Origin of the sequence: Streptomyces actinomycinicus, from assembly GCF_016741775.1 — a bacterium.
Classification (GTDB): Bacteria; Actinomycetota; Actinomycetes; order Streptomycetales; family Streptomycetaceae; genus Streptomyces; species Streptomyces actinomycinicus.
Genome location: NZ_JAERRK010000012.1, coordinates 113,612 through 224,107, shown reverse-complemented (window position 1 = coordinate 224,107; position 110,496 = coordinate 113,612). Strand labels below are relative to the sequence as shown.

The 110,496-nt window shown below is 71.6% G+C and carries 92 protein-coding genes, 1 tRNA gene and 2 pseudogenes (1 of these 95 running past the window's edge); 43 read left to right on the top strand and 52 right to left on the bottom strand.

The window, feature by feature from the left end; genetic code table 11:
- The 11 genes from pgi to uvrC all read right to left on the bottom strand — a co-directional run.
- Nucleotides 1-1,116, bottom strand: a 1,116-nt coding sequence (pgi, locus tag JK359_RS23510) for a glucose-6-phosphate isomerase (protein WP_201839025.1), incomplete at its 3' end; no start/stop codon positions are given.
- Nucleotides 1,117-1,440: 324 nt separating this feature from the next.
- Nucleotides 1,441-1,776, bottom strand: coding sequence for an RNA polymerase-binding protein RbpA (locus tag JK359_RS23505; RefSeq protein WP_003957010.1), 336 nt, complete (start codon nucleotides 1,774-1,776; stop codon nucleotides 1,441-1,443).
- Between the two features lie 212 nt (nucleotides 1,777-1,988).
- Nucleotides 1,989-2,225 carry a preprotein translocase subunit SecG gene (gene secG / locus JK359_RS23500; RefSeq protein WP_201839023.1) on the bottom strand — a complete coding sequence of 79 codons (237 nt, stop codon included), beginning with the start codon at nucleotides 2,223-2,225 and terminating at the stop codon, nucleotides 1,989-1,991.
- A 107-nt stretch (nucleotides 2,226-2,332) separates the two neighbouring features.
- Complete coding sequence (tpiA, locus tag JK359_RS23495; RefSeq protein WP_201839021.1) at nucleotides 2,333-3,109, bottom strand: triose-phosphate isomerase; 777 nt, start codon at nucleotides 3,107-3,109, stop codon at nucleotides 2,333-2,335.
- A 3-nt stretch (nucleotides 3,110-3,112) separates the two neighbouring features.
- Nucleotides 3,113-4,324 carry a phosphoglycerate kinase gene (locus JK359_RS23490; protein WP_201839018.1) on the bottom strand — a complete coding sequence of 404 codons (1,212 nt, stop codon included), beginning with the start codon at nucleotides 4,322-4,324 and terminating at the stop codon, nucleotides 3,113-3,115.
- A gap of 144 nt (nucleotides 4,325-4,468) precedes the next feature.
- Nucleotides 4,469-5,476: a type I glyceraldehyde-3-phosphate dehydrogenase gene (gap, locus tag JK359_RS23485; protein WP_201839016.1), complete on the bottom strand. Its 1,008-nt coding sequence runs from the start codon at nucleotides 5,474-5,476 to the stop codon at nucleotides 4,469-4,471.
- A gap of 297 nt (nucleotides 5,477-5,773) precedes the next feature.
- Entirely contained in the window at nucleotides 5,774-8,728 is a 2,955-nt protein-coding gene (locus JK359_RS23480) for a M14 family metallopeptidase (RefSeq protein WP_201839009.1), read from the bottom strand.
- A gap of 174 nt (nucleotides 8,729-8,902) precedes the next feature.
- Entirely contained in the window at nucleotides 8,903-9,892 is a 990-nt protein-coding gene (whiA, locus tag JK359_RS23475) for a DNA-binding protein WhiA (protein WP_201839001.1), read from the bottom strand.
- Entirely contained in the window at nucleotides 9,883-10,950 is a 1,068-nt protein-coding gene (locus tag JK359_RS23470; protein WP_201838993.1) for a gluconeogenesis factor YvcK family protein, read from the bottom strand. The genes whiA and JK359_RS23470 overlap by 10 nt, the downstream gene beginning before the upstream one ends.
- Entirely contained in the window at nucleotides 10,947-11,975 is a 1,029-nt protein-coding gene (gene rapZ, locus JK359_RS23465) for an RNase adapter RapZ (protein WP_201838985.1), read from the bottom strand. Before rapZ ends, JK359_RS23470 begins: the two co-directional genes overlap by 4 nt.
- Nucleotides 11,972-14,275, bottom strand: coding sequence for an excinuclease ABC subunit UvrC (gene uvrC / locus JK359_RS23460; protein ID WP_201838976.1), 2,304 nt, complete (start codon nucleotides 14,273-14,275; stop codon nucleotides 11,972-11,974). The genes rapZ and uvrC overlap by 4 nt, the downstream gene beginning before the upstream one ends.
- A 520-nt stretch (nucleotides 14,276-14,795) precedes the next feature.
- Here uvrC and JK359_RS23455 point away from each other — a divergent pair.
- The gene (locus JK359_RS23455) at nucleotides 14,796-15,743 is read left to right on the top strand and encodes a hypothetical protein (protein WP_201838967.1); all 948 of its coding nucleotides are present in this window, start codon (nucleotides 14,796-14,798) and stop codon (nucleotides 15,741-15,743) included.
- Nucleotides 15,744-15,812: 69 nt separating this feature from the next.
- Here JK359_RS23455 and JK359_RS23450 read toward each other — a convergent pair whose 3' ends face one another.
- Nucleotides 15,813-16,241 (bottom strand): Rieske (2Fe-2S) protein, encoded by a 429-nt coding sequence (locus tag JK359_RS23450; RefSeq protein WP_201839064.1) that lies wholly within the window; start codon nucleotides 16,239-16,241, stop codon nucleotides 15,813-15,815.
- A gap of 563 nt (nucleotides 16,242-16,804) precedes the next feature.
- On the opposite strand from JK359_RS23450, the gene JK359_RS23445 reads away from it, so the two are divergent.
- Together JK359_RS23445 and JK359_RS23440 are read left to right on the top strand one after the other, a co-directional pair.
- Nucleotides 16,805-17,935 (top strand): LacI family DNA-binding transcriptional regulator, encoded by a 1,131-nt coding sequence (locus JK359_RS23445; protein ID WP_236678284.1) that lies wholly within the window; start codon nucleotides 16,805-16,807, stop codon nucleotides 17,933-17,935.
- Nucleotides 17,932-18,852 (top strand): carbohydrate kinase family protein, encoded by a 921-nt coding sequence (locus JK359_RS23440; protein WP_201838965.1) that lies wholly within the window; start codon nucleotides 17,932-17,934, stop codon nucleotides 18,850-18,852. The genes JK359_RS23445 and JK359_RS23440 overlap by 4 nt, the downstream gene beginning before the upstream one ends.
- Before the next feature lie 231 nt (nucleotides 18,853-19,083).
- Here JK359_RS23440 and uvrA read toward each other — a convergent pair whose 3' ends face one another.
- A complete protein-coding gene (gene uvrA / locus JK359_RS23435; RefSeq protein ID WP_201838964.1) occupies nucleotides 19,084-22,107 on the bottom strand; it encodes an excinuclease ABC subunit UvrA in 3,024 nt (1,007 codons plus the stop codon).
- Between the two features lie 224 nt (nucleotides 22,108-22,331).
- On the opposite strand from uvrA, the gene JK359_RS23430 reads away from it, so the two are divergent.
- The 5 genes from JK359_RS23430 (at nucleotide 22,332) to JK359_RS23410 (ending at nucleotide 26,758) form a co-directional block, all read left to right on the top strand.
- Complete coding sequence (locus JK359_RS23430) at nucleotides 22,332-23,018, top strand: maleylpyruvate isomerase family mycothiol-dependent enzyme (RefSeq protein WP_201838957.1); 687 nt, start codon at nucleotides 22,332-22,334, stop codon at nucleotides 23,016-23,018.
- Nucleotides 23,019-23,096: 78 nt separating this feature from the next.
- The gene (locus tag JK359_RS23425; RefSeq protein WP_201838956.1) at nucleotides 23,097-23,753 is read left to right on the top strand and encodes an MBL fold metallo-hydrolase; all 657 of its coding nucleotides are present in this window, start codon (nucleotides 23,097-23,099) and stop codon (nucleotides 23,751-23,753) included.
- Nucleotides 23,754-24,145: 392 nt separating this feature from the next.
- Nucleotides 24,146-25,030, top strand: coding sequence for an ABC transporter substrate-binding protein (locus JK359_RS23420; protein WP_201838955.1), 885 nt, complete (start codon nucleotides 24,146-24,148; stop codon nucleotides 25,028-25,030).
- Nucleotides 25,027-25,938, top strand: coding sequence for an amino acid ABC transporter permease (locus JK359_RS23415; protein WP_201838954.1), 912 nt, complete (start codon nucleotides 25,027-25,029; stop codon nucleotides 25,936-25,938). The genes JK359_RS23420 and JK359_RS23415 overlap by 4 nt, the downstream gene beginning before the upstream one ends.
- 91 nt (nucleotides 25,939-26,029) lie before the next feature.
- Nucleotides 26,030-26,758, top strand: coding sequence for an amino acid ABC transporter ATP-binding protein (locus JK359_RS23410; protein ID WP_201839063.1), 729 nt, complete (start codon nucleotides 26,030-26,032; stop codon nucleotides 26,756-26,758).
- Between the two features lie 56 nt (nucleotides 26,759-26,814).
- Here JK359_RS23410 and aroQ read toward each other — a convergent pair whose 3' ends face one another.
- Nucleotides 26,815-27,288, bottom strand: a complete 474-nt coding sequence (gene aroQ, locus JK359_RS23405) for a type II 3-dehydroquinate dehydratase (protein ID WP_201838953.1) — start codon at nucleotides 27,286-27,288, stop codon at nucleotides 26,815-26,817.
- A 208-nt stretch (nucleotides 27,289-27,496) separates the two neighbouring features.
- Here aroQ and JK359_RS23400 point away from each other — a divergent pair, with 208 nt between their 5' ends.
- The gene (locus JK359_RS23400) at nucleotides 27,497-28,768 is read left to right on the top strand and encodes an MFS transporter (RefSeq protein ID WP_201839062.1); all 1,272 of its coding nucleotides are present in this window, start codon (nucleotides 27,497-27,499) and stop codon (nucleotides 28,766-28,768) included.
- Here JK359_RS23400 and JK359_RS23395 read toward each other — a convergent pair.
- The 6 genes from JK359_RS23395 to JK359_RS23370 form a co-directional block, all read right to left on the bottom strand.
- The gene (locus JK359_RS23395) at nucleotides 28,758-29,858 is read right to left on the bottom strand and encodes a calcium:cation antiporter (protein ID WP_201838952.1); all 1,101 of its coding nucleotides are present in this window, start codon (nucleotides 29,856-29,858) and stop codon (nucleotides 28,758-28,760) included. The two genes, JK359_RS23400 and JK359_RS23395, sit on opposite strands and share 11 nt — an antisense overlap.
- A 113-nt stretch (nucleotides 29,859-29,971) precedes the next feature.
- Nucleotides 29,972-30,973 carry a TerC/Alx family metal homeostasis membrane protein gene (locus JK359_RS23390; RefSeq protein WP_201838945.1) on the bottom strand — a complete coding sequence of 334 codons (1,002 nt, stop codon included), beginning with the start codon at nucleotides 30,971-30,973 and terminating at the stop codon, nucleotides 29,972-29,974.
- Between the two features lie 222 nt (nucleotides 30,974-31,195).
- Nucleotides 31,196-33,178, bottom strand: a complete 1,983-nt coding sequence (locus JK359_RS23385; protein WP_201838937.1) for a TerD family protein — start codon at nucleotides 33,176-33,178, stop codon at nucleotides 31,196-31,198.
- A 62-nt stretch (nucleotides 33,179-33,240) separates the two neighbouring features.
- The gene (locus JK359_RS23380) at nucleotides 33,241-33,819 is read right to left on the bottom strand and encodes a TerD family protein (RefSeq protein ID WP_201838935.1); all 579 of its coding nucleotides are present in this window, start codon (nucleotides 33,817-33,819) and stop codon (nucleotides 33,241-33,243) included.
- 172 nt (nucleotides 33,820-33,991) lie between these two features.
- Nucleotides 33,992-36,139: an excinuclease ABC subunit UvrB gene (gene uvrB / locus JK359_RS23375; RefSeq protein WP_201838932.1), complete on the bottom strand. Its 2,148-nt coding sequence runs from the start codon at nucleotides 36,137-36,139 to the stop codon at nucleotides 33,992-33,994.
- Nucleotides 36,140-36,179: 40 nt separating this feature from the next.
- On the bottom strand, nucleotides 36,180-37,058 hold the full coding sequence (locus tag JK359_RS23370; protein WP_201838924.1) for an MHYT domain-containing protein: 879 nt from the start codon (nucleotides 37,056-37,058) through the stop codon (nucleotides 36,180-36,182).
- Nucleotides 37,059-37,339: 281 nt separating this feature from the next.
- Between JK359_RS23370 and JK359_RS23365 the strand changes: the two genes are divergently transcribed.
- Both JK359_RS23365 and JK359_RS23360 read left to right on the top strand, forming a co-directional pair.
- Complete coding sequence (locus JK359_RS23365; protein WP_201838922.1) at nucleotides 37,340-38,212, top strand: glycerophosphodiester phosphodiesterase; 873 nt, start codon at nucleotides 37,340-37,342, stop codon at nucleotides 38,210-38,212.
- Nucleotides 38,213-38,253: 41 nt separating this feature from the next.
- Nucleotides 38,254-38,808, top strand: coding sequence for a methylated-DNA--[protein]-cysteine S-methyltransferase (locus JK359_RS23360; protein ID WP_201838920.1), 555 nt, complete (start codon nucleotides 38,254-38,256; stop codon nucleotides 38,806-38,808).
- 16 nt (nucleotides 38,809-38,824) lie between these two features.
- Here JK359_RS23360 and JK359_RS23355 read toward each other — a convergent pair whose 3' ends face one another.
- A complete protein-coding gene (locus JK359_RS23355; protein ID WP_201838918.1) occupies nucleotides 38,825-39,256 on the bottom strand; it encodes a VOC family protein in 432 nt (143 codons plus the stop codon).
- Nucleotides 39,257-39,356: 100 nt separating this feature from the next.
- Here JK359_RS23355 and JK359_RS23350 point away from each other — a divergent pair, with 100 nt between their 5' ends.
- Together JK359_RS23350 and JK359_RS23345 are read left to right on the top strand one after the other, a co-directional pair.
- Nucleotides 39,357-40,265, top strand: a complete 909-nt coding sequence (locus JK359_RS23350) for a pseudouridine-5'-phosphate glycosidase (protein WP_201838916.1) — start codon at nucleotides 39,357-39,359, stop codon at nucleotides 40,263-40,265.
- Nucleotides 40,250-41,209: a carbohydrate kinase family protein gene (locus tag JK359_RS23345; protein WP_201838909.1), complete on the top strand. Its 960-nt coding sequence runs from the start codon at nucleotides 40,250-40,252 to the stop codon at nucleotides 41,207-41,209. The genes JK359_RS23350 and JK359_RS23345 overlap by 16 nt, the downstream gene beginning before the upstream one ends.
- A 121-nt stretch (nucleotides 41,210-41,330) precedes the next feature.
- On the opposite strand, the pseudogene JK359_RS23340 reads toward JK359_RS23345, so the two are convergent.
- Nucleotides 41,331-41,504 (bottom strand): annotated as a pseudogene (locus JK359_RS23340) (SAM-dependent methyltransferase); the annotation flags it as partial.
- Between the two features lie 198 nt (nucleotides 41,505-41,702).
- Between JK359_RS23340 and corA the strand changes: the two are divergent.
- Nucleotides 41,703-42,830, top strand: coding sequence for a magnesium/cobalt transporter CorA (gene corA / locus JK359_RS23335; RefSeq protein ID WP_201838907.1), 1,128 nt, complete (start codon nucleotides 41,703-41,705; stop codon nucleotides 42,828-42,830).
- Between the two features lie 57 nt (nucleotides 42,831-42,887).
- Here the strand turns inward: corA and JK359_RS23330 are convergent, their stop codons facing one another.
- The gene (locus tag JK359_RS23330) at nucleotides 42,888-43,520 is read right to left on the bottom strand and encodes a nucleoside/nucleotide kinase family protein (protein ID WP_201838905.1); all 633 of its coding nucleotides are present in this window, start codon (nucleotides 43,518-43,520) and stop codon (nucleotides 42,888-42,890) included.
- A gap of 303 nt (nucleotides 43,521-43,823) precedes the next feature.
- Here JK359_RS23330 and JK359_RS23325 point away from each other — a divergent pair, with 303 nt between their 5' ends.
- The 3 genes from JK359_RS23325 (at nucleotide 43,824) to JK359_RS23315 (ending at nucleotide 47,177) form a co-directional block, all read left to right on the top strand.
- On the top strand, nucleotides 43,824-44,519 hold the full coding sequence (locus JK359_RS23325; protein WP_201838903.1) for a DUF2293 domain-containing protein: 696 nt from the start codon (nucleotides 43,824-43,826) through the stop codon (nucleotides 44,517-44,519).
- Nucleotides 44,520-44,840: 321 nt separating this feature from the next.
- Nucleotides 44,841-45,320 carry an anthrone oxygenase family protein gene (locus JK359_RS23320; protein WP_201839061.1) on the top strand — a complete coding sequence of 160 codons (480 nt, stop codon included), beginning with the start codon at nucleotides 44,841-44,843 and terminating at the stop codon, nucleotides 45,318-45,320.
- A 369-nt stretch (nucleotides 45,321-45,689) separates the two neighbouring features.
- Nucleotides 45,690-47,177 carry a glutamate synthase subunit beta gene (locus JK359_RS23315; RefSeq protein WP_201838902.1) on the top strand — a complete coding sequence of 496 codons (1,488 nt, stop codon included), beginning with the start codon at nucleotides 45,690-45,692 and terminating at the stop codon, nucleotides 47,175-47,177.
- Nucleotides 47,178-47,231: 54 nt separating this feature from the next.
- Here JK359_RS23315 and JK359_RS23310 read toward each other — a convergent pair whose 3' ends face one another.
- Complete coding sequence (locus JK359_RS23310; protein WP_236678280.1) at nucleotides 47,232-47,753, bottom strand: carboxymuconolactone decarboxylase family protein; 522 nt, start codon at nucleotides 47,751-47,753, stop codon at nucleotides 47,232-47,234.
- A 47-nt stretch (nucleotides 47,754-47,800) separates the two neighbouring features.
- Here JK359_RS23310 and pdxR point away from each other — a divergent pair, with 47 nt between their 5' ends.
- Nucleotides 47,801-49,240 (top strand): MocR-like pyridoxine biosynthesis transcription factor PdxR, encoded by a 1,440-nt coding sequence (gene pdxR, locus JK359_RS23305; protein ID WP_201838900.1) that lies wholly within the window; start codon nucleotides 47,801-47,803, stop codon nucleotides 49,238-49,240.
- A 605-nt stretch (nucleotides 49,241-49,845) separates the two neighbouring features.
- On the opposite strand, the gene JK359_RS23300 is transcribed toward pdxR, so the two are convergent.
- Nucleotides 49,846-50,100 carry a DUF397 domain-containing protein gene (locus tag JK359_RS23300; RefSeq protein ID WP_030348027.1) on the bottom strand — a complete coding sequence of 85 codons (255 nt, stop codon included), beginning with the start codon at nucleotides 50,098-50,100 and terminating at the stop codon, nucleotides 49,846-49,848.
- Nucleotides 50,101-50,961, bottom strand: coding sequence for a Sco1979 family transcriptional regulator (locus JK359_RS23295; protein ID WP_201838898.1), 861 nt, complete (start codon nucleotides 50,959-50,961; stop codon nucleotides 50,101-50,103).
- Between the two features lie 216 nt (nucleotides 50,962-51,177).
- Between JK359_RS23295 and JK359_RS23290 the strand changes: the two are divergent.
- From JK359_RS23290 to JK359_RS23280, 3 genes and pseudogenes are all read left to right on the top strand, one after another.
- Nucleotides 51,178-51,816, top strand: a pseudogene (locus JK359_RS23290) (ATP-binding protein); the annotation flags it as partial.
- 308 nt (nucleotides 51,817-52,124) lie between these two features.
- Nucleotides 52,125-52,526, top strand: coding sequence for a hypothetical protein (locus JK359_RS23285; protein ID WP_201839057.1), 402 nt, complete (start codon nucleotides 52,125-52,127; stop codon nucleotides 52,524-52,526).
- Nucleotides 52,527-52,802: 276 nt separating this feature from the next.
- Entirely contained in the window at nucleotides 52,803-54,947 is a 2,145-nt protein-coding gene (locus JK359_RS23280) for an ABC transporter ATP-binding protein (protein WP_201838896.1), read from the top strand.
- Between the two features lie 162 nt (nucleotides 54,948-55,109).
- Here the strand turns inward: JK359_RS23280 and JK359_RS23275 are convergent, their stop codons facing one another.
- The 3 genes from JK359_RS23275 to JK359_RS23265 form a co-directional block, all read right to left on the bottom strand.
- Nucleotides 55,110-55,286, bottom strand: a complete 177-nt coding sequence (locus JK359_RS23275; protein WP_201838894.1) for a DUF8839 family protein — start codon at nucleotides 55,284-55,286, stop codon at nucleotides 55,110-55,112.
- Between the two features lie 153 nt (nucleotides 55,287-55,439).
- Nucleotides 55,440-56,084: a DUF899 domain-containing protein gene (locus JK359_RS23270; RefSeq protein WP_201838891.1), complete on the bottom strand. Its 645-nt coding sequence runs from the start codon at nucleotides 56,082-56,084 to the stop codon at nucleotides 55,440-55,442.
- 305 nt (nucleotides 56,085-56,389) lie between these two features.
- Nucleotides 56,390-57,556 (bottom strand): cytochrome P450 family protein, encoded by a 1,167-nt coding sequence (locus tag JK359_RS23265; protein WP_201838890.1) that lies wholly within the window; start codon nucleotides 57,554-57,556, stop codon nucleotides 56,390-56,392.
- Here JK359_RS23265 and JK359_RS23260 point away from each other — a divergent pair.
- Complete coding sequence (locus tag JK359_RS23260; RefSeq protein WP_201838888.1) at nucleotides 57,555-57,839, top strand: hypothetical protein; 285 nt, start codon at nucleotides 57,555-57,557, stop codon at nucleotides 57,837-57,839. The genes JK359_RS23265 and JK359_RS23260 overlap by 2 nt on opposite strands.
- Nucleotides 57,840-57,925: 86 nt before the next feature.
- On the opposite strand, the gene JK359_RS23255 is transcribed toward JK359_RS23260, so the two are convergent.
- The 4 genes from JK359_RS23255 to JK359_RS23240 all read right to left on the bottom strand — a co-directional run bounded on the left by JK359_RS23255 (nucleotide 57,926) and on the right by JK359_RS23240 (nucleotide 62,556).
- Nucleotides 57,926-59,803 (bottom strand): FUSC family protein, encoded by a 1,878-nt coding sequence (locus tag JK359_RS23255; RefSeq protein ID WP_201838886.1) that lies wholly within the window; start codon nucleotides 59,801-59,803, stop codon nucleotides 57,926-57,928.
- 218 nt (nucleotides 59,804-60,021) lie between these two features.
- On the bottom strand, nucleotides 60,022-60,738 hold the full coding sequence (locus JK359_RS23250; protein ID WP_201838884.1) for a uracil-DNA glycosylase: 717 nt from the start codon (nucleotides 60,736-60,738) through the stop codon (nucleotides 60,022-60,024).
- A 145-nt stretch (nucleotides 60,739-60,883) separates the two neighbouring features.
- On the bottom strand, nucleotides 60,884-61,570 hold the full coding sequence (locus JK359_RS23245; RefSeq protein ID WP_201838882.1) for a class I SAM-dependent methyltransferase: 687 nt from the start codon (nucleotides 61,568-61,570) through the stop codon (nucleotides 60,884-60,886).
- Nucleotides 61,571-61,644: 74 nt separating this feature from the next.
- A complete protein-coding gene (locus tag JK359_RS23240) occupies nucleotides 61,645-62,556 on the bottom strand; it encodes an acyltransferase domain-containing protein (protein ID WP_201839056.1) in 912 nt (303 codons plus the stop codon).
- Nucleotides 62,557-62,693: 137 nt separating this feature from the next.
- Here JK359_RS23240 and JK359_RS23235 point away from each other — a divergent pair, with 137 nt between their 5' ends.
- Nucleotides 62,694-63,026 (top strand): DUF6343 family protein, encoded by a 333-nt coding sequence (locus JK359_RS23235; RefSeq protein WP_201838881.1) that lies wholly within the window; start codon nucleotides 62,694-62,696, stop codon nucleotides 63,024-63,026.
- Nucleotides 63,027-63,057: 31 nt separating this feature from the next.
- On the opposite strand, the gene JK359_RS23230 is transcribed toward JK359_RS23235, so the two are convergent.
- From JK359_RS23230 to rpsA, 4 genes are all read right to left on the bottom strand, one after another.
- Complete coding sequence (locus JK359_RS23230; RefSeq protein ID WP_201838879.1) at nucleotides 63,058-63,438, bottom strand: tetratricopeptide repeat protein; 381 nt, start codon at nucleotides 63,436-63,438, stop codon at nucleotides 63,058-63,060.
- A gap of 49 nt (nucleotides 63,439-63,487) precedes the next feature.
- On the bottom strand, nucleotides 63,488-64,099 hold the full coding sequence (coaE, locus tag JK359_RS23225) for a dephospho-CoA kinase (RefSeq protein WP_201838876.1): 612 nt from the start codon (nucleotides 64,097-64,099) through the stop codon (nucleotides 63,488-63,490).
- Nucleotides 64,100-64,596: 497 nt separating this feature from the next.
- Entirely contained in the window at nucleotides 64,597-65,535 is a 939-nt protein-coding gene (locus JK359_RS23220) for a PAC2 family protein (RefSeq protein ID WP_201838874.1), read from the bottom strand.
- Nucleotides 65,536-65,938: 403 nt separating this feature from the next.
- A complete protein-coding gene (gene rpsA, locus JK359_RS23215) occupies nucleotides 65,939-67,429 on the bottom strand; it encodes a 30S ribosomal protein S1 (RefSeq protein ID WP_201838872.1) in 1,491 nt (496 codons plus the stop codon).
- Nucleotides 67,430-67,794: 365 nt separating this feature from the next.
- On the opposite strand from rpsA, the gene JK359_RS23210 reads away from it, so the two are divergent.
- Together JK359_RS23210 and hrpB are read left to right on the top strand one after the other, a co-directional pair.
- Nucleotides 67,795-68,631 (top strand): class I SAM-dependent methyltransferase, encoded by an 837-nt coding sequence (locus tag JK359_RS23210; protein WP_201839048.1) that lies wholly within the window; start codon nucleotides 67,795-67,797, stop codon nucleotides 68,629-68,631.
- 274 nt (nucleotides 68,632-68,905) lie between these two features.
- Entirely contained in the window at nucleotides 68,906-71,431 is a 2,526-nt protein-coding gene (gene hrpB / locus JK359_RS23205; protein WP_201838870.1) for an ATP-dependent helicase HrpB, read from the top strand.
- A 66-nt stretch (nucleotides 71,432-71,497) separates the two neighbouring features.
- On the opposite strand, the gene pgfA is transcribed toward hrpB, so the two are convergent.
- From pgfA to JK359_RS23190, 3 genes are all read right to left on the bottom strand, one after another.
- Nucleotides 71,498-72,490: a cell envelope lipid trafficking protein PgfA gene (gene pgfA, locus JK359_RS23200; RefSeq protein ID WP_201838868.1), complete on the bottom strand. Its 993-nt coding sequence runs from the start codon at nucleotides 72,488-72,490 to the stop codon at nucleotides 71,498-71,500.
- Nucleotides 72,491-72,517: 27 nt separating this feature from the next.
- A complete protein-coding gene (locus JK359_RS23195) occupies nucleotides 72,518-72,652 on the bottom strand; it encodes an SPW_0924 family protein (RefSeq protein WP_201838866.1) in 135 nt (44 codons plus the stop codon).
- 179 nt (nucleotides 72,653-72,831) lie between these two features.
- A complete protein-coding gene (locus tag JK359_RS23190; RefSeq protein ID WP_201838864.1) occupies nucleotides 72,832-74,607 on the bottom strand; it encodes a lytic transglycosylase domain-containing protein in 1,776 nt (591 codons plus the stop codon).
- Nucleotides 74,608-74,934: 327 nt separating this feature from the next.
- Here JK359_RS23190 and JK359_RS23185 point away from each other — a divergent pair, with 327 nt between their 5' ends.
- Nucleotides 74,935-75,798, top strand: a complete 864-nt coding sequence (locus tag JK359_RS23185) for a DUF4184 family protein (protein ID WP_201838862.1) — start codon at nucleotides 74,935-74,937, stop codon at nucleotides 75,796-75,798.
- Here JK359_RS23185 and JK359_RS23180 read toward each other — a convergent pair.
- The gene (locus JK359_RS23180; RefSeq protein WP_201838860.1) at nucleotides 75,716-76,117 is read right to left on the bottom strand and encodes a hypothetical protein; all 402 of its coding nucleotides are present in this window, start codon (nucleotides 76,115-76,117) and stop codon (nucleotides 75,716-75,718) included. The genes JK359_RS23185 and JK359_RS23180 overlap by 83 nt on opposite strands.
- 297 nt (nucleotides 76,118-76,414) lie before the next feature.
- A complete protein-coding gene (polA, locus tag JK359_RS23175) occupies nucleotides 76,415-79,141 on the bottom strand; it encodes a DNA polymerase I (protein WP_201838852.1) in 2,727 nt (908 codons plus the stop codon).
- 384 nt (nucleotides 79,142-79,525) lie between these two features.
- Between polA and JK359_RS23170 the strand changes: the two genes are divergently transcribed.
- The 8 genes from JK359_RS23170 to JK359_RS23135 all read left to right on the top strand — a co-directional run bounded on the left by JK359_RS23170 (nucleotide 79,526) and on the right by JK359_RS23135 (nucleotide 89,076).
- Complete coding sequence (locus JK359_RS23170) at nucleotides 79,526-81,838, top strand: FdhF/YdeP family oxidoreductase (protein WP_201838844.1); 2,313 nt, start codon at nucleotides 79,526-79,528, stop codon at nucleotides 81,836-81,838.
- 46 nt (nucleotides 81,839-81,884) lie between these two features.
- Nucleotides 81,885-82,373 (top strand): hotdog fold thioesterase, encoded by a 489-nt coding sequence (locus JK359_RS23165; protein ID WP_201838836.1) that lies wholly within the window; start codon nucleotides 81,885-81,887, stop codon nucleotides 82,371-82,373.
- 102 nt (nucleotides 82,374-82,475) lie between these two features.
- Nucleotides 82,476-82,886, top strand: a complete 411-nt coding sequence (locus tag JK359_RS23160) for a hypothetical protein (protein WP_201838828.1) — start codon at nucleotides 82,476-82,478, stop codon at nucleotides 82,884-82,886.
- Between the two features lie 491 nt (nucleotides 82,887-83,377).
- Entirely contained in the window at nucleotides 83,378-84,610 is a 1,233-nt protein-coding gene (locus JK359_RS23155; protein ID WP_372445461.1) for a branched-chain amino acid ABC transporter substrate-binding protein, read from the top strand.
- 113 nt (nucleotides 84,611-84,723) lie between these two features.
- The gene (locus JK359_RS23150; protein WP_201838826.1) at nucleotides 84,724-85,653 is read left to right on the top strand and encodes a branched-chain amino acid ABC transporter permease; all 930 of its coding nucleotides are present in this window, start codon (nucleotides 84,724-84,726) and stop codon (nucleotides 85,651-85,653) included.
- A gap of 23 nt (nucleotides 85,654-85,676) precedes the next feature.
- On the top strand, nucleotides 85,677-87,488 hold the full coding sequence (locus JK359_RS23145) for a branched-chain amino acid ABC transporter permease (RefSeq protein ID WP_201839044.1): 1,812 nt from the start codon (nucleotides 85,677-85,679) through the stop codon (nucleotides 87,486-87,488).
- Nucleotides 87,485-88,363 (top strand): ABC transporter ATP-binding protein, encoded by an 879-nt coding sequence (locus JK359_RS39925; RefSeq protein WP_201838824.1) that lies wholly within the window; start codon nucleotides 87,485-87,487, stop codon nucleotides 88,361-88,363. The genes JK359_RS23145 and JK359_RS39925 overlap by 4 nt, the downstream gene beginning before the upstream one ends.
- Nucleotides 88,360-89,076 carry an ABC transporter ATP-binding protein gene (locus JK359_RS23135; RefSeq protein WP_201838822.1) on the top strand — a complete coding sequence of 239 codons (717 nt, stop codon included), beginning with the start codon at nucleotides 88,360-88,362 and terminating at the stop codon, nucleotides 89,074-89,076. Before JK359_RS39925 ends, JK359_RS23135 begins: the two co-directional genes overlap by 4 nt.
- Nucleotides 89,077-89,162: 86 nt before the next feature.
- On the opposite strand, the gene JK359_RS23130 is transcribed toward JK359_RS23135, so the two are convergent.
- On the bottom strand, nucleotides 89,163-89,816 hold the full coding sequence (locus JK359_RS23130; protein ID WP_201838820.1) for an ANTAR domain-containing response regulator: 654 nt from the start codon (nucleotides 89,814-89,816) through the stop codon (nucleotides 89,163-89,165).
- 100 nt (nucleotides 89,817-89,916) lie between these two features.
- Here JK359_RS23130 and JK359_RS23125 point away from each other — a divergent pair.
- Nucleotides 89,917-89,991, top strand: a tRNA-Leu gene (locus JK359_RS23125).
- Nucleotides 89,992-90,097: 106 nt separating this feature from the next.
- Nucleotides 90,098-90,871, top strand: a complete 774-nt coding sequence (locus JK359_RS23120; RefSeq protein ID WP_201838818.1) for a helix-turn-helix domain-containing protein — start codon at nucleotides 90,098-90,100, stop codon at nucleotides 90,869-90,871.
- 28 nt (nucleotides 90,872-90,899) lie between these two features.
- Here JK359_RS23120 and pyk read toward each other — a convergent pair whose 3' ends face one another.
- Nucleotides 90,900-92,336: a pyruvate kinase gene (gene pyk, locus JK359_RS23115; RefSeq protein WP_201838816.1), complete on the bottom strand. Its 1,437-nt coding sequence runs from the start codon at nucleotides 92,334-92,336 to the stop codon at nucleotides 90,900-90,902.
- Between the two features lie 217 nt (nucleotides 92,337-92,553).
- On the opposite strand from pyk, the gene JK359_RS23110 reads away from it, so the two are divergent.
- Nucleotides 92,554-94,359: a bifunctional metallophosphatase/5'-nucleotidase gene (locus JK359_RS23110; RefSeq protein ID WP_201838808.1), complete on the top strand. Its 1,806-nt coding sequence runs from the start codon at nucleotides 92,554-92,556 to the stop codon at nucleotides 94,357-94,359.
- Nucleotides 94,360-94,444: 85 nt separating this feature from the next.
- Here JK359_RS23110 and JK359_RS23105 read toward each other — a convergent pair whose 3' ends face one another.
- From JK359_RS23105 to JK359_RS23080, 6 genes are all read right to left on the bottom strand, one after another.
- Entirely contained in the window at nucleotides 94,445-95,857 is a 1,413-nt protein-coding gene (locus JK359_RS23105; RefSeq protein ID WP_201838806.1) for a lysine N(6)-hydroxylase/L-ornithine N(5)-oxygenase family protein, read from the bottom strand.
- Nucleotides 95,854-97,212: a pyridoxal phosphate-dependent decarboxylase family protein gene (locus tag JK359_RS23100; RefSeq protein ID WP_201838804.1), complete on the bottom strand. Its 1,359-nt coding sequence runs from the start codon at nucleotides 97,210-97,212 to the stop codon at nucleotides 95,854-95,856. The genes JK359_RS23105 and JK359_RS23100 overlap by 4 nt, the downstream gene beginning before the upstream one ends.
- A 190-nt stretch (nucleotides 97,213-97,402) precedes the next feature.
- Nucleotides 97,403-98,227 (bottom strand): NAD(P)H-binding protein, encoded by an 825-nt coding sequence (locus JK359_RS23095; protein WP_201838802.1) that lies wholly within the window; start codon nucleotides 98,225-98,227, stop codon nucleotides 97,403-97,405.
- 108 nt (nucleotides 98,228-98,335) lie between these two features.
- On the bottom strand, nucleotides 98,336-100,846 hold the full coding sequence (pepN, locus tag JK359_RS23090) for an aminopeptidase N (RefSeq protein WP_201838800.1): 2,511 nt from the start codon (nucleotides 100,844-100,846) through the stop codon (nucleotides 98,336-98,338).
- 79 nt (nucleotides 100,847-100,925) lie between these two features.
- Nucleotides 100,926-101,276 (bottom strand): chorismate mutase, encoded by a 351-nt coding sequence (locus JK359_RS23085; protein WP_201838792.1) that lies wholly within the window; start codon nucleotides 101,274-101,276, stop codon nucleotides 100,926-100,928.
- Nucleotides 101,277-101,310: 34 nt separating this feature from the next.
- Entirely contained in the window at nucleotides 101,311-102,201 is an 891-nt protein-coding gene (locus JK359_RS23080; protein ID WP_201838790.1) for a helix-turn-helix domain-containing protein, read from the bottom strand.
- A gap of 203 nt (nucleotides 102,202-102,404) precedes the next feature.
- Here JK359_RS23080 and JK359_RS23075 point away from each other — a divergent pair, with 203 nt between their 5' ends.
- Nucleotides 102,405-104,312, top strand: coding sequence for a glycoside hydrolase family 35 protein (locus tag JK359_RS23075; RefSeq protein WP_201838788.1), 1,908 nt, complete (start codon nucleotides 102,405-102,407; stop codon nucleotides 104,310-104,312).
- 80 nt (nucleotides 104,313-104,392) lie between these two features.
- Nucleotides 104,393-105,274: a hypothetical protein gene (locus JK359_RS23070; RefSeq protein WP_201838786.1), complete on the top strand. Its 882-nt coding sequence runs from the start codon at nucleotides 104,393-104,395 to the stop codon at nucleotides 105,272-105,274.
- A gap of 214 nt (nucleotides 105,275-105,488) precedes the next feature.
- On the opposite strand, the gene JK359_RS23065 is transcribed toward JK359_RS23070, so the two are convergent.
- On the bottom strand, nucleotides 105,489-106,421 hold the full coding sequence (locus JK359_RS23065; RefSeq protein ID WP_201838784.1) for an SDR family oxidoreductase: 933 nt from the start codon (nucleotides 106,419-106,421) through the stop codon (nucleotides 105,489-105,491).
- Entirely contained in the window at nucleotides 106,421-107,257 is an 837-nt protein-coding gene (locus JK359_RS23060) for an SDR family oxidoreductase (RefSeq protein ID WP_307788246.1), read from the bottom strand. Before JK359_RS23060 ends, JK359_RS23065 begins: the two co-directional genes overlap by 1 nt.
- Nucleotides 107,258-107,358: 101 nt before the next feature.
- On the opposite strand from JK359_RS23060, the gene JK359_RS23055 reads away from it, so the two are divergent.
- The 4 genes in view from JK359_RS23055 to JK359_RS23040 are tightly spaced (each overlapping or abutting the next) and all read left to right on the top strand, a layout consistent with a single transcriptional unit that may run on beyond the window.
- Nucleotides 107,359-108,102, top strand: a complete 744-nt coding sequence (locus JK359_RS23055) for an enoyl-CoA hydratase family protein (RefSeq protein WP_201839040.1) — start codon at nucleotides 107,359-107,361, stop codon at nucleotides 108,100-108,102.
- Nucleotides 108,103-108,954 carry a CoA transferase subunit A gene (locus JK359_RS23050; RefSeq protein WP_201838782.1) on the top strand — a complete coding sequence of 284 codons (852 nt, stop codon included), beginning with the start codon at nucleotides 108,103-108,105 and terminating at the stop codon, nucleotides 108,952-108,954.
- On the top strand, nucleotides 108,951-109,709 hold the full coding sequence (locus JK359_RS23045; RefSeq protein WP_201838780.1) for a CoA-transferase subunit beta: 759 nt from the start codon (nucleotides 108,951-108,953) through the stop codon (nucleotides 109,707-109,709). The genes JK359_RS23050 and JK359_RS23045 overlap by 4 nt, the downstream gene beginning before the upstream one ends.
- On the top strand, nucleotides 109,709-110,496 hold the 5' portion of the coding sequence (locus JK359_RS23040; protein WP_201838778.1) for an NAD(P)H-dependent flavin oxidoreductase. 271 nt of this gene lie beyond the right edge of the window; only the first 788 of its 1,059 coding nucleotides appear in the window; the start codon lies at nucleotides 109,709-109,711; its stop codon lies beyond the right edge, outside the window. Before JK359_RS23045 ends, JK359_RS23040 begins: the two co-directional genes overlap by 1 nt.

The following is a 110,496-nucleotide window of genomic DNA, read 5'->3' as shown; positions in this document are numbered from 1 at the left end:
CTCGACCTGCTTGCCGTCCCGGGCGACGTGCTTGCCGTTGGACTCCATGTCCAGCTGCTGCAGGTAGGCGGTGAACCGGGACAGATAGTGGCTGTAGGGCAGTACGGCGTGCGACTGCGCGTCGTGGAAGTTGCCGTACCAGATACCCAGCAGGCCCAGCAGCAGCGGGGCGTTGGAGTCGGCGGGCGCGGTGCGGAAGTGCTCGTCGATGAGGTGGAACCCGTCGAGCATCTCCCGGAACCGGTCCGGGCCGATGGCGATCATCAGGGAAAGGCCGATCGCGGAGTCGTACGAGTAGCGGCCGCCGACCCAGTCCCAGAACTCGAACATGTTGTCCGGGTCGATGCCGAATTCGGTGACCTTCTCGGCGTTGGTCGACAGCGCCACGAAGTGCTTCGCCACCGCGGACTCGTCGCCGAGCGCGTCCAGCAGCCACTTCCGGGCCGAGGTCGCGTTGGTGATCGTCTCGATGGTGGTGAAGGTCTTGGAGGCGATGATGAAGAGCGTCTCGGCCGGGTCCAGGTCCCGGGTGGCCTCGTGCAGGTCGGCGCCGTCCACGTTGGAGACGAAGCGGACCGTCAGGTCGCGGTCGGTGAAGCTGCGCAGCACCTCGTAGGCCATGGCGGGCCCGAGGTCGGAGCCGCCGATGCCGATGTTGACGACGTTCCGGATGCGCTTGCCGGTGTGGCCGGTCCACTCGCCCGAGCGGACCCGGTCGGCGAAGCCGGCCATCTTGTCGAGCACGGCGTGCACCTTCGGCACCACGTTCTCGCCGTCGACCTCGATCACCGCGTCCCGAGGGGCGCGCAGCGCGGTGTGCAGCACGGCCCGGTTCTCGGTGACGTTGATCTTCTCGCCGCGGAACATGGCGTCCCGCAGCCCGAAGACGTCCGTCGCCGCGGCCAGCTCGCGCAGCAACCGCAGGGTCTCGTCGGTGACCAGGTGCTTCGAGTAGTCGATGTACAGGTCACCGACCTGCAGCGTGTACGCCGTGCCGCGCCCGGGCTCGGCGGCGAACAGGTCCCTCAGACGGGTGCCGGCCTGCTCCTCCCGGTGCTTGGCGAGCGCGGTCCATTCGGGCGTCTGGTTGAGCCTGATACGGCCGTCTGCGTTCATTTCCGACTTCAGCCTTCTTTCGTGCGCCTGTCCCGCTGCCGTTCCCAACCTAATTGATCAGCACGCGGGGAAGCGGTCGAGACGCTGTCGCCGCGGGCAACAAGACGTACGTCCGGCGGGCGCTCCGGTGTCAACGCGGTGACGGACAGCGCGAACCCGGCCGGGTACGCCGGCGGGGGCGCATTGCTGCATCGGGGGTGGCGTGTCGGCGCTCCACGACCACCCGAAGCCGGCACGCCGGGGTGCCACCGGCCGTCGGCCGGGCCCGGGCGGGCGGATACGGCTCCGGCCAGGCGCCCTCGGGCACCCGGCCGGTGAGAAGTCCTAGATTTCGCCGCGCAGTTTGGCGAGCGCCTCGGCGAGGATCGCCTCGCCGTCCGCGTCGCTGCGCCGCTCCCGTACGTACGCGAGGTGCGTCTTGTACGGCTCGGTGCGCGGCGGGTCCGGCGGATTGTCCCGGTCCTGACCGGCCGGGAAGCCGCAGCGCGGGCAGTCCCAGGTGTCGGGAACCTGCGCGTCGCTGGCGAAGCTGGGCTGCGTCTCGTGCCCGTTGGAGCACCAGAAGGAGATGCGCAGACGCGGCGCGGACTCGCCGCGCTCGGCCTCGCCCATCGGCCCCGCCCCGACCCGGCTTCCTCGGATCGCGTTGCCACTTGCCACGGTCGTAACTCCCTGCGTGATGGTGCCGCAAAGCGAGTCGGCGTTTCGCTTCGCTGCGAGCGCCTCAGTCTACGTAAGGCCCAACGCGCGTCCAGTGATTGGAGTTACCGGGCCCCATTCCCAGACGCAAGCCCCATGATAGGCCGCGCTCACCGGCGCGTACCGAACATGGGGCTTTACATGCGGAATATGCGTGATGTGCTGTTCGCGCGTCAGCTGTTCGACTTCATCAGGATGCCGAGGGCGATGATGCACGCGAACCACAGCAGGCCGATCACGATGGTGATCCGGTCCAGGTTGCGCTCGGCGACCGAGGAGCCGCCGACGGAGGACTGCATGCCGCCACCGAACATGTCGGAGAGGCCGCCGCCCTTTCCCTTGTGCATCAGCACCAGCAGCATCAGCAGCAGGCTGAAGACGATCAGGGCGATCGAGAACCCCAAAACCACGGCTGGACCAACTTCCTCGGATTCGGATGGACGACGGGGGCACAGCGTCTCGGCTGTGCCCCCGCAAGGGTACGACGTATCGCCGCTACCGCCTACTCACAGCCGGTTCACTGATCGCGGAAGCGCACGATCTTGACGAAGTCGTCCGCGTCCAGCGAGGCACCGCCGACCAGGGCGCCGTCGATGTCGGCCTGCGCCATGATCTCGGCGACGTTGCCCGACTTCACCGAGCCGCCGTACTGGATGCGGACCTTGTCGGCCACGTCCTGCGAGTACAGCTCGGCGATCTTGGCGCGGATCGCGGCGCAGACCTCCTGCGCCTCCCCGGCGCCGCAGACCTTGCCGGTGCCGATGGCCCACACGGGCTCGTAGGCGATCACGACGGTCTCGGCCTGCTCGGCCGGGAGGTCCTTCAGACCGCCCTCGACCTGGGCGAGGGTGTGGGCGACGTGATTGCCCGCCTCGCGGACGTCCAGCTCCTCGCCGACGCACAGGATCGGGGTCAGGCCGTGCTTGTAGGCGGCCTTGACCTTGGCGTTGACCTGCTCGTCGGTCTCGCTGTGGTACTGCCGGCGCTCGGAGTGGCCGATGACCACGTACGTGCACTTCAGCTTGGCCAGCATGGGGCCCGAGATCTCGCCGGTGTAGGCACCGGAGTCGTGCTGCGAGATGTCCTGGGCACCGTACTTGATCTTGAGCTTGTCGCCGTCGACCAGGGTCTGCACGGAGCGCAGGTCGGTGAAGGGCGGCAGGACGGCGACCTCGACGGCCTCGTAGTCCTTGTCGGCCAGGGCGAAGGCGAGTTTCTGGACGTGCGCGATGGCCTCGAGGTGGTTGAGGTTCATCTTCCAGTTGCCCGCCATCAGCGGCGTGCGGGTGCTCAAGGGTCAGTCCTCCAGTGCGGCGAGGCCGGGGAGCGTCTTGCCCTCGAGGTATTCGAGGGAGGCGCCGCCACCGGTCGAGATGTGGCCGAATGCGTTCTCGTCGAAGCCGAGCGTACGCACGGCCGCGGCGGAGTCGCCGCCACCGACGACGGTGAAGCCGTTCGCGTCGACGAGTGCCTGGGCGACCGCCTTGGTGCCCTCGGCGTAGTCGGGGTGCTCGAAGACGCCCATGGGACCGTTCCAGAAGACGGTCGAGGCGTCGGCGAGCTTCGAGGCGTAGAGCTCTCGGGTCTTCGGGCCGATGTCCAGGCCCTCCTGGTCGGCGGGGATCTTGTCCGCGTCGACGGTCGTGGGGTTGGCCGGGGCCTTCGTCTTCAGGTCAGGGAACTCCGGCGAGACGAGGACGTCGACGGGCAGCAGCAGCTCGACGCCCTGCTTCTCGGCGCGCTGCATGTACTCCGTGACGGCCGGGACCTGGTCCTCCTGCAGGAGGGAGATGCCGACCTCGTAGCCCTTGGCCTTGAGGAAGGTGTAGGCCATGCCGCCGCCGATGAGCAGCCGGTCGGCCTTGCCGAGGAGCTGGTCGATGACGGCGAGCTTGTCGGAGACCTTGGCGCCGCCGAGCGCGACCACATAGGGGCGCTTGACGTCCTCGGTGAGCTTCTTCAGGACGCCGACCTCGGTGGCGATGAGGTGTCCGGCGTAGTGGGGCAGCCGCTTCGGCAGGTCGTACACGGAGGCGTGCTTGCGGTGCACGGCGCCGAAGCCGTCGCCGACGTAGACGTCGGCGAGCGCGGCCAGCCGGTCGGCGAACTCGGCCCGCTCCTGGTCGTCCTTGGAGGTCTCGCCCGGGTTGAAGCGCAGGTTCTCGATGACCGCGACCTGGCCGGGCTGGAGGCCGTCGACGGCGTCGTGGGCGGCGGGGCCGACGGTGTCCTCGGCGAAGGCGACCGGGGCACCGAGCAGTTCACCGAGGCGCTCGGCGGCGGGGAGCAGCGAGAAGGCGGGGTCCGGGGCGCCCTTGGGGCGGCCCAGGTGCGAGGCGACGACCACCTTGGCGCCCGCGTCGGCGAGGGCCTTGACGGTGGGCAGGACGGCACGGATACGGCCGTCGTCGGTGATCGTCCCGTCGGCCAGCGGCACGTTGAGGTCGGCGCGGACGAAGACCCGCTTGCCGCTCACGCCGTCGGCGAGAAGTTCGTCGATCGTCTTCATTGAGTGGACTCCTGAGGAGGGCTCTTGATGCCCCTGATCGTATGAGGGCGTGATCCGTACGCGAGACAGGGCCCGGCCAGCGCGCCGGTGCGCTGGCCGAGCCCTGCTCTCACTTCGAGGTCCTGCTGCTGCGATCTTCGGCGATCAGAGCTGGTTGCCGACGAAGACCGTGAGGTCCACGAGGCGGTTGGAGTAGCCCCACTCGTTGTCGTACCAGCCGATGACCTTCACGTTCTTGCCCTCCTGGACCATGGTCAGGGAGGAGTCGAAGGTGCAGGACGCCGGAGCGTTGACGATGTCCGAGGAGACGATCTGGTCCTCGGTGTAGTCCAGGAGGCCCTTCAGCTCGCCCTCGGCGGCCTTCTGGAAGGCGGCGTTGACCTCTTCCTTGGTGACCTCACGGCCCAGCTCCACGACCAGGTCGGTGACGGAGCCCGTCGGGACCGGGACGCGCATGGCGATGCCGTCCAGCTTGCCCTTGAGCTGCGGCAGGACCAGGGCGGTGGCCTTGGCGGCACCGGTGGTGGTCGGGATGATGTTCTCGGCGGCGGCACGGGCGCGGCGCAGGTCCTTGTGCGGGAAGTCCAGGATGCGCTGGTCGTTCGTGTACGCGTGCACCGTGGTCATCAGACCCTTGACGATGCCGAAGTTCTCGTCGAGGACCTTCGCCATCGGCGCCACACAGTTGGTGGTGCACGAGGCGTTGGAGATGACGTGGTGGTTCGCCGGGTCGTACTTGTCCTGGTTGACGCCCATCACGATGGTGATGTCCTCGTCCTTGGCCGGAGCCGAGATGAGGACCTTCTTGGCGCCGCCGGCGATGTGCTTGGCGGCGTCGTCCTTCTTCGTGAAGATGCCGGTGGACTCGATGACGATGTCGACACCCAGCTCGCCCCACGGGATGTCGGCGGGGTTGCGCTCGGACAGCACCTTGATGGTGTGGCCGTCGACCGTGATGGTGTCGGCGGTGTGGGAGACCTCCTGCTTGAGGCGGCCCAGGATCGTGTCGTACTTGAGCAGGTGAGCCGTGGTCGCGGTGTCACCAAGGTCGTTGACAGCCACAACTTCGATGTCGGCACCCTGCTCCAGCAGCGCGCGGAAGTAGTTACGCCCGATACGGCCGAAGCCGTTGATGCCTACGCGGATCGTCACGAACCGATCTCCTCGTTGGTAGCCGGCCATGCGGTGCCGGCGAGCTCTGTTTGGGATGTCCCCGACCACCACCGACCCTACCTCTCTGAGGGCCCCTGAGTGACATCGAGATGCCGCATACAAGGGCAGGCAGTCCGTACCCGTCAGTAGGGGTACGGACCACCAGGGATCGACAGTGGCTTCAGCCGTATTTGTTACGTATTGCGGCCCCTTATTGACGCCGTTGTCACTCGTTCGTGAGCGGGTCGGCTCACCTGTCGACCGCCCCATTTCTGCACCCTTGAGAGGGGGTTCCGCTCACCTGTCGAGCGAGCCGAACGCCTTCCTCAGCAAGGCCGCCCGATCGGCCGCCGACGGCACCTGCTCCAGGCCGAACCCGAACAGCACGGTGTCGTCCGTGGCGACCGCTCCGAACGTCCGGAACAGGGTCCCGGTGCGCGTCCAGTCCTTGAGCACGGCCGGGCTGCCGGCCGGCGGTCCGGCCGCCTTCCAGGCACCGAGCGACGACTCGAAGCCCTCGGTCTCCTTCGCCGTGCCGCCGAGCGTCAGCGAGGCGTCGTCGGCGAGGACACCGTGTCCGCCGCTGCCGGGGTCGGTGACGTAGCTGATCGAGACCTCGACGGACCTTCCGGCGTACGCGCTCAGGTCGAAGCTCACCTGCTGCCAGCCGCTGGAGCTGCCGGTGAGGCTGTTCCACGCGCCGGTGGTACCGGTGGCGGTGCAGGCGTTGTCCGCGAGCGTCAGGTAGTGCTTCAGCCACGGGTGCTCACCGATCAGGAACCCGGCCCCGCACTCCTCCGGGACGGCCGTGCTCGTGGCACCTCCGGCCTCGGGCAGCGTCGTCCAGTCGTCACCGCCCACGCTGTGCGCCTCGACCACCGCGTGGTCGTAGCCGGGCTCGGTGTCCCACAACAGCCGGGTGCTGAGCGCCGGCTGCTGGGCCGCCGTGACACCCGTGAGGTCGATGGTGCGGGTGAGACGCTTGTAGGCGTCGTCGGTGTGCACGGCGGCGGCCATCGACGCGCCCGCGTACGGCCCGTAAGGGCTGACGGTGCCTGCGAACGTGCCCGCGCCCGCGCTCTTGAACTGCGGGTACGTGGAGACCGGCAGTTCGTCGGAGGTGACGCCGTAGGTACCGGCCTTGTCGAGCGGGTTGCCCGGCGCGTCACCGAGGGCGCCGGTGACTCCGTCGAGGGCGCCGGTGCCGGTGAAGCCGGTGGCTCCCTTGGTCGACGTACGGCTGTAGGCGCCCAGGTAGTACTGGCTGAAGTCGTCGGACGGCGTGCCGTCGCCGAGGTCGACGCTGCCGCCGGCCAGCTCGCCGGCCTCGACCAGCCGGCCGCCCTCGTTGAGGTAGGCGCGCAGCTGGAGCTGGGTGGGGTTGGCGGGGCCCTTCGCGCCGGAGTAGTGGACCACCGTCCGGAAGTGCCGGAGCACGCCGAGCGCGTCCGGTGCGCCCTGCGCGGCCACGTCCCACACCAGCGCCCTGTGCCCGGCCGCCTTCAGTGCGTCCACGTACGTCTGCGCCTGCGTGGCGGTCGTGCCCTCCTCGGCGACCACGAGGGTGTCCGCCTTCGGCCGCTCGGCGACGGTGTAGGTGAAGTGGGTGCTGGAGACCTTCTTCCCGTTCCTGGTCTCGCCGGTGAACCACACCTCGACCTTGTCGCCCGGCTCGCCGTCCTGCACCTCGGCCCGGTACTCGTCGAAGTAGAGGTCGTCCTCGCCGCCGTAGGTCCTACCGCCCCGCCAGGGCTTCAGTGTCTGGTCGAGCGTACGGCCGCCGTTGACGCGGTACTTGAGTTCCTTGTCCCGGACCGCCTTGCGGACGACGACGGCGACCTCCTGGTCCGCGCCCCGGGAGTAGGAGGTGGAGAACGCCGCCGGGGTGAAGTCCGCGGCGTCCAGGCCCACCGGGGAGACCGGCTTGTCGGGATGGGCGGCGGTCTCGGCGACGGAGAGCGCGAACGGGACGTTCTTGGCGAACTCCTGCTGGATCAGTTTCTCGTCGTCGGGGAAGTTGAAGACCGACTGGCAGTCCCGGCGGTTCCAGGCGTCGTCCGGGTCGATGTCCGAGGCGGTCTGGCAGGTCGACATCTCCGGGGTGAACATCGCCATGCCGTTGACGTTCGACGCGTGGCCGTCGGCCTCGCCGTTGGTGGTGTACAGCTCCGAGGAGAGCTGCGAACGGTAGCCGGGGACGGCGGGGTTGTCCGGGGTGCCGGCGAGCGCCTTGTAGAGGACGTCGTCCGGGGTCGGTGTGGCCACCTGCCAGCCGACGCCGTAGAGCAGGAGTTCGGCGGCGGAGTGGTAGTTGATGCCGTAGGTGAAGCCCACGCGTTTCTCGAAGGCGTCGAGTGCCTTGGTCTCGGGCTCGGAGCCGGGGCCGGCGCCCCGGTAGGTCTGGCTGGTGGGGTTCGGGGACGAACCCTCGTCGTCGTAGCCCCACTTGTAGCCGAAGTTGCGGTTGAGGTCGACGCCGTCACCCGTACTGATGACACCGTCCCCGTTGACGTCCCGCAGGTTCTTGCGCCAGAGGCGGTTGGCGGGGTCCTGGAAGGTGTAGTCGTATCCGTCCGGGTTGGCCGAGAGGACGAACCACAGCTCCGTCGAGTCGACGAGCTTCTTGATCCGCCGGTCGCTCTTGTAGTGGTCCAGGTAGTAGTGCATCAGCCGGCGCGTCATCTCGGGGGTGATCCACTCGCGCGCGTGCTGGTTCGACATGTACAGCACGGACGGCTTGGAACCGTCCTTCGACTTCTTCGCGTTCCTGGTCAGTTTGAGCGCGAGGATGTCCTGGCCCTTGATCGTCCGGCCGATGGACTCGACCTTGGTGAGACCGGGGTGGGCCTGGGCGGTCCGGAGGATCTCCTCCTTGAGCCCGCCGCTCCCGCTGTACGGGCGGAAGACGCCCTGGGCGGCGTCCTCGGCGCGCGCCGCCGCCTTCGCGGGGACGGTGTGCTCGGTGAGGTCGACGCCCTGCTCGCGCAGGTGGGCGGCCTGCTTGTCGGTGAGGTAGACCTCCACCTCGGTGCGGCCGTTCCCGCTCACCTGCTCACTGAGTTCCTGGCCGTCCTGACCGGCCTTGAGCAGGAGGGGTACCTGCTTCTTGGTGACGTCGGCGCGGAAGACCTTGACCTCGTCCGGGTCGGGCTTTCCCGGACTACCGCTCTGTGCCTGGGCTGTGGGTGCAAGGCTCGCTCCGCCGATGAGAAGCGCGCCGACAGCGAGGATCGATCTCGCTCTGTGTCTCATGAACCCCCCTAGCGGTGGTCCGCCACAGCGGCGAACAGGTTGCCAGGCTCATGTCACTTCATGATCGAGTCAAGAGGGCCTCACGGCCACACGAGCGAGGCCTGAAACGGGTGTGCGATCCCGGTGCCGACGGGTTCAAGTACCCGTCGGCGACCGGGAGTTGGCCGGACCAGATCAGCCGGCCAGGTTGTCCGCGAGTTCCTCGGAGAGGTTGGCCTCCGTGCCCGGAATGCCCAGGTCGGTGGCACGCTTGTCGGCCATCGCCAGCAGACGGCGGATCCGGCCGGCGACCGCGTCCTTCGTCAGCGGCGGGTCGGCGAGCGCTCCCAGCTCCTCCAGGGAGGCCTGCTTGTGCTCCATCCGCAGCCGGCCGGCGGCGGCGAGGTGCTCGGGAACCTCGTCGCCCAGGATCTCCAGGGCACGCTGGACCCGTGCCCCCGCGGCCACGGCGGCACGGGCCGAACGGCGCAGGTTGGCGTCGTCGAAGTTGGCGAGCCGGTTGGCCGTGGCCCGCACCTCGCGGCGCATCCGGCGCTCCTCCCAGGCCAGCACCGACTCGTGCGCACCCAGCCGGGTGAGCAGGGCGCCGATCGCGTCACCGTCCCGGACGACGACCCGGTCGACACTGCGCACCTCGCGGGCCTTCGCGGCGATCGACAGCCTGCGGGCCGCGCCGACCAGCGCGAGCGCCGCCTCCGGGCCCGGGCAGGTCACCTCGAGTGAGGAGGAGCGGCCGGGCTCCGTCAGCGAGCCGTGCGCCAGGAAGGCACCGCGCCAGGCCGCCTCAGCGTCACAGGTGGCCCCCGAGACCACCTGCGGGGGCAGACCGCGGATCGGGCGGCCCCGGCCGTCGACCAGCCCCGTCTGCCGGGCCAGCTGGTCACCGCCCGCGACGACCCGGACGACGTACCGCGAGCCGCGGCGCAGTCCGCCGGGCGCCATCACGATCAGCTCGGAGCTGTGGCCGAAGATCTCCAGGATGTCCCGCTTGAGCCGGCGCGCCGCCATCGCGGTGTCCAGTTCCGCCTCGATCACGATGCGCCCGCTCACCAGGTGGAGGCCGCCGGCGAACCGCAGAATGGCGGAGACCTCCGCCTTCCTGCAGCAGGTCCGGGTGACGGGGAGCCGGGAGATCTCGTCCTTCACCGCTGCCGTCATCGCCATGGGCCGATCCTTCCATGCATCCGAAAAATACGGTCGTACGCGGCGGCCAACAGCTCCGGGTCGTGCCGGGAAGAACCGTCGGTCCGGGCCACCGGGGCCAGCTCGACCGCGGCTCCCAGCCGCTTGGCGGCCTCGGTGAGCGAGTCGCGGTCGGGCACGGCAGCCTCGTCGGCGAGCACCACGTCCAGGGCGAGTTTAGGGGCGTGTCGCCCCAAAACCTCCAAATGACGCTGCGGGGAGAAGCCCTCGGTTTCTCCCGGCTGGGGCGCCAGGTTCAAGGAGAGCACACGGCGGGCCTTGGTCTCCGTGAGGGCGTCCAGCAGCTCGGGCACGAGCAGGTGCGGAATGACCGAGGAGAACCAGGAACCGGGGCCGAGCACCACCCAGTCCGCGTCCAGCACCGCCGCCACGGCCTCCGGAACGGAGGGCGGGTCGTGCGGCACCAGATGCACCGACTGCACCTCGCCGGGCGTCAGGGCGACGGTGGCCTGCCCGCGTACCGTGTCCACCTCCTCCGGGCGCTCCGGGTCGTGCCCCTTGACCAGGGCCTGCAGCTCCAGCGGTACGGCCGACATGGGCAGCACCCGGCCGTGCGCACCGAGCAGCTTGCCGACCAGGTCCAGGGCCTGCACATGATCACCGAGCTGCTCCCACAGGGCGACGATCAGCAGATTGCCGACCGCGTGGTCGTGCAGATCGCCCTGGGACTGGAAGCGGTGCTGGATGACCCGGGCCCAGGTCTGGCCCCAGTCGTCGTCGCCGCAGAGCGCGGCCAGCGCCTTGCGCAGGTCGCCGGGCGGCAGCACACCCAGCTCGTCGCGGAGCCGGCCGCTGGAGCCGCCGTCGTCGGCCACGGTGACGACGGCGGTGAGGTCGCCGGTGATCCGGCGCAGCGCGGCGAGCGACGCGGACAGGCCCATGCCGCCGCCGAGCGCCACGACCTTCGGCTGGGCACCGCGCCGCCGCGACCGGCCTCCGCGGGTCTCGGCCGGGCGGCCGGCCCGCGCCTCGGGCACCATCCGGCGCAGCCTGCTCAGCCGCGGTGTACGTTCCGTCATTCCCGTCCCATGTCCCGGTGTACGACCACCGTCTCCACACCTTCGGCCGCCAGGCGCGCGGCGAGCTTCTCCGACATCGCGACCGAGCGGTGCTTGCCGCCGGTGCAGCCGATGGCGATCGTCACGTACCGCTTGCCCTCGCGCCGGTACCCGGCCGCGATGAGCCGCAGCAGCTCGGCGTACCGGTCGAGGAACTCCTTCGCGCCGGGCTGGTTGAACACATAGGCGGCCACCTCCTCGTTGAGGCCGGTGAACGGGCGCAGCTCCGGGACCCAGTGCGGGTTGGGCAGGAACCGCATGTCCGCGACCAGGTCGGCGTCGACCGGCAGGCCGTACTTGAAGCCGAAGGACATCACGGTGGCCCGCAGCTCGGGCTCCTCCTCGCCGGCGAACTGGGCGTCCATCTTGGCGCGCAGCTCGTGCACGTTCAGGCTGGAGGTGTCGATCACCAGATCGGCGTCGCCGCGCAGCTCGCGCAGCAGTTCCCGCTCGGCCGCGATGCCGTCCACGATGCGGCCGTCGCCCTGGAGCGGGTGCGGGCGGCGCACCGACTCGAAGCGGCGCACCAGGGCCTCGTCCGAGGACTCCAGGAAGACGATCCGCCGGGTGACGTTCTTCGACTCCAGGTCGGCGAGGGACTCGCGCAGGTTGTCGAAGAAGCGCCGGCCGCGCACGTCCACGACGACCGCGATCCGCGCCACGTTGCCCTGGGAGCGGGCGCCCAGCTCCACCATGGTGGGGATGAGGGCGGGCGGGAGGTTGTCCACGACGAACCAGCCGAGGTCCTCCAGACACTTCGCGGCCGTGGACCGGCCCGCTCCGGACATGCCGGAGATGATCACCAGCTCGGGGATGGCCGCCTCGGGTACCCCGGCCGCCTCGCTGCCCGTACTCACCTGTGCTCCGTCGTCCTGGCCGGGGTCTTGGCCGGCGTCCTGGCCGGCGTTCTGCGGAAGGACATTGTCGCCCGTGTCGCCGTGCGCCTGATCTCGCTGCCCTGTGGGCTGTTCCTGGTGCTCGCTCATGTCTCCTGCCCCCGTCGTTCGTCCGGGGCGCCCGCGGTCACGGGCTCCCCCGAGGAACCCGCCGTCGTATCGGGTTCCTCGTCCTCAATGATCTCTCCGGTCGCCGTGTTCACGGCGGGTGCGGCCGGGGCCGCCTGGGCGAGGGCCACGGCAATGGTCTCGGCCGTCTTCCGGCCTATCCCGGGCACTTCCTGGATCTGCTCGATTGTCGCCGACCGCAGCTTCTTCACCGAGCCGAAATGCTTGATGAGCGCCTGTTTGCGGGTGTCGCCCAGTCCGGGGACGTCGTCCAGGGGGCCGGCGCGGAAGCGCTTGGCGCGCTTGGTGCGCTGGTAGGTGATCGCGAAGCGGTGGGCCTCGTCCCGGACGCGCTGGAGCAGGTAGAGGCCTTCACTGGTGCGGGGCAGGACCACCGGGTCGTCCTCTCCCGGCACCCAGACCTCCTCCAGGCGCTTGGCGAGACCGCACACGGCGATGTCGTCGATGCCCAGCTCGTCCAGGGCGCGCCGGGCCGCGGCGACCTGCGGCTGACCACCGTCGACCACGACCAGCTGCGGCGGGTACGCGAACTTCCTGGGCCGGCCGTCGTCGTCCTTGAGAGAGTCGGTGATCGCGTCCGTGCCGGTGAGCCCGCCGTTGCCGTCGGTGTGGCCGCCCGCGCCGAGGGAGCCGTGGGTGGCTGGGGAGCCGTCGGTGGCGGAGGGGACGACACCAGGGCCGTCGGTGGCATCGGTGCCGTCCGTGGCGGAGGGGACGACACCAGGGCCGTCGGTGGCATCGGTGCCGTCCGTGGCGGAGGGGACGACACCAGGGCCGTCGGTGGCATCGGTGCCGTCGGTGGCGGGGCCGTCGATGGCCGGCTCGGTGACACCGGAGCCGTCGGTCCACTCCCCCGTCCGCTCCTTCTCGGCGAGGTAACGCTTGAAGCGGCGGGTGATCACCTCGTGCATGGACCGGACGTCGTCCTGGCCGGCGAAGCCCTTGATCTGGAAGCGGCGGTACTCGCTCTTGCGCTGCAGGCCGTCCTCGAAGACGACCATGGAGGCCACGACGTCGTCGCCCTGGAGATGCGAGATGTCGTAGCACTCGATCCGCAGCGGGGCGCTGTCCAGCTCGAGGGCTTCGGCGATCTCCTCCAGCGCGCGCGAGCGGGTGGTCAGGTCGGAGGCACGCTTGGTCTTGTGCAGTGCGAGGGCCTGCTGGGCGTTGCGCTGCACGGTCTCCATGAGCGCCTTCTTGTCGCCGCGCTGCGGGATGCGCAGCGACACGTTCGACCCGCGGCGGGTGGTGAGCCACTCCTGGACCGGCTCGACCGGCTCGGGCAGGGCCGGGACCAGCACCTCCTTGGGCACCGCGTCCCCGGTCTCCTCCCCGTACAGCTGCTGCAGGGCGTGCTCCACCAGGGCGCCGGTGGTGACCTCCTCGACCTTGTCGGTCACCCAGCCGCGCTGGCCGCGCACCCGGCCGCCACGCACGTGGAAGATCTGTACGGCTGCCTCCAGCTCGTCCTCCGCGACGGCGATGAGGTCGGCGTCGGTCGCGTCGGCGAGCACGACCGCGTTCTTCTCCATGGCCTTCTTCAGGGCCTCGATGTCGTCGCGCAGGCGGGCCGCCCGCTCGTACTCCATCTCCTCGGCCGCCTCCATCATCTGCTTCTCCAGGCGGCGGAGGTAGGTGCCGGTGCGGCCGGCCATGAAGTCGCAGAACTCCTCGGCCAGATCCTGGTGGTCCTCGGGGGTGATCCGGCCGACACAGGGCGCGGAGCACTTGCCGATGTACCCGAGCAGGCAGGGGCGGCCGGTGCGGGAGGCGTTCTTGAAGACACCGGCCGAGCAGGTGCGCACCGGGAAGACCCGGAGCAGCAGGTCGACGGTGTCCCGGATGGCCCACGCGTGCGCGTACGGGCCGAAATACCGCACGCCCTTCTTCTTGTGACCGCGCATCACCTGCACACGAGGGAACTGCTCGCTCATCGTCACCGCGAGGTACGGGTAGCTCTTGTCGTCGCGGTACTTGACGTTGAACCGGGGGTCGTACTCCTTGATCCAGGAGTACTCCAGCTGAAGCGCCTCGACCTCCGTGGACACCACGGTCCACTCCACGGAGGCGGCGGTGGTCACCATCGTCCGGGTGCGCGGGTGCAGGTTCGCCAGGTCCTGGAAGTAGTTCGCCAGGCGCTGGCGCAGGCTCTTCGCCTTTCCGACGTAGATCACCCGGCGGTGCTCGTCACGGAACCTGTACACCCCCGGAGAGTCCGGGATGTCTCCCGGCCTGGGGCGGTAGCTGGAGGGGTCGGCCATGTCTCACACCCTACTGTCGAGCACCGACACCGCGGCGTGCCTGTGGACAGCTCCCGCACCCGTACGGTGTGGGGCCGGGGAAGGAGTGGGCGGGCCGGACGCCTGCCCGGAATGTGGGGTACGCCACCAGGGGCCGGCGGGCGACGCCCTCTGCGCCCCGCGCACGGCACCGGACGGCCCCCGGCAGTTCCGGCGTCGCATTCCGGCCAGGCTGGGACCCGGCTGTCCGCTGCCGCCGCTTCGGCGAGGCCGCTGACGAGGCCCGCCGGTGCCTGCGCGGGCCCCGCTGCGCCGGGCGGGGAGCAGCAAGGTCCGGCCAGTCGTCCGCAACGGTCGGTTCGAGGTGTTGTCGGGTTCTGGTCAACACGCTTCAATGCGGGGGAACTCGGGGCCGTGCACGCCTGCGAACGGGCGCGGCGTGACCTGCCACGGGCCTGCCCGCAGCGCCCACGGGGTGGCCCCGCACCCGCACACCCGGTCTGACCAGCCGTGGTGACATCTCACAGAAAGGCCCCTCGGCATGCGGCATGCCACGGAGCACGCGGACGTCCCCACCGCGGAACTCGACACGGCCCTGCGCGGCGGCCCCTTCCATGTGGCGCTGCGCGCCGCCATCGCCGCACGCGGACTGCCGCTCCAGCGCGTCCAGCACCACCTGTCCCGCCACGGGGTCAAGGTCGGTGTGACCAGCCTGAGTTACTGGCAGCAGGGCGCCCGCCGCCCGCAGCGCCCGGAATCACTGCGCGCCGTACGCGCACTGGAGGAGATCCTCCAGTTGCCGGACGAGTCACTCATCCGGCTGCTCGCCGAGGCCGGCGAACACTCCGTGGCCGGCCGCCCCAGGGGCCGCTCGTACCGCTCCCTGATCGAGGCCTCCGACGTCCTGGACCGGCTCACCGCCGACCTGGACTGGGCCGTGGACGGCGGACTGCACACCCTGGGCCACCACGAATGCGTCCGGATCGGGGCACGGCGAGAGCTGGCGAGCCGGGAGGCCCACCACATCGTGCGCGCCCACCACGACGGCGTCGACCGCTTCGTCGCCGTCCACCACGGCGACCCGGGCTGCGACCCGCGCCGCATGACCGTGCACGCCCTGGAGAACTGTCGCACCGGACGACTGCGCTGGGACCAGGACACCGGGGTGCTCGTGGCCGAGCTGCTCTTCGGCACCCGGCTGCGCTCCGGCGACACCTTCCTCTTCCGGTACGGCATCGAGGACGGCACGGCCGCCGCCTCCCGCGAGTACTTCCAGCGCTTCGGCTCCCCGGGCGGTCAGTACGCGCTCCAGGTCCGCTTCGACGCGGGCACCCTGCCGGTGCGCTGCCACCGCTTCGCCCAGCACTCGCCGGCGGCACCGCGCAGCGGCCGGCAGGAACTCCCCGTGACCGGCCCCCACCACTGCGCCCACGTGGTCGAGCCGCGGATCCGGCCGGGCATCGTGGGAATCGCCTGGGACTGGGACTGAGCGGTCCCCCACCGCCCGCCTGCCGAGCGCTGTCGCCCGTCGCCCGGGGCTCCTCGCTCGCGGCTTCTGTCAGGCCGCCGGACCGGCGACGATCCTGCCCTTCGCCGCCTTCACCGTCAGCTCGGTCAGAGGCTCGGTGGCCGGCGCCTGGACCACCTTGCCCGTCACGGCATCGAACTGGCTGCCGTGGCAGGGGCAGATCAAGGTCGTGCCCTGCAGCTTGTTGATGGGGCACCCCGCGTGCGTGCAGACCGTGCTGTACGCCCTGAGTGTGCCGTCCTCGCCCCGGCTGACGACCACGTTGTGGTCCCGGTAGAGCTTGGCCCCGCCCTTCGCGACCTCGCTGTCGGCACCGAGGTCAACCGGTGCGGTCGGGGTGGCCGCGGCCTGGCCGTTCCCCCCGGGCGCCGCGCACGCGGCCAGGCCGAGCCCGGCGACCGGAGCCGCGGCGGCCCCTCGAAGTACGGTTCGGCGGCTCGCGGAGGAGGAGGCGGACATCGAGGAGGCGGACATCTGGGACTCCACAGGTCAAGGGGTGTGCACGGCGACGATACCCGCGGGGCGGGGCCGGCCTGGGAGGGGGAGGCACGGGAGGGGGTGCTGGCGGGGCGGGGTGGGGCCGGCTTGGAGCGGGGAAGCGCGGGAGGGAAAGCTGGCGGGGCGGGGTGGGGTCGGTCTGGAAGCGGGGAGGCGCTGAGGGGAAGGCGCGGGAGGGGGGAGCTGGCGGGGTGGGGCCCGGCCTGGAAACGGGGAGGCGCTGGGGGCGGCTAGGGAACGGGGACATGCGGGAGTGGGAGGTGACCCGGCTGGGCTGGGCCGGGCGAAGGGGGGCGGAGGCGCGCGAAGGCGGAATTCAGGCAGGCAGGCAGGGCGCGTAAACGCTTACGTAAGCGTTTACGCGACGGGCGCTCATGGGATACCGTCCGCCGGAAGGTGCAGGAACGGCTCGGCATGTGGATCGGCCGGTCGACAGAAGACCGGCGTTTTGCGGTTCGCCGGCTCGGACGGCTCGGTCGCTGGCCCTGGCGGCGGAGCCCGCTCGGTTCTGGAGAGGCGGTGCGATGGCCACCATGGCGGACGTCGCCCGGCGTGCGGGAGTCTCCGTGGCGACCGTTTCCCACGTGCTGAACGGCACCCGCCCAGTGCTGCCGCACACCCGCGAGGCCGTGCTCGATGCCATCGACGCCCTCGGTTACACCCCCAACAGCCTGGCCCGCTCTCTGGTGACCTCCCGGACCCGCTCCATCGGCCTTGCCGTGTCGGCCATCAGCAACCCGTACTTCACGGAGATCCTCCAGGGAGTCGAGGCCGCCGCCCTCGAAGCCGGCTACAGCCTGCTCATCGCCGACCCGCACGACGACCCGGCACACGAACGCAAGGTCGTACAGCTCCTCCATGAGCGCCGGGTCGACGGCATGATCGTCGCCCCTTCCGCGGACCCGGAAGACCTCATCGGCTACCTCCGCCGCCATGCCGTACCGACGGTGTTCCTCGACCGGCTGGTGGACGCATCCGTGACGGAGGACAGCCGGTCGTCCGGCGACGCGAGCGCCCGCCTTTCCCCAGGCGTGCCATGGTTCGACCAGGTCTGTGCCGAGGGCGCCGCACCGACGGGCCGGCTCGTCGGCCATCTCGCCCGGCTGGGACACCGCCGGATCGGGCTGATCGCCGGTCTGCCCGGGCTCAGCACCACCGCGGAGCGCATCGCCGGCTTCCAGGAGGGGCTCGCCGCCGCCGGGCTGGCCCACGACGAACGTCTCGTCGTCCCCGGTAACTCCGAGTCCGGCGGCGCCGAGCGGGCCACGACCGCCCTGCTCGCCCTGTCCGAGCCGCCCACAGCACTCGTGACCGCCAACAACGCGATGACCATCGGCACCCTGCGCGCGCTGCGCCGCCACGGCCGCTCCGTGCCCGACGACATCGCGCTGTGCTGCTTCGACGACTTCGCCTGGGCCGACCTGTTCTCGCCCCGGCTGACCGCCATCGCCCAGCCCAGCCGGGAGCTGGGCGCCCAGGCCGTCCGGATGCTCCTGGAGCGCCTCGCCGAACCGGGCCGCCCGCCCCGGACGGTCCGCCTGCCCTGCACTTTCGTCCACCGCACATCCTGCGGATGCCCGGAGGAGCCGGACCTCGCGGAAGCGGCCGGGCGAACCGTATCGTCCACTCCGTCCGAGAAGGGGATCGTCTCGTGATCGTCGTTGCCGGTGAGGCGTTGATCGACCTGGTACCGCAGGGCGCCGGTGCCCTCGCGGACCTGAAGCCGGTTCTCGGCGGTGGCCCGTACAACACCGCCGTGGCCCTCGGCCGGCTCGGCTCCCCCACCGCCTTCTGCTCCCGGGCCTCGCACGACGCGTTCGGCGAGGCCCTGCTGGACGGGCTGCGGCGGGCCGGCGTCGACGTCTCCGGTGTCCAGCGGGGACCGGAGCCGACGACCCTGGCGGTGGCCACGATCGACGCCGCCGGCTCGGCCGCCTACTCCTTCTATGTGGACGGCACGGCCGACCGCCTCTTCACTGCCCCGGCCGCTCTCCCCGCCGGGACGCGCGCGGTGTCCTTCGGCACCTGCTCGCTCGTCCTGGAACCGGGGGCGAGCGCCTACGAGGAGCTGATGCGGACCGCTGCGGGACAGGGGTTGTTCACCGCGCTCGACCCCAATATCCGGGCGGGGCTGATCCCGGACGCGGACGCCTACCGGGCGCGTTTCAAGAGCTGGCTGCCCTCGGTGACGCTGCTGAAGCTGTCCGCGGAAGACGCGGCGTGGCTCGGCGGCAGCCCGCGCGAGTGGCTGGCCGAGGGGCCGTCGGCCGTGGTGGTCACGCGGGGCGGCGACGGTCTGACCGTGTTCACCCGGGACGGCGGGGAGCATCATGTGCCGGGTGAGAAGGTCGACGTCGTGGACACCATCGGTGCCGGTGACACGGTGAACGCGGCCTTGCTGCACGGGCTGGCGGCGAGGGACGCGCTGTCCCCGGAAGCGCTCGGCGCCCTCGGGACGGAGGGGTGGACACGGCTGCTGCGCTTCGCGGCACGGGCGGCGGCGATCACTTGCTCGCGGGCGGGGGCCGAGCCGCCGTACGCGGCGGAGCTGGGCGGGCCGGCCGCGCTGTGAGCGGTCTGTCTCCCTGTGCTGTTGACAAGGTACGGCCGGACCTGCGGTGTGCGTGATCTGCCGAACCGCAGGGCCGGGCTGGCTGATGAGGGAACGAGCGGCGCCCCGCGGGGAGTTCCCGCGGGGCGCTGCCTTTTTGATGTGCCGTCACGTGGCGTGCCACCAAGCCGCCGTGACGCCGTGACCGGACGTCGTGACGGGAGGGTGTCGTAGCCGCCCTCCGGTCGGACGTCAGGCCTTGCGGGCCCGCGTGGTCTTCTTCGCGGGCGTGGCCTTCTTCGTGGCTGCCGCGGCCTTCTTGGTCGCGGTGTTGTTGGCCTTGGCCGTCACCGTCTTGCGGGCCGTCGACTTGGCCGCGGCCGTCTTCCGGGTCGTGGTCCGCGGCGCCTTCACCGGTTCCGCGTCGCTGATGCGGTCGGCGTCGAGGATCTCGCGCAGGAACTTCCCGGTGTGGCTGGCCGGGACCGCGGCCACCTCCTCCGGCGTGCCCTCGGCGACCACCAGACCACCTCCGGCGCCGCCCTCCGGGCCCATGTCCACGATCCAGTCCGCGGTCTTGATCACGTCGAGGTTGTGCTCGATGACGATGACCGTGTTGCCCTTGTCGACCAGTCCGCCCAGGACCTTGAGCAGCTTGCTGATGTCCTCGAAGTGCAGACCGGTGGTCGGCTCGTCCAGGACGTAGACCGTGCGTCCGGTGGATCGCTTCTGCAGTTCGCTGGCGAGCTTGACGCGCTGTGCCTCGCCACCGGAAAGGGTGGTGGCGGACTGGCCGAGGCGGACGTAGCCGAGGCCCACGTCGTGCAGCGTCTTCAGGTGACGGGAGATCGCCGGGACCGCCTCGAAGAAGTGCATCGCCTCCTCGATCGGCATGTTCAGCACCTCGGCGATGGACTTGCCCTTGTAGTGGACCTCCAGGGTCTCCCGGTTGTACCGGGCGCCGTGGCAGACCTCGCACGGGACGTAGACGTCCGGGAGGAAGTTCATCTCGATCTTGATCGTGCCGTCGCCCGCGCAGTTCTCACAGCGGCCGCCCTTGACGTTGAAGGAGAAGCGGCCGGGCTGGTAGCCGCGGACCTTCGCCTCGGTGGTCTCGGCGAAGAGCTTGCGGATGTGGTCGAAGACGCCGGTGTACGTGGCCGGGTTGGACCGCGGGGTGCGGCCGATCGGCGACTGGTCGACGTGCACGACCTTGTCGACCAGGTCGTCACCCGCCACGCGCGTGTGCCGTCCCGGGACGGTCCGGGCGCCGTTCAGCTCCCGGGCCAGATGGGTGTACAGGATGTCGTTGACCAGGGTCGACTTGCCGGATCCGGAGACACCGGTGACGGCCGTGAACACACCCAGCGGGAAGGACACGTCGATGTCCTGCAGGTTGTTCTCACGGGCGCCGTGCACGGTCAGCCGGCGGGACGGGTCGTGAGGGCGCCGTACGTCCGGCAGCGGAATCGCCTTGCGGCCGGAGAGGTACTGGCCGGTCTGGGACTCGGCGTTCTCGAGCAGTTCCTTCAGGGAGCCGCTGTGCACGACCTTGCCGCCGTGCTCGCCGGCGCCGGGGCCGATGTCCACGATCCAGTCGGCGACCTTGATGGTGTCCTCGTCGTGCTCGACGACGATGAGCGTGTTGCCCATGTCGCGCAGCCGCACCAGGGTCTCGATCAGCCGGTGGTTGTCCCGCTGGTGCAGACCGATGGACGGCTCGTCCAGGACGTACAGGACGCCGACGAGGCCGGAGCCGATCTGGGTGGCCAGGCGGATGCGCTGGGCCTCGCCGCCGGAGAGGGTGCCGGCCGCGCGGTTGAGCGACAGGTAGTCCAGGCCGACGTCGACCAGGAAGCGCAGCCGTTCGTTGACCTCCTTCAGGACCCGCTCGGCGATCTTCTTGTCACGGGCGTTCAGCCTCAGCTCACCCAGGAATTCCGCGCAGTCGCTGATCGACATGGCGGAGACCTCGGCGATCGACTTCTCCATGATCGTCACGGCGAGGACGATCGGCTTCAGACGCGAGCCCTCGCAGGAGGGGCAGGGCACCTCGCGCATGTAGCCCTCGAAGCGCTCGCGGCTGGCGTCGCTCTCGGCCTCGCTGTGCCGGCGCTTCACGAAGGGCACCGCACCCTCGAAGGGCGTGGTGTAGACACGCTCGCGGCCGTACCGGTTGCGGTAGCGCACCTCGATCTGTGTCTTGTGGCCCTGAAGGAGCGCCTTCTTGGCGCGCTGCGGCAGCCCCGCGAAGGGGATGTCCGTCCGGAAGCCGAGCGCGTCCGCGAGGGCGCCGATCAGGCGGCCGAAGTAGTCCTTGGTGTGCCCGTGCGACCAGGGGTGGATGGCGCCCTCGTCCAGGGACTTGTCCTCGTCCGGGACGATCAGCTCGGGGTCGACCTCCATGCGCGTGCCGATGCCGGTGCACTCCGGGCAGGCGCCGAAGGGCGAGTTGAAGGAGAAGGAGCGGGGCTCCAGCTCCTCGAAGGACAGGTCGTCGTACGGGCAGTACAGGTGCTCCGAGTACATGCGCTCGCGCTCGGGGTCGTCCTCGGGGAGATCCACGAAGTCGAGCACGACCATGCCGCCGGACAGGCCGAGGGCCGTCTCCACGGAGTCGGTGAGACGGCGCTTGGCCGATTCCTTCACGGTGAGGCGGTCCACGACCACCTCGATGGTGTGCTTCTCCTGCTTCTTCAGGGCCGGCGGCTCGGACAGCTGGACGGTCCGGCCGTCCACACGCGCGCGGGAGTAGCCCTTGGTCTGCAGGTCGGCGAAGAGGTCGACGAACTCGCCCTTGCGCTCGCGCACCAGCGGCGACAGCACCTGGAAGCGGCTCCCCTCCGGCAGCTCCAGCACCTTGTCGACGATGGCCTGCGGCGACTGGCGCGAGATCGGGCGAGCGCACTCGGGGCAGTGCGGCTTGCCGATGCGCGCGAAGAGCAGACGCAGGTAGTCATAGACCTCGGTGATCGTGCCGACGGTCGAGCGGGGGTTGCGCGAGGTCGACTTCTGGTCGATGGAGACCGCCGGGGAGAGGCCCTCGATGAAGTCGACGTCGGGCTTGTCCATCTGGCCGAGGAACTGCCGGGCGTACGAGGAGAGCGACTCCACGTAACGACGCTGGCCCTCGGCGAAGATCGTGTCGAAGGCCAGGGAGGACTTGCCCGACCCGGACAGGCCCGTGAAGACGATGAGCGAGTCGCGAGGCAGGTCGAGCGAGACATTCTTCAGGTTGTGCTCGCGCGCGCCACGGACGATGAGACGGTCGGCCACGCCGGTCCGCACCTTTCTTGAGAGAAGTGACAGGGGCGGGGCCCCCGTGCTTCTTCAGACTAGGGGGAGCCACTGACAACGCCGGTCGGATTGCCCGGTTGCATAACAACCCCCGACCATCCAGCATGCCCGACGCCACCTTCGACGATATAGCACGGGCTTTCGATTTACGGACGTGGTCGGGCACCTTCACCCGAAGGGGTGGCCGGACTAGGGTCGGCGCCATGATGGATCACGTTCATGACCTGGCCTGTGTACGTGAAGCGACCGATCGGCTCCTGACCGCGGTCGCCAAAATGGACAACGTCTCGCTCGCCGAGCCGTCACGGCTTCCGGGCTGGAGTCGCGGCCACGTCCTCGCCCACCTCGCCCGCAACGCGGACGCCCTGGTGAACGTCCTGGAGGGCCGTCCCATGTACGCGAGCGCCGCGCAGCGCGACGCCGACATCGAGCGCGACGCCTCGCGGACCCTGGAGGCGCACGTCACCGACCTGCGCGAGAGCGCGGGCCGCTTCCAGGCGGCCGGGGACGCCCCCGCGGACTGGACGCGCACCGTGGAGCTGCGCCACGGGATCACCGACTCCGCGTCCCGGGTGCCGTTCCGGCGGTGGGTGGAGGTGGAGCTGCACCACGTCGACCTCGGGATCGGATACGAGCTCGACGATCTTCCGGCGGAGTTCCTCGAACGGGAGACCGACTTCCTCACGGACCGTTTCTCCGGTCACGCCGACGTCCCGGCGACCCGCGTCACGGACGGCACGCGCGCGTGGACCACCGGGCGCGAGGCGGACGCACCCGAGGTCACGGTGACCGGCCGGCCGGCGGACCTGGTGGGCTGGCTCGCCGGGCGCCGCGACGGGGCGGCACTGGACACGCAGGGCGGGACGCTGCCGAAGCTGCCCCCGCTGTAGCGGCGGCGTCGGTGGCACCACAGCCCTCCGCAGCGCTACAGCCGTCCGCCGGCGCCCCTGCGCTATAGGCTGATCGCCATGACGTACTCCGGAGAGGTCAGGGTCGGCGGACCGGCGGACGTGCACGAGCTGAAAGACCTGATGATCACCAAGATCGCGGTCGGCCCGATGGACAACAACGCCTATCTGCTGCGCTGCCGGGCCACCGACGAGCAGCTTCTGATCGACGCCGCCAACGAGGCGGGGACGCTCCTCGGCATGATCGGTGACGACGGCATCGCGTCCGTCGTCACCACGCACCAGCATGGGGACCACTGGCAGGCGCTCGCCGAGGTCGTGGCCGCCACACGCGCGCGTACCTACGCGGGCCGCGACGACGCCTCCGGCATCCCGGTGCCCACCGACGTGCTGGTCGACGACGGTGACGTGATCCGGGTGGGCCGGGTGGAACTCACCGCGCGCCACCTGGTCGGGCACACGCCCGGCTCCATCGCGCTGGTCTACGACGACCCGCACGGCCACCCGCACGTCTTCACCGGCGACTGTCTCTTCCCCGGCGGCGTCGGCAACACGCGCAAGGACCCGAAGGCGTTCGCGAGCCTGATCCACGACGTGGAGACGAAGATCTTCGCGGCGCTGCCGGACGAGACGTGGGTGTACCCAGGGCACGGCAACGACACCACGCTGGGCGCGGAACGGCCGCACCTGCCGGAGTGGCACGCGCGCGGGTGGTGAGTTCCCGGTTCGGGACGCGGTGGTGAGTTCTCGGTTCGGGACGCGGGTGGTGTTCTCGGTTCGGGAAGTGAGCCCGGGACCGGCGCACGCGCCCGGCGTACGGCTCGCATTGCGCGCCCCGTGTGAACGTTTCGCACGCTTCCGCTACGCGTGCGCGCTCCCGCCGGCCGGTGCCGCGCAGTCAACTGGTAGCAGCCCCGCACAGGATGACGGCTCCTGGGCGGCAGGGGCCGCCGGTCTCCAACCCCGCCCTCGGCCGGCGGCCCGGGCTTCGGCACGCGCGCGTGACGTGCATTCATCCGCGTTCACACGGCCGCAACACCCGTTCCCAGTATGCGGACAACGACCGTCGTGACATGGACAGACGCCGTTTTCGCTGCCACTCTCCGGCCATGCATCCTGCCCCCCGCGCCCTGCGCCGCGCAGTAGCCGCCGCCACCGTAGCCCTGCTCGCCACCGCCGTCGGCTGCGCTCCGCAGCCCGAGGACGAGGCTTCGGCGTCCCCCTCCGGGACGGCCGGCAAGAACTGCGCCCAGGGCAAGTTGGCGACCAAGACGTCCGGGAAGCTCACGATCGCGACCGACGAGCCGGCGTACGAGCCGTGGTTCAAGGACGGCGAGCCCGCCAACGGCAAGGGCTTCGAGTCGGCGGTCGCCTACGCCGTGGCGAAGCGGCTGGGGTACGGCAAGAACGCGGTCGTATGGCAGAAGGTGCCGTTCAACAAGGCGTTCGCACCGGGTGCGAAGACCTTCGACTTCGACGTCAACCAGGTGTCGATCAGCACGGAGCGCAGGAAGGCCGTGGACTTCTCCACCGGCTACTACGACGTGCGCCAGGCCGTCATCGCGCTGAAGGGCGGCAAGGCAGCCACGGCGGCGAGCATCACGGACTTGAAGAAGCTGAAGCTGGGCGCCCAGGTGGGCACCACGAGCCTCGACTACATCAGCGACGTGGTGAAGCCGGAGCAGGACGCCGCCGTCTACGCCAAGAACGACCAGGCCAAGTCCGCGCTGAAGAACGGTCAGGTCGACGCCGTCGTCACCGATCTGCCGACCGCGTTCTACATCACCGCCGCCGAGGTGACGAACGCGAAGATCGTCGGCCAGTTCGAGAACCAGGGCGGCGCGCCCGAGCAGTTCGGTCTCGTGCTCGACAAGGGCAGCGCGCTGACCTCGTGCGTGTCCGGCGCCGTCGACGCCCTGCGCAAGGACGGCACGCTGGCCGGGATCGAGAAGCAATGGCTGTCGGAGGCCGTCGACGCCCCGGTGCTCAAGTGACGGTCACCAAGGGGGACCCGCCCCGGGAGGGCGCGGCCGGGAGGTCCGGGGGCGCCGGTGACGCCTACGTGCCCTCCGAGCGGCGCCTGGAACGCGAGCGGTACCGACGCGCGCGTGCCCGCCGGGCCACGGCGGTCGCGGCCGTCTCGACGCTCGTCACGGCCGCCGTGCTCTGCCTGGTCGTCGTCGGCGCCCCGGGCTGGCCGCGCACCAGGGAAACCTTCTTCAGCGCCCACTACGCGCGCGAGGCGCTCCCGAAGGTCGTCGAAGGACTCTGGCTGAACGTGCGCCTGATGCTGGTGTGCGGTGTCGCCGTGCTGGTTCTCGGCATGCTGATCGCCGTGGCGCGGACACTGCGCGGGCCGGTGTTCTTCCCGCTCCGGGTGCTGGCTGCGGCGTACACGGACTTCTTCCGCGGACTGCCGCTGATCATCAACCTGATGATCGTGGTCCTGGGCGTCCCGGCGTTGCGGCTGCAGGGCGTGACGGTCGATCCGGTGCTGCTGGGCGGTACGGCGCTGACGCTGACCTACTCGGCGTACGTGGCGGAGGTGTTCCGGGCCGGCATCGAGTCCATCCACCCCTCGCAGCGTGCGGCGGCCCGCTCTCTGGGCCTGTCCAACCGGCAGACGCTGCGCCATGTCGTGCTGCCGCAGGCGGTGCGCCGGCAGGTGCCGCCGCTGCTCAACGACCTGGTGTCGCTGCAGAAGGACACCGGTCTGGTGTCGATCGGCGGTGCGGTGGACGCCGTGCGCGCGGCCGACATCATCGCGGGCCGCAGTCTGAACTACACGCCGTACGTCGTCGCCGGGCTGGTGTTCGTGGCGCTGACCATCCCGATGACCCGGTTCACGGACTGGGTGACGGCCCGGATGGACCGGCAGCGGGCTCAAGGAGGATCTCTGTGAGCACCCGGGAAGGATCCCTGTGAGCACGAACGAGAACACAGCCGAGAGCAAGCCCGTGAGCACGCCCCTGAGCAACGCGCCCGTTCTGCGCATGGAGTCCGTCCGCAAGACCTTCGGTGGGGCGGTCGTCCTGCGGGACGTCGATCTGGAAGTCGCCCCGCACACGGTCACCGCGCTGATCGGCGCCTCCGGCTCGGGCAAGTCCACGCTGCTGCGGTGCGCCAACCTCCTGGAGGAGATCGACGACGGCGCGATCTGGCTGGACGACGAGGAGATCACGGACCCGCGCGTCGACCAGGACGCGGTACGGCGCCGGATCGGCGTCGTCTTCCAGGCGTACAACCTCTTCCCGCACATGACCGTGGTCGACAACATCACGCTCGCCCCGCGCCGGGTGCACGGCGTCTCCCGGGGGGAGGCCGAGGAACGGGCCAGGGAGCTGCTGGAGCGCCTCGGACTCGCCGGCAAGGCTGATGCATACCCCGACCGGCTCAGCGGCGGCCAGCAGCAGCGTGTGGCGATCGCACGGGCGCTCGCCGTGCGTCCCCGGCTGTTGCTGCTGGACGAGATCACGGCCGCCCTCGACCCCGAACTCGTGGGCGAGGTGCTGGAGGTGGTGCGCGGTCTGAAGGACGAGGGCATGACCATGGTGCTGGCGACACACGAGATGGGCTTCGCGCGGGACGTCGCCGACCAGGTGTGCTTCCTCGACGGCGGGGTCGTGCTGGAGCGCGGCACCGCCGAAGAGGTCTTCGCCGACCCGCAGCAGGACCGCACACGACGCTTCCTGCGGCGGATCGTCGAGGCGGGCCGACTGTAGCCGCGCCCCAGGCCATGCGCCCCCGGGGCCACCCCGCAGGGCATGCGTGCGGGGGGCTACGCGTCGGCTTGTGCCGCCCCCAGCAGGGCCGCGACCCGTTCCACGCCGAACACGTAGCCCTGCACCCCGCAGCCGGCGATCACGCCGTCGGCACGCAGCGAGACATAGGAGTGGTGCCGGAACGACTCCCGCTGGTGGATGTTGGAGATGTGCACCTCCAACACCGGCATGCCGTCACAGGTGTTGAGCGCATCCAGGAGCGCGACCGAGGTGTGCGAGTAGGCACCCGGGTTGATGACGATCCCGCAGTGGTTCAGCCGTGCCTCGTGGATCCAGTCGACCAGTTCGCCCTCGTGGTTGGACTGCCGGAGGTCCACCGTGCCGCCGTGCACCGCTGCCGCCTTGGCGCACATCGCCTCCACGTCGGCCAGCGTGTCCCTGCCGTAGATCTCGGGCTGGCGCTGGCCGAGCAGGTTCAGGTTGGGCCCGTTGAGGATCATGATCGGGGCGTTGGCCAGGGTGCGGGGCACGGTTCCTCCGGTCCTTCGGGGCGGTACGTCGACGACCGCTGCTCGCACCCGGTCTATCACGGTGGCCGGGGCGGGCGGTGTGCCGTGCGCGCCCTCACCACGGCGTGCACTCCGGGCCCGTGATCACTCCTGTACGCCCCCGTAACTCTTGATCACTACGGGTAGTTGACGCAATATGCGCCCTGCACGCTCCGTGAGCACACCGTCCATGCTGCGGCTCGCCGCCGCCTCACTCGCCGGGACGGCGATCGAGTTCTACGACTTCTTCGTCTACGGCACCGCAGCGGCCCTGGTTCTGGGGCCGCTGTTCTTCCCGACGTTCTCACCTGTCGCCGGGACGCTCGCGGCGTTCGGGACGTTCGGGGTGGGGTTCGTGGCCCGGCCGCTGGGCTCGGTGCTGTTCGGGCACATCGGGGACCGGCACGGGCGACGACCGGTGCTCGTCGTCTCACTGCTGCTCACCGGCGCCTCCACGGTCGCGGTCGGCTGCGTGCCGTCGTACGGGGCGATCGGTGTCGCCGCCCCCGTACTGCTGCTTGTCCTGCGCTTTCTGCAGGGCCTGGGGCTCGGCGGCGAGTGGGGCGGGGCGGTGCTGCTCACCGCCGAGCACGCGCCCGCGCGGCGGCGTGCCCTGTGGTCGAGCTTCCCGCAGGTGGGACCTGCGTTCGGCTTCGTACTGGCCAACGGGGTGATGCTCGTGCTGTCGGCGGCGCTGTCCGACGCCGAGTTCGCACGGTGGGGCTGGCGCGTGCCCTTCTGGGCGGCCGGCGTGCTCGCACTGGCCGGTCTGTGGCTGCGCTCGTCGCTCGCGGAGAGCCCCCGGTTCCTGGAGATCGACGACCACGCGCGTGTGCCGCTCGTCGAGGTCGTACGGCACCACGGGCGGCTGGTGCTGCTCACGGCCGGGGCGCTGGCCGTCGGTTACGCCGTGTTCTACGCGGTGACGACCTGGTCCCTGGCGTACGCGACGGAACGGCTCGGGGTGAGCCGGACGGTCATGCTGACGTGCATCATGGCCGCGGTGGTCGTGAAGGGAGCACTCACCCCGCTCATGGCGCTGCTCGGCGACCGCTACGGACGCCGCCCGATGTGTCTGACGGGCTGCACGGCCTGCGTCCTGTGGATGCTCCCGATGGTGGCGCTGCTGGCGACCGGCGAGCCGCTGCTGATGTTCCTCGCCATCCTGGGCGCCCTGCTCGCCTTCGTGACCATGTTCGCGGTGATCGCGGCCTATCTGCCGGAGCTGTACGAGGCACGGGTGCGCTGCACGGGCGCCGCCGTGGGCTACAACCTCGGCGGGGTCCTCGGCGGCGCGCTAACCCCGGTCGTGGCCACGGCGCTCGCGGAGCGGGGCGGACGGGTCCCGTGGGGCGTGGGGGTCTATCTGACCGGCATCGCACTGCTCAGCCTGGTCTGCTTCGCGCTGCTGCCCGAGACACGGCCGGTACCCGTGGCGGCGGTGGAGCCGGTCACGGGTTGACCGCGAGTTCCAGGTAGGCCGCGAAGAGGACCAGATGCACGCCGCCCTGCAGGGGAGTGGCCCGGCCGGGCACCACCGTGAGGGAACTGACCACCACGGTGAGCGCGAGCAGCAGCATGTGGGTCGCGCCGAGGCCGAGGACGAGCGGCCCGGACAGCCAGACGGAGGCGAGGGCCACGGCCGGGATGGTCAGGCCGATGCTGGCCATCGCGGAACCGAGGGCCAGGTTGAGGCTGGTCTGCACCCGGTCCCGGCGAGCGGAACGCAGTGCGGCGATCGTCTCCGGCAGCAGGACGAGCAGGGCGATGACGACGCCGACGACCGCCTGCGGCAGTCCCGCCGCGGCCACGCCCGACTCGATCGTGGGCGAGACGCTCTTGGCCAGGCCGACGACCCCGACCAGGGCCAGGCCCAGCAGTCCGAGGCTGACCCACGCGGTCCGCACGGGCGGGGGTTCGGCGTGGGCGTCGGCGGTGATGACCTCGCCCTCGCGGGTGGTGGGCAGGAAGTAGTCACGGTGACGCACGGTCTGGGTGGTCACGAACAGGCCGTAGAGGATCAGTGACGACAGTGCGGCGAAGGTCAGTTGGATCGTGGAGAACTCGGGCCCGGGCTTGCTGGTCGTGAAGGTCGGCAGCACCAGGCTGAGCGTGGCCAGCGTCGCCACGGTCGCCAGCGCCGCGCCGGTGCCCTCCGGATTGAAGACCGCCGTGCCGTGCCGCAGGGAGGCGACGAGCAGGCAGAGTCCGACGATGCCGTTGCAGGTGATCATCACGGCGGCGAAGACGGTGTCCCGGGCCAGGGTGGAACTCTTGTCGCCGCCGTCCGCCATGAGGGTGACGATCAGGGCCACCTCGATGATCGTGACGGCGACGGCGAGCACCAGCGAACCGAAGGGTTCGCCGACCCGGTGGGCGATCACCTCGGCGTGGTGCACCGCCGCCAGCACGGCACCGGCGAGGACGAGCGTCACCAGGGCCACGACCGCACCGGGCAGGTCCCGGCCCCAGGTGAAGACCAGCAGGACGACGGCGAGCACCGGCACGAGGATCGTCCATGACCGGGTGAGCGACCGGAGCCGAGTGATCATGCGGCGATCGTCGCAGAGCTGCACAAGATCTGCATTCCGCTCTTTTCGGATACCTCTCGTCCTTTCCGGTGCGGGCCCGGCGCCGGCGGAACCGGGCCCGCGTCGTGCCGGGGTCAGGCGTCGACGGTGTCCTTCGCGGCACCTTCACCGCCGGCGCGCGCCGCCTCGGCGGCCGCTTGCTTCCTGGAGGCCATCAGGCTGGTGATCGTGGTGACGGCGAGGACCGCGCAGATCACACCGAGGGAGACCGGGATGCTGATCTCGGGCACGTGGACACCGGACTCGTGCAGGGCGTGCAGCACCAGCTTGACGCCGATGAAGCCGAGGATGATCGACAGACCGTAGGAGAGGTGGACCAGCTTCCTGAGCAGTCCGCCGATGAGGAAGTACAGCTGACGCAGACCCATCAGGGCGAAGGCGTTGGCGGTGAAGACGATGTACGGGTCCTGGGTGAGGCCGAAGATCGCCGGGATGGAGTCCAGGGCGAACAGGACGTCGGTGGTGCCGATGGCCAGCATCACGACCAGCATCGGCGTCATGACGCGCTTGCCGTTCTGCTGGATCCACAGCCTGGTGCCGTGGTACCGGTCGGCCACGCCGAACTTGCGCTCCGCGGCCTTCAGCAGCTTGTTCTCCTCGTACTCCTCGTCCTCCTCGTCGGCGCGGGCCTCCTGGACGAGCTTCCAGGCGGTCCAGATCAGGAAGGCGCCGAAGAGGTAGAACACCCAGGAGAAGCTGGCGATGATCGCGGCTCCGGCGGCGATGAAGACGGCCCGCAGGACCAGCGCTATGAGGACACCGACGAGCAGGACGCGCTGCTGGTACTGGCTGGGCACCGCGAACTTCGCCATGATCAGGACGAAGACGAAGAGGTTGTCGACGCTCAGCGACTTCTCGGTGATGAAACCGGCGAAGAACTCGCCGGCGGGCTGTCCGCCGCCGAAGAGGAGCAGGCCGAGGCCGAAGAGGCCGGCCAGGGCGATCCAGACGACGGTCCAGATGCCCGCTTCCTTGATCGACACATCGTGCGGCTTGCGCCCGATGAAGAAGTCGACGGCGATCAGGGCGGCAAGGCCCACGATGGTGAGGACCCACAGGGTCATGGAGACTTCCACTGCACCTCCGGCATTACGTGACGGCAAACACATCAGCGTTGTTGCTGCCGGAGGTCTCTTCCACCCGCGATGGGCCGACGCCCCGGGACCGGATCCGGTCCGTACTGACGGGTGCGCCGCAGTCAGGGAGTACTCCCCTCCGTACGGAAAAGAGTACCCAATCACCAAGGAACGGTAAAGGGGCAAGTAAAAGGAACACCAAAAAGGCAGGTCAGGCGATCTTTACCTGTACTTGGTCCGACTTCTGGCCACCTCGGCGAGCACCTCCTCCAGGACCCGGCTGCCGACCGGGACGAGCGAGGGTTCGAAGGTCCAGGCGTGGCCGATCCACGGGTCCGCGAGGTGGTCGTCGGGCAGCGGGGTCAGTCGCAGCAGCGAACGCCACAACGGGTCGAGCAGGGGGCCGTAGGCGGTGGCGTCCTCGCGGTCCGCGACGAGCAGCAGGTGTACGCCGACGGCCGGGCCCTCATCGGCGAGATAGCGCAGACGGGTCACCGCCCGGTCGTCGAAACCGTGCGGGAAGTCGTTGACGATCAGGAGCTGCTGCGCGGTGTCCACATCGGCCGGCAGCGCTTCGGCCATGCCGCCGCGCATCGCCATCTGCACCAGGTCCACTCGCCGGGTCAGCGACTCCAGGACCTGTGCGACCCCCGCCGCTCCGGCGCCGGGGGGCGCCCCGAGCACTCCGGACCGCGTCAGCGGCAGCAGGGCCCGGGACCCGGCTCCGGCCGGGTCGATGACCTGCACGGCGAACTCCCCCGGCGGGTGGACGGCGAGCAGGCGCGCGGCGAGGGCGGCCGCCGTCTCCATGGCCAGGTGCCGCAGCTCGGCGGAGTCCGCCCGGAAGTCGTCACCCGGTGTCGGGCCGCTGTCGATCCACAGACCTCGTTCCAGCGGCAGTCTGACCAGCAGGGGGATGCTCAGCGGCACGCTTTCGGGGAGATGGAGGTCGCCGAGCCGCAGGGCCATCGGCGGCTCGGCCGGGGACCGGTAGGCGTGCCAGACGGGGTTGTCCCAGCGGGCGTAGGCGGGCGGAAGCGCGGGTTCCACCACCTCGGCCTCGGCGGTGAGCTGAGCCAGGTCGCGGTCGAAAGCCGCGCGGGCCTGGTCGGTCAGCTGGGTGTGACGAGCGTGGGCCACCTCCCGGGCGTCATCGGCCCCCGTGCCGAGCCGGAGGCGCGGGTCGGCGAGAAGCTGGTCCAGCTCCTTCTCCAGGCGGGAGTCGGCGAAGTCGACGGCGCTGCGGTAGGCAGCCGTGGTGCGGGCCAGGTCCTCGAACATCCCCCAGACCTGGTTGTACAACCGTTCCTCCATCGTCCAGCCCACGGCGTCCCCCGCGACGGGCTGCGCCGGCTCCCCGTCGGCGGCCGGGGCGGCAGTGGGTGACGGCGGGGGCGGAGTGCGGTGCGCGCGACGGGGGTGCGTGTAGTCGACCGGGCCGCCGGAGTGCTGGTGATCCGGGCCGGTGGCGCGGAGGTGCTGGTCGGCGCGGCTCGCGTCGGCGCTGTCGTCGGGCCTCAGCGGGTACGGCGGCGTCGGCTCCGCCGGTCCGGGCCCGGAGGTGACCTGAGGGTCGGCGGAGGCAGCCAGTGGGTCGTGCGCGGGAGCGGTGTGGGGGTCGAACGCGGTCGAGGGTGCCGGCACCGCGCGGGCCAGGCGATCGGTCACCGCTTCCTGGACGGCTGCCGCAAGGTCGGCGGCGTCATGCAGCCCCTGGTCGGCGAGGAGCGCGGCGAGACCGGCCGCATAGCCCTGGCCGAGGGCCCGGACCTTCCAGGCGCCCTGCCTGCGGTACAGCTCCAGGGCGAGGACGGCCGCTTCGGTGTCCAGGCCGGTGAGGGTGTAGCTGGCGATTTCGGTGCCGTCGCGCCCGCTGACCGCGGTGTGCGGGGCGGGGACGGCGCCGAAGCGGAGCGGGCCCGCGGTACCGGTGGGCAGGGCGAGGAACACGTCGAGGCGGTGCACCGCCTCGGGCAGGGCGGCGAGGTCGACGGCCAGGCGGTGCTCGGCCGCGGCCTGCCGGGACACCTCGATGCCCGGCAGGGCGGGGGCGCCGGGGTGGGCGACCCACTCGGTGCCGTGCACCGTGCCTTGTTCGTCGCCGAGTGTGGCCCCGGCGACGACCGGCACCCCGGCCGAGATCCGGATCTCCAGCCGGACCTCGGACAGCGGGTGGTTCTGCCCCCGCACCAGCTCGGCGGTCATCGCCCTCGCCCCCTGTGTCGTGATGTCGTGCGGGCCGCGCCGGGTCAGCGGGCGGTCCGGTCCTACAGGTGCGGCAGGATCGCCGGCATCAGGTCCTGGAAGGTACGGCCGTTGGCCGGGGTGCCGATGGCGGTCATCGTCCAGCCGGAGCCGGCCCGGTGCACCTTGGCCATGATCTGGGCGGTGTACTCGCCGCCGCCGGCCAGCGTGTAGCGGGCGAGTTCCTGGCCGTTGGTCTCGTCCACGAGGCGGCAGAACGCGTTCTGCACCTCCTGGAAGGTCTGGCCCGTGAAGGAGTTCACGGTGAAGACGATCTGGTCGATGTGGACCGGGACGCGCTGCAGGTCCACCAGGATGGCTTCGTCGTCACCGCCCTGGCCGACGCCGCCGACGAGGTTGTCACCGGTGTGGCGCACGGAACCGTCGTCACTCACCAGGTGGCGGAAGAAGACGACGTCGACGGGCTGCTTCTCGGCGAAGAGGACGGCCGAGGCGTCCAGGTCGATCTCGCGCGTGCGGGAACCGAACAGGCCACGCCGCTTCGCCGCCTGCCAGCCGAGCCCCATGCGGACCGCGCTCAGAGAAGCCCCGTCCTTCTTCTCCAGGCTGATCGCCTGACCCTTGCTCAAGTTGACGGACACGGCTCAATCCCCTCTCGACGGTCCCCTGTTGCCGCGCCGTGCCGTTGCTCGCACCGCGCGGTTGTCCAGAACACTACGCAGAGGCACTGACAGTGCCGAACCCCGGCCCACGCTTTGTGTCGGTGTTGCAACACTTGGCGTAAATGCCGAGGTCCGGCACGACGGGAGGGACTCAGGCGAGTCCGGCCTCACGCATCTGGCGCAGCTCCTTCTTCATCTCCGAGACCTCGTCGCGCAGCCGGGCGGCGATCTCGAACTGCAGCTCCGCGGCCGCGGCACGCATGCGTTCGGTCATCTCCTCGATCTGCTCGGCAAGCTCGGCCGCCGGGCGGTCCGTGGGCACCGCCTTGCCCTTGGCGGATTTGGCGGCCTTGCCGGCCTTCGCGCCCGTGGCCGCCTTGTCGCCGAGCGAGGGGACAGGGGCCTTGGCGCCCTTGCCGTCCTTCGACTTGCGGTAGCCGGAGCCGAGGAGCTGTTCGGTGTCGACCTCCTCGCGGGCGATCTGCGCGACGATGTCGTTGATCTTCTTGCGCAGCGGCTGCGGATCGATGCCGTTCGCCTTGTTGTAGGCGATCTGCTTCTCCCGGCGACGGTTGGTCTCGTCGATGGCTCTCTCCATCGCCGGGGTGATCTTGTCGGCGTACATGTGGACCTGGCCGGAGACGTTGCGCGCCGCGCGGCCGATGGTCTGGATCAGGGAGGTGCCCGAGCGGAGGAAGCCCTCCTTGTCGGCGTCCAGGATCGCCACGAGGGACACCTCGGGCAGGTCCAGGCCCTCACGGAGCAGGTTGATGCCGACCAGGACGTCGTACTCACCGGAACGCAGCTCGCGCAGCAGTTCGACACGGCGCAGGGTGTCGACGTCGCTGTGCAGGTAGCGGACCTGGATGCCGAGTTCCAGGAAGTAGTCGGTGAGGTCCTCGGCCATCTTCTTCGTCAGCGTGGTGACCAGGACCCGCTCGTCCTTCTCGGTGCGCTTGCGGATCTCGTGCACCAGGTCGTCGATCTGGCCCTCGGTGGGCTTGACGACGACCTCGGGGTCGACCAGGCCGGTCGGGCGGATGATCTGTTCCACGACGCCGTCACCGCGGGACAGCTCGTAGGTGCCCGGGGTGGCCGACAGGTAGACGGTCTGCCCGATGCGCTCCTGGAACTCCTCCCACTTCAGCGGACGGTTGTCGAGGGCGGAGGGCAGGCGGAAGCCGTGGTCCACGAGGGTGCGCTTGCGGGAGGCGTCGCCCTCGTACATCGCGCCGATCTGCGGGACGGTGACGTGCGACTCGTCGATGACGAGCAGGAAGTCGTCCGGGAAGTAGTCCAGCAGCGTGTTCGGCGCGGAGCCGGGCAGGCGGCCGTCGAAGTGCATCGAGTAGTTCTCGACACCGGAGCAGGTGCCGATCTGGCGGAGCATCTCGATGTCGTACGTGGTGCGCATCCGCAGGCGCTGGGCCTCCAGGAGCTTGCCCTGCTTCTCCAGCTCGGCGAGGCGCTCCCCCAGCTCCTTCTCGATGTCGTTGACGGCCCGCTCCATGCGCTCGGGGCCGGCGACGTAGTGGGAGGCGGGGAAGACGTACAGCTGCTGGTCGTCGCTGATGATCTCGCCGGTGAGCGGGTGGAGCGTGGACAGCGCCTCGATCTCGTCGCCGAACATCTCGATGCGGACGGCCAGCTCCTCGTAGACCGGGAAGATCTCGATGGTGTCGCCGCGGACCCGGAAGGTGCCCCGGGTGAAGGCCATGTCGTTGCGCGTGTACTGGATGTCGACGAAGCGGCGCAGCAGCTCGTCCCGGTCGATCTCGTCGCCGACCCGGAGGGGAACCATACGGTCCACGTACTCCTGGGGAGTACCGAGGCCGTAGATGCAGGACACGGAGGCGACGACGACGACGTCGCGGCGGGTGAGCAGCGAGTTGGTGGCCGAGTGCCGCAGGCGCTCGACCTCCTCGTTGATCGAGGAGTCCTTCTCGATGTAGGTGTCCGACTGCGGGACGTAGGCCTCGGGCTGGTAGTAGTCGTAGTACGAGACGAAGTACTCGACCGCGTTGTTCGGCAGCAGCTCGCGGAACTCGTTCGCCAGCTGGGCGGCCAGCGTCTTGTTCGGCGCCATCACGAGCGTGGGGCGCTGGAGCTGCTCGATCATCCACGCCGTGGTGGCGGACTTGCCGGTGCCGGTCGCGCCGAGCAGGACGACGTCCTTCTCACCGGACCGGATGCGCTTGGCCAGGTCGGCGATGGCCGTCGGCTGGTCGCCGCTGGGCTGGTAGGGGCTGACGACCTCGAAGGGCGCCACCGTGCGTTCGATGTGGGAAACGGGCCGCATGCCATCCACCGTACGACCCCCCACTGACAACGGGTTCCGATCAGCGGTTCTGCGGAGTGCGGGCCCTGTGGTGCCCGGGCCTGCGGGCCGGCGGGCGGCCGGCGTGCAGGGCGGGGCGGCGGTCCGTGTGGGAGGCGACCTCGGTGGCCGGTACCCCGGGTTTGTGCTCGCCGTCGCGCCAGCCGGGCCGGCCCGTCACCATCAGCGGATCGAAGATCACGACGACGCCGGCCAGGAGCAGGAAGGCGAGCGGCCCGATCAGCATCGGCGCGAGCGCGGACGCGGCCGGTGCGCCGGCGACCGCGTGGGGGGCGCCGTCGAGGTGGACGCCGAGTGCGGCCATCCCGGTGTAGTGCATGCCGGTGACCGCGAGTCCCATGACGAGGCTCGCGCCCACGCTCCACAGGAAGCCGCGGACGCGCCCGGCGGCCCACAGGGCTGCGGTGGCGGCGACGACCGCTATGACGACGGAGACGGCGACGGTGAACGTGTTGTAGGTGAACCGTCCGTGGAAACGGACGCCCGCCATCCCGAGGTAGTGCATCGAGGCGACGCCCAGACCGGTGATCGTGCCGCCGGTGAACAGCGGGGTCCCGGTGGCGCCCCGGTAACCGACGATGAAGATCCCGACGCCGACCATGAGGATTGCGAGGCCGAGGCTCGCGTAGGTCATGGACTTGTCGTAGTGGAGCGGTGCCTCGTTGATGGAGAAGCCCATCATGGCGACGAAGTGCATGGTCCAGATGCCGGAGCCGATCGCCGCCGAGCCGAGGGCCAGCCAGGCGGGGCGCCGGGAGTGTGTGACCAGCAGGGACCGGGTGGTGCACCGCAGGCCCAGGGCACCCCCGAGGCAGGCCATCAGGTAGGCCACTACCGGGGTGACGGCCCCGTAGCTGAATCCGTCGACCGTGCCTTGCATCCGCGGCTGCCTTTCCGCCCTGTTGCGTCCCGGAAATACCTGAAATATGCCCCCGTCCCAGGACCGCTCCGGCGGTCAGGGTTTTCGCAGAGAGTATGACCCCCACCGGAATGGTCGAACGATTTTCCGGCAAAGAAACACGCCCTTGCCTCACTTGTGCGGCACCCGTGAGCGTGCTGGGACATCTCCATTCAATCTGTGGTCATCGTGCACCCCGGGTGCCGTTGACCGTCTGCTGTCAGTCTGGTGCTGTCGGTGTTCGTCGACGCGAGGGAGTACGCATGTACGCACGCGTGGTTGCCGCCATGGTCGCCGCAGGTCTGGTCACGACGGCGATACTGCTGAGCCCCACCTCACGCGCGCGTGCGGGCGAGCACGGCGTGCCCACGGTGATCGCGCACCGGGGTGCCTCCGCCTACGCTCCCGAGAACACGCTGGCCGCCATCGACAAGGCCGCCGAGCTGGGCTTCACCTGGGTCGAGAACGACGTCCAGCGCACCAAGGACGGCCGGCTGGTCGTCCTGCACGACGACAGCCTGCAGCGCACCACGAACGTCGAGGACGTCTTCCCCGGACGGGCGCCGTGGAAGGTGAAGGACTTCACCGCCGCCGAGGTCGCCCGGCTCGACGCGGGCAGCTGGTTCTCCCCCGCGTACGCTGGCGCGCGCGTGCCGACGCTGGACCAGTACCTGCGCAGGGTCGAGGGCAACCACGGGAAGCTGCTCCTGGAGATCAAGAACCCGGAGCTGTACCCGGGCATCGAGCAGGAGACGCTGAAGCTCCTCGGCAACGAGGGCTGGCTCGACCGCGGGCACCTGGAGCGGCTGATCGTGCAGAGCTTCAGCGCCGGCAGCGTACGCACCGTCCACGAGCTGAGGCCCGCGGTCACCACCGCCTACCTCGGTACGCCGACCGTGGCGCAGCTCCACTGGTTCGCACGCTTCACCGATCTGATCAATCCCTCGTACGGGTCGCTGTCCCTGGGCTACGTCGCTGCCGTGCACGCCTTCGACGGACCGCACGACAAGCCGCTCGGGGTGTTCGCCTGGACGGTGAACGACGCGGCCACCGCCCGCCTGGTCGCCGGCTACAGGGTCGACGGGGTCATCACGAACAAGCCCGACGTGGTGCGGGCGGCACTCGGCACGGACTGAGCCGGGCGGGCGTTGTCAGTGCCGGGTCGTACCGTGGGCACATGGACAGCCACGGGCAGGTTGAGCAGCGGGTCGTGTGGGCCGTCGTCGGCACGGACATCGGCCCGCTGATGCTGGCGGCGACCCGCGAGGGCCTCGTCAACATCGTCTTCCACGCCTCGGACGCGGTGCGCGACCGGGCGCTGGAGCGGCTGGCCGCACGGCTGGGCGGCGGCACCCTGGAAGATCCGGACGCGCCGCTGCTGGCGGAGGCGATACGCCAGGTCAGGGCGTATTTCGCGGGTGACCGGCACGATTTCGACCTGCCGCTGGACTGGTCGCTGATCTCCGGCTTCAACCGGCAGGTGCTGCGCGAGCTGGCGTCCGGTGTGCCGTACGGCACCGTCGTCGGATACGGCGACCTGGCCGGGCGGGTCGGCCAGCCCGGCGGGGCACAGGCGGTCGGGGCGGCGATGGGCGCCAACCCGCTGCCGGTGGTGGTGCCCTGCCACCGCGTGGTCGAGAGCGACGGTGGCATCGGCGGCTTCGGGGGCGGCCTCGAGACCAAGCGGAAACTGCTCGCCCTGGAGGGTGTGCTGCCGGAGCCGCTCTTCTGACCGGCCCGGGACGCCGCTAGTCGTCGTAGTGGCGGGCCTCGAAGACGTTGCCGTCGGGGTCGCGGAAGTAGAAGCTTCGGGTGGCGTCGCCCCGGGCGCCGGAGGAACCGTGGTCGATGTCCGACACGGGGACGCCGCGTTCCTCGAGACGCGCGCGCAGGGCGTCGAAGGCGTCGGCCGGCAGAGCCAGGCAGATGTGGTTGACCGGGTGGCCGGCGCTGTCGGCGGAGCCGGGCAGCATCCGCATGCGTTCGGCGAGGGTGCGCGGGGCGAGGTCCAGAATGGTCTCCTCGTTGACGCGGACGGATGGGAAGGACACCTTCCCCTCGGCGAACTCGGCGACCTGGAGCGGTTCGAGACCGACGGCCGTCTCGTAGAAGCCGGCTGCGGCGACCGGGTCGGACACCCACAGGACGACATGATCGAGACGCGTGGTGTTGTTCGTCATGCGGCCCAGGCTGGTGGTCTCCCCCACAGGCCGCAAGCGTTTATCCGGGGCCGGTGACCGCCAGAGATGAGGCAAGGACCGACGGACAGGAGGCGGGCACGTGGTGCTGGTGGTGTCGGAAGAAGTCCGGGCGGCGATCGACGCGCGGCAGCCGGTGGTGGCCCTGGAGTCCACGATCATCGCGCATGGCCTGCCCCGCCCGCGCAATCTGCAGGTGGCGCTGGAGCTGGAGGAGGCGGTGCGCCGGGAGGGTGCCGTGCCGGCCACCGTCGCCGTGCTCGACGGACGCCCCCGGGTCGGCCTGGACAAGGAGCAGCTGGAGCGGGTCGCGAACCAGGACGGCATCCGCAAGCTGGGCCACCGTGATCTGCCGCTCTCCGTCGCGGCGGGGGTGAGCGGGGCGACCACCGTGTCGGCCACGGCGCAGCTGGCAGCGCTGGCCGGGATCAGGGTGTTCGCGACGGGCGGGCTGGGCGGTGTGCACCGCGAGTGGACGGTGACGCAGGACGAGTCGGCCGACCTCGGGCTGCTGGCCCGTACCCGGATCACGGTGGTGTGCGCGGGCGTGAAGTCGATCCTCGACGTGCCGGCGACGCTGCAGCGGCTGGAGACGCTGGGTGTGGCCGTCGCCGGGTACGGCACGGACCGGTTCCCCGGCTTCTACCTGTCGGACTCGGGGCATCCGGTCGACTGGCGGCTGGACACCCCGGAGCAGGTCGCAGCCGTCATGCGCGCCCAGGACGCGCTGGACACGCCGGCATCGACGTTGATCGTCGCGAACCCCGTCCCGGAGGCCGAGCAACTCGATCCCGAGCTGCACGCGCGCGTGCTCGCCGACGCGCTCCGCGCCTGCGGGGAACAGGGCGTCATCGGGCAGGCGGTGACGCCGTTCCTGCTGGACTACCTGGTCCGGTACACGGACGGCGCCTCGCTGAGCGCCAACCTGGCGGCGGTGCGCGGCAACGTACGGCTGGCGGCACGGATCGCCACGGCGTGGACGAGGGGGTGACCGCGGGCCGGAACGGTGCGCTGCTGGTCGTCGGAGACGTGGTGACGGATGTGGTCGCCCGGCACCGGGGGCCGCTCGCGGGCGGCACCGACACGACCGCCGTGATCCGGACGCTGCCGGGCGGCGCGGGCGCCAACGTGGCCTGCTGGGCCGCCCATGCGGGCTGTGCGGACGTACGGCTGATGGGGCGGGTGGGCGCGGACGCCGCCGCGTGGCACGAGCGGGAACTGGTGGCGGCGGGGGTGCTGCCCCGGCTGGTGGTGGATCCGGAGGCGGCGACCGGGACGGTGATCTGCCTCGTCGACACGGGCGCAGCGGCCGAGCGGACCTTCCTTACGGACAGCGGTGCGGCCCTGCGGCTGTGCCCCGCCGACTGGTCGGACGCGCTGCTCGACGGGGTGGACCGGCTGCATCTGTCGGGCTACCTGCTGTTCGCGGAGCCGAGTCGGGAGCTGGCCGAGACGGCGCTGGCAGCAGCACGCGCGCGTGGCGTGCCGGTCAGTCTGGACCCGGCATCGGCCGGCTTCCTGGCGGAACTGGGGGCGGACCGGTTCCTGGCGTTCGCGCGGCAGCTGGACCTGCTGCTGCCCAGCCGGGACGAGGCCTGCCTGCTGACCGGCCTGCCGGATCCCGCGGACGCGGCGGCCGAGTTGAGCCGTCTCGTGCCGATGGTGGTGGCCAAGGCAGGCGCGGACGGGGCGTTGGTGGCCCGCTCCGGCGCCATACGCGCCCGGGTCCCGGCCCTGCCGGTGGTGCCTAGGGACACCACGGGTGCGGGCGACGCCTTCACCGGCGCCTTCCTCGCCGCGCTGGTCGCGGGCGCGGCGCCGGAGGAGGCGGCGGAACGGGGCTGCCGTGCGGGTGCGGAGGCGGTGGAACGGGTGGGCGGCAGACCGCCGCATCCGCAAAGCGGGGGACAGGTGGTGTCCCGACAGGCCAGTTGACTTTCCCTTCGCCCATCGTTGCGCTCGACCAGCATCCATCGCTGTGGTCAGCCCCTTGGCCCGCCGTTGTGTTCAGCCGCTGCGCGCGTCGGTGTGTTCAGCCACTGCGCACGTCGGTGTACTCGGCCTCCATTCCGTGCAGCCCGGCTTCCCGCAGCAGGCGCGGGAGTTTGCGGCCGTGGGAGAGGTTGGCGCCGCGGTCGGCGAGCAGCGTGCGGAAGCCCTGGCGCAGCCGGTTGGCGAGGCGCTGTCCGGGGCCGTATTCGTCGGGGCAGGCCAAGGGTCGGAGTGCGGGGGGGGGGGACGGAGTGCGGGGTCGGCGTAGCATCCCGCTCACCCGGCTCGCCCGGTTCGACGGCCGCTTCGTCCACAGGCGGGAACCAAGCGGAACCCCCTGCTCCCACAGGCTTGCCCGCACTTCGCCGGGGACTGGCAGACTTGCCGGGCGAGGCGCGAGAGCGTTGTGCGAGGGGATCCACGCGAGGAGATCCAGATGTCCATGGCAGGGAATCTGCGGAAGGTCACGGAGCTGAGCCGGGTCGGCGGCCTGCGCACGGTGGCGCGGCTGGCCCGGCGTCGGCGACGCGTGGACCTGAGTCATCCCGCCAGGTCACCGCTGGGCTCGTCCGTGGTGAAGTGCGTGACGTACCAGGACGGTGTGCGTGTGCCGGGGTGCGGTGACCTGGTGGACGCCGTCCGGCTGGTGCGCAAGAGCGGTGAGGGCTTCGTCTGGCTGGGGCTGCACGAACCGACGGACCTGGAATTCGCCGGCATCGCCGAACTGTTCGACCTGCATCCCCTGGCGGTGGAGGACGCGGTCGAGGCCCATCAGCGCCCGAAGCTGGAGCACTACGGGGACACGCTCTTCGCGGTGTTCAAGACAGTGTGTTACGTGGAGCACGAGCAGCTCACGGCGACCAGCGAAGTGGTGGACACCGGCGAGATCATGGTGTTCGTCGGGCAGGACTTCGTCATCACCGTGCGACACGGGCGCCACGGCTCCCTGGGCCCGCTGCGCGAGGAGTTGGAGGCGCACCCGCACCAGCTCGCCAAAGGACCGGCGGCAGTACTGCATGCGATCGCGGACCACGTCGTCGACGACTACCTGAACGTCACGGACGCGGTGCAGGCCGACATCGATCAGGTGGAGACGGACGTGTTCTCGGAGAACAGCGCCCGGCTCGACCCGGGCCGCATCTACCAGATGAAGCGCGAACTTCTGGAGCTGAAGCGGGCGGTGGTACCGCTGGGCCGCCCGGTGGAGGATCTGGCCACCCGGCCCATACGGGTCGTCGCCCCGGAGATACAGGCCTATTTCCGGGATGTGCTCGACCATCTGATCCGCGCCAAGGAACAGATCGCCGCGTTCGACGAACTGCTCAACTCCATTCTGCAGGCGCACCTGGCGCAGGTGACCGTCGCGCAGAACGAGGACATGCGCAAGATCACGGCCTGGGCCGCGGTGATCGCCGTGCCGACGATGGTGTGCGGGGTGTACGGCATGAACTTCGACCACATGCCGGAGTTGCACTGGCGGTTCGGCTATCCGTTGATCATGGCCGTGATGGCGGGGGCGTGTCTGGCGCTGTACCGGGGTTTCCGGCGCAACGGCTGGCTGTGAGCGGCGAGGGCGCCGGCGGATCAGACCGAGAGGACACGACGGACCAGGCGTCCGGGTTCAACCGTTCCAGGCGGGGTGGCGCGGGTCGTCGGCACGCACCAGGACGTCCGCCGTGCCGGCAGGGTCGGTCTCGGCCTCGTAGCGCTCGAAGGCGGGAAGGGTCCAGTGGTCGGCCTCGGGGGTGCGGCGACGCAGGGCACCCGGCGAGAGGAGGAGGTGCACGGCCAGGTCGAAGGGGAACCAGTGGCGCAGCAGGAGGGGGCCGTGGAACAACAGGATTCCGCGGGGCGGCAATTGGACGTAGGGGCTGCGGGTGGCGCGGTCCGAGACCGGATCCCACAGGTCGGGCAGGATCCGTCCGCTGCCGCCGGGGTCGAGCGGGCCGAAGACCTCGCGCCAGAGGGCGCCGGTGTCGAACCAGCCGCTGTAGTACGACTCCGCGTCCCGTCGCCCGTGCTCCAGACGCAGAGAGGCGGGGCGCAGGAAGCCTTCGGCGCCGACCACGAGCGAGGGCCGGCCACGCACCCGCAGTGCCTCCCCGACGCGGGCGGCGAGGTCTCCGGGGCGGGCGGCCGGGGCTCCGTCGAAGCCGACACGCGGCCACGTCGCACCGTCGGCCGGTGCCAGTCCGGCCAGCCGGTCGGCAAGCTGCTCGGCGAGCCGGTCCCAGGTGATCGCTTCGAGTCGCACACGGCCCATGATGCCGGGTGGCCCGGCGCAGCGACGCGGGCGCCCGGGCGGAGACGGCGTCGGGCCGTCGGGACGGGAGCGGCGCGAGGCCGGTGAGGGCGGGCGCGAGGCCGGTGAGGGCGGGCGCGAGGCCGGTGAGGGCGGGCGCGAGGCCGGTGAGGGCGGGCGCGAGGCCGGTGAGGGCGGCAAGGGGAAGAGCCGGCGCGGGCGGGGAAGGGGGAGAAGCTGGTGTGGGTGGGGGTAGGGGACAAGCTGGCGTGAGTGGGGGTGGGAGACGGGGCGGCGGCGGGGAAAGTACCGCGTATGGCGCTTCCCGCAACTCCCCACTCCCCCGGCCGACTTGTCGTCATCCAGCCGCTGAAACAGAAGCGGTGTGCACGCTGCCGGCGCGGGCCGCTGTCGCTGCTGGTACTGGAGGAGGGCGCCCCGCATTGCCTGCACTGTGCGGACCTCGGTCACCTGGTGTTCCTGCCGCGCGGGGACACGGCCCTGACCCGCAGGTCGCGGGAGGAAAGCTCGCTGTCGGCGGTGGTGGTGCGGTTCAACCGGCGCAAGAGCCGCTACGAACGTCAGGGCGTGCTCGTGGAGGAGGCCGCGCTCGCCCGGGCCGAGGCCCGCTGTCTGGCGGACGCGGAGGCGCGGCGCCGGCGGCGGGCGCGGGACGCGCGGCGCAGGGCGGAGGAGGACGAGCGGTTCGCGGCAGCGTTCGCGGCCGAGATCGTCCGGCTGTTCCCAGGGTGCCCGGCCGACCGGGCCCGGGCGATCGCGGCCCACGCCTCGGTGCGCGGCAGCGGGCGGGTCGGGCGCAGCGCGGCCGGGCGGGCGCTGACCGAGGGGGCGGTGATCTCGGCGGTCGTGGCGGGCGTGCGGCATGTGGACACGCCGTACGACCAGCTCCTGATGCGCGGGGTACCGCGGCATGAGGCCCGGCGCCGGATCGCGCCGGCCGTGGAGAGCGTGCTGCGGGCGTGGCAGGCGGCCGGGGAAGACGCCGGCTGAGAGGGAGAACGGCCGTCATCGGCCGAGGCGGAGCGCGAGGGCTTCCGGGAGGGGGCGAAGGACGCAGGACGGCCGCCGTCGGCCGAGGGGGGGCGGCGCGGGCTTCCGCAACGGGCGAAGGACGCAGGACGGCCGTCATCGGCCCATACCAGGTGACGCGGGCTTCCGGGAGGGGCGAAGTACGCAGGACGGCGGCCGTGGGCCGAGGCGGGGCGGCGCGGGCTCGGGTGACGGCCGGTATCTGCGGTCGGTCTTTTACTGGGAGTGAAGCTGATGCTGACGCCGGGCACGGCCCGGGCCGAGTGGGATGGGGGCGTGGAGATGATCGAGGGGCCGTTCTTCGTACTGGTCCTGGCGGGGATCCTGGGGACCGGGCTGGTAGCCGGTGTCTTCTGCGGATTCTCGACCTTCGTGATGCGGGGGCTCGCTGCGCTGCCGCCCGCGCAGGGTGTCGCGGCGATGAACGCGATCAACGTCGCCGCGGTGCGGCCTGCCTTCATGGCCGTGTTCATGGGATCGGCGGTGCTGAGTGTCATGATCGCGGTGGTGACGTTCGTGGTGTGGCCGGACCAGGGCAAGGTGGAGCTGCTGACCGGCAGTGCGCTGTACCTGTTCGGCTCGTTCGGGCTGACGATCATCGCGAACGTGCCCCGCAACGACCGGCTGGCCAAGCTCACCGCGGGTGCGCCGGAGGCCGCCGTGTACTGGCCGGTGTACGTGCGCGAGTGGACCTACTGGAACCACGTCCGGACCGTGGCCTCCGCCGCGGCGGCCCTCGTCTACATACTGGCCCTCACCTGATTCCGCCCATGGCAACCCCCTGAATCGCGCCCAGGGTGACTCCCCTGACTTCCGCCCGCGTGGCCGTCTGACCTCCGCCCGCGTGGCCGTCTGACTTCCGCCCGCGTGGCCCCCTGACCACCGCTTCGCTGAGCCCTGACCTCCGCCTCTGGTGATCCCCTACCACCGCCGTCAGCGATCCGGGGCTTCCTCCTTCGCTGATCACGGCCTGCCCCCGGCCGGTCACTGAGGAACCCCCGGCAGAAAGCGCTGTCCGCCGCTCTGCGGGGCCGTCGGCCCGGACGTATCGTGGCCGAAAGAGTGCCGCTCGATGACGCACGGCCCGCCGTACATCCGGCGCCCTGGGTGCCCGTACGCGAGGAGACGCCCATGGCCGATCCCAAGGGGTTCATGACCACGCCGCGCCAGGAGTGGCCGCGGCGGCCCGTCGAGGAACGGGTGCGGGACTGGGACGAGGTGTACGTCCCGCGAGCGCTGCTGCCCATCATCAGCAAGCAGGCCGACCGCTGCATGGACTGCGGCATTCCGTTCTGCCACCAGGCCTGCCCGCTGGGCAATCTCATCCCCGAGTGGAACGACCTCGTCTCGCGGGAGGACTGGCGGGCGGCGAGCGACCGGTTGCACGCCACCAACAACTTTCCCGAGTTCACCGGGCGGTTGTGTCCGGCGCCGTGCGAGGCGGGGTGTGTGCTGGCGATCAACCAGCCGGCGGTCACCATCAAGAACGTCGAGTGCGCGATCGCGGACCGGGCGTGGGAGGAAGGTTTCACCCCGGCCCGGCCACCCGACCGGCTGTCCGGCAGGACGGTCGCCGTCATCGGTTCCGGGCCCACCGGGCTCGCCGCGGCGCAGCAGCTGACCCGGGCGGGGCACACGGTGGCCGTGTACGAGAAGGACGACCGGATCGGCGGGCTGATGCGGTACGGCATCCCCGCGTTCAAGATGGAGAAGCACCACCTGGAGCGGCGGATCGAGCAGATGCGGGCCGAGGGGACGAAGTTCCGTACGTCGACGGCGGTGGGGCGGGACGTACCGGCGGCGGAACTGCGGACCCGGTACGACGCGGTGGTGATCGCCACGGGAGCGACGGCGTGGCGGGAACTTCCCGTACCGGGCCGGGAGTTGAAAGGGATACACCAGGCCATGCAGTATCTGCCGCTGGCCAATCGGGTGTGTGAGGGGGATCTGGAGGTATCGCCGCTTTCGGCTGCCGGCAAGCATGTCGTGATCATCGGCGGTGGAGACACCGGGGCGGACTGTCTGGGGACCGCGGTGCGCGAGGGGGCCGCGTCCGTGAGCCAGCTGGACATCTACGCGCAGCCGGGGGCGGAGCGCGACGAGGACACCGAGCCGTGGCCGACGTACCCGAAGATCTACCGGCTGTCGGCCGCGCACGAGGAGGCGCGGGACCTGGGTACGGCACCGGAGGCGGACGCGGACGCCCGGCTGTTCGCGGCCTCCACACTGCACTTCACGGGGGACGAGACGGGACGGGTGCGGTCGCTGCATCTCGTCGAGGTCGACGCGCGGCGGCAGACGGTGCCGGGCACCGGGCGGACGCTCCCGGCCGACCACGTGCTGCTCGCCCTCGGCTTCTCCGGACCCGACCAGGAGGACGGGCTGATCGAGCAACTGGGCCTTGCGCTGGCGCCGCGCGGGACGATCGCCCGGGACGACGGCTTCGCGACCAACGTTCCCGGGGTCTTCGCCGCCGGGGACGCGGCGCGCGGGCAGTCGCTCATCGTGTGGGCGATCGCGGAGGGGCGGGCGGTCGCGGCGGCGGTCGACCGTTATCTGACCGGCACCTCCCGCCTGCCGTCCCCGATCAGGCCCACGGACCGGCCGATGGTGGTCTGAGCCGGCCGCCACACACGCTCGGCCCGCCTGCCTCGGCCGGGGACGCAGGCGGTGTCAGCCGGTGCGCTCGTCCGTGCCGGCCACCTTGCCGGTCGCCAGGGCGACCCGGTTCCACGTGTTGATGGTGAGGATCAGGGCGAGGACGTGGGCCAGTTCCTGCTCGTCGAACTGGGCGGCGGCCTCGGCGTAGACGGCGTCGGGGACGCCGCCGTCGGCCACCAGGGTCACCGCCTCCGTCAGGGCGAGGGCGGCCTGCTCCTTGGGGGTGAAGAAGTGCCGGGCCTCACGCCAGACGGCGACCAAGTGGAGCCGGTCCTCGCTCTCACCGGCCTTGCGGGCGTCGTTGGTGTGCATGTGCAGGCAGTAGGCGCAGTGGTTGAGGTGCGAGGCGCGGATCTGGATCAGTTCGACGAGTGCGGGGTCGATGCCCTGACGTGCGGCGGCGTCGAGGCCGATGATCGCGCGGAAGACCTTCGGCGCGGCCTTCGCGAAGTCCAGGCGGGTGCGGGCGGCCTCGGCGGCGGCGATTCCGGTGGTGGGGTCGAGCGTCGGCGCGGCAGTCGTGTTCGTCGTCATGCGGATCACTCTATGGCCGCGAAAGACCGGCTGTAGGGTGCATTTCCATGACGGAATCATGGGTCAATTCCGCGGAGCGGATCGGTGCCGATCTGCATGTGGAGCTGTCCGGGCCGGGCGGGCGCCGGGCCGCGTTGACCGGAGCCCTGCGCGAGGCCGTGCGCAGTGGGCGGCTGGCGCCGGGCACCCGGCTGCCGCCGTACCGTTCGCTCGCCGCCGACCTGGGCGTCGCCCGCAACACGGTCGCGGACGCGTACGCGGAGCTGGTCGCCGAAGGCTGGCTGACCGCGCGGCAGGGATCGGGGACCCAGGTCGCCGAGCGGGCCGAGCCGCTGCGGTCCGCCGTACGGAGCCCCGTGAAGATGCCTCCACGCGCGCGTGGGGCCCGGCACGACCTGCGGCAGGGCACGCCGGACGCGTCGGCGTTCCCGCGCGCGGCCTGGGCGGCCTCGTACCGCCGGGCGCTGCAGGCGGCGCCCAGCGAGGCGTTCGGGCCCGGTGACCCCGCCGGGCGCCGGGAGCTGCGGGAGGCGCTGACGGAGTACCTGGCACGCGCGCGCGGGGTGCGTACCGAGCCGGACCGGATCGTGATCTGCTCGGGCTTCGCGCACGCGCTGCGGCTCCTCTTCAGCCGTGGCGCACCGGCGGGTCCGACGGCCGGCGGGGTGCTGCGCGGACCGCTCGGCGTGGAGGCGTACGGGCTCGGCTTCCACCGGGAACTGCTCGCGGCGGCCGGCGTCCGCACCGTACCGCTGCCGCTGGACGAGCACGGTGCGCAGGTGGCGGCGCTCGGGCGGGAGCGGGCCGTGCTGCTCACGCCCGCGCACCAGTTCCCGACCGGCGGCCCGCTGCACCCTGAGCGCCGGGCTGCGGTGATCGACTGGGCTCGCGCGGGTGGGACGGTGGTGCTGGAGGACGACTACGACGGCGAGTTCCGGTACGACCGGCGCCCCGTGGGTGCGCTGCAGGGGCTGGACCCCGACCGGGTCATCCACATCGGGTCGGTCAGCAAGAGCCTGTCACCGGCACTGCGGCTGGGCTGGATGGTGCTGCCGCAGCGGTACGTGGAGCCGGTGCTGGCGGCGAAGGGCGAGCAGGAGGCGTGGGCGAGCGTGCTGGACCAGCTCGCGCTGGCGGACTTCGTGTCCTGCGGGTCGTACGACCGTCATGTGCGGCGGATGCGGCAGCGTTACCGGCGTCGGCGTGACCGGCTCGTCGACGCGCTCGGCGTGCACGCTCCGCACGTAGAGGTGACCGGCATCTCGGCCGGGCTGCACGCGGTCCTCCGGCTGCCGCCCGGCACGGAGCGGTCGGCGGTGCAGGCCGCCACGTGGCAGGGCATCGCCCTGGACGGCCTCGCCGCGTTCCGGCACCCGGAGAGCCCGATGACGGCGGGCGACGGCTTGGTGGTGGGGTACGCGACCCCGTCCGAGCACGCCTACGGGGCGGCGCTGGAGGCGCTGTGCGGGGTGCTGCCGCCGGAGTGACCGGCCCGCGACGGGGTTCAGAGATCGGGGATCGGCGGCGGCGACGTGACACCCGCGTGCCGGTGGCCGGTGTCGAACCGGCCGCCGGCATTGACCTGCCGACCGGAGTGGGGCCGGTCGGCCGGGGGGTAGCGAGTACCGGCGACGAAGGATCCGCTGCCTGCGCACCTGAACCGCCACCACCGTAGGTGCGGTACGCGCGCCGCGCAGCCGAATTACGCGTGCCCCATGCGCCACGCCCATGCGCCAGCCCCTTAGGCGCGCCTCTTACGCACCCCGCACGCCCGCCTCGTACGAGCGCGTCCCGAACGACAGAGCCGCGCGACGGGATTCAGGGGGATGCCGGAGTCCGGCAGGACAGCGGGGAAGGGGCGACCGGGGGACGGCCGAGAAAGGGGCGGCCGGGGAGGGGCGGCCGGGGAAGGGACGGCTGCGAAAGGGACGGCCGGCCGGGGATCCCGAGGTCAGGCTCTGCGGGGGTCCTGCTGGGCCGGGCGGGATCCGGCCGGGTCCCGCCCGGCCATACGGAACCCGGTGGGCGCCGGGTGCGTTCAACGGTCAAACCGGGGTCACGATCAGGAGGTGCGTGAGAAACAACAACTGGTTCAGGACAGGAGAAAGTCGGCCTCCCCCGCCTTGGCGCCCTCGATGAACGCGGTCATCTCGTCCATGGTGTAGATCAGCGCGGGCCCGTCCGGGTCGGTCGACTGGCGTACGGCGATGCGGCCGTCGGCCAGCTTCATCGCCTCCAGGCAGTTTCCGCCGTTGCCGCCGCTCCAGGGCTTGTGCCAGCCCTCGCTGCCCAACTCCCGCGCGGGCATGCCGTTGTAGACGCGGCCGCGCGGCTTGATGCGATCCATTCACAGCTCCTTGCGGAGATCCCGGAGGATCTCCTTCGTGCGTTGTGCCGTAGCGGCCTGCGCCGCCATGCGGTCCATGACCTCCAGATGGGTCGCCACCTCCGTGCGCGCGTCCAGGTAGACGGCGCCGGTCAGGTACTCGCTGTAGACCATGTCCGGCAGTTCTGGCACGGCGAACCGGAACAGCACGAAGGGCCCGTACGTCCCCGGGTGCGGCCCGTTGGCGAACGGGGCCACCTGGAGCGTCACTTGGGGCAGCTTCGTGGCCTCGAGCAACTTGTCGATCTGCGCACGCATCACCTCCGGCCCGCCGACCGGGCGGCGCAGGGCCGTCTCGTCCATCACCGCCCAGAAACGGGGGGCGTCGGCCCGGGTGAGCAGATCCTGGCGTCGCATGCGCAGCGCCACGTGCCGCTCGATCTCGTCGGGGCTCGTCTGGCCGATGGCCCCGGACTTGAGGACCGCGCGCGCGTAGTCCTCGGTCTGCAGCAGGCCGGGGACGAAGTGCGGCTCGTAGGAGCGGATGAGGCTGGCCGCGCCCTCCAGGCTCACGTACATCGAGAACCAGCCGGGGAGGATGTCGTGGAAGCGCTGCCACCAGCCCGGTCTGTTGGCCTCTTCGGCGAGCTGGACGAAGAGGTCGGCCTCGTCGTCGGGTACGCCGTAGGCCTTCAGCAGCAGTTGCAGGTAGGGGATTTTGAGGGCGACCTCTGCCATCTCCATGCGGCGGACGGTGGCGGGGGCGACGCGGAGCACACGGGCGGCCTCCTCGCGCTTCAGTCCGGCGCGTTCCCGCAGGTCCAGCAGGCGTCGGCCGAGGACCACCTGACCCACCGTCGGCGCGGACCGCGGTTCGCTCACGCTCCCACCTCCACCGAAAGCCTCCACGGAAAGATTCTGAACAGCCCTACGGCGCCATTCGAAGGTTCATTCGAAGATCGGGCCGGATCTCCGACGACTCCAATTGGCGCCGCGCGGGGTGCTGTTGCGAGCAGTGTGCCACGCCCTCTGACCGAGTCACACAGCACTCTGCAATTTTCAGAGTGACTCTTGCCAAGTGTCCGTGGCGGGGAGATAGTGGCAGGCGTGATTCCGTCCGTGCCCTTAGGAACAGACGCCGCCGCAGACCGGTCCGGTCTCGGTGCCGCGGCCGGTGCGACCCCCCGGTGGGGCGCTGCCGAGCGCAGGTTCCGCTTCGAGCTGGCCGCACATCCGGGTTCCGTCGCCCAGGCGAGACGCCTGACGCATGCCCGACTGTCCGGGTGGTCGGTGTGCGCGGACACCTGCGACAACGCGGTTCTGGTCATATCCGAGCTGGTCACCAATGCGATCGTGCACACGGCGAGCAGCCGTGTCCTGTGCGAGCTGCACGATCACGACGGCATGGTGCGCCTAGCCGTACGCGACGAGGGCTGTGCTCCTGGCGAACCTCACCCGTCCCCGCAGCGACCCGATGAGGAGCACGGGAGGGGGTTGCTTCTCGTCGACGCGCTGTGCCGGGCCTGGGGCGCCCAGGAGCACGGCCCCGGCCTGCTGGTCTGGGCGGAACTGCCCCGCCGGACCGACACGGCCGACGACACTGCCGAGCCGCGCGGCGACCTGGGCTGGGGCGCCCGCCCCAAGCCGGGCCGCCCGGACGACACCGGCGACGACCATGCCGAGGCCAGCGGGCGGGAGCCGGAACGGCACGGCGAGAACGTGCCGGCGCCGCGCCGCAACCGCACCGCCGGTCAGCCCCCGCACCGGACGCCCGAGCAGCATCGGCACGGAACGCCTCCGCGCCCACACCCGCTCCCGCACCCGCATCCGGGACCGCAGCCCCATCACGGACCCCACCGGCATGCGGCAACCGACCGGCCGCCGCATCACGGCCCCGAGCACCACACCCCTGAGCAGCACCGCCGCGGGGAGCGGCCGTGACGGGCCTCGGCGGCCCCGCCGGGCCCGGTCGCACCGGCACCGGCACCGGTACCGGGGGCGGTGCGGACACCGGCGACCACCGCCCGGGCGGCCACGACCATGCCATCGGCCTGGACACCCTCGTGCGCCTGCAGCGCCGTCGGCCCGCCGCGGGCCCGCCGGCGCACCGGCTCCAGCTGCCGGAGGGCATGACCGCGCCGCTCGGCTGTGACGCCGTGGCCGTGCCCGATCGTCTCGGCCCGCTGGTGGTGCCGCGGCTGCCCCGCCTGGGATGCGTGTACACCGACGGGTCCCACTGGTGGTGGATCGTTCCGTCGGACTCCGACTACGCCCTGCCCTGGCCGTCCCCGGCCCACTACGCGACCGGTGCCCTGGTCACCGGCACGGCCCGCCTCATCCACCGCCCCCAGGGCACGGTCCCGTACACCCCGCCGATCCCGCTCTACCTGGCCCTGTGCCGGGTGACGGGCACGGCACCGGACTGGTCGCGGGCCGTGCCGGCGTGATCGCCGTACCCACCGCTGCCTGAAACCCCGCCGACCCGCGCTCGGAAGCACGGACACCCGGCGAGCACGGCCACCTCCGGGCCGAGCCGGGCAGAACCGCACCGAAACTGCCGTACGGGCCCGCTGCACGGCGCGAGCGGGGCGGGTTTCGCACCCGTCCCGGTGTCCCCCGCACCCCGCGCTTCCTCTGCGCCCCCTCGTATCTGCCCTCGCGCCCTGCCCAGCCGCCGCCCCGGCCGCGATAGTGGCCCTTCCGTCGGGGTGCGGGAGGTCGCGGTGGGGAAGAGGCCGGAGGCGGTCGAATCCGCGGTGTCGGATTCGGAGCGGCTGCTGTTCGGGGGGCCGCTGCGGTACGACACGGGCTGGAGCGAGCACGCGGACGCCTTCCTGCAGCTCGGCTTCCGGGCGATGACGACCCGGCTGCCCGGCATGCTGGCGTCCAGTCTCCGGCTGGCCCGGCAGGCCGACGCCCGGGCCACCCGGCTGGTGCTGGCCGCCGAGCTGGGCCGGGGCCTGGCCCAGGCGGTGAGCCTGCTGGCCGTGAACGACGCCCTCGGCAAGCTGCTCACCGGCCCGGACATCACCCAGCGGCTGCGCTCGGCCGCCCCCGCCCTCGTCGTGATGGCCGCCGTGATGCTGGTGTCCGCGCTGCTGCGGGCGGCGTCGACCTACGCCACCGGACGGCTGGAGCCGAAGGTGGAGCGGGTGGCGACCGAGCTGTACCTGGAGCGGGCGGCCAACGTGGAGCTGGCCGCGATCGAGGACCACGCCTTCCACAAGCTGCTGGACACGGCCCAGTACGGTGCCCGGTCCGCCCGGCACATGATCGGCTACGGCACCCGGGTGATCAACTCGATGATCTCCCTGGTCGCCGCGGCGGGCGTGCTCACCGTGCTGCATCCGGCGCTGCTGCCGCTGCTGGTCACCATGACCCTGCCCAGTGCCTGGAGCGCGCTGGTCAACGCGCGGCGCCGCTACGAGTCGTTCCACACGTGGGTGCAGCACGCCCGGGCCGGCCAGCTGCTCGGCAGCCTGCTCACCGAGCCGGCCGCCGCCCCCGAGATCCGGGTGCACGGGGTGGCGCCGTTCCTGCTGCGCCACTTCCGGTCCATGGCCGAGACCGCGGAGGCGGAACAGGCCCGGCTGTCCCGGCTGGCCGCCCGGACCGGGCTCATCGCCGCGGCCTGGACGGGTCTGGCGACGCTCGCGACGTACGCGACGCTCGGCGCGCTGCTGCTGGCCGGTGCGATGGCCCTGTCGGTGGCCGGCACGTCGGTGATCGCCATCCGTACGGGTGCGGCGAGTCTGGACGCGCTGGTGCTGGACATCAACGAGCTGCACGAGGAGGCCCTCTTCGTCGGCGACCTGGAGCGGCTGTACGTCGCGGCGGCCGAGCGGGCCATTCCGGCGGGCGGGGAACCGCTGCCGGAGAACCCGCAGGAGATCCGCTTCGAGAACGTCACCTTCAGCTACCCGCGTGACCCCGGCCCCGGCCCTGGCCCCGGCCCCGGCGAGGCCCATGAGCCGCATGAGGCAGGTGAGACCCGTGAGGCCTACGAGACCCCGGAAACACCTCCCGGCCCCACGCCCGCGCATGGCTCCGGGTCCGCACCCGCTCCCACGCCCGCGCCCGTCCCCCCGCCCGGGTCCGGCCGGACACCCGCACCCGCCCCCACGCCCGACATCGCCCGCCCGGCCCTCGATGACGTCACCCTCGCCCTCCCGCTCGGCCGGATCATCGCGCTCGTCGGGGAGAACGGCTCGGGCAAGACCACGCTGGTCAAGCTACTGGCGGGCCTGTACACGCCGGACCGGGGGCGGATCCTGTGGGACGGTGTGGACGCCGCGCGAGCCGACCGGCGACTGCTCGCCGAGCGCATCGCGATGGTGGCCCAGGACTTCAAGCGGTGGCCGTTCACCGCCCGGGTGAACGTGGCCGTCGGCCGGTCCGCCGCGCCGATGACCGAGGAGCGGATGGCCGCGTCGATCGCCGAGGCGGGCGCCGATGCGGTGGTCGCGGATCTGCCGCGCGGCCTGGACACCCTGCTGGCGCGGAACTTCAGCGGCGGACACGAGCTGTCCGGCGGGCAGTGGCAGCGGCTCGGCATCGCCCGGGCGGCCTACCGGCGCGGGAGCATCCTGATCGTCGACGAGCCTACGGCGGCGCTGGACGCGCGGGCCGAGCTGGAGGTGTTCGAGAAGATCCGGGCGCTGGCGGGCAAGGGGCAGACGGTCGTACTGATCACCCACCGGCTGGCCTCGGTGCGCCACGCCGATCTGGTGCATGTGCTGGAACACGGACGCCTGGTGGAGTCCGGCACCCCGGAGGAGCTGCTGGCCAGGGGTGGCGTCTACGCCGAGCTGTACAGCCTTCAGGCGGAGCAGTTCACGGCACGGTTACCGGCCCAGAAACCGGTCTGAGCCGCATCCGCCCGACTCGAGGACGCCCCGGCGCGAGGGCGCCCGGGCGCGCTCCTCAGCCCGAGGACGCCCCCGGCGCGATGCCCGGCGCGAGGACGTGCCCGTTTACTGCGCGTCACTCCCGGCGCGAGGACGTGCCCGCTCACTTCGCGTCACTTCGCGTCACTTCACGGCTTCGGCCCCACGCACGACCACCAGGAACGTGTCGGTGGCGAGATCCATGACGACCTCGGCGGGCAGGCCTTCCAGACGCCGCGCGTGAGCGAACTCCTCCGCGGGCCAGGATCCCCGGGGACCACCGGCGGGAAAGCGTTCGAGCACCGTTCGCCCGTTCACCATCTCGCACCTCCAGAAAGCGTCGTCCTTGTAGGAGTTAACGCTCGGGAGATGGGAAACGGCTCGCTCGGTGACGGGACTGAGACATTGTCGACACCAGCTCGGCGCGGACCGTGAGGATCCGTTCACCTTGTGGCACGAACGGCACCCTCCGTGTCAGAAATCGTACTCGTCGTGAAGGCGGAGCCGGTCGCTGCCGGCGGGGCTGCGGCCAAGCGCGGTCAGATCAAGCAGACCGGCGATGGTGCCGAGTCCGTCCAGCGCGTCGTCGTACACCGAGTAGGTGTGGAAGACCCGGTCGTGGTCGCGCAGGAAGCAGCTGAGGCCGGGGCGTTCGACCGGTTCGCCGCCCGACTCCACGGTGGCCTCGAAGTCGCGGTTGAAGTCGCTGTGGCTCGACGAGTACCAGGGCACCGCCCAGCCCATCCGCGCCTTGAACGGCAGGATCCGGGTGAACGGCGCCCTGGAGACGGCCGCGAACGAGGTGTTCCGGGCGCGCAGATGTGCGAGGTGGCCGACCTGGTCCAGGAAGGCCGCGCAGCACGGGCAGCCGGCCTCCCACTCCGGGGCGAACATGAAGTGGTGGACGACGAGCTGGGCCCGTCCCTCGAAGAGGTCGAGGAGGGTGGCCTTGCCGTCGCCGCCCTCGAAGACGTACTCCGGGTCGGCCTCGGTCATCGGCAGCCGCCGCCGCTCGGCGCCCAGCACCTCACGCGCCCGTCTGACCGCCTCCTCCTTGCGCTGCAACTCCTCGCGCGCCGCGCGCCACTGCTCGCGCGAGACGATCTCCGGAAGCGACATGGCCCCTCCTGTCCGACGGTCGGTTCGGGGTGGTGACTGTCGGCAGATACGGAACTCATCGCCGTACGGAGAGAAGATTTCCGGCAGTTTTTCCGGGACTTTTCGGGGCGCCGCACGCAGCACTGCTCCCGGCGCCGCACGCAGCACTGTTCCCGGCGCCGCACGCAGCACTGTTCCGGCACCGCATGCAGCACTGTTCCGGGCGCCGGGCGCAGCACCGGCCGTCGGCGTCTGCGCCCTGTCGCCCCGTCAGTACGCCGGCCCGCGAGCCCCTCAGTGATCCCGCCCGAAAGCCCGACGGCCCGTCAGTACGTCACCGGCAGCGCCACCAGCCCCCGCGCCCGCAGCGACGGACGCCACCGCAGTTCGCCCTCCGCCAGGGCCAGTGCGGGGAACCGTTCGAGCAGGGCGGCCAGGGCGATCTCCGTCTCCACGCGTGCGAGCGGGGCGCCCAGGCAGTAGTGGATGCCGTGGCCCAGGGCGAGCTGACCCGAGGCGTCGCGGGAGATGTCGAGGCGGTCGGGGTCGGGGAAGCGGGCGGGATCGCGGTCGGCGGCGGACAGGGACACCCACACCGTCTCGCCGGCCGGGACGGTCACCCCGGCGATCGTGACGTCTTCGACGGGGAACCGGCGCATGGCGAGCAGCATGGGCCCTTCGTAGCGGGCGAACTCCTCCACGGCGGACGGCAGTCGCGCCGGCTCCTCGCGCAGGGCGGCGAGCTGCTCCGGGTGCTGGAGGAGGGCGAGCACGGAGTTGCCGATGAGCTGGACCGTGTTCTCGTACCCCGCGAAGAGGATGAGGAAGGCCAGGGACATCAGCTCCTCCTCGCTGAGCCGGTCACCCTCGTCGTGTACGGCGATCAGGTCGGAGAGCAGGTCGTCGCCCGGCGCCCGGCGCTTGGCCTCGACCAGCCCGGTGAGGAAGCCGAGCATGGCCGCCATCGCCTCCTTGGCGGCGTGCGGGCGAGCCGGGTCGGGGGCCGTCAGGCCGTCGGTCCACTGCCGGAAGTCCAGCCGGTCCTCTTCCGGGACGCCGAGGAGGTCGCAGATGACGGTGATCGGCAGCGGGGCCGCGTAGGAGGCGACGAGATCGGTGGTGCCGTGCGGACCGAGGGCGTCGAGGAGCCGGTCGGCGGTGCGGCGGATCGGGTCGCGCAACTGCTGGATGCGGCGCGGGGTGAAGGCCCGGCCGACCAGGCGCCGGATCCGGGTGTGGTCCGGCGGGTCCATGTTGAGGAGATTGGCGTCCAGGGTGGGCGGCAGGGAGAGGCCCCTGTACGTGCCGGCCGTGGCGCGTCGTTTGTCGAGCGAGAGCCGCGGGTCGGTGAGGGCGGCACGGACGTCGTCGTACCGGGTGACCAGCCAGGCGGGGGTACCGTCGGGCCCGGTGATGCGGTGCACGGGCGCGGTGTCACGCAGGCGCCGGTAGATGTCGTAGGGATGCTCGAGCAGGCCGTCCGCGGGATCCATGGCGCCAGCCTACGCGGCGTCAGATGTCGTACGGCTGGATGCGCCGGCCGTGACCCCGGTCGACCAGAACGGGCGATCGGTTCTCCAACTCCCTTACGGCGGAGGCTACATCGAGGGCGAGCAGCTCGCGGTCACGCATGAGCCCGTGCCGGGCGAGGCTGGTGTCGGTCTGGTCGCCGTTCTCGGCGGCGTGGATGTGAACGCGGAGTTCGTGGCGTGCGTGCGGCAGTTGATCAGCCCGGGCAGCGCGACCTGGGTACGGTGCCGTCGTACCGTGGTGTGAGCAGAACCGTGCATCCGGTCCCGGGCCTGTCGCCGCTTCGGCCGGCGGCACGGTTCGGTTTCGGCCGGCGGCACGATCCGGTGTGGTTACGCGGCCGTCGGTAGCGGTACCTGTATTCCCTGCTGCTCCAGTTCTCCCAGCGCCTCCCGGAGCCGGTGGAGGTGGCGTGGGGTGAGGCGGCCGGTGTCGTCGAGGTGGACGGCGCAGGCCGTGGTCGTGTCCACGAGGCGTTCCAGCACCTCGGCAATCGCGTCCGTACCCTCGGAGTGCCGGGCGAGTACGGGTAGTTCGGCGGCGGTGACCGCAATGGCGGTGCGTGCCTCGGCAAGGGTGCGGTAGGCCTCCCGGCGCAGGGCCCACCGCTCGGTGGGGTCGCCGGACTCGCCGAGGACGTGCAGGAGGTAGGCGTGGGCGGCGCTGCCGGCCACGGTGAGCCGGTCCCGTACCCCGCCGCCGCGTCTTCCCGGCATCGGCAGATGACCTACGACCAGGACGAGCGCGCAGGCGAGCAGGGTCTCACCGATCCGGCTGACCGAGGCCTGGGGCTCCCCGCCGGCCATGACCAGGGCGAGCACGAGGACGGTGACGACGGCGGTCAGCGCCGCGAAGTGCCGGGTGGCGACGGGGACCAGGGCACCGCACACCGCGACCAGGGCGATCAGCCCGGCCGGACGGGGCAGCAGCGCCGCGAGACCCGCGAAGACCAGGGCACCGAGGACGGTTCCGGCCGCCCGGCACAGTACTCGCGAGGCGAGCGGGCCGAGGTCGGGCTTGACCAGGAAGACGGCGGTGGCGGGCAGCCAGTACCAGTGCGCGTGCTGCCCGTACCAGCGCGTGTGGTGCAGCGCCTGGGCGATGGCGGCGCTGGCGCCGAAGCACACGGCGACGCGCAGCCCGTACTCGCGCCCGCCGGGACCCACCGCGGCGCGCAGCGCCTGCCGGAGACCCCCGCGCCGGCCGAGCAGCCCGCGGTGGGCGCCCTCGGCACGGTCGAGTGCCTCGGCAGCGTGCAACAGGGCGTCGTCCAGAGCGCGCAGGGCGGGCGCGGACCGGCGTGGCGCGGGCAGCGGGCCGGTGCCCGTGCTGCCGCGGACGGCGGCGGCGAGCCGCCGGGGACCCTCGGCCGCCCGCGCCGGCACCGGCTCCCCCGCCCAGTACAGGGCGGTCGCGGCCTCGGCGAGGGGCAGCGCCGCGGCGAACCCTGCGTGCAGCCGGCGTTCGGCGGCGGAGCCGGCGTAGCGGCGCAGCCGGGGCCCGGCCAGGGCGTCCTGGGCGTGGTCGAGTGCGGCGGTCAGCGCCACCCGCCGGGCGGTGGCCCGCTCTCCGCCCACGGCGTCGAGCAGCGCGGCGACGGCGTCGTACACGTCGGCGACCGCTTGCCGCTCCCCGTCGAAGCGGAAGTCCCCGACGAGCGAACCGGGGGTGGGCAGCGCGAGCCGCAGCACCAGCAACCAGCCAGCCCCGGCGAGAAAGGCCAGGGCACGCTGCCAGCCGCTCTCGGCCGCCGGCATCCCCGCGCCGACGGCGGCGGCGACGAGCAGTTGCGTTCCCGCGGCGGAGGCGACGGGTCCGACGGCGCTGAGGCCACCGGCGACCAGGCCGAGCCCGGTGAGGGCCAGGGTCAGCGGCACGGCGGCCAGCCCCTGCCCGGCGTATGTGCCCACGAGCAGGCCGAGGGCCCCGGCCATTGCGGGCACGCCGAGCCGCGGCACGGAGGCCCGCCGGCTGCCGGGCCGGTCGTTGATGCCGCCGAGCATCGCGGCGATGGCGGCGAGCACCCCGGCGGCCGTCCGTCCGGCGAGCATCCCGGCGAGCAGCAGCGGCCCGGCGGTGAGCGCTCCCCGGGTCATCGCGCTCCAGGGGACGGGGCCGCGCTGGGCGCGGAAGGCATGGGCGAGCCAGGCGGGTACGGCGGGCCGGGACACGGGGCTCCTGTTCGTACGAGGGCGGGAGGGGTGGGCCATCGGACGACGCCGGCCGGGCCGTTGATCCACGGTAGGACGCGTTCCCCGTCCGGGCGCTGCGATCAGGTTTCGCCTGTGTGAAAGATGGCCGGACGGCTGGTTTCTTTATGAACGCAATACTTGGACCTTGCTTATGAAGGTACTACGCGCCGTCTTCCTTACAACGTGACATCTGACGGCGATCCGCCCGCTTCGGTCTGCAGGGGGCTCGCCGTGGTCTACGGCAGCCCTGCCGCATGGGCCGCCGTTGCCAGCACCTCGCGCAGCATCTCGGCGGTGAGCCTGCCGGTGAAGGTGTTGCGCTGACTGACGTGGAAACAGCCGAAGACGTCCAGGCCGTCGAGCGCGACCCGGGCGCCGTGGGCGAAGGCCGGGCGTGGACGGGGCACGGTCCAGCCCGCCTCGGCGAACGCGGGCAACGCCGCCTGCCAGCCGAAGGCACCGAGAACCACCGCGGCCCTCATCGTCGGGCGGAGCAGGGTCAGCTCCTGCACCAGCCAGGGCCGGCAGGTGTCACGCTCGCCCGGCGTCGGCTTGTTGGCGGGCGGGGCGCAGTGCACGGGCGCGGTGACACGCACGCCGTACAGCTCCAGCCCGTCGTCGGCGCTGACCGAGGTGGGCTGCGAGGCGAGCCCCACGTCGTACAGCGCCTGGTACAGCACGTCTCCTGAACGGTCCCCGGTGAACATCCGCCCGGTGCGGTTGCCACCGTGCGCGGCCGGGGCCAGCCCGATGATCACCAGCCGGGCGTCGGGCGGACCGAATCCGGGCACCGGCCGCCCCCAGTACGTCCAGTCGGCGAACGCGGCCCGCTTGGTGCGGGCCACCTCCTCACGCCACTCGACCAGCCGGGGACAGGCCCGGCACCCGGCGACGCGTCGATCGAGCCGGGCCAGGGCGCTGCTGCCGTCCGCGCGGCCACCGCTGTCGTCCATACCGCCACCGTATGCCCCGATTCGAACGGCCCAATGCGGCGGTCCCGGGCCCGAAGCGACTGGCTGGCGAGGAGCCGACGGAGACCGCTGAGGCCGCTTCGCCGGGGTCGCGGTCAGCGAGGCGGGCCGGATCGGCCCGGAGAATTCATCGCCGTGCCGCAGGCAATACCCTCACCCACGTCCCGTCCTCGGTCAGACAGCGGTCCACCTCCAGTCCCGCCTCGGCCAGTGCCGATTCGAACTGGGCCTTCGTCAGGGGCCGTGCCAGGAACGTCTGGGTCCAGGTCGCGTCGGGGAAGACGTACTCCGCGCGGACCGAGTTCACGCCCTCTCCGGCCGGCACCGCCGAGGCGATGCGAACGGTGAAGCCGCTCGGGTCCGTCCGTTCCCTCGGCACGTCGGTGTGGTAGTTCTCGCCCTCCCGCTGGACGAGTACACAACCGCCCTCCGCCATGTGCCGGGCGCAGGTGCGCAGCATGCCTCTGCGTACCTCCTCGTCGGCGACGTGCACCAGGAACGACGCGAGCATCACCACGTCGAACCTCTCGCCCAGGTCGAGGTCCTCGATGGCGCTGCATATCGTGCGCGCCCCGCGGACCCCGGCCAGCATGTCAGCGGACTCGTCCACGGCCGTGACCGTGAAGCCGCGCTCCAGCAGCGGGTGGGTCATCCGGCCCGCCCCACTGCCCAGCTCCAGGATGTGTGCCCCGGCCGGCACCGCCGCGGCGATGATGTCGGGCTCCTCGCCCACCGGCAGTCGCGCGTACAGCTCGACCGCGCAGCCGTCCGGGGTGATCGCACCCGGTCCCGTGCCCTCGTGTCCCTCACGCATTTCGACCTTCATGACCGGACAACGGCCGTTCCCCGCAAGCCCGTTCCCCACCTCCGGCTGTTCACCCGTTCGAGCTATTCAGCCGAGAACGGGAACCATCCGTGCCCGACGTACCAGTGGCCGCCCGCACGCAGATGGTCGCCGATCGCCCGCTCCACCGTCGTACGCCGGGGCAGCTGCGCGACGGGCAGGTCCGGATCGCCGAAGACGAACTGGACCGGTTCGGTGTCGGCCGGCTCGGCGCCGTCGCGGGCGATGCGGAACCGTTCCTGGAAGCGGAGGATGTTGGACCCGGCGGGGAGGTAGCGCCTCAGCTGCGTGTCGAGGAGCCAGGAGTGGCAGAGCACGGCCACGGGACGCTCCTCGGGGAAGTGGAGGGGGAAGAACGCGCGGGCCATCGCCAGGGAGCGGTCGGAGGCGGTCGGGGTCAGCGGGCCGTGGTAGTCGGGGATGTGCAGGTTCAGGCAGGGCGTCCCGGGTGCCGCGTCCAGTCCGGCCGCCCGCAGCAGCGGCGCCGTGCGCTGTTCGAGCCGGGCCCGCTCGAACTGCAGCCGTCCCAGCTGGTACAGCTCCCCGCGGAAGTGGCGGACGAGCCAGCGTCGCGCCTGTACACCGGTCCGGCCGTGCCGCCGGCGGTGCACCGCGATGTGCCGGCCCAGATCGGCGAGGGTGCGGCGGGAGATCTCGGCGGGGATGCCGCGTGCCCGGTGATGCGCCCGGGTGTGCGGCAGGGCGGCGAGGAAGACGTACACGGGGAAGATGTCGGACAGGTCCGCCGGGGCCGCCGCGAACAGGTCGGCGAGGTCGGGGATGCGGCCCGTGTCCTCGGGCTCGCGGAACAGCTCCTCGACGCAGTCCGCCAGGAGTCTGCGCGTGCCCGGGTCGGCGGTGACCCTCTGCCCCTGTGCGACGAGTGCGTTGATGTCCTCGTGCGGGACGGTGAGGTCGAGGAGCAGTTCGGGCAGGTCGTCGGCGTCCGGCAGCACGGGCGGTCCCCCTTCGGCCTCGACGGACGTCGTCGCCACGCGCCCCGCGACCCGGTCGGTGTCGGTCGACGTCGTCCCTGCGAGCGTTGTTGCGGGTCGTCATCGAAGAGTACGTTGCAAGGAGGAGTGGTGATCCGATGCGTACGGGCAGTGAACCGGCGACCGCGCGCAGTGCCCTGCGGGCGCGTTTCTGGCTGAGCGTGTGGGGACTGGTCTGGGCGATCTTCGGTACGGCGGCGTTCGCGCTGGCCGGACGCCCTGGCTGGGCGGCGGCGTGCGGGGTGCTGTGGCTGGTGGTCACCGTCGACATGGCGCTGATCCTCAGGCACATGCGGCAGGGCCCGCACTATCAGCCGGGCCGTGACGTCCCGCCGTACCCGCCGCCGGACGACGGTCCGCCGTACCCGCCGCCGGACGACGGTCCGCCCTACCGGCGGTACCGAGGGCCACCGCGGCACCGCCATCCGTGAGCGGTTCTCTCGGCGACCCGCGTCGGTTCGGTCAGTCGTCGAACCGTGCCGCTTTCCGGTACTGCGGGTTGGGGTCGAGGGCGGCGGCCAGCCGGAAGTGGCGTTTGGCCTGGTCGGGACGGCTCATGCGCTCGTAGGTGCGGGCCAGGGCGAAGTGCGCGAACGCGTTGTCCGGCTCACGCTCCAGCACGATGGTGAACTCCAGCTCGGCGGGGCGAAGTTGTGCGGCGGCGAAGAAGGCGCGGGCGCGCAGCAGCCGGGCGGCGGTGTTCTCGGGGTGCATGGCGATGACCTCGTCGAGCAGCTTCACCGCGCCCCGCGGGTCCCGCGCGTTGAGCAGTTGCTCGGCGGCACGGAAGTCGATGACGTGCGTTTCCGGAGTACGTCCGGTGGAACCGCTGGTCTCGGGCACGGCAGAGTCCTTCCCTCACTCCCGGGGTTCAACGCCCCGGGCGGGGACGCTATTCCGCGCCGCCGCGGCTCGACCGCCGCACCAGTTCCTCCCACACCTCCGCGACGCGCTTGCGCAGTGCGTCCAGGGGGACGTCGTTGTCGATCACGATGTCGGCGATCTCCCGGCGCTGATCGCGCGTCGCCTGTGCGGCCATGCGCGCGCGTGCGTCCTCGGGGGTCATCCCACGCAGCCGGACCAGCCGGTCGAGCTGGGTGTCGGGGTCCGCGTCCACGACGATGACGAGGTCGTAGAGCGGTGCGAGACCGTTCTCGGTGAGCAGGGGCACGTCGTGGACGACGACGGCGTCCTCGCCCGCGGCGCTCTCCAGTTCACGGGAACGGGCACCCACGAGGGGGTGCACGATCGCATTGAGGACGGCGAGCTTCTCGGGGTCGGCGAAGACGACCGAGCCGAGCCGGGGGCGGTCCAGGCTGCCGTCGGCGGCGAGGACGTCCGTGCCGAAGGCCTCGACCACCGCCGCGAGGCCGGGGGTACCGGGCTCCACCACCTCGCGGGCGATGCGGTCGGAGTCGACCAGCACGGCCCCGTGCTCCACGAGCAGCCGCGAAACCTCGCTCTTGCCGGCGCCGATCCCGCCGGTCAGGCCCACTGTCAGCATGGGCGGAAGCCTAGACGCTCCGCCGGGGAGCCGGAACGACGGGTGCGACCGGCACGACGCGTACCCGCCGGGGGCCGGAACGACGGGTGCGACCGGCACGACGCGTACCCGCCGGGGGCCGGAACGACGGGTGCGACCGGCACGACGCGTACCCGCCGGGGAGCCGGAACGACGGGTGCGACCGGCACGACGCGCACCGGCCGGAACCACGGGCACCCCTGAACGGCGGACACGCCGGTGCGCCGGGCCTGCCGGGACGACAACCACGAAGCGCTACGCCGAACGTGCCGGGGCGACCGCCACCAAGCGCTACGCCTGGCGCGCCGGGGCGACGGCCACGAAGCGCTACGCCGGGCGTCCGTGGGCGACCGCCACCAAGCGCTACGCCTGGCGCGCCGGGGCGACAGCCGTGGGCCGGTACGACAGACACGGTCCGTCAAGGCGGTTCCAGGCGGTGGGGCCGTATGAGTCGGCGGACTGCCCCCGTGGGGGCCGCGTCAGTTGTCGCCCTCGCGTTCCGCCAGGAAGCGCTCGAACTCCAGCCCGATCTCGTCGGCCGACGGGATCTCCACGGGCTCGGCGAGCATGTTGCCCCGGGTCTCGGCGCCGGCAGCGGCGTCGTACTGGTGTTCCAGGCCCTGGACCAGTGCGGTCAGCTCCTCGTCGCCCTCCTGGATCTGCCGGTCGATCTCGGTCTGGGTGCGGTGCGCGTCCGTGCGCAGGGAGTGCGCGACGCCGGGCAGGACCAGGCCGGTGGCGGCCGTGATGGCCTCCAGGACGGTCAGGGCGGCGTCCGGGTAGGCCGAGCGGGCGATGTAGTGCGGGACATGGGCGGCGACACCGAGGACGTCGTGGCCGGCCTCCATGAGGCGGTACTCGACCAGCGACTCGGCGCTGCCGGGGACCTGGGCCTCCTCGAAGGGGCTGCGGTGGCCGGGGACGAGGTCGTTGCGGTTGCCGTGCGGGGTGAGGCCCACCGGGCGGGTGTGCGGAACGCCCATGGGGATGCCGTGGAAGTTCACGGAGAGGCGGACGCCGAGCCGCTCCACGATCTGCTGCACGGCCGCCGCGAAACGCTCCCACTCCACGTCCGGCTCGGGGCCGGACAGCAGCAGGAAGGGGGCGCCGGTGGTGTCCTGGACAAGGCGGACCTCCAGGGCCGGCACCTCGTAGTCCGTCCAGCGGTCCCGCTTGAAGGTCAGCAGGGGCCGGCGGGCGCGGTAGTCCACGAGCCGGTCGTGGTCGAAGCGGGCAACGAGCTGGTGGGGCAGTGAGTCGAGCAGCCGCTCGACGATCTGGTCGCCGGTCTCGCCTGCGTCGATGTATCCGTCGAAGTGGTAGAGCATGACCAGTCCGGCCGATTCCTGGGCGAGCGCCATGTCGACGACGGCCAGGCCCTTCGGCTCCCATGCGTACAAACCCTGCGGATCAAGCACTGTGACCGCTCCTCCTCGTGTTCGTCATGCACAACGCGCCCTGGAACGCGGGCATTCCCGCGATACGCCACTGATCAGCGATCTCGTGCCGGACACCTTGACGCCCTGTCAGCTGGTCCGTGGCTTCACCAGTCATCGGCGTTCATCATGACGACCAAGGTTCAGGCTGGCGGACGGCACCTGCAGGGGCCTGGCGAACATCCCGGTGACCGGCCGAGGAGCGACCGGGTGATCCCCTGGGGGCGCGGGGAACCGCGCGACCGGCCACGGCCGGCCGGCACTCGAAGGGCAACGGCCGGCCGGCACCCGAATGGCGAAGGGGGACGGAGAAAGCCCGAGGGCCCGCACCTGTAACGGTGCGGGCCCTCGGAACTAGGGACTAACCCTCAGCTCTGGGAAGAGCTCAGCTCTGGCCACCGGCCAGCTTCTCCCGCAGCGCAGCCAGCGCCTCGTCCGAGGCGAGCGCACCGGAGGTGTCCGCGCCCTCGGAGGAGTACGAACCGCCGGTCGCGGCCGGAGCCGCAGCCTCGCCGCCCTCGGCCGCAGCAGCGGCGTCGGCCTCGCGGGACTTGATGACCTGCTGCTGGTGCTGCTCGAAGCGGGTCTGCGCCTCGGCGTACTGGCGCTCCCACTCCTCGCGCTGCTTCTCGTAGCCCTCGAGCCAGTCGTTGGTCTCGGGGTCGAAGCCCTCGGGGTAGATGTAGTTGCCCTGGTCGTCGTAGGACGCGGCCATGCCGTACAGGGTCGGGTCGAACTCGACCGAGGCCGGGTCGGCACCGAAGGACTCGTTGGCCTGCTTCAGCGAGAGGCTGATGCGACGACGCTCGAGGTCGATGTCGATGACCTTGACGAAGATCTCGTCGTTGACCTGGACGACCTGCTCCGGGATCTCCACGTGGCGCTCGGCCAGCTCGGAGATGTGGACCAGACCCTCGATGCCCTCGTCCACGCGGACGAACGCACCGAACGGAACCAGCTTCGTGACCTTACCGGGCACGACCTGGCCGATCTGGTGGGTGCGGGCGAACTGCTGCCACGGGTCTTCCTGGGTCGCCTTCAGCGACAGGGAGACGCGCTCGCGGTCCATGTCCACGTCGAGAACCTCGACGGTGACTTCCTGGCCGACCTCGACGACCTCGGACGGGTGGTCGATGTGCTTCCAGGACAGCTCGGAGACGTGAACCAGACCGTCGACGCCACCCAGGTCCACGAAGGCACCGAAGTTGACGATCGAGGAGACGACGCCGGAACGGACCTGACCCTTCTGGAGGGTGGTGAGGAACGTCTGGCGGACCTCGGACTGGGTCTGCTCGAGCCAGGCGCGGCGGGACAGGACCACGTTGTTGCGGTTCTTGTCCAGCTCGATGATCTTGGCCTCGAGCTCCTTGCCGACGTACGGCTGCAGGTCGCGGACGCGGCGCATCTCGACCAGGGAGGCCGGCAGGAAGCCACGGAGGCCGATGTCGAGGATGAGACCACCCTTGACGACCTCGATGACGGTACCGGTGACGATGCCGTCCTCTTCCTTGATCTTCTCGATGGTGCCCCAGGCACGCTCGTACTGGGCGCGCTTCTTCGAGAGGATCAGGCGGCCTTCCTTGTCCTCCTTCTGGAGGACCAGGGCCTCGATCTCGTCGCCGACGGCCACGACCTCGTTCGGGTCGACGTCGTGCTTGATCGAGAGCTCGCGGCTCGGGATGACACCTTCGGTCTTGTAACCGATGTCGAGCAGGACCTCGTCCCGGTCGACCTTCACGATGACGCCGTCGACGATGTCGCCGTCGTTGAAGTACTTGATCGTCTCGTCGATCGCTGCGAGGAATGCTTCCTCGTTACCGATGTCGTTGACCGCAACCTGCGGGGTGGTGGCGGTGGTCTCGGTGCTGCTCGTCATGTGGGAAAGGGCTCCGGTACGGACATTGAAGTCGTAGGTACTGCTTACGCCGGGAGCCCGTTTCGCTCTGCAGAAGCCGGACAGCCAAGGAAGCGCCCCACCAGGAACTGGTGATGGCGCCTCGACAACCGAGGGGACATACAACAGATGCGAGCGCAGCCTGCTACGTCTGAGGTGCGCAGGCCCGCAGCGCAACTTGTAGCATACGGGGGCAGCCGGACAGGGTCAATGCGCGAAGGCGCACACCCGGGGCAGAACGCCGCATAACCGGCAGAAGAAACGTCCCAACAGGCCACACGGGCCCGTGGGACCCCTTCCGCGGTCACCCCCGGCGGGTTGCCCGGAAGGGTACGACGAGGGAGCAGATCATCCAAGAGCCGGAAGCGCACGAGCCGGAGGGGTCCGAGGAGCACGAGCCGCAGGCCACCCGGCGTGACGCGGACGTGACGGAGAGCACGCGGGCCAACCGTGGCTGGTGGGACCGCAACGCGGACGAGTACCAGACGGAGCACGGCACGTTCCTCGGGGACGACCGCTTCGTGTGGGGCCCGGAGGGCCTGGACGAGGTGGAGGCCGAGCTGCTCGGCCCGCCGGAGGAACTGAAGGGCAAGGAGATCCTGGAGATCGGCGCGGGCGCGGCGCAGTGCGCGCGCTGGCTGGCCGCCCAGGGCGCCCGTCCGGTGGCCCTGGACCTCTCGCACCGCCAGCTGCAGCACGCCCTGCGGATCGGCGGGGCGTTCCCGCTGGTGTGTGCCGACGCCGGCGCGCTGCCCTTCGCGGACGGCTCCTTCGACCTGGCGTGCTCCGCGTACGGGGCGCTGCCGTTCGTGGCCGACCCGCGGCTGGTGCTGCGCGAGGTGCGCCGGGTGCTCCGGCCGGGCGGCCGGTTCGTGTTCTCGGTGACGCACCCCATCCGCTGGGCGTTCCCCGACGAGCCGGGTCCCGAGGGCCTGTCGGTGTCCGCGTCCTACTTCGACCGCACGCCCTACGTGGAGCAGGACGAGCAGGGCCGCGCGGTCTACGTGGAGCACCACAGGACGCTGGGCGACCGGGTCCGGGACATCGCGGCCTCGGGCTTCCGGCTGGTGGACCTGGTGGAGCCGGAGTGGCCGGCCTGGAACACCTCGGAGTGGGGCGGCTGGTCTCCCCTGCGCGGCAACCTGATCCCGGGCACGGCCGTCTTCGTGTGCGAGCGGGACTGACCCGCTGATCCGCCCCGCACCTTTCGTACGCGCGTGACGTGCGCCTGCGCGTACACGCGCGAGGAAGCCCGCGCGCGCGTACGCGTGCACGCACGCGGTGGAGCCCGAGCCGGCACACACACGCGTGAGGGGCCGTTCGTGCGGAGCCCGAGCCGGTACACGCACGCGTGGAAGGCCGTTCGTGCGGAGCCCGAGCCGGCACACGCACGCGTGCGGAGCGCGTAGCCGCACGCGCGCGTGGGGGCGGTTTCGCGGTCGTACGACACTGGGGGGCGTGATCCGTTACGACGCTCTGGACGCGCTGCCCGTGCGCTCCGCCCTGCCCGCCCTGACCGACGCCCTGGAGGGTGAGGGGACCGCCGTCCTCGTGGCGCCTCCCGGTACCGGCAAGACGACGCTGGTGCCGCTCGTGCTGGCCGGGCTGGTCGGTGGGGGTCCCGCGCGGCGGATCGTGGTGGCCGAGCCCCGGCGGATCGCGGCGCGGGCGGCGGCCCGGCGCATGGCGTGGCTGCTGGGCGAGCAGCCCGGCCGGTCCGTCGGTTTCACGGTGCGCGGCGAACGGATGGTGGGGCGGCACACGCGCGTGGAGGTCGTGACGACGGGTGTGCTGCTGCAGCGGTTGCAGCGTGACCAGGAGCTGGCCGGTGTCGACGCCGTCGTGCTCGACGAGTGCCACGAGCGGCATCTGGACACCGACACGGCGGCCGCCTTCCTGTGGGACGTACGGCAGGCGCTGCGGCCGGAGCTGCGGCTGGTGGCCGCGTCGGCGACCACGGACGCTGAGGGGTGGGCGCGGCTGCTCGGCGGGGCTCCGGTGGTCGAGGCCGCCGGTACGGCGCATCCGGTGGAAGTGGTGTGGGCGCCGCCGGGCCGTCCGGTGCGGCCGCCGCACGGGATGCGGGTGGATCCCGCGCTGCTGGCGCACGTGGCGTCGGTGGTGCGGCGGGCCCTGGCCGAGCGTGAGGGGGACGTGCTGTGCTTCCTGCCGGGTGTCGGGGAGATCGCGCGGGTGGCCGGGCAGCTCGGCGGCCTCGGCGGTGTCGACGTGCTCCAGGTGCACGGGCGGGCTCCCGCCGCGGTGCAGGACGCGGTACTGGCGCCCGGGGAGCGGCGCCGGGTGGTGCTGGCGACGTCCGTGGCGGAGTCGTCGTTGACGGTGCCCGGGGTGCGGGTGGTGGTCGACGCCGGGCTGGCGCGCGAGCCTCGGGTGGATCACGCGCGCGGGCTGAGCGGGCTGACCACCGTGCGGGCGTCGCGGGCCGCGGGGCGGCAGCGGGCGGGACGCGCCGGGCGTGAGGCGCCGGGCGCGGTGTACCGGTGCTGGGCGGAGGCCGAGGACGGCCGTCTGCCGGCGTTTCCGGCGCCGGAGATCAAGGTGACCGACCTGACCGCGTTCGCCCTGCAGGCGGCCTGCTGGGGCGATCCGGACGCCTCCGGTCTGGCCTTGCTGGATCCGCCGCCGGGTGGGGCGATGGCGGCGGCGCGTGAGGTTCTGTCGGCCGTGGGGGCGGTGGACTCCGCCGGACGGGCCACGGAGGCCGGGGCGCGGCTGGCCCGCCTGGGGGTGCACCCCCGGCTGGGCCGGGCGCTGCTCGACACGTCCGGGAAGGGTGCCGAGGTCGTCGCGCTGTTGTCGGAGGAGGTGCCGCGGGACTACGGCGACGATCTCGCGGGGGCGCTGCGGCGGGCCCGGCGCGGGGGTGACGCCTACGCGGGGCGGTGGGCCGTGGAGGTGCGACGGCTGCGGGGTGCCTCGACGGAGTCCGGCCGCCCGCCCGCTCATCACCGTCGGTCCCGGGTGCCCGCCGAGGCAGAGGGTGCTTCGGGGGAGGGCCTGGTCGGGCTCGTCGCCGGGCTGGCGTTTCCCGAGCGGGTGGCCCGGCTGGACGGCGGGTCGTACCTCATGGCGTCGGGGACGCGGGCCGAGGTGGCCGAGGGGTCCGCTCTGCGGGGCGCTCCGTGGATCGTCGTGGTGGTCGCCGACCGGCCCTCCGGCACGGGCCACGCGCGCGTACGGCTCGGGGCGGCCGTGACCGAGGACGTCGCGCTCGCCGCGGCCGGGGCACTGCTGGCCGACGGGGAGGAGGTGCACTGGGCCGACGGGGACGTCGTGGCCCGGCGTGTCGAGCGGCTGGGGGCGATCGAGCTGGCGGTACGGCCGCTGCGGGACGCCGACCCGGCTCTCGTACGGGCCGCCCTTCTCGAAGGCCTCCGCGCGGAGGGGCTCGCGCTGCTGCGCTGGTCGCCGGCGGCGCAGGTGTTGCGGCAGCGGCTGGCGTTCCTGCGGGCGCATCTCGGCGAGCCGTGGCCGGACGTGTCGGACGAGGCGCTGCACGCGCGTGTGGACGAGTGGCTGGAGCCGGAGCTGAGCCGGGCCCGGCGGCGGGCGGATCTCGCGCGGATCGACGCCGGGCAGGCGCTCGCGCGGCTGCTGCCCTGGGCGGGCGGGGAGGCCGCGCGGCTGGACGAACTGGCGCCCGAGCGGATCACCGTGCCGAGCGGGTCCGGGATCCGGATCGACTACCGGGATCCGGAGCGGCCGGTTCTGGCCGTCAAGCTGCAGGAGATGTTCGGGCTGCGGGAGACGCCGGCGGTGGCGGGGGTGCCGCTGCTGGTGCACCTGCTCTCCCCCGCCGGGCGGCCCGCCGCCGTCACGGCCGACCTCGCGTCGTTCTGGCGGGACGGCTACCGGGCCGTCCGGGCGGAGCTGCGCGGGCGCTATCCGAAGCATCCGTGGCCGGAGGACCCCGCGACGGCCGAGCCGACCCGGCACACGAAGGCGCGGATGAGGCGGGACTGAGACCGGGGGCGGGTGCTCGGACGGTGAGGACGCGGGGCCGAGTCCGGGCGCGGGCGGCGTGGCCGGTCAGGTGGTGACGGGCGCGGGGTCCGCCGTCCCGCTCGGTTCCGGGGACTGCGGACGCCGGGCGCGGGCTTCGAGGCAGAGGGCGAGGGCCAGGAGCAGCAGGCCGAGGGCGAGGGAGGTCCGCGGGACGTACGAGGTGAGTGCCAGGACGAGGGTGCGGTTGTGCTTGACCAGGGCGACCGTGTGTTCGATGTAGTCCTCGCGCATCTTCACGTGCCCGGCGAAGGCCGTGACCTTGGCGCGGTCGCCGAGCAGGCTGCCGCCGCGGAGTTCCTCCTTGTGGATCTCCTCGCCGTAGACGGGCGCCCCGGTGACCGGTTCGACCCAGAACTTGCGGACCGTGCTGTACCAGCGGGTCGTGCCCGTCCTGGCGACCGACTCCGGTGTGATGCCCTGGACGGGCATCGTCTTCGGCATGGGGACCTTGGTCCAGGGGACGGTCTGCTCGAAGTAGTAGACCGTCAGGCCGCGGAAGGTCCGGGTGCCCTCGTAGTGGATGGGGCCGGTGGTGCGGGTCTGCGCGTCGAAGTACTCGTAGTCCCGTCTCTGGGTCAGGAAGGGCCACTTGAACTCGATGCCCTCGCGGGTGACGGGGTCGCCGTCGACCATCTCGCCGGTGGCGTGCACGGGGTCCTGGCTGTGGGCGTCGAAGATGTAGCGTTCGGGCACCTTGGAGACCATCTTGCCGTCGGGGCCCTGGACGTAGGACAGGCTGTCCCAGACGACGACCGGCCGCCCCGCCGTCTTCTCGATCTTCTCGGCTGCCTCCACATCGCCCTTGAGCGTCTGCACGATGGTGACCTTGGAGACCTTCTTCGCGCGCATGGTGCCGTAGTCGAGGAGGGTGGCGTCCCGGGCTTCCAGGACCATGTCCTGGTACTGGTTCGCCGGGATCCTGGCCAGGTGCGGGAAGGCGTACCAGCGCAGCAGCGGGGCCAGTGCCGCGAAGAACACGGCGAAGGCGAGCAGGACCAGGCTTGCCGTGCGGCGCATCTCGGCCTCCTTCCCGGACGGGCGCGGCTACGGGTGCGAGGGCACCGTTGTCAGCAGCGGCTTGGGGGACGTCCGGCCCGAGGGCGAGCCCAGAGCGCTGATCCCGAGGACCAGGGCGAGCGCGAGGGTGAGACCGGTCGCGGCGGCGATCAGGGCGCGCATTCGGGCCTCCCGGCGTGCGGTCGCTGTCCCGGCGGGTGCCGGCCGGTCGCTGATGGAGCGTCAGGTCGGTCGTCAGGTGGGGCACCGTAGCAACGGGCGGGCGAGATGAGAACAGCGGTGCGCGCACGAACGAGGGCGCCCTCCCCGGCGGAGCGGGGAGGGCGCCCTGCGGTGTGGCCTCAGGAGGCGGACGGGCCGGCGGATGTCGGGTCGGCGGAGGGGCTCGGGGAGGGGCTCGCCGGGGAGTCGGCTGCTGCGACCTTCAGTTCGACGGTGAGGGTCGCGCCACCGGTGGTGGTGAGGCGGAGCAGGAAGGTTCCGGTGGTGTCGTCCGCGTACAGCTTCGGCAGCGTCAGCAGGCCCTCGGCGTCGGTCCGGAGGCCGGTGAGGGTGCGGACCGGCTTGCCGTCGGCGCCCTTGAAGTAGGGGCCCTTGTCGTTCTCCGTGGCGTCCGCCGTCGACTTGATCAGGGTGGCGGTGGCCGCGACCTTGTCCGCCGCGGCGCCCTTGTACGTCGCCTTCACCTGGACCTGGTCGGCGAACTCGCCGGCGGGGGTGCAGGTCAGCGGGGTGTCGCTGGTGCGGGCCAGGGTGTCGGCGGCGCGCGCGGTGACGGTGGCGGTGTAGTCGACGCCCTTGACCGTGCGGCCCACGACGGCCGCGGTGACCTTGAAGTCGCCGGTCTTCTCGCCGGCCTGGAGCGCCGGTGCGTGCGCGACGCCCTTGGGGTCGGTGGTGACCGTGGCCACGGTCTCGCCGCCGGCGAAGGTGGCGTCGGTGTCCCCGGCGATGGTGAACCTGACCCTGACCTTGGCGACGGACTTGCCCACCTTCGTCTCGGCGCGGGCGCTGATCCGCTCGCCGAAGGCGTCGCCGGCCATCGCGGTGAACTTCTCCGGCCCGGCGTTCTCGAGGTGGTCCACGAGGTCGGTCTGGGACGGCGGGGTCGGCGGGACGGGCGGCTTCGGGGGCTTGGGCGTCTTCGGCGGCTTCGGGTCGGGGGTCTCGTGACCGCCGTGGTCGCCGCCGGGCTTGCCCGGCTTGCCGGGCTTGCCGGGCTCGGGGTCCGGCCGGGTCGTCGGCGGGTCCGAGGGCTTCGGGGAGGCGGGCCGGCCGGAGTTGTCGTCGCTGCGGTGCCCGGGCACGCCGCCGGTGCCGTCGGGGACGGAGTGGGCACCCTTGCGGTAGTACTCCATCCAGTTCAGGACCAGGTTGAGGTATTCCTGCGAGTTGTTGTAGCTGAGGATCGCCCGGTGCAGGTCGGCCTCGTGGGCCAGGTCCCAGTCGTTGCGGCACAGGTAGTGGCCCGCGGCGAGCGCGGCGTCGTAGACGTTGTTGGGGTCCTTCTTGCCGTCGTCGTTGCCGTCGCGGCCCGCCCAGGCCCAGGTGGACGGGATGAACTGCATGGGGCCGATGGCCTGGTCGTACGTGCTGTTGCCGTCGTACGCGCCGTCGTCGGTGTCCTGGATGAGCGCGAAGCCGTTGCCGTCGAGCTGCGGGCCCAGGATCGGGTGCAGCGTGGTGCCCTCGGCGTTGACCTGGCCGCCGCGGGCCTGTCCGGACTCGACGTTGCCGATGGCGGCGAGCAGTTGCCAGGGCAGGTTGCAGCCGGGCTTGGAGGCGCGCAGCTCGGTCTCGGCCCTCTTGTAGGCGTCCAGGACCGTCGCCGGGATGCCGCCCTCGGTCCTGCTTACGGAGCCGGAGGGACCGACGCTCGACGAGGGGCTGGGGGCGGGGCTGTTGAGCGGCGGCAGGTCCGTGTAGTACGGGGAGTTACCGGTGGCGTTGCCGTCGGCCTCCGGGGCGGAAGTGGCGGTTCCGGCTGTCGTCCGTCTGCCGTGGTCGTCGCCGGTCGCTCCCGGAGCCTGGGACGCGGAGAGAGCCGCGACCGCCGCCGCGGCCACGGCGGTGGTCGCCGCCCCCTTGCGCAGCCGCCTGCCGAAATGCGCCGCCATAGAGTGAACCCCTCCCGTGGACGCCCGGTGCGTCCGTCTCCGTCGGTCTGCCTCGCTCTGGTGTGACGGTTGACCCGGTGCTCTGGTTGCGCCTGTGCCGCTTCTCCGTCTGTGCGATGTGTGTTCTACCGCGCACGGGCGCGGCGACGCACGTGACCCTACGGCAACTTGCTTTGACCGGGCACCCGTTCGCGCCCGGTTTTCACCGGTTGGCCAACTGTCGTTGTCCTGGGCGGTCCCGAACGACGGTCCCGCATACTGGGCGGGTCCGATCGGACCTGATCACCGGTGGCGGCGCCTGGCCGACGACCGTTCTGGGGGGCTCTGTTGCCGTTCACACTCAGCCATGCGGCAGCCGTGCTGCCCGCGGTCCGCCGGGACGGGAGCGGCCGTGGCCGACTGGTTCCGACGGTGCTCGTCGCGGGTTCCTTCGCGCCCGACATGCCCTACTACGTGGCCGGGATCCTGCCGGGCGGAATGGAGTTCGGCACGGTCACGCACGCGTTCACCGGGGTCGCCACGGTGGACGTGCTCATCGCGTGGCTGCTGGCGGGACTGTGGCTCCTGGTCCGCGAGCCGTTGCTCGCGCTGCTGCCGCGGGCCCGGCAGGGCCGGCCGGCCGCCCTGCTCCACAGCGGCGCGCCACGCGCGCGCGTGCGGGCCGCTTCGGTGGGGTGGTGGTACGGCTCGGCGGTGCTCGGGGCGCTCACGCACGTGGTGTGGGACGCGTTCACGCACCACGGCCGGTGGGGGACGCGGCTCGTCCCGGCCATCGGCCGGGACCGTCCGGCGGGCCTGCCGCTGTTCGCCTGGTTGCAGTACGCGTCGTCCGTGGCGGGTGCCGTGGTGATCGCGGTGTTCGTGTTCCGGGCGCTGCGCGGGGCGCCGGCTGGCGGGGCGCCCGCGGGTGTGCCCGTGCTGTCCCGGCGGGACCGGTGCTGGGCGCTCATGGTGATCGGCGGCTGTGCGCTGGCCGGGGCGGTGCAGCGGACGGCCCGGTGGTGGGCCGGGCCGGGAGCGGCGGCGCGGCCGTGGGAGCTGGTGCCCACCCTGTGCTTCGGGGTGGGCGCCGGGCTGGTCCTGGGCCTGCTCCTCTACGCGGTCGGGGTCAGGGTCTGGCGTCCGGGCGCCGGTCCCGGCGGTCCCGGCGAGGTGGTCGGCGCCGGCCGGGAGCGGACGGCCGCTCGGTGAGGGACGCGACGAAGACCGTGAGCGTGTGCCGGGGGCGTGATCTCGGGATCAGGGTGACGGTCAGGGCGAGGTAGCCGCGGGCCAGGTCGGCCCACTGACGCCAGTCGGGCGTGCGGGCCGGGCGGCCGGCGAGTCCGCGGCGGAGTTCCTTGGTGACCCTGCGGACGGTGGCGGCCAGGTCGGCCGGGATGCGGGCGGTGCTTGCGCCGGCCGCGAAGGCCGGGACCGGCGACGCGGGCACGGCCTGCGCCGAGAAGCTGTCCGCCCGGGCCCGGGGGGTCGCCTCGGGTGTCCGGCGGTGAAGCGTGCGTATACCCATGCCCGCAGTGTTGCGGCTGCCGGGGGTGCGGGGCGTTCTGACGGGGGCCACGAGAGTGACGGGCCCTGCGGCAGCGGGCCGGCTGCGCGGGGCGTGGGGCCGAAGGGGGCGGCGGCCTGCACTCGGCTGCGACGCCCCTCGTGGGGCGAAGGGGCAGCGGCCTGTATCTGGTGGCAACACCCCGCACGGAGCCGAGGGGCACATCGGCCCGCACGCGGCCGCGACGCCCCTCGTGGGCCGAAAGGGGCGGCGGCCTGTACTCGGCTGCGACGCCTCCCTCGGCCCGTGCGCCGCGGGCTAGTGCGCTGCGGATTCCCAGTCCGGGCCCACGCCCACCGAGACGTCGAGCGGTGCCCTCAGGGTGACGGCGGCGGCCATCTCCCGGCGGACGATCTCCTCCGCGGCCGCCCGCTCGCCGGGGGCGATCTCCAGGACGATCTCGTCGTGGACCTGGAGGAGCATGCGGGACTTGAGGTCCGCCGCTCGCAGCGCGCTGTCCACCTTGAGCATGGCCATCTTGACGATGTCCGCCGCCGTGCCCTGGATGGGCGCGTTGAGGGCCATGCGCTCGGCCGCCTCACGGCGCTGGCGGTTGTCGCTGTTGAGGTCGGGGAGGTAGCGACGGCGGCCGAAGAGGGTCGCCGTGTAGCCCGTCGCCCGGGCCTCGTCGACCGCCCTGCGCAGGTAGTCCCGGACCCCGCCGAAGCGCTCGAAGTACGCGTCCATCAGGGCGCGGGCCTCGGCCGCCTCGATGTTCAGCTGCTGGGAGAGGCCGAACGCGGACAGACCGTAGGCGAGACCGTACGACATCGCCTTGATCTTGCGGCGCATCTCGGCGTCCACCGCGGAGGGGTCCACGGCGAAGACCTGGGACGCGGCCGTGGTGTGCAGGTCCTCGCCGGAGGTGAACGCCTGGATCAGGCCCTCGTCCTCGGAGAGGTGGGCCATCACCCGCAGCTCGATCTGGCTGTAGTCGGCGGTCATCAGGGACTCGAAGCCCTCGCCGACGACGAAGCCCCGGCGGATGGCCCGGCCCTCGTCCGTGCGGACCGGGATGTTCTGGAGGTTCGGGTCCGTGGAGGAGAGGCGGCCGGTCGCGGCGACGGTCTGGTTGAACGTGGTGTGGATCCGGCCGTCGCCCGCGACGGTCTTGATCAGGCCCTCGACGGTGACGCGGAGCTTCGCCTGCTCACGGTGGCGGAGCATGATCACCGGCAGCTCGTTGTCGGTCTGGGTGGCGAGCCAGGCCAGGGCGTCGGCGTCCGTGGTGTAGCCGGTCTTGGTCTTCTTGGTCCTGGGCAGCGCCAGCTCACCGAAGAGGACCTCCTGGAGCTGCTTGGGCGAGCCCAGGTTGAACTCGTGGCCGGCTGCCGCGTGCGCCTCCTTCACGGCCTGCTGCACCGCACCGGCGAACATCTGTTCCATCGCTTCGAGGTGCGGGCGGTCCGCGGCGATGCCGTGCCGCTCCATGCGGGCGAGCAGCGCCGACGTGGGCAGCTCCATGTCCCGGAGCAGGTCGGCGGCGCCCACTTCCTCGAGGCGGTCCTCGAAGGCCGCTCCGAGGTCCAGGACCGCGCGGGCCTGGATCATGAGGGCTTCGGCCTCCGCGCCGTCGTCCGCCCCGAAGGCCAGCTGGCCGTCGGCCGCGGCGGCGGGGGCCAGCTCGCGGTGCAGGTACTCCAGCGACAGCGCGTCCAGGTCGAAGGAGCGGCGGCCCGGCTTGACCAGGTAGGCGGCGAGGGCGGTGTCCATGGTGACGCCCTCGACGCTCCAGCCGTGCTCGGCGAAGACACGCATGGCGCCCTTGGCGTTGTGCAACACCTTGGGCCGGTCCGCGTCGGCCAGCCAGGCCGCGAACGCGTTCTCGTCGGCCTCGTCCAGCTCCGAGGGGTCGAACCACGCGGCCGCTCCCCCGTCCGCGGCGAGGGCGACCTCGGCGACGGAGCCGGTGCCCAGCGCCCAGGTGTCGACGGTGGCGACGCCCAGCGTCCCGGCGCCGTGCCCGGCGAGCCAGGGGGCCAGCTCACCGGTGCGCAGGATCCGGCCGTCGATCTCGACGCCCTCCGTGGCGACCGGGGTGGTCTCGGCCTCCTGGCCGCCGGGGTCGACGGCGAAGAGGCGCTCGCGCAGGGACGGGTTGCGGATCTCCAGGGTGTCCAGGACCATCGCGACGGTCTTGCGGTCGTACGGGGCCCGCTCGAGGTCGGCGACCGTCCTCGGCAGCTCCACGTGGCGCTCCAGCTCGGTGAGGACGCGGTTGAGCTTGACCGACTCGAGGTGGTCGCGCAGGTTCTGTCCGGCCTTGCCCTTGACCTCGTCGGCGCGCTCGACCAGCTCCGCGAACGAGCCGAACTGGTTGATCCACTTCGCGGCGGTCTTCTCGCCGACGCCGGGGATGCCCGGGAGGTTGTCGGACGGGTCGCCGCGCAGGGCCGCGAAGTCGGGGTACTGCGCCGGCGTCAATCCGTACTTCTCGAGAACCTTCTCCGGGGTGAACCGGGTCAGCTCGGAGACGCCCTTCGTCGGGTAGAGGACGGTGGTGTGCTCGGTGACCAGCTGGAAGGAGTCGCGGTCGCCGGTGACGATCAGCACCTCGAAGCCCTCGGCCTCGGCCTGGGTGGCGAGCGTGGCGATCACGTCGTCCGCCTCGAAGCCCTCGACGGCGAAGCGCGGGGCCTGCATCGCGTCGAGCAGCTCGCCGATCAGCTCGACCTGGCCCTTGAACTCGTCCGGGGTCTTGGAGCGGTTCGCCTTGTACTCCGTGAACCGCTCGGAGCGCCAGGTCTTGCGGGAGACGTCGAAGGCGACCGCGAAGTGCGTGGGCGCCTCGTCACGCAGGGTGTTGGCCAGCATCGACGCGAAGCCGTAGATCGCGTTCGTCGGCTGGCCGGTCGCGGTCGTGAAGTTCTCCGCGGGCAGCGCGAAGAACGCGCGGTAGGCCAGCGAGTGCCCGTCCATGAGCATCAGCCGGGGTCGCGTGCCGCCGGGGTTCTTGTCGGTCTGCTTCGATGCTGTCTCTGCCACGTCCCCGATCCTGCCACGCCGCACTGACAGTCCGGACCGGGTGCGCCCGCCGGGTGTGAGCGCCGGCACAGCGGGCCGGGGTACCGGGCGGCGGCAGCCGCCGGCGGTGGGGCGGCGGCAGCCGCCGGCGGTGGGGCGGCGGCAGCCGCCGGCGGTGGGGCGGCGGCAGCCGCCGGCGGTGGGGCGGCGGCAGCCGCCGGCGGTGGGGCGGCGGCAGCCGCCGGCGGGGCCCGGTGACCGGCGCCTGTCGTGATGTCCAACGGCAGAAGCCGCTCGGGGGTGCCGGGTGGCCGAGGGCGGTCCGGCACCGCCCGGCGTCGCTGTCGGTGGTCCGTGGGAGGATCGGCACCGTATTTCTCACACGCAGTCGAAGGGGAGCGCGCGATGGCGACGAAGCCGCCGAAGGGTGATCCGGTTCAGGACGCGCCGCAGGTCACGGAACCGAAGCACGCCGCGGCGGGGCTGCCCGCCATCGGGCACACGCTGCGCATCGCCCAGCAGCAGATGGGGGTGCGGCGCACCGCGCTGACCCTGCTGCGCGTGAACCAGAAGAACGGCTTCGACTGCCCGGGCTGCGCCTGGCCGGAGCCGGACCACCGGCACGCGGCGGAGTTCTGCGAGAACGGCGCGAAGGCCGTGGCCGAGGAGGCCACCCTGCGCCGGGTCACGCCCGAGTTCTTCGCCGCGCACCCGGTCGCGGACCTGTCCGGCCGCAGCGGCTACTGGCTGGGGCAGCAGGGCCGGCTCACCCACCCCATGTACCTGCCCGAGGGCGGCACGCACTACGAGCCGGTCTCCTGGGAGCGGGCCTTCGACATCGTCGCCGAGGAGATCGCCGCCCTCGGCTCGCCGGACGAGGCCGTCTTCTACACCTCGGGCCGCACCAGCAACGAGGCCGCGTTCCTGTACCAGCTGTTCGCGCGGGAGCTGGGCACGAACAATCTCCCGGACTGCTCGAACATGTGCCACGAGTCGTCCGGGTCCGCGCTCACCGAGACCATCGGCATCGGCAAGGGCAGCGTCCGGCTGGAGGACCTGTACCAGGCCGACCTGATCATCGTCGCCGGCCAGAACCCGGGCACGAACCATCCGCGCATGCTTTCCGCCCTGGAGAAGGCCAAGGCCAACGGCGCTCGGGTCATCAGCGTCAATCCGCTGCCCGAGGCGGGCCTCGAGCGGTTCAAGAACCCGCAGACCGCGCAGGGCATGCTCAAGGGTGCCGCGCTCACCGATCTGTTCCTGCAGATCCGCATCGGCGGCGACCAGGCACTCTTCCGGCTCCTCAACAAGCTGATCCTGGAGAGCGACGGCGCGGTCGACGAGGAGTTCGTGCGGGAACACACGCACGGCTTCGAGGAGTTCGCCGCGGCGGCGCGTGCCGCCGACTGGGACGAGACGCTCACCGCGACCGGCCTCACGCGCGCGGAGATCGAGCAGGCGCTGGACATGGTCCTCGCCTCCCGGCGGACCATCGTCTGCTGGGCCATGGGCCTGACCCAGCACAAGCACGCCGTCCCGACCATCCGCGAGGTGGTCAACTTCCTTCTGCTGCGCGGCAACATCGGCCGCCCGGGCGCGGGTGTGTGCCCGGTGCGCGGGCACAGCAACGTCCAGGGCGACCGCACCATGGGCATCTTCGAGCGGCCCGCCCCGGCCTTCCTGGACGCCCTGGAGAAGGAGTTCGGCTTCACGCCGCCGCGCGAGCACGGTTTCGACGTCGTCCGGGCCATCCGCGCGCTGCGCGACGGCGAGGCGAAGGTCTTCTTCGCGATGGGCGGCAACTTCGTGTCGGCCTCTCCCGACACCGAGGTCACCGAGGCCGCGATGCGGCGCGCGCGGCTGACCGTGCACGTGTCGACCAAGCTGAACCGCTCGCACGTGGTCACCGGCGCGCGGGCGCTGATCCTGCCGACCCTGGGCCGCACCGAACGCGATCTGCAGGGCGGCGGTGAGCAGTTCGTGACGGTCGAGGACTCGATGGGCATGGTGCACGCATCACGCGGACGCCTGAGGCCCGCGAGCCCGCAGCTGCGGTCCGAGCCCGCCATCGTGTGCGGGCTCGCGCGGCGGGTGCTCGGCGAGCGCAGTGTCGTGCCGTGGGAGGAGTTCGAGAAGGACTACGCGACGATCCGGGACCGCATCGCGCGCGTGATCCCCGGTTTCGACGACTTCAACGCGCGCGTGGCCCGGCCCGGCGGCTTCGCGCTGCCGCACGCCCCGCGTGACGAGCGCCGCTTCCCGACGGCGACCGGCAAGGCGAACTTCACGGCGGCGCCGGTGGAGTACCCGGCGCTGCCCGAGGGCCGGCTGCTGCTGCAGACGCTGCGCTCGCACGACCAGTACAACACCACGATCTACGGCCTCGACGACCGCTACCGGGGCATCACGGGCGGGCGCCGGGTGGTGCTGGTGCACCCCGAGGACGCGCGGGCGCTCGAAGTCGCCGAGGGGGCGTACGTCGACCTGGTGAGCGAGTGGCAGGACGGTGTGGAGCGGCGGGCGCCCGGGTTCCGGGTCGTGCTGTACCCGACCGCGCGGGGCTGCGCGGCGGCGTACTACCCCGAGACGAACGTGCTGGTGCCGCTGGACGCCACCGCCGACACCAGCAACACCCCGGCCAGCAAGTCCGTCGTCGTACGACTCGAAGGCCACGACGGTGACGCGAGGGGCCGTCTGGAACAATCGGCGGCCGACTGAGCGTTTGCTCAGTGGAGACAGGTGGACGACGAACGGAGCCGGGCTCATGGGCGAGCAGCAGCAAGTGAAGTTCCCGCAGGAGGTCATCGACGAGTACGCGGCGCTCGGCGTCGACCTGCCGGCTCTGTTCTCGGCCGGGCACCTGGGCACGCGCATGGGTGTGCAGATCCTGGAGGCCTCGGCGGACAAGGTCGTCGCGACCATGCCGGTGGAGGGCAACACCCAGCCGTACGGCCTGCTGCACGGCGGCGCCTCCGCGGTGCTGGCGGAGACCCTGGGCTCGATCGGCTCCATGCTCCACGGCGGCAGCTCGAAGATCGCGGTCGGTGTGGACCTGAACTGCACCCACCACCGCGGTGTCCGCTCGGGCCTGGTGACGGGCGTGGCCACGCCGGTGCACCGGGGCCGGTCGACGGCGACGTACGAGATCGTGATCAGCGACGAGGAGGGGCGGCGCGTGTGCAGCGCGCGGCTGACCTGCATGCTGCGGGACGTGAACCCGAGCGACGAGGAGCGCGTGCGCTCGGCGACCTGACGCCGCTGCCGTGACGACGGGCGCGTCGTCACGGCTCGCCGGCCAACTCGCCTTTGCCGCCCCGCCGTTGAACCTGCGCGCCCGGCGGCCTAACGTCGGGGCATGACTACGGCAGGAGCACGCCGTAAAGGGGTCGTGCTCGGACTGGCCCTGCTGGCCGCCTGCTCGGCGGCCGGCTGCTCGGACCCGGGCCCGGGCGGCACGGCGGCCCGCGCCCGGACCAGCGCGAACCCCCCCCCCCCCCCCGCCACGACTTCACCGGCCCGGCTGTGTACGAACGTCGTTGCGTACTGGTCGCGCCGGGCACTGACGGGCGACACCTACGGCGACTACCAGTCGATGGGCCTGTCCGACGGGCAGTACGACATACTCCGCAAGGTCGTTGACGCCGCCCGGGCCGCGCGCGAGCGCGCGGACGCCGAGGCGGCCGGCCGGCTGATCGACGGCAGGGCACACGAGTTGTGCGAAGAGCGATACCGGAACGGCGAGCCGACCGGAGGTCCATGGGACTGAGTCCGGCAATCCGCAATTCCGCTTTCGTGCCCCCTACACGAAAAGGCGGAAGCCCGCCGAAAGCCTTGTGCGCGCGTAACTCAGCGTAATACGGCTGCAATGGAAGCCGTCGGTTCTCTCCCGGCCACCCCTTTCCCCGTCGGGCTCTACGAGCCCCGCTCGTAGCCCCCAGCAACGACTCATGTAATCACCAAAACCGATGAACACCCGTGAACGAACGTGAAGAAGCTACGCGCGAACGCTGCACGTTCTCACCATGCGGACAGGGCGAATCGGCCGGAAATCCGCTCTTCCCCCCACGGAGTACCGCTCAGGATTACCCACGTCATAACAAGAGCGTCACAGCCTCGGTCAGAACCTCCTCCATGTTCCCTTCACGCGCCTAGAGTCACGGCCAGTCACCGAGCCATCGGATTCGAAGTCCCTTCGACCCAGCGCTCGACTCGGCGCGTTCCATGGGGAGCCGCCGTGCCCGGGAAAGGACCTGATTCGTGCGTCAACGTTCGATCATCGCCATAACCGCCGCGCTCGCGGCGGGATCGCTGACACTCACGGCATGTGGGTCGCGTGACGACGACGGCGGCAGCAGCAGCAAGGGCGGCAAGACCACAGTCGTGATCGGCGTCGACGCCCCGCTGACCGGCGACCTGTCGGCCCTCGGCCTCGGCATCAAGAACTCCGCCGACCTGGCCGCCAAGACGGCCAACAAGAAGGAGTACGTCAAGGGCGTCGAGTTCAAGATCGAGGCCCTCGACGACCAGGCTCAGCCCTCCGTCGGCCAGCAGAACGCCCAGAAGTTCATCAGCGACAAGGACGTCCTCGGCGTCGTCGGCCCGCTGAACTCCAGCGTCTCGCAGCAGATGCAGAAGCCGTTCAACGACGCCGGCCTGACCCAGGTCTCCCCCGCCAACACCGGCACGGAGCTGACCCAGGGCGACGGCTGGAAGACCGGCCACTCGGTCCGCCAGTTCAAGACGTTCTTCCGTACCGCCACCACGGACGAGATCCAGGGCGCCTTCGCCGCCGACTACCTGTACAACCAGGCGAAGCTCAAGAAGGTCTACCTGATCGACGACCAGAAGACCTACGGCGCCGGCCTCGCCGCCTCCTTCAAAGCGAACTTCACCAAGTTCGGCGGCAAGATCGTCGGCACCGACCACATCAACCCCGACGACCGTGACTTCAACGCCGTGGTCGCCAAGATCAAGAAGACCGGCGCCCAGGCCCTGTACTACGGCGGCGAGTACCCGGCCGCCGGTCCGCTGAGCCAGCAGCTCAAGGACAGCGGCCAGAACATCCCGCTCATGGGCGGCGACGGCATCTACTCCGGCGAGTTCCCGAAGCTGAACAAGAAGGCCGAGGGCGACCTGGCCACCTCCGTGGGCAAGCCGGTCGAGCAGCTCGACTCCGCCAAGACGTTCATCAAGGACTACGAGGCGGCGGGCTACGAGGACGCCTACGAGGCGTACGGCGGCCTCACCTACGACGCCACCTGGTCGATCATCGAGGCCGTCAAGCTGGCGGTCGAGGGCAACGACGGCAAGGTTCCGTCCGACGGCCGCAAGGCGGTCCTGGACGCCATGGCCAAGGTCAAGTTCGACGGCGTCACGGGCACCATCTCGTTCGACGAGTTCGGTGACACCACGAACCACACGATGACCGCGTACAAGGTCAAGAAGAACGCCTGGGCGCCGGAGTTCAGCGGCGAACCCAAGCTCGGCTGATGAGGGACGAGTCGAGAGAACTCCCACTCACACATTGATCCAGGCCGCGCGGGAAGTGCCCACCAGCGCTCCCGCGCGGCGCCATATCCGAACCACTCCACGGAGGCCCTGCGGTGAACGAACTGCCGCAACAGCTGGCCAATGGACTCATCCTCGGCGCGATGTACGGACTCATCGCGATCGGCTACACGATGGTCTACGGCATCGTCCAGCTCATCAACTTCGCCCACGGCGAGATCTTCATGGTCGGGGGCTTCGGGGCCCTCACCGTCTGGTTGGTACTCCCCGACGGCTTCGGCCTCGGGGCCGCAGTCCCCCTCATGATCATCGGTGGCGTCCTCGTGTCGGTCGCCGTCGGCACGGCGGCGGAACGCTTCGCCTACCGCCCCCTGCGCACCGCGCCACGACTGGCGCCCCTCATCACCGCCATCGGCCTGTCCATCGTCCTCCAGCAGGCCGTGTGGATGTGGTACCCGGACGCGAAGAAGGACCACCCCTTCCCGCAGTTCCAGGGCGGCCCCGTCGAGATACTCGGCGCCAACGTCCAGCGCGGTGACCTCTTCGTCCTGATAGCCGCCCCGCTGTGCATGATCGCCCTCGGCCTGTTCGTCACCAAGACGCGCTCCGGCCGCGGCATGCAGGCCACCGCCCAGGACCCCGACACCGCCAAGCTGATGGGCATCAACACCGACCGCATCATCGTCATGGCCTTCGCCATCGGTGCCGCGTTCGCCGCCATCGCCGCCGTCGCCTACGGCCTGAAGAACGGCCAGGTCGGCTTCCGCATGGGCTTCCTGATGGGCCTGAAGGCCTTCACCGCCGCCGTGCTCGGCGGTATCGGCAACATCTACGGCGCCATGCTCGGCGGTGTGGTCCTCGGCGTCGCCGAGTCCCTCGCCACCGGCTACATCGGCGACATCCCCGGCATGGACCTCTTCGGCGGCGGCGCCTGGAAGGACGTGTGGGCGTTCGCCCTCCTCATCCTCGTCCTGCTGTTCAGGCCACAAGGCCTGCTCGGCGAACGCGTCGCGGATCGGGCGTGATACCGATGACCACCGAGATCCCCATGGACAAGACCTCCGGCACCACCGAGGTGCCGGCGGCACAGGCCACTCCGATCATCCCGCTGCCGCAGGCCGCGGCGCGCGCACTGACCGTCGCCGGCTCCGCGCTCGCCCTCGCGGGCACCTTCCTGGCCTGGACCTGGACCGAGGAGTTCCCGGGCAACCTGACCGTCACCGGCTACCCGGGCGGCCTTCAGGTCCTCACCCTCTTCGGCTCCCTGCTGACCCTGTTGTTCGCCCTCACCGGCTACGGCATCCGCGGCCTGGGCTGGCTCACCCCCGGCGGCAAGAACAGCCCCGTCCTGCTCGCCGCCCTCGGCGTGTTCGGCACCACGGGCTACGCCATCGGCGCGATCGCCCAGGAACTCGGCGGCCTGGTCAACCTGGAACCCGGCGCCTGGGTCTCCGGCATCGGCGCACTCCTCGCCGTGATCGGCGCCCTCGGCCTCCCCGTCGACCAGCCCTACGACGCGGCGGACCCGACCCCGCACCTCTGGGGCCGCATCCGTCACTCCCTCACCGCCCCCGACCCCGGCCGTGCCAAGGACCTGCCCTCCTGGGCGGAGATCCTGATCATCGCCGCGGGCTTCGGCACCGGCCTGTACGTCTTCTCGTACGGCATCGGCACCGAGTACTCCGAGCAGTTCATCGGCTTCCTGATCGTCGCGGCCTTCGGCTTCACCGCCGTCAACCGCGCCGGACTCCTCAAGCGGCTGTCGGCTCTGACCGCCAAGCACCGCAACGTCACCCTCGGGGCGGCGTTCGCGGCGGCGATCTGCTTCCCCTTCACCCAGTCCAACGACCAGTTCGCCCTCATCGGCGCGAACATCCTGATCTTCGCCACGGTCGCCCTGGGCCTCAACGTCGTCGTCGGCCTCGCCGGCCTGCTCGACCTCGGCTACGTCGCCTTCCTCGGCGTCGGCGCCTACGCCGCCGCCCTCGTCTCCGGCTCCCCCGCGTCGACCCTCGGCGTGCACTTCCCGTTCTGGGCGGCCGTACTCACCGGCGCCGCCGCCTCGCTGATCTTCGGCGTGGTGATCGGTGCCCCCACCCTGCGACTGCGCGGCGACTACCTCGCCATCGTGACGCTCGGCTTCGGTGAGATCTTCCGCATCACCATGAACAACCTGAACGGCAACAGCGGCCCGGACGTCACCAACGGCTCCAACGGCATCCCCCAGATCCCCGACCTTGAGGTCTTCGGATTCAACCTCGGAGTCCCGCACGACGTCCTCGGCCACGAACTGACCCGCTCCGCCAACTACTACCTGCTGATGCTGGTGTTCACGGCGATCGTCGTGACGGTCTTCCGCCGCTCCGCGGAGTCCCGCATCGGCCGCGCATGGGTCGCCATCCGCGAGGACGAGACCGCCGCCACCGCGATGGGCATCAACGGCTTCCGCCTCAAGCTCCTCGCCTTCGCGCTCGGTGCCTCCCTCGCCGGCCTCGCGGGCACCGTCCAGGCGCACGTGTCGTACAGCGTCACCCCCGAGCAGTACCAGTTCGCCGGCTCCGTGCCGCCGAACTCGGCCTTCCTGCTCGCCGCCGTCATCCTCGGCGGCATGGGCACCATCAGCGGCCCGCTGATCGGCGCCGCACTGCTCTACCTGATCCCCGCCAAGCTCCAGTTCATGGCGGAGTACCAGCTGCTGCTCTTCGGCATCGCGCTGATGCTGCTGATGCGCTTCCGCCCCGAGGGCCTGGTCGCCGACCGCAGGAAGCAGCTCGAATTCCACGAGACAGGACAGCTCGACCTGCCGGAGGACAAGCCATTGCCCGATGGCGCGACCGGCGTCGCGAAGGCAGGGGCGTGACCGCCATGACCACCACCACGACCGCACCCACCACCACGGTGCTCGCCGCGAGCGGTGTCACCATGCGCTTCGGCGGCCTGACCGCCGTGCGCGACGTGGACCTCACCGTCAACAGCGGCGAGATCGTCGGCCTGATCGGCCCGAACGGCGCCGGCAAGACGACCTTCTTCAACTGCCTCACCGGTCTCTACGTACCGACCGAGGGCAGGGTCGCCTACAAGGGCACCGTCCTGCCGCCCAAGCCGCACCTGGTCACCCAGGCCGGCATCGCCCGTACGTTCCAGAACATCCGGCTCTTCGCCAACATGACCGTTCTGGAGAACGTGCTGGTCGGGCGGCACACCCGCACCAAGGAGGGCCTCTGGTCGGCCCTGCTGCGCCTGCCCGGCTTCAAGAAGGCCGAGGAGGAGTCGCGGGCCCGGGCCATGGAACTCCTGGAGTTCACCGGTCTCGCCGCCAAGGCCGACCACCTCGCCCGCAACCTGCCCTACGGCGAGCAGCGCAAGCTGGAGATCGCCCGGGCGCTGGCGAGCGAGCCCGGCCTGCTCCTCCTCGACGAGCCGACCGCCGGCATGAACCCGCAGGAGACCCGGGCGGCCGAAGAACTCATCTTCGCCATCCGGGACAAGGGCATCGCCGTCCTCGTCATCGAGCACGACATCCGGTTCATCATGAACCTGTGCGACCGGGTCGCCGTGCTGGTCCAGGGCGAGAAGATCGTCGAGGGCCCCGCCGAGGTCGTCCAGGCCGACGAGCGCGTCATCGCCGCCTACCTGGGCACGCCCTTCGAGGGTGCGCCGGGCGACGCGGAGGCCGCCGAAGTCGAGGCTGCGGAGGCCGACGCGCAGAGCACCGAGGAAGGGGACGACAAGTGACCGCACTGCTCGAGGTCGAGGACCTCAGGGTCGCTTACGGCAAGATCGAAGCCGTCAAGGGCATCTCGTTCAAGGTGAACGCGGGCGAGGTGGTCACCCTCATCGGCACCAACGGGGCCGGGAAGACCACGACCCTGCGGACACTCTCGGGCCTGCTCCAGCCGCTCTCCGGCGACATCAGGTTCGACGGCAAGTCGCTGAAGAAGATCCCCGCCCACAAGGTCGTCTCGCTGGGGCTCGCCCACTCCCCCGAGGGCCGGCACATCTTCCCCCGCATGACGATCGAGGACAACCTCCGCCTCGGCGCCTTCCTGCGCAGCGACAAGGAAGGCATCGAGAAGGACATCCAGCGCGCCTACGACCTCTTCCCCATCCTCGGAGAGCGCCGCAAGCAGGCCGCGGGCACTCTCTCCGGCGGTGAGCAGCAGATGCTCGCCATGGGACGGGCGCTGATGTCCCGGCCGAAGCTGCTCATGCTCGACGAGCCCTCCATGGGTCTGTCGCCGATCATGATGCAGAAGATCATGGCGACCATCCAGGAACTCAAGTCGGCGGGCACCACCATTCTGCTCATCGAGCAGAACGCCCAGGCCGCCCTCTCCCTGGCCGACCACGGTCACGTCATGGAGGTCGGCAAGATCGTCCTCTCCGGCTCCGGGCAGGACCTCCTGCACGACGAGTCGGTGCGCAAGGCCTACCTCGGCGAGGACTAGGCGCTCCACCGGCCCGGCCGGACACGCACATCGCCCGCGCCCCCTGCAGGGGGCGCGGGCGATGTGCGTCGGCACGAAGGCGGGCATCAGCCCTTCGCGGACTTCTTCTCCTCGTTGTCCGCGATGACCGCCTCCGCGACCTGCTGCATCGACAGCCGGCGGTCCATGGACGTCTTCTGGATCCAGCGGAACGCGGCCGGCTCGGTCAGCCCGTACTCCGTCTGCAGGATGGACTTCGCGCGGTCGACCAGCTTGCGGGTCTCCAGCCGCTGGGTGAGGTCGGCGACCTCCTTCTCCAGCTCCTTCAGCTCGGTGAACCGGGAGACGGCCATCTCGATCGCCGGGACGACGTCGCTCTTGCTGAACGGCTTCACCAGGTACGCCATGGCACCCGCGTCCCGGGCGCGCTCCACGAGGTCGCGCTGCGAGAAGGCGGTGAGCATCAGGACCGGCGCGATCGACTCCTCGGCGATCTTCTCGGCCGCGGAGATGCCGTCCAGCTTGGGCATCTTCACGTCCAGGATGACCAGGTCCGGCCGGTGCTCGCGGGCCAGCTCGACGGCCTGCTCACCGTCCCCGGCCTCGCCGACGACGGTGTACCCCTCCTCCTCCAGCATCTCTTTCAGGTCGAGCCGGATCAGGGCCTCGTCCTCGGCGATGACGACTCGGGTCGTCAGCGGAGGCACGTGCGACTTGTCGTCGTCGGGCGCGTCTACGGGCTGGGGCGACTCGGCGGTCACGGGGGCTCCTCGTTCAGGGCAGGGGTACTGCTGACAAGAGCCTACCTAGCTGCGGTAAGGTGGACGCGCGGAGGGTCGGGGGAAACCTTGGATTCTGCGAGCCCCGGTAGCCCAATTGGCAGCAGGCAACGGATTCAAAACCCGTACAGTGTCGGTTCGAGTCCGACCCGGGGCACTTTTCCTTAGATTCCAAGGTCACGTCTTGCAAGCGGAGAGCCACGTTCGTGTGGTTCTCCATTTTTCTTGCCCGCGGCCCGCCGAGTGTGACGCACTGTGGCCACATGTACGACATGGGCACACGTAAGCGAGCGCTGGCCCTGATGGCGCAGGGGCGCAGCCTCAACTCCGTCAGCCGGGAGACAGGAATATCGCGTTATGCGATTCGTTCCTGGCAGACACGCCTGGAACCTCGCGAACGCGTCAGCAAGCCTTGCCCTCGCTGCCGGGAGACCCCCGGTTTCCCGGAGGATCCCGCCGTCTACGCCTACCTTCTCGGCCTGTATCTCGGCGACGGCTGTATCAGCGCCCATCGCAAAGGCGTGTATGTCATGCGCGTTGCCCTGGACAACGCCTGGCCAGGCATCATCGACACGTGCGAAACGGCGATGCGCACCGTCCGCCCGGACAACCGCGTCTGTCGTGTCCGGAGGCAGGGGTGCGTAGTGGTCTGCGCCGCCAGCAAGCACTGGCCCTGCCTCTTCCCGCAGCACGGCCCCGGCAAGAAGCACGAGCGACCCATCGCCCTTGAGCCGTGGCAGCAAGCCGTCGTCGACGCCCACCCGTGGGACTTCGTCCGCGGCCTCATCCACTCCGACGGCTGCCGCATCACCAACTGGACCACCCGCATGGTCGCCGGTGAGCGGAAGCGGTACGAATATCCGCGCTACTTCTTCACCAACAAGTCGGACGACATCCGGAGCCTGTACACCGGCACCCTCGACAGGCTCGGCGTCGAGTGGACGCCCTGCACCAGAGACGGCAACCCGTACAACATCTCCGTTGCCAAGAAGGCGTCCGTCGCCCTCATGGACACCCATGTCGGTCCCAAGCACTGAAGGGGGCGCCGGAGAGGGCCCCGGTCCGTCACTTCGGGCTGTCGTCCTCGCCGATGTGGTGGACGCGGACCATGTTGGTCGAGCCGGAGACGCCGGGCGGGGAACCGGCCGTGATGACCACGACGTCGCCCTTCCGGCAGCGGCCGTACCTCAGCAGCAGTTCGTCCACCTGGTCGACCATGGCGTCGGTGGAGTCCACGTGCGGCCCGAGGAAGGTCTCGGCGCCCCAGGTGAGGCTGAGCTGGGAGCGGGTGGCCGGCTCGGGGGTGAAGGCGAGCAGCGGGATCGGGGAGCGGTAGCGGGAGAGGCGGCGGGCGGTGTCGCCCGACTGGGTGAATGCCACGAGGAACTTCGCGCCGAGGAAGTCGCCCATCTCGGCGGCGGCCCGGGCGACCGCGCCGCCCTGGGTGCGGGGCTTGTTCCGCTCGGTGAGTGGGGGCAGGCCCTTGGCCAGCATGTCCTCCTCGGCCGCGGTGACGATCTTCGCCATGGTGCGTACGGTCTCGACCGGGTGCTTGCCGACGCTGGTCTCGCCGGAGAGCATCACCGCGTCCGTGCCGTCCAGGACCGCGTTGGCGACGTCGGAGGCCTCGGCGCGGGTCGGGCGGGAGTTCTCGATCATCGAGTCGAGCATCTGGGTGGCGACGATCACCGGTTTGGCGTTGCGTTTGGCGAGTTTGACGGCGCGCTTCTGGACGATCGGGACCTGTTCCAGCGGCATTTCGACGCCGAGGTCTCCGCGGGCCACCATGAGTCCGTCGAAGTCGGCGACGATGCCGTCGAGGTTGGCCACGGCCTGCGGTTTCTCGATCTTGGCGATCACGGGGAGGCGGCGGCCCTCGTCGTCCATGATCCGGTGGACGTCCGCGGCGTCGTCGCCGCTGCGGACGAAGGAGAGGGCGATCACGTCGAAGCCGGTGCGCAGCGCCCAGCGCAGGTCGTCCTCGTCCTTCTTGGAGAGTGCGGGGACGGAGACGGCGACTCCGGGGAGGTTGAGTCCTTTGTGGTCGGAGATCATGCCGCCCTCGACCACGCGGGTGTGTACGCGGGGGCCGTCCACGGTGGTGACTTCCAGGCAGACCTTGCCGTCGTCGACGAGGATGCGTTCGCCGGGGGCGACGTCGGCGGCGAGGCCGGCGTAGGTGGTGCCGCACTGGTGGCGGTCGCCCTCGACGCCTTCCTCCACGGTGATGCAGAAGGTGTCGCCGCGTTCAAGGAGTACGGGCCCTTCGCCGAAGCGGGCGAGCCGGATCTTCGGGCCCTGAAGGTCGGCGAGGATCCCGACGCTGCGGCCTGTTTCGTCGGCCGCCTTTCGGACGCGTCGGTAGCGCTCCTCGTGCTCGGCGTGGGTGCCGTGGCTGAGGTTGAACCGGGCGACGTCCATTCCGGCCTCGACGAGTGCCTTGATCTGGTCGTACGAGTCGGTGGCGGGCCCCAGGGTACAGACGATCTTTGCTCGGCGCATGGGTCGAGCCTATGGCTTACCCGTGGGTAGAGAATTGGCGCCGTATGACGACTCAACAGACTTTGGGCGAAGGGTTATTGACAAGTGTTGAATTGTGCGGTGGTCCGCTCCTATGAGCGATGGTCACCAGATCGCAACCTCCCGTACCTGTTGCCGTAGGTCATGTTCAGGTCAGAATCTACGCGCGTCGTTCACCATGCGCCAAGGAGACCTGAAGATGCCGTTGAACCGCCGGAAGTTCCTGAAGAAGTCCGCCGCCACCGGGGCCGGAGTGGCGATCACCGGAGCGGCGACGGCTCCGGCGGCCGAGGCGGCGGACGGAAGCCACCCCGCGCACCCCGTGAAGCGGTACTCGCTGACGGTCATGGGCACCACCGACCTGCACGGCCACGTCTTCAACTGGGACTACTTCAAGGATGCGGAGTACTCCGACAAGGCGGGCAACGCCATGGGCCTCGCCCGCATCTCCACCCTGGTCAACCAGGTGCGCAAGGAGAAGGGCCACTGCAACACCCTGCTGCTCGACGCCGGTGACACCATCCAGGGCACCCCGCTGACCTACTACTACGCCAAGGTCGACCCGATCACCGCCAAGGGCGGCCCGGTGCACCCGATGGCGCAGGCCATGAACGCGATCGGGTACGACGCGGCGGCGCTCGGCAACCACGAGTTCAACTACGGCATCGAGACGCTCCGCAAGTTCGAGGACCAGCTCGACTTCCCGCTGCTCGGCGCGAACGCCGTGGACGCCAGGACGCTGCGGCCCGCCTTCCCGCCGTACTTCATGAAGACCTTCCACGTGCCGGGCGCCAAGCCGGTCAAGGTCGCCGTCCTGGGCCTGACCAACCCGGGCATCGCGATCTGGGACAAGGCCTACGTGCAGGGCAAGCTGGCGTTCCCGGGGCTGGAGGAGCAGGCCGCCAAGTGGGTGCCGAAGCTGAAGTCGATGGGCGCCGACGTGGTCGTCGTCTCGGCCCACTCGGGTACGTCCGGCACGTCGTCGTACGGCGACCAGGTGCCGTACGTGGAGAACGCCGCGGCCAACGTGGCCAGGCAGGTGCCCGGTGTCGACGCCATCCTGGTCGGCCACGCGCACGTGGAGATCCCGGAGCTGAAGGTCGTCAACGAGAAGACGGGCAGGACCGTCGTGCTCTCGGAGCCGCTGTGCTACGCCGAGCGGCTCACCCTGTTCGACATCGAGCTGGTGTTCAGCAAGGGCCGCTGGGAGGTCGAGTCGGTCTCCGCCTCGCTGCGCAACTCCAGCACGGTCGCCGACGACCCGAAGATCACCAAGCTGCTGGCCGACGAGCACAAGAAGGTCGTCGCGTACGTCAACCAGGTGGTGGGCCGGGCGACCGAGACCCTGACGACCGTCGAGGCCCGCTACAAGGACGCCCCGATCATCGACCTGATCACCAAGGTCCAGGAGGACGTGGTGAAGGCCGCGCTGGCCGGCACCGAGTACGCCTCGCTGCCGGTGATCGCCCAGGCCTCGCCGTTCTCGCGGACCTCGGAGATCCCCGCCGGGAACGTCACCATCCGGGACCTGTCGAGCCTGTACGTGTACGACAACACGCTGGTCGCCAAGCTGATGACGGGCGCTCAGGTGCGAGCGTACCTGGAGTACTCGGCGGAGTACTACGTCCAGACGGCTCCCGGCACGGCCGTCGACGTGGACAAGCTGACGAACGCGGGCAACCGTCCGGACTACAACTACGACTACGTGTCGGGCATGGCGTACGACATCGACATCGCCCAGCCGGCCGGGTCGCGCATCAAGAACCTCACCTTCAACGGGGCCCCGCTGGACGACGCCCGGCAGTTCGTGCTCGCGGTGAACAACTACCGTGCCAACGGTGGCGGTGCCTTCCCGCACGTCGCCTCGGCCAAGGAGCTGTGGTCGGAGTCGACGGAGATCCGCACCCGGATCGCGGAGTGGGTGACCGCGAAGGGTGTCCTGGACCCGAAGGACTTCGCGTCGGTGGACTGGAAGCTCACGCGGAACGGCACGCCGGTGTTCTAGGGCACCGGCTGCCTCTCGTCCCCGCTTCCTTCCGTTCCCGCTTCCTTTCGCCCCCGCTGCCTTTCGTCGCTGCCTTTCGTCCCCGCTACCTTTCGTCGACGAGTGGAGTGAGCCGCTTGGGCTGTCTGGCCTGCGGCACCCTGTCCGCGGGCTCCTCCAGCCCGAACGAGGTGAAGGCCGTCCGGGAGGGGAGCGGGTACGGCTCCTTCCCGGTGAGCGAGTTGAGGATGGTCGCGCTGCGCCAGGCGGCCAGGCCCAGGTCCGGGGCGCCGACGCCGTGCGTGTGCAGCTCGGCGTTCTGGACGTGGACGGCGCCGGTGACCGAGGGGTCCAGGACGAGCCGGAACTGCTCGTCGATGCGCGGGCGTTCGCTGCTGTCCCGGCGGATGTAGGGGTCGAGTCCGGCGAGGAGGCGGTCCAGCGGGCGGTCGCGGTAGCCGGTGGCCAGGACGACGGCGTCGGTCGTCAGCCGGGAGCGGCTGTCCTGCTGGAGGTGTTCCAGGTGCAGCTCGATCTTGGTGGTGGCGATCCGGCCGGCCGTGCGGACGCGGACGCCCGGGGTGAGGACGGCGTCGGGCCAGCCTCCGTTCACGGTGCGCCGGTACAGCTCGTCGTGGATGGCGGCGAGGGTGCCGGCGTCGATGCCCTTGTGCAGCTGCCACTGGGCGGCGACGAGCCGGTCCCGGACGGGCTCGGCGAGGGCGTGGAAGTAGCGCGTGTAGTCGGGCGTGAAGTGCTCCAGGCCCAGCTTGGAGTACTCCATCGGGGCGAACGCCTCGGTGCGGCCGATCCAGTGCAGCTTCTCCCGGCCGGCCGGGCGGTGCCGGAGCAGGTCGAGGAAGACCTCGGCGCCGGACTGGCCGGAGCCGACGACGGTGACGTGCCCGGCGGCGAGGACGGCGTCGCGGTGGTCGAGGTAGTCGGCGGCGTGGACGACGGGTACGCCGGGCGCGTCCACCAGGGGTTTGAGCGGGTCGGGCACGTAGGGGGCGGTGCCGATGCCGAGGACGATGTTGCGGGTGTAGGTGCGGCCGAGGGCCTCGGCCTCGCCCTCGGCGTCGAGTTGGGTGTGGTCGACCTCGAACACGTCCCGTTCGGGGTTCCAGCGGACGGCGTCGACCTGGTGGCGGAAGCGGAGCCCGGGCAGCGCTTCGGCGACCCAGCGGCAGTAGGCGTCGTACTCGGCGCGCTGGATGTGGAAGCGCTCGGCGAAGTAGAAGGGGAAGAGCCGTTCGCGGGCCCTCAGGTAGTTGAGGAAGCTCCAGGGGCTGGTCGGGTCGGCCAGGGTCACCAGGTCGGCGAGGTAGGGCACCTGGATGGTGGCACCCTCGATGAGCAGGCCGGGGTGCCAGTCGAAGCCGGGGCGCTGTTCGTAGAAGACGGCGTCCAGTTCGGCGAGCGGGTGGGCGAGGGCGGCGAGGGAGAGGTTGCAGGGGCCGATGCCGATGCCGACCAGGTCGCGCGGGGACGCGGGCTCGTGGCGTGGGGGGTGGGTCATGCGGGGGTGCTTCCTTCGACGAGTTTGAGCAGGTGGGCCAGGTCGTCCGGCCGTGCGTGGGGGTTGAGGAAGGTGGCCTTGAGCCACAGGCGGCCGTCGGCCCGGGCGCGGCCGAGCACGGCCCGGCCCTCCTGCAGCAGCCTGCGGCGTACGACGGCCACGGTGGCGTCGTCCGCGTCGGCGGGCCGGAACAGGACGGTGCTGATGACGGGCCGGGCGTGGAGTTCGAGGCCGGGGTGGTCCTGCACCAGCGAGGCGAATTCGCGGGCTCGTGCGCAGACCTGGTCGACCAGGGCGCCGAGGCCGCTGCGGCCCAGCGTCTTCAGGGTGACGGCGATCTTCAGGATGTCGGGGCGGCGGGTCGTGCGCAGGGAGCGGCCGAGCAGGTCGGGCAGTCCGGCCTCGGTGTCGTCGTCGGCGTTCAGGTAGTCGGCGCGCTGTCGGAGGGCGGCGAGTTCGTGGGGGCGGGCGACGGCGAGGAGGCCGGCGGCGACCGGCTGCCAGCCGAGTTTGTGCAGGTCGAGGGTGACGGTGTGGGCGGCTTCGAGGCCGGCGAGCCGGTCGCGGTGCCGGTCGCTGAAGAGGAGACCTCCGCCGTAGGCCGCGTCGATGTGGAGCCGGGCGCCGTGGGCGGTGCACAGGCCCGCGATCTCGGGCAGCGGGTCGATGAGCCCGGCGTCGGTGGTGCCGGCGGTGGCGGCGACCAGCAGCGGACCGGGGAGCGCGGTGAGGGCCTCGTGCAGCGTGGCCGGGTCGAGGGTGCCGTGGGGTGTGGGGACGACGACCGGCTCGGGCAGGCCGAGCAGCCAGGCGGCGCGGGCGAGGGAGTGGTGGGCGCCGGCGCCGCAGACCAGCTGGACGGTGCCGCCGTGGGCTTCGCGGGCGAGCAGCAGGGCGAGCTGGTTGGACTCCGTGCCGCCGGTGGTGACCAGGGCGTCGGCGAGGCCGGCGGTGCGGGCGAGGGTGCGGGCGACCGCGGCTTCCAGGGCGGAGGCGGCCGGGGACTGGTCCCAGGAGTCGAGGGAGGGGTTGAGGGCGCTCGCGGCGAGGTCCGCGGCGGTGGCCACGGCGAGCGGCGGGCAGTGCAGGTGGGCCGCGCAGAGCGGGTCGGCGGGGTCGGCGGCGCCCTCGGCCAGGGCTTGTACGAGGGTGTGCAGGGCGTCCGGGTCGCCGGTGTCGGGCAGGACGTCGCCGAGGGCGTCGGCGACGCGCGCGGCGACGCCGTCCGGTCCGCCGGCGGGCAGTGGTCCGCCGCGCCGGGCGGCGCCGGCCGCGAGCGCGTCGAGCACGGTGTCCAGGAGGGGCCGCAGGGCGTCGGGGCCGCCGGGGCCCGAGGCGAGGGGCGGCAGGCTCATGGGCTCTCCTCCGGGCACGGGTCCGCCCGGCGGGCTTCTGGGGCCCGGGGCGTCCGGCGTGTGGGCGGACTTCCAGCTTGTACCGGAAGGGAGCCCTGTGTCCCGAAAGCCCGGCGAACGGAACCCGAAAGTGTGTACTGCCCTAGCGGGAGGGGCCGTTGGGACACGAGGGGAGGTGTGCCGCCGCCGGCTAGGCCCGGAAGTCCCCGGCGTGGTCGCGGGCCCACTCGGCGAAGGTGCGGGCCGGGGTGCCGGTCAGCTTCTCCACCGTGCCGGTGATCTCCGGGGGTACGCCGACGGTCTCCGCGAAGCTCTGCAGCAGCCGGTCGCGCAGTTGCGGCGGCAGGTCAGGGAACAGTTCCGGGCCGGCCTCGGCCGGGTCGACCTCCTGGAACGTCAGCTTCCTGCCGAGCACCGCGCCGATCGCGGCGACCTGATCGGCGTTGCTCGTCGCCGCGGGGCCGGTGAGCCGGTGCACGGCGCCCTCGTGCCCGTCGTCGAGCAGGACGCGCTCGGCGACGGCCGCGATGTCGTCCTCGTGGATGGGCGCGGAGAGCCCGCCCGCGAAGACGCCCCGGACGGTGTCGCCCGTGCGGATCTGGGGCGCCCACTGGAGCGCGTTGGTGGCGAAGGCGTTGGGCCGCAGGAACGTCCAGGCGAGCCCGCTGTCGCGGATCTGCCGTTCGACGGTGGCGTGCATGACGTGGATGGGGTGGGTCTCGTCGGCGCCCTCCTGGATGATGCCGCTGGAGAGCAGGACGACGTGCCGCACCCCCTGTGCGCGGGCCGCCTCCAGCAGCGGGGCGGCGTCGGCCAGGGCGTACAGGAAGAGCTTGGTCGCTCCGCCGAAGAGGGTGGCGGGGTCGTCCGGCCGGAACCGGACGACCTCCGCCCGCTCGGGGAGCGCGGCCCGCTGCGGGTCCCGGGTCAGGGCCCGGACGGGCTGTCCCGCGGCGAGGAGACGGTCGAGGAGGGCACGGGCGACGTTGCCGGTCGCTCCGGTCACTACGATCACGGGGCTGCCTCCGGGGGCTCGGTCTGGTCGTCGACCGTCCGAGCCTAGGAAGGGCGGCCGGCCCCGCGCATCGTCGGCAGGGACCAGCCGCGCCCTACGTCGTCGGTCCTACGCCCGCTGCGCGGCCGCCCGGTCGCCCTGCCCGTCGCGCACCTTCAGGGCGCGGGACAGGTCGTCCAGCCGGTCGGCGAGGGTGCGGCGCAGGGCCGGGGTGAGGTCGGCGTCGCGCAGACAGGCCTCGCCGGACCGCACGTGGCCGGCGTCGACGGCGTGGGCCGGGAAGCACCAGCGGCCGGCGGCGACCGCTATGGCGGGGCCGCGGCGGGCGGCGACGGCGACCGCGTCCTCGTAGAAGCGGGGGACGTACTCCCGTACCAGTTCGGCCTGTTCGGGCTGCCAGAAGCCCTGGGCGGTGGCGGTGAAGAGGTAGTTGGACAGGTCGTCGCCGGCGAACATCGCCTCCCAGGCCGCGCGCTTGGCGGCCGGGTCGGGCAGGGCGGCGCGGCAGCGGGCGGCGCCTTCCTGGCCGGTGGCGCTCGGGTCGCGCTCCAGTTCTGCGGCGATGGCGCTCTCGTCGGTGGCGCCGAGTACGGCGAGCCGGGCGAGGATGCGCCAGCGCAGCTCGGGGTCGAGTTCCGGGCCGCCGGGCACGGTGCCGTCGGCGAGCCAGGCGGCGATGGTCTCCGGGTGGGCGGCCACGCCGATCAGGTGGCGTACGGCGATCAGCCGCAGGCCGGGGTGCTCGCCGTCCTCGGTGCGCCGCAGCAGGTCGCGGCAGAGGGAGGCGAGCGTGGCCAGGGCGGCGGGACGGTCCTCCGGCGGGAGGTACTGGTCGGTGATCTGGCCGGCGGCGAAGGCGAGGACGCCCTGGACGACGGCCAGGTCGGTCTCGTGGGGCAGGTGGGCGCGGGCCGTCTCCAGGTAGGCGGCGGGCGGCAGTTCGCCGTCGCGGACGGCGTCCCTGAGGGCGTTCCAGACGACCGCGCGGGTGAGCGGGTCGGGCAGGCCGGACAGGCCGGTGCGCAGGGTCTCGAAGGAGCCGGCGTCGAAGCGGACCTTGGCGTAGGTGAGGTCGCCGTCGTTGAGCAGGACGAGGGCGGGGCGCTTGCCGATGGGCTGCGGGGCGGTCTGCGGGATGTCGAGGGAGATGCGCTCGCGCAGCACCAGCCGGCCGGCGTCGGCGACGTCGTGGTCGTACAGTCCGGCGCTCAGGCGGTGCGGGCGGCTGCCCGCGTGGTCGACGGTGAGGCTGCAGGTGCCCTCGGCGGAGACGACGGCCGGGGTGAGCGTGTCGACGCCGGTGGTGCTCAGCCAGGTGTCGGCCCAGGCGTGCACGTCGCGGTCGGTGGCGGAGGCGAGGGAGTCGATGAAGTCGGCGAGGGTGGCGTTGCCGAACTTGTGCCGGGCGAAGTGGGTGTTGATGCCGGCGAGGAAGTCCTTCTCGCCCAGCCAGACGGCCAGCTGGCGCAGGGCGGAGGCGCCCTTGGCGTAGGAGATGCCGTCGAAGTTGAGCAGGGCGGAGGCCGTGTCGTCGACGTTCTCGGGGGCGACCGGGTGGGTGGTGGGCCGCTGGTCGGCGTCGTAGCCCCAGGCCTTGCGGGTGACGCCGAACTCGGTCCAGGGGTCGGTGAAGCGGGTGGCCTCCGCGGTGGTCTGGTAGCCCATGTACTCGGCGAAGGACTCGTTCAGCCAGATGTCGTCCCACCACTTGAGGGTGACGAGGTCGCCGAACCACATGTGGGCCATCTCGTGCGCGATGACCATAGCGCGGGTCTGCCGCTCGGTGTCGGTGACGGCGGAGCGGTAGACGAAGTCGTCGCGGAAGGTGACGAGGCCGGGGTTCTCCATGGCGCCCGCGTTGAACTCGGGGACGAAGGCCTGGTCGTAGGAGTCGAAGGGGTACGGCTCCTCGAACTTCTCGTGGTAGCGGTCGAAGCACGCGCGCGTGATGTCGAGGATCTCGTCGGCGTCGGTGTCGAGGTGGGGTGCGAGGGAGCGGCGGCAGTGGATGCCGAAGGGCAGGCCGCGGTGCTCGCTGTGCACCGAGTGCCAGGGGCCGGCGGCGACGGCGACCAGGTAGGTGGAGATCAGCGGGGTGGTCGCGGCCTGCCAGAGGCCGTCGCCGCGGTGCTCGGTGACGCCGTTGGCGAGGACGGTCCAGCCCTCGGGCGCCTTGGCCGAGACCTCGAAGACGGCCTTGAGGTCGGGCTGGTCGAAGGCGGCGAAGACGCGCTGGACGTCGTCCATGAACATCTGGGTGTAGACGTACGTCTCGCCGTCGCTGGGGTCGGTGAAGCGGTGCATGCCCTCGCCGGTGCGGGAGTAGCGCATGACGGCGTCGACGCGCAGTTCGTGCTCGCCGGCGGTGAGGTTCTTCAGCGGCAGCCTGTTCTCGTCCAGCGACTCGGGGTCGAGCGGCTGTCCGTCGAGCGTGACCGTGCGCAGCTGGGCGGGCTTCAGCTCGACGAACGTGTCCCCGTCGGTCCGGGCGGTGAACCGGATCACGGTGCGGGAGTCGAAGGTCTCGTCACCGGTCGTGAGGTCCAGTTCGACCGTGTAGCGGTGGACGTCGAGGAACTGTGCTCGGAGCTGCGCTTCGTCGCGCGTGAGTACGGACATGCAGGCCATGCTGCCTGATGGGACCGACAGCGCACAGGGGTGGGCCGGATTACGGCTTTTGTCCCCTGCGCGCCGGTGGTCAGTCCTGCTGCGCGGGCTGCCCGTTGTGGGTGTCCTCGGCGATCCGCTCGTGGTGCCGGATCACCTCGGCGATGATGAAGTTGAGGAACTTCTCGGCGAACGCCGGGTCGAGCTTGGCGTTCTCGGCGAGGCTGCGCAGCCGGTCGATCTGCCGGGACTCGCGGGCCGGGTCGGCGGGCGGCAGCTTGTGCAGCGCCTTGAGCCGGCCGACCTGCTGGGTGCACTTGAAGCGTTCGGCGAGCATGTGGACGACGGCCGCGTCGATGTTGTCGATGCTGTCGCGCAGCCGATCCAGTTCCTGGCGGACGTCGGGGTCCACGGAACCGGTGCCGGGGTTGCTGGTGGTCATGACCGTCAACCCTATGCGCTGCGGTGGCCCTGTCTCACGGGGTGTCCGGGGACTGGATCATCGGCGGATCGTCCGGGTCCGGGACGCGGTCGCTCCAGCCGCCGGGGACGCTGCGGCCCTGCTGGGCGCGGAAGCGCACGGGGGCGAGGCCCACGCGGCGGGTGAACAGCCGGGAGAAGTAGGCGGGGTCGTCGTACCCGACGCGGCGTGCGACGGCCGCGACGGGCAGCTCGGTGGCGGCGAGCAGTTCCTTGGCGCGGCCGAGGCGGATGCCCAGGAGGTAGTCCTTGGGGCTGCACCCGGCGGCCCGGCGGACCGCGCTGCGCAGCTCGGCGGTGGTCATCCCGTGCCGGGCGGCGTGGCCGGCGACGCTCATCGGCGTGCAGGCGTCCCGGGCGAGTGCCTGGAGCAGCTCGTCGCCGTCGGGGGCGAGGTCGGCGCGGGCGCGGCGCAGGGCGACGAGGAGTTCGTGGACGGCGGCGCCGGTCTCCACCTCCAGCAGCGGGTTGCCGCGGCGGGCTGCCCGGGCGATGCGGGCGATGACCGTGCGGGGTCCGGAGGCGTCGGAGAGCGGGACGACGGGCCGGTCGGGCTCGATGTGGCCGAGTTCGGTGTAGGCCGCCGTTGCGGGGCCGGTGAAGTCGACGAAGCCCTCGTCCCAGCCGGTGTCCCGGTCGGGGGCGTAGTGGTGGGGCACGCCGGGGGTGAGCCACAGCAGTGCGGGCGCGGTCACGGTCGTGCGGCGGCCGTCGGCGCCCCGGTACCAGCCGCCGCCGGAGCTGATCACGACGGCCACGTGGTGGTCGAGGGTGCGCGGGCCGACCGTGGGCAGCGTGCCGTGCTGCAGTCCGACACCGAGGCAGACCAGGCCGAGGCGGTGGTGGACGGGGCCGGGGCTGAAGAACCGCATCCAGGTCTGGTACATCCGCGCTCCTCCCCGGCGCCGGCGGCCTGCCTGCCCGTCCGCCTGACTGCCTGCCTGCCCGTCCACCTGACTGCCTGCCCGTCCGTCCGTCCGTCCGCCTGTCCGACTGTCCGCCTGTCACGGACGTACGCAGGGACTTTTGTCCAAGCAGCGCCGATCTTCGTCCATGGTGCCGATCGCCGGAAGAGGTGAGGCTGAGGAGCATGAACGAGTTCGGGGTGGGGGAATCCGGCTTCCTGCTGGACGGGCGTCCGGTACGGCTGCTGTCCGGCGCGCTGCACTACTTCCGGGTGCACGAGGCGCAGTGGGGGCACCGGCTGGCGATGCTCCGGGCGATGGGCCTGAACTGCGTGGAGACGTACGTCCCGTGGAATCTGCACCAGCCGCGGCCGGGCACCTCCCGGGACGTGCAGGCGGTCGGCCGGTTCCTGGACGCCGTGCGGGAGGCGGGGCTGTGGGCCGTCGTGCGGCCGGGGCCCTACATCTGTGCCGAGTGGGAGAACGGCGGCCTGCCGGCGTGGCTGACCGGCGAGACGGGCACGCGCGCGCGTACGGGCGACGAACGCTACATGTTCCACGTCCGGAACTGGTTCCGGGAACTGCTGCGCGAGATCGTGCCCCGCCAGCTCGGCCGCGGCGGCCCGGTGCTCATGGTCCAGGTGGAGAACGAGTACGGCAGCCACGGCAGTGACGCCGGCTACCTGCGGGAGCTGGCCGGGCTGTTGCGGGCCGAGGGGGTCACGGTGCCGCTGTTCACCTCGGACGGCCCCGAGGACCACATGCTGACCGGCGGCTCGCTGCCCGGGGTGCTCGCCACGGTGAATTTCGGCTCCCACGCGCGCGAGGCCTTCGAGACGCTGCGCCGGCACCGGCCCGAAGGCCCGCTGATGTGCATGGAGTTCTGGTGCGGCTGGTTCGACCACTGGGCCGGCGAGCACGTCGTACGCGACCCTGCGGAGGCCGCGGGGGCGCTGCGCGAGATCCTGGAGTGCGGGGCCTCCGTGAACCTGTACATGGCGCACGGCGGCACGAGTTTCGGGGGCTGGGCGGGTGCCAACCGGGGCGGCGGAGAGCTGCACGAGGGTCCGCTGGAGCCGGACGTGACCTCGTACGACTACGACGCGCCCGTGGACGAGTACGGCCGCCCCACCGAGAAGTTCTGGCGCTTCCGCGAGGTGCTCGCCGAGTGCCGCCCCGGCCCGCTGCCCGGCCTGCCGCCGCAGCCCGCCGTGCTGGCCGCCCCGGCCGAAGTCACGCTCACCGGCTGGGCACCGCTGTCCGCCGTCCTGGAGACGCTGGGCGGCACCGAGACGGTCACGCCCGTGCCGCCCACCTTCGAGGAACTCGGGATCACCCGGGGCCTGGTCCGCTACGCGGTCGAGGTGCCGGGCCCGCGGCGGCCGTACCCGCTGACCGTGCGCGGGCTGCGGGACCTCGCGGTGGTGTACGTCGACGGCGAGCGGGCCGGGGTGCTCACCGAGGAGGACCCGCGGCTCGAGGAGCCCGTGGCGGGTCCCGCGCGGGTGGAGCTGTGGGTGGAGTCCCTGGGGCGGGTGAACTACGGGCCGCGGTTCGGCGAGGCGAAGGGCATCACCGGCGGTGTCCTGCACGAGCGGCAGTATCTGCACGGGGTACGCGCGCGCGGGCTGGACCTCGACGCGTTCACCGGCGGCGTGGCGGAGGTGCCGTTCGGTGCGCCGACCGGGCGGGGGGAGCCGGGGCTGTACCGGGGCACGGTCACGGTGCGCGGCGCCGGGGACGCCCGGCTGGAGCTGTCCGGCCGTACGCGCGGTTTCGTCTGGATCAACGGTTTCGCCCTGGGCCGCTACTGGTCGGTCGGCCCCCAGCGGTCCCTGTACGTCCCCGGCCCGGTACTGCGCGAGGGCGAGAACGAGGTGTGGGTGCTGGAGCTGGAGGGGAGCGAGGACGCGTACGCGTGCGCGGGCCGGCAGGGCGGCGGGGGCGTGGACGAGGAGACGGGCGCGGGCACGTACGCGTGCGCGGGCGAGCAGGGCGGCGGGGGCGTGGACGAGGAGACGGGCGCGGGGGTGGACGCGGGGGTGGGCGTGGGTGCATCGGGTCGGTCCGTGCTGCGCCTCCTGCCCGTGTGACCCGCCGTGCGCACCCGCGCCCACCGGGGCTCTCTCCGCCTACAGTGGAGTGGAGTTCCGGCGTCTTTGGGGGTGCGGACGTGGCGAACGGCGGACCGGTCGAGCACGGCTACCCGCATCTGGAGACGGTGCGGGCCGCCGTCACCGCGCTGTACCGGCGCCTGTCCCCCGACACCGTGCAGACGTTCTCGGTCAGCGTGGCCCCCGCCGACGTGGCGTTCTGCGACACCGACGACCTGCACCTGGGCGCGCAGCGCGTGGCCCGGGAGATGGTGCGGCACTTCAGGCTGCCGGATGCGCGGCTGATCGTCGGTTTCCGGGAGATGACCCACGCGGCGAACGTCGAACTGGCTGCGGGCCCCGAGTACTTCGTCGAGCTGAACGACCGCTTCCGTACCCATCGCAGGGACATCGGCGCGGCACTCGCGCACGAGGTGGCGCACGTCTACCTGCACCGGCTGGACCTCGCCTTCCCCACCACGGCCGAGAACGAGATCCTCACGGACACGGTGACGGCCTACCTGGGCGCGGGCTGGCTGCTGCTGGACGCGTACCGGGAGGACGGCGTCTCCTCGCAGAAGCTGGGCTACCTCACCCCGGAGGAGTTCGGCTACGTCCTCGCCAAGCGTGCCCTGCTCTTCCGCGAGGACCCGTCCGTGTGGTTCACCAGCCCGCAGGCCTACAGCGCGTACGTCAAGGGCATGGCCCTGGCCCGCCAGGACGGGCAGCAGCCGCCGCTGACCGGGGCCGGCTGGGCGGGCCGCCGCCGCTACGCCCACGACCGCCGGCACGCGCCCGGAGCACCGCCGAGCGCTCCCTACGCGTTCACCTCCGACCCCGCCGGGCGGCTCCGTGTCTCGTTCCCCTGTCCGACCTGCCACCAGCGGATCCGGGTCCCGGTTCGCGGGCGCGTCCGCGCGCGGTGCGGGTTGTGCCGGACGGTACTGGACTGCGACACCTGAGCCGCCCCGCCCCGGCGACCGAAAGCCCCGGCACCAGCGGCCACGCTCCCGCGTGCCCGGCCGGTGCGCCGTCGACCACGGCCCACACCCAGCCGAAGCCGCCCGCCATCAGCAGCGCAACATCGTCGGCGTGCGAGGAGTTCAGCACGGAGGAACTGCGAACGGCGGTCCGCTTCCCGTCCGTCATGGTGCCGCCGGGCGGAGGGCCGCCGCGTCACGCCCCGTACACCGCGCCCGGCGGCTCGGCCTCCGACAGCAGTTCGCGTGCCCTCTCCCCCGCTTCCGCCGGTGTCCAGCGGGCTCCCTTGTCGGCCGTGGGCCCGGGCCGCCAGCCCTCCATGACGGTGATCCGGCCGCCCTCCGCCTCGAACACCCGCCCGGTCACGCCCGCGCTCGCGGCCGAGCCGAGCCAGACCACGAGGGGGGAGACGTTCTCGGGGGCCATCGCGTCGAAACCGGTGGCCGGGGCGGCCATGGCGGCGGCGAAGGCGCCTTCCGTCATGCGGGTACGAGCGGCCGGTGCCACGGCGTTGACCTGAATGCCGTAGCGGCCCAGTTCGGCCGCCGCGACCAGGGTCAGCCCGACGATCCCGGCCTTGGCGGCGCTGTAGCCGCCCTGCCCCACCGAGCCCAGCAGGCCGGCCCCGCTACTGGTGTTCACGACCCGGGCCACCGGGGTGCGCCCCGCTTTGGCCTCGGCCCGCCAGTGCGCGGCGGCGTGCTTCAGCGGCAGGAAGTGACCCTTGAGGTGGACGCGTACCACGGCGTCCCAGTCGTCCTCGGTGAGGTTGACCAGCATGCGGTCGCGCAGGAAGCCGGCGTTGTTGACGAGGGTGTCGAGCCGGCCGTACGTCTCGACGGCGGTCGCTACGAGGGAGGCGGCGCCGTCGCTCGTGGCGATGTCACCGGCGTGTGCGACCGCCTCGCCGCCCGCGGCGCGGATCTCGGCCACGACGGCGTCCGCCGGGCTCGCACCGCCCGGCTCTCCGTCCGGTCCGGCACCGCCCGGCGTGCCGTCCGGTCCGACACCGAGGTCGTTGACGACGACCCGGGCGCCCTCGGCGGCGAAGGCCAGCGCATGGGCCCGGCCGAGCCCGCGGCCGGCTCCGGTGACGGCCACCACCCGGCCTGCGCAGATTCCGCTCATCAGCTCTCCTTGACGGCAGTCGGTGCGTCCGGGGCGTCGGCTCCGGCGGTCCCGGTGACCGGAGCGTCGGGTCCCGCTGTCACGGCCTCCGGGGCGTCGGCTCCGGCGGTCGCGGCGTCCAGGAACGCGGGGCGCTCGCCGCCGCCGTGTACGTGCAGGCTCGCCCCGCTGATGTAGCCGGCGGCCGAGGACGCCAGGAAGACGGCGGCGGCGCCGACATCGGCCGGGACGGCCAGCCGGCCGAGCGGGACGGTGCGGGCGACGGCGGCGATACCGTCCGGGCCGCCGTAGTGCGCAGCGGAGCGTTCGGTGCGGACCATGCCGACCACCAGCGTGTTCACGCGCACCTCCGGCGCCCACTCGACGGCCATGGAGGCGGCCAGGTTCGCCAGTCCGGCCTTGGCGGCGCCGTAGGCGGCCGAGCCGGGCGAGGGGCGGCCGCCGCTGACACTGCCGACCATCACGACGGAGCCCCTGCTGCGCCTGAGGTGCTCGTAGGCGGCGAGGGACGCGGTCAGCGGGGTGATCAGATTCAACTCGACGACCCGGGCGTGCCGTTCGGCGTCGGCGTCGGCCAGTCTCCGGTACGGCGTGCCGCCCGCGTTGTTGACGAGTACGTCGAGCCGGGGCAGCGCGGCGAAGAAGGCCCGGACGGCGGGTGGGTCGCGCAGGTCGAGCGGGGTGAACTCCACACCGTCCAGACGCTCCTGCGGTGGTCTGCGGGCGCAGGCCAGGACGTGGGCGCCGGCCGCGGCGAAGGCCCGTGCGATACCGGCCCCGACCCCTCGGGTGCCGCCCGTGACGACGACGGTGCTGCCGCGCAGTGAGTTATCCACAGGGCCTCCCGCTTGTCTGCGCCGACTGCTAGCGTCGAAGCCGTCACACCTAACAAATGTTTGGTGGAAAGGCGTTGAGTGCGAAGGTAGCTGATGTCTCCATGGGTGTCTCCACCTCGTCCCCGGAAAAGGGGATTTCGTTGGTCACGGTCGACTTCCCGCCGGTCAACGCGCTGCCGGTGACCGGATGGTTCGCGCTCGCCCGGGCGGTGCGGGCGGCGGGCGGCGATCCGGAGGTCCGGTGCGTCGTGCTGGCCGCCGAGGGGCGCGGGTTCAACGCGGGCGTCGACATCAAGGAGATACAGGCGGCCGGACAGGCGGCCCTGATCGGCGCCAACCACGGCTGCGCGGAGGCGTTCGCGGCGGTGTACGAGTGCGAGACACCGGTCGTCGCGGCGGTGCACGGGTTCTGTCTGGGCGGCGGGATCGGCCTGGTGGGCAGTGCGGACGCGATCGTGGCGAGCGAGGACGCCACCTTCGGGCTGCCCGAGCTGGACCGGGGCGCGCTGGGCGCGGCGACCCACCTGGCCCGGCTGGTCCCGCAGCACCTGATGCGCGCCCTGTACTTCACGGGGCGCACGGCGAGCGCCGCCGAGCTGCACCGGCACGGCTCGGTCTGGCGCGTGGTGCCGCCCGGTGAACTGCGGGCGGCGGCGCTGGAGCTGGCCCGGGAGATCGCCGCCAAGGACGGACGGCTGGTGCGGATGGCCAAGTCCGCCATCAACGGCATCGATCCGGTCGACGTGCGCCGCAGCTACCGCTTCGAGCAGGGCTTCACCTTCGAGGCCAACCTCAGCGGGCTGGCCGACCGGGTCCGCGACACGTTCGGGAAGGAGGGCGCGTAGATGGGCGACAAGACGATGACCGCCGAGGAGGTGGTCTCCCGGCTGGCGAGCGGGATGACCCTCGGCATCGGCGGCTGGGGTTCCCGGCGCAAGCCGATGGCGCTGGTCCGGGCGCTGCTGCGGTCCGGGATCGGTGATCTCACCGTCGTGTCGTACGGCGGCCCGGACGTCGGCATGCTGGCCGCCGCCGGCCGGATCCGCAGGCTCGTCACGGCCTTCGTCACCCTCGACTCCGTTCCGCTGGAGCCGCACTACCGGGCGGCGCGCGAGCGCGGCGGCCTCGAACTGACCGAGGTGGACGAGGGGATGTTCCTGTCGGGGCTGCAGGCGGCGGCGCACCGGCTGCCGTTCCTGCCGGTGCGTGCGGGAGCCGGCTCGGACGTCATGCGGGTCAACCCGCAGCTGCGGACGGTGACGTCGCCGTACGCGGACGGGGAGACGCTGGTGGCCATGCCGGCCCTGCGGATGGACGCGGCCCTGGTGCACGTCAACCGCGCCGACCGGCTGGGCAACGGCCAGTGCCTGGGCCCCGACCCGTACTTTGACGACCTGTTCTGCGAAGCGGCGGACGCGGCCTTCGTGTCCTGCGAGCGGATCGTGGACACGGCCGAGCTGACCAAGGAGGCGCCCCCGCAGTCGCTGCTCCTCAAGCGGCTCGCGGTGACCGGCGTGGTGGAGGCGCCGAACGGCGCGCACTTCACGTCCTGCGCGCCGGAGTACGGCAGGGACGAGGAGTTCCAGCGGTGGTACGCCACCACACCCTGGGCGGAGTTCGCCGAGCGGTTCACCGGCGCGGACGAGGCGGCGTACGGGGAGGCGGTGCGGCGGTGGCGGAAGGAGCGGGAGGGATGAGCACGGTGGGGACGGCGGTCACCCGCGCCGAGTACTGCGTGATCGCGTGCGCCGAGGCCTGGCGGGGCGCCGGGGAGGTGCTGGCCAGTCCGATGGGGCTGATCCCCGCGCTGGGCGCGCGGCTGGCCCGGCTGACCTTCGCGCCCGACCTGCTGCTGACCGACGGCGAGGCCCTGCTGGTCCGCCCGGACGGCACCCCGGAGGGCTGGCTGCCCTACCGGCAGCACCTGGCGCTGGTGGCGGGCGGGCGCCGGCACGTGATGATGGGCGCGAGCCAGCTCGACCGGTACGGCAACCAGAACATCTCCTGCATCGGCGACTGGTCCCGCCCCCGCAGGCAGCTGCTCGGGGTGCGTGGCGCGCCGCTGAACACACTGAACAACGCGACGAGTTACTGGGTCCCACGGCATTCGGTACGGGTGTTCGTGGAGCGGGTCGACATGGTCTGCGGAGTGGGGTACGACCGGGCGGCGGCCCTCGGGGACACGGCCCGCTTCCACCGCATCGCCGGGGTCGTCTCCGATCTCGGGGTGTTCGACTTCGCCACGCCGGACCACTCGATGCGGCTGGTCTCGTTGCACCCCGGGGTGAGCGTGGAGCAGGTCCGGGCGGCGACGGGGTTCCCGCTGGCGGTGCCGGACGAGGTGCCGCGCACGCGGGAGCCCGGGGCGGAGGAGCTGCGGCTGATCCGTACCGTGCTGGATCCGGAGGGCGCCCGCATGCGCGAGGTGCCGGCGGAGGGGGCGAGGGGCTGATGGAGACCGCGCTGACCCGGCTGGTCGGGGTCCGCCATCCGGTCGTGCAGACCGGGATGGGCTGGGTGGCCGGTCCCCGCCTGGTCTCGGCGGCGGCGAACGCGGGCGCGCTCGGTGTCCTGGCCTCCGCGACGATGCCGCTCGACCGGCTGCGCGACGCGATACGGGAGGTGCGCTCGCGTACGGACGCGCCGTTCGGGGTGAACCTGCGCGCGGACGCGGGCGACGCGGGCGACCGGGTGCGGATCCTGGTGGAGGAGGGCGTGCGGGTGGCGTCGTTCGCCCTGGCCCCGTCCGCCGAGCTGATCGCCGAACTGAAGGCGGCGGGGGTGGTGGTGATCCCGTCCGTCGGTGCCCGGCGGCATGCCGAGAAGGTGGCGGCCTGGGGCGCGGACGCGGTGCTCGTGCAGGGAGGCGAGGGCGGCGGGCACACCGGCGAGGTGGCGACGAGCGTGCTGCTGCCGCAGGTGGTGGACGCGGTGCGGATACCGGTGGTGGCTGCGGGCGGTTTCTTCGACGGGCGGGGCCTGGTGGCGGCGCTGGCGTACGGGGCGGCCGGGGTGGCGATGGGCACGCGGTTCCTGCTCACCTCCGACTCGACGGTGCCGGACGCGGTGAAGGCCCGATACCTGGCGGCGACGGTCCGGGACGTCACGCTGACCCGGGCGGTGGACGGCCTGCCGCACCGGATGCTGCGCACGGACCTGGTGGACGCCCTGGAGCGGTCGGGCCGGATACGTGCCTTCGGGCACGCGGTGCGGCGGGCGGCCGGCTTCCGGCGGCTGTC

What these genes read in the sequence shown, in the direction of transcription:
- JK359_RS23270 (WP_201838891.1), bottom strand. Translation starts at nt 56,084, where the DNA reads ATGTCGCTTCCGGAGATCGTCTCGCGCGAGCAGTGGCGCGCGGCGCGC.
- JK359_RS23120 (WP_201838818.1), top strand. Translation starts at nt 90,098, where the DNA reads ATGTACGACATGGGCACACGTAAGCGAGCGCTGGCCCTGATGGCGCAG.
- JK359_RS23165 (WP_201838836.1), top strand. Translation starts at nt 81,885, where the DNA reads ATGGGCGAGCAGCAGCAAGTGAAGTTCCCGCAGGAGGTCATCGACGAG.
- JK359_RS23385 (WP_201838937.1), bottom strand. Translation starts at nt 33,178, where the DNA reads ATGACCGCCGAGCTGGTGCGGGGGCAGAACCACCCGCTGTCCGAGGTC.
- JK359_RS23180 (WP_201838860.1), bottom strand. Translation starts at nt 76,117, where the DNA reads ATGGGTATACGCACGCTTCACCGCCGGACACCCGAGGCGACCCCCCGG.
- JK359_RS23395 (WP_201838952.1), bottom strand. Translation starts at nt 29,858, where the DNA reads ATGATCACTCGGCTCCGGTCGCTCACCCGGTCATGGACGATCCTCGTG.
- uvrC (WP_201838976.1), bottom strand. Translation starts at nt 14,275, where the DNA reads ATGGCCGACCCCTCCAGCTACCGCCCCAGGCCGGGAGACATCCCGGAC.
- coaE (WP_201838876.1), bottom strand. Translation starts at nt 64,099, where the DNA reads ATGCTGACAGTGGGCCTGACCGGCGGGATCGGCGCCGGCAAGAGCGAG.
- JK359_RS23235 (WP_201838881.1), top strand. Translation starts at nt 62,694, where the DNA reads ATGCGTACGGGCAGTGAACCGGCGACCGCGCGCAGTGCCCTGCGGGCG.
- JK359_RS23455 (WP_201838967.1), top strand. Translation starts at nt 14,796, where the DNA reads ATGCGGCATGCCACGGAGCACGCGGACGTCCCCACCGCGGAACTCGAC.
- JK359_RS23255 (WP_201838886.1), bottom strand. Translation starts at nt 59,803, where the DNA reads ATGGCCCACCCCTCCCGCCCTCGTACGAACAGGAGCCCCGTGTCCCGG.
- JK359_RS23420 (WP_201838955.1), top strand. Translation starts at nt 24,146, where the DNA reads ATGCATCCTGCCCCCCGCGCCCTGCGCCGCGCAGTAGCCGCCGCCACC.
- rapZ (WP_201838985.1), bottom strand. Translation starts at nt 11,975, where the DNA reads ATGAGCGAGCACCAGGAACAGCCCACAGGGCAGCGAGATCAGGCGCAC.
- JK359_RS23065 (WP_201838784.1), bottom strand. Translation starts at nt 106,421, where the DNA reads ATGAGCGGAATCTGCGCAGGCCGGGTGGTGGCCGTCACCGGAGCCGGC.
- corA (WP_201838907.1), top strand. Translation starts at nt 41,703, where the DNA reads ATGTCCATGGCAGGGAATCTGCGGAAGGTCACGGAGCTGAGCCGGGTC.
- JK359_RS23275 (WP_201838894.1), bottom strand. Translation starts at nt 55,286, where the DNA reads ATGGTGAACGGGCGAACGGTGCTCGAACGCTTTCCCGCCGGTGGTCCC.
- JK359_RS23265 (WP_201838890.1), bottom strand. Translation starts at nt 57,556, where the DNA reads ATGGATCCCGCGGACGGCCTGCTCGAGCATCCCTACGACATCTACCGG.
- JK359_RS23320 (WP_201839061.1), top strand. Translation starts at nt 44,841, where the DNA reads ATGATCGAGGGGCCGTTCTTCGTACTGGTCCTGGCGGGGATCCTGGGG.
- JK359_RS23080 (WP_201838790.1), bottom strand. Translation starts at nt 102,201, where the DNA reads ATGTACCAGACCTGGATGCGGTTCTTCAGCCCCGGCCCCGTCCACCAC.
- JK359_RS23470 (WP_201838993.1), bottom strand. Translation starts at nt 10,950, where the DNA reads ATGACGGAACGTACACCGCGGCTGAGCAGGCTGCGCCGGATGGTGCCC.
- JK359_RS23100 (WP_201838804.1), bottom strand. Translation starts at nt 97,212, where the DNA reads ATGAGCCTGCCGCCCCTCGCCTCGGGCCCCGGCGGCCCCGACGCCCTG.
- pepN (WP_201838800.1), bottom strand. Translation starts at nt 100,846, where the DNA reads ATGTCCGTACTCACGCGCGACGAAGCGCAGCTCCGAGCACAGTTCCTC.
- JK359_RS23360 (WP_201838920.1), top strand. Translation starts at nt 38,254, where the DNA reads ATGGACAGCCACGGGCAGGTTGAGCAGCGGGTCGTGTGGGCCGTCGTC.
- JK359_RS23430 (WP_201838957.1), top strand. Translation starts at nt 22,332, where the DNA reads ATGATGGATCACGTTCATGACCTGGCCTGTGTACGTGAAGCGACCGAT.
- JK359_RS23170 (WP_201838844.1), top strand. Translation starts at nt 79,526, where the DNA reads ATGGCGACGAAGCCGCCGAAGGGTGATCCGGTTCAGGACGCGCCGCAG.
- JK359_RS23145 (WP_201839044.1), top strand. Translation starts at nt 85,677, where the DNA reads ATGGACAAGACCTCCGGCACCACCGAGGTGCCGGCGGCACAGGCCACT.
- whiA (WP_201839001.1), bottom strand. Translation starts at nt 9,892, where the DNA reads ATGGCGATGACGGCAGCGGTGAAGGACGAGATCTCCCGGCTCCCCGTC.
- pdxR (WP_201838900.1), top strand. Translation starts at nt 47,801, where the DNA reads ATGACGGAATCATGGGTCAATTCCGCGGAGCGGATCGGTGCCGATCTG.
- JK359_RS23315 (WP_201838902.1), top strand. Translation starts at nt 45,690, where the DNA reads ATGGCCGATCCCAAGGGGTTCATGACCACGCCGCGCCAGGAGTGGCCG.
- JK359_RS23480 (WP_201839009.1), bottom strand. Translation starts at nt 8,728, where the DNA reads ATGAGACACAGAGCGAGATCGATCCTCGCTGTCGGCGCGCTTCTCATC.
- JK359_RS23110 (WP_201838808.1), top strand. Translation starts at nt 92,554, where the DNA reads ATGCCGTTGAACCGCCGGAAGTTCCTGAAGAAGTCCGCCGCCACCGGG.
- JK359_RS23370 (WP_201838924.1), bottom strand. Translation starts at nt 37,058, where the DNA reads ATGCAAGGCACGGTCGACGGATTCAGCTACGGGGCCGTCACCCCGGTA.
- JK359_RS23400 (WP_201839062.1), top strand. Translation starts at nt 27,497, where the DNA reads ATGCTGCGGCTCGCCGCCGCCTCACTCGCCGGGACGGCGATCGAGTTC.
- pyk (WP_201838816.1), bottom strand. Translation starts at nt 92,336, where the DNA reads ATGCGCCGAGCAAAGATCGTCTGTACCCTGGGGCCCGCCACCGACTCG.
- pgfA (WP_201838868.1), bottom strand. Translation starts at nt 72,490, where the DNA reads ATGCGCCGCACGGCAAGCCTGGTCCTGCTCGCCTTCGCCGTGTTCTTC.
- JK359_RS23055 (WP_201839040.1), top strand. Translation starts at nt 107,359, where the DNA reads ATGGGTGTCTCCACCTCGTCCCCGGAAAAGGGGATTTCGTTGGTCACG.
- JK359_RS23445 (WP_236678284.1), top strand. Translation starts at nt 16,805, where the DNA reads ATGGCCACCATGGCGGACGTCGCCCGGCGTGCGGGAGTCTCCGTGGCG.
- JK359_RS23260 (WP_201838888.1), top strand. Translation starts at nt 57,555, where the DNA reads ATGGCGCCAGCCTACGCGGCGTCAGATGTCGTACGGCTGGATGCGCCG.
- JK359_RS23075 (WP_201838788.1), top strand. Translation starts at nt 102,405, where the DNA reads ATGAACGAGTTCGGGGTGGGGGAATCCGGCTTCCTGCTGGACGGGCGT.
- JK359_RS23160 (WP_201838828.1), top strand. Translation starts at nt 82,476, where the DNA reads ATGACTACGGCAGGAGCACGCCGTAAAGGGGTCGTGCTCGGACTGGCC.
- JK359_RS23310 (WP_236678280.1), bottom strand. Translation starts at nt 47,753, where the DNA reads ATGACGACGAACACGACTGCCGCGCCGACGCTCGACCCCACCACCGGA.
- JK359_RS23490 (WP_201839018.1), bottom strand. Translation starts at nt 4,324, where the DNA reads ATGAAGACGATCGACGAACTTCTCGCCGACGGCGTGAGCGGCAAGCGG.
- JK359_RS23325 (WP_201838903.1), top strand. Translation starts at nt 43,824, where the DNA reads ATGGCGCTTCCCGCAACTCCCCACTCCCCCGGCCGACTTGTCGTCATC.
- JK359_RS23355 (WP_201838918.1), bottom strand. Translation starts at nt 39,256, where the DNA reads ATGACGAACAACACCACGCGTCTCGATCATGTCGTCCTGTGGGTGTCC.
- JK359_RS23365 (WP_201838922.1), top strand. Translation starts at nt 37,340, where the DNA reads ATGTACGCACGCGTGGTTGCCGCCATGGTCGCCGCAGGTCTGGTCACG.
- JK359_RS23190 (WP_201838864.1), bottom strand. Translation starts at nt 74,607, where the DNA reads ATGGCGGCGCATTTCGGCAGGCGGCTGCGCAAGGGGGCGGCGACCACC.
- uvrB (WP_201838932.1), bottom strand. Translation starts at nt 36,139, where the DNA reads ATGCGGCCCGTTTCCCACATCGAACGCACGGTGGCGCCCTTCGAGGTC.
- JK359_RS23050 (WP_201838782.1), top strand. Translation starts at nt 108,103, where the DNA reads ATGGGCGACAAGACGATGACCGCCGAGGAGGTGGTCTCCCGGCTGGCG.
- JK359_RS23425 (WP_201838956.1), top strand. Translation starts at nt 23,097, where the DNA reads ATGACGTACTCCGGAGAGGTCAGGGTCGGCGGACCGGCGGACGTGCAC.
- JK359_RS23045 (WP_201838780.1), top strand. Translation starts at nt 108,951, where the DNA reads ATGAGCACGGTGGGGACGGCGGTCACCCGCGCCGAGTACTGCGTGATC.
- JK359_RS23450 (WP_201839064.1), bottom strand. Translation starts at nt 16,241, where the DNA reads ATGTCCGCCTCCTCCTCCGCGAGCCGCCGAACCGTACTTCGAGGGGCC.
- rpsA (WP_201838872.1), bottom strand. Translation starts at nt 67,429, where the DNA reads ATGACGAGCAGCACCGAGACCACCGCCACCACCCCGCAGGTTGCGGTC.
- JK359_RS23195 (WP_201838866.1), bottom strand. Translation starts at nt 72,652, where the DNA reads ATGCGCGCCCTGATCGCCGCCGCGACCGGTCTCACCCTCGCGCTCGCC.
- JK359_RS23410 (WP_201839063.1), top strand. Translation starts at nt 26,030, where the DNA reads ATGGAGTCCGTCCGCAAGACCTTCGGTGGGGCGGTCGTCCTGCGGGAC.
- JK359_RS23250 (WP_201838884.1), bottom strand. Translation starts at nt 60,738, where the DNA reads ATGGACGACAGCGGTGGCCGCGCGGACGGCAGCAGCGCCCTGGCCCGG.
- JK359_RS23245 (WP_201838882.1), bottom strand. Translation starts at nt 61,570, where the DNA reads ATGCGTGAGGGACACGAGGGCACGGGACCGGGTGCGATCACCCCGGAC.
- JK359_RS23105 (WP_201838806.1), bottom strand. Translation starts at nt 95,857, where the DNA reads ATGACCCACCCCCCACGCCACGAGCCCGCGTCCCCGCGCGACCTGGTC.
- JK359_RS23085 (WP_201838792.1), bottom strand. Translation starts at nt 101,276, where the DNA reads ATGACCACCAGCAACCCCGGCACCGGTTCCGTGGACCCCGACGTCCGC.
- JK359_RS23300 (WP_030348027.1), bottom strand. Translation starts at nt 50,100, where the DNA reads ATGGATCGCATCAAGCCGCGCGGCCGCGTCTACAACGGCATGCCCGCG.